The sequence below is a fragment of the Shewanella psychropiezotolerans genome (genome assembly GCF_007197555.1).
In the GTDB taxonomy this organism is placed as follows: Bacteria; Pseudomonadota; Gammaproteobacteria; order Enterobacterales; family Shewanellaceae; genus Shewanella; species Shewanella psychropiezotolerans.
In genome coordinates this window covers 5,471,832-5,587,174 of sequence record NZ_CP041614.1, presented here as the reverse complement: position 1 = coordinate 5,587,174, position 115,343 = coordinate 5,471,832, and the positions used below count along the sequence as shown (strand labels likewise).

General features: G+C 46.0%; 86 protein-coding genes, 2 tRNA genes, 7 rRNA genes and 7 pseudogenes (2 of these 102 cut by a window edge). 66 read left to right on the top strand and 36 right to left on the bottom strand.

Translation table 11 applies throughout. The features are described 5' to 3' along the window. Window positions 1–697 carry the 5' portion of a LysR family transcriptional regulator gene (locus FM037_RS24430; protein ID WP_144048143.1) on the bottom strand. The gene continues 221 nt to the left of window position 1, outside the view, so only the first 697 of its 918 coding nucleotides appear in the window; its start codon is at window positions 695–697; its stop codon lies off the left edge, out of view. Window positions 698–836: 139 nt separating this feature from the next. On the opposite strand from FM037_RS24430, the gene FM037_RS24425 reads away from it, so the two are divergent. Continuing rightward, a complete protein-coding gene (locus FM037_RS24425; protein ID WP_144048142.1) occupies window positions 837–1,937 on the top strand; it encodes an alkene reductase in 1,101 nt (366 codons plus the stop codon). A 56-nt stretch (window positions 1,938–1,993) separates the two neighbouring features. Here FM037_RS24425 and FM037_RS24420 read toward each other — a convergent pair whose 3' ends face one another. After that, a complete protein-coding gene (locus FM037_RS24420; protein ID WP_144048141.1) occupies window positions 1,994–2,590 on the bottom strand; it encodes a response regulator transcription factor in 597 nt (198 codons plus the stop codon). 197 nt (window positions 2,591–2,787) lie between these two features. Here FM037_RS24420 and FM037_RS24415 point away from each other — a divergent pair, with 197 nt between their 5' ends. The 5 genes from FM037_RS24415 (at window position 2,788) to nrfD (ending at window position 9,284) form a co-directional block, all read left to right on the top strand. Continuing rightward, on the top strand, window positions 2,788–4,605 hold the full coding sequence (locus tag FM037_RS24415; RefSeq protein WP_144048140.1) for a sensor histidine kinase: 1,818 nt from the start codon (window positions 2,788–2,790) through the stop codon (window positions 4,603–4,605). Between the two features lie 267 nt (window positions 4,606–4,872). Beyond that, window positions 4,873–5,160 carry a hypothetical protein gene (locus FM037_RS24405; RefSeq protein WP_144048138.1) on the top strand — a complete coding sequence of 96 codons (288 nt, stop codon included), beginning with the start codon at window positions 4,873–4,875 and terminating at the stop codon, window positions 5,158–5,160. A gap of 306 nt (window positions 5,161–5,466) precedes the next feature. Then, window positions 5,467–7,749, top strand: a complete 2,283-nt coding sequence (phsA, locus tag FM037_RS24400; protein ID WP_144048137.1) for a thiosulfate reductase PhsA — start codon at window positions 5,467–5,469, stop codon at window positions 7,747–7,749. A 13-nt stretch (window positions 7,750–7,762) separates the two neighbouring features. Further along, on the top strand, window positions 7,763–8,365 hold the full coding sequence (locus FM037_RS24395; protein ID WP_144048136.1) for a 4Fe-4S dicluster domain-containing protein: 603 nt from the start codon (window positions 7,763–7,765) through the stop codon (window positions 8,363–8,365). Then, complete coding sequence (gene nrfD, locus FM037_RS24390) at window positions 8,331–9,284, top strand: NrfD/PsrC family molybdoenzyme membrane anchor subunit (protein WP_144048135.1); 954 nt, start codon at window positions 8,331–8,333, stop codon at window positions 9,282–9,284. Before FM037_RS24395 ends, nrfD begins: the two co-directional genes overlap by 35 nt. A 505-nt stretch (window positions 9,285–9,789) precedes the next feature. On the opposite strand, the gene FM037_RS24385 is transcribed toward nrfD, so the two are convergent. Then, window positions 9,790–10,509 (bottom strand): endonuclease, encoded by a 720-nt coding sequence (locus tag FM037_RS24385; protein ID WP_144049119.1) that lies wholly within the window; start codon window positions 10,507–10,509, stop codon window positions 9,790–9,792. A gap of 787 nt (window positions 10,510–11,296) precedes the next feature. Here FM037_RS24385 and FM037_RS24380 point away from each other — a divergent pair. Together FM037_RS24380 and FM037_RS24375 are read left to right on the top strand one after the other, a co-directional pair. After that, window positions 11,297–11,725 carry a hypothetical protein gene (locus tag FM037_RS24380; RefSeq protein WP_144048134.1) on the top strand — a complete coding sequence of 143 codons (429 nt, stop codon included), beginning with the start codon at window positions 11,297–11,299 and terminating at the stop codon, window positions 11,723–11,725. A gap of 124 nt (window positions 11,726–11,849) precedes the next feature. Next, window positions 11,850–12,086 carry a hypothetical protein gene (locus FM037_RS24375; protein ID WP_227993311.1) on the top strand — a complete coding sequence of 79 codons (237 nt, stop codon included), beginning with the start codon at window positions 11,850–11,852 and terminating at the stop codon, window positions 12,084–12,086. 191 nt (window positions 12,087–12,277) lie between these two features. Here FM037_RS24375 and FM037_RS24370 read toward each other — a convergent pair whose 3' ends face one another. Further along, window positions 12,278–13,435 (bottom strand): putative sulfate/molybdate transporter, encoded by a 1,158-nt coding sequence (locus tag FM037_RS24370; RefSeq protein ID WP_144048133.1) that lies wholly within the window; start codon window positions 13,433–13,435, stop codon window positions 12,278–12,280. Between the two features lie 440 nt (window positions 13,436–13,875). Between FM037_RS24370 and norV the strand changes: the two genes are divergently transcribed. Genes norV through FM037_RS24360 form a run of 3 tightly spaced genes read left to right on the top strand, consistent with a single transcriptional unit; the run spans window position 13,876 to window position 16,516 of the window. Beyond that, window positions 13,876–15,375 (top strand): anaerobic nitric oxide reductase flavorubredoxin, encoded by a 1,500-nt coding sequence (gene norV, locus FM037_RS24365; RefSeq protein ID WP_144048132.1) that lies wholly within the window; start codon window positions 13,876–13,878, stop codon window positions 15,373–15,375. After that, entirely contained in the window at window positions 15,372–15,752 is a 381-nt protein-coding gene (locus tag FM037_RS30225; RefSeq protein ID WP_324617099.1) for an FAD-dependent oxidoreductase, read from the top strand. Before norV ends, FM037_RS30225 begins: the two co-directional genes overlap by 4 nt. Further along, window positions 15,731–16,516: an FAD-dependent oxidoreductase gene (locus FM037_RS24360; protein ID WP_324617098.1), complete on the top strand. Its 786-nt coding sequence runs from the start codon at window positions 15,731–15,733 to the stop codon at window positions 16,514–16,516. Before FM037_RS30225 ends, FM037_RS24360 begins: the two co-directional genes overlap by 22 nt. 86 nt (window positions 16,517–16,602) lie before the next feature. Here the strand turns inward: FM037_RS24360 and FM037_RS24355 are convergent. Next, window positions 16,603–17,321, bottom strand: a pseudogene (locus FM037_RS24355) (SDR family oxidoreductase). A gap of 198 nt (window positions 17,322–17,519) precedes the next feature. On the opposite strand from FM037_RS24355, the gene FM037_RS24350 reads away from it, so the two are divergent. From FM037_RS24350 to FM037_RS24265, 18 genes are all read left to right on the top strand, one after another. After that, window positions 17,520–18,428: a LysR family transcriptional regulator gene (locus tag FM037_RS24350; RefSeq protein ID WP_144048131.1), complete on the top strand. Its 909-nt coding sequence runs from the start codon at window positions 17,520–17,522 to the stop codon at window positions 18,426–18,428. Window positions 18,429–18,887: 459 nt separating this feature from the next. Then, window positions 18,888–19,541: a LysR family transcriptional regulator gene (locus tag FM037_RS24345; protein WP_144048130.1), complete on the top strand. Its 654-nt coding sequence runs from the start codon at window positions 18,888–18,890 to the stop codon at window positions 19,539–19,541. Then, window positions 19,538–19,792, top strand: a complete 255-nt coding sequence (locus FM037_RS30020; RefSeq protein WP_185976899.1) for a LysR substrate-binding domain-containing protein — start codon at window positions 19,538–19,540, stop codon at window positions 19,790–19,792. Before FM037_RS24345 ends, FM037_RS30020 begins: the two co-directional genes overlap by 4 nt. A 179-nt stretch (window positions 19,793–19,971) precedes the next feature. Beyond that, window positions 19,972–20,184, top strand: a complete 213-nt coding sequence (locus FM037_RS24335) for a Flp family type IVb pilin (protein WP_144048128.1) — start codon at window positions 19,972–19,974, stop codon at window positions 20,182–20,184. Between the two features lie 27 nt (window positions 20,185–20,211). Further along, on the top strand, window positions 20,212–20,676 hold the full coding sequence (locus FM037_RS24330; RefSeq protein ID WP_144049117.1) for an A24 family peptidase: 465 nt from the start codon (window positions 20,212–20,214) through the stop codon (window positions 20,674–20,676). Between the two features lie 48 nt (window positions 20,677–20,724). Next, window positions 20,725–21,546, top strand: coding sequence for an RcpC/CpaB family pilus assembly protein (locus FM037_RS24325; protein ID WP_144048127.1), 822 nt, complete (start codon window positions 20,725–20,727; stop codon window positions 21,544–21,546). Between the two features lie 2 nt (window positions 21,547–21,548). Next, complete coding sequence (locus FM037_RS24320; RefSeq protein WP_144048126.1) at window positions 21,549–22,892, top strand: type II and III secretion system protein family protein; 1,344 nt, start codon at window positions 21,549–21,551, stop codon at window positions 22,890–22,892. Then, window positions 22,889–23,380, top strand: coding sequence for a hypothetical protein (locus tag FM037_RS24315; protein ID WP_144048125.1), 492 nt, complete (start codon window positions 22,889–22,891; stop codon window positions 23,378–23,380). The genes FM037_RS24320 and FM037_RS24315 overlap by 4 nt, the downstream gene beginning before the upstream one ends. 1 nt (window position 23,381) lies before the next feature. Continuing rightward, window positions 23,382–24,617, top strand: a complete 1,236-nt coding sequence (locus tag FM037_RS24310; protein WP_144048124.1) for an AAA family ATPase — start codon at window positions 23,382–23,384, stop codon at window positions 24,615–24,617. Further along, entirely contained in the window at window positions 24,614–25,888 is a 1,275-nt protein-coding gene (locus FM037_RS24305) for a CpaF family protein (RefSeq protein WP_144048123.1), read from the top strand. The genes FM037_RS24310 and FM037_RS24305 overlap by 4 nt, the downstream gene beginning before the upstream one ends. Next, a complete protein-coding gene (locus tag FM037_RS24300; protein WP_144048122.1) occupies window positions 25,885–26,793 on the top strand; it encodes a type II secretion system F family protein in 909 nt (302 codons plus the stop codon). Before FM037_RS24305 ends, FM037_RS24300 begins: the two co-directional genes overlap by 4 nt. Window positions 26,794–26,881: 88 nt before the next feature. Continuing rightward, complete coding sequence (locus FM037_RS24295; RefSeq protein ID WP_144048121.1) at window positions 26,882–27,730, top strand: type II secretion system F family protein; 849 nt, start codon at window positions 26,882–26,884, stop codon at window positions 27,728–27,730. 3 nt (window positions 27,731–27,733) lie between these two features. Next, complete coding sequence (locus FM037_RS24290; RefSeq protein ID WP_144048120.1) at window positions 27,734–28,450, top strand: tetratricopeptide repeat protein; 717 nt, start codon at window positions 27,734–27,736, stop codon at window positions 28,448–28,450. Then, window positions 28,447–28,950, top strand: a complete 504-nt coding sequence (locus FM037_RS24285) for a TadE/TadG family type IV pilus assembly protein (protein ID WP_229381008.1) — start codon at window positions 28,447–28,449, stop codon at window positions 28,948–28,950. Before FM037_RS24290 ends, FM037_RS24285 begins: the two co-directional genes overlap by 4 nt. Next, window positions 28,940–29,473, top strand: coding sequence for a tight adherence pilus pseudopilin TadF (gene tadF / locus FM037_RS24280; protein WP_229381252.1), 534 nt, complete (start codon window positions 28,940–28,942; stop codon window positions 29,471–29,473). The genes FM037_RS24285 and tadF overlap by 11 nt, the downstream gene beginning before the upstream one ends. Next, the gene (locus tag FM037_RS24275) at window positions 29,466–30,980 is read left to right on the top strand and encodes a pilus assembly protein (protein WP_144048119.1); all 1,515 of its coding nucleotides are present in this window, start codon (window positions 29,466–29,468) and stop codon (window positions 30,978–30,980) included. Before tadF ends, FM037_RS24275 begins: the two co-directional genes overlap by 8 nt. Before the next feature lie 6 nt (window positions 30,981–30,986). Further along, a complete protein-coding gene (locus tag FM037_RS24270) occupies window positions 30,987–31,676 on the top strand; it encodes an OmpA family protein (protein ID WP_144048118.1) in 690 nt (229 codons plus the stop codon). Window positions 31,677–32,312: 636 nt separating this feature from the next. Next, window positions 32,313–33,509: a conjugal transfer protein TraF gene (locus FM037_RS24265; RefSeq protein WP_144048117.1), complete on the top strand. Its 1,197-nt coding sequence runs from the start codon at window positions 32,313–32,315 to the stop codon at window positions 33,507–33,509. A 191-nt stretch (window positions 33,510–33,700) separates the two neighbouring features. On the opposite strand, the gene FM037_RS24260 is transcribed toward FM037_RS24265, so the two are convergent. Next, entirely contained in the window at window positions 33,701–34,438 is a 738-nt protein-coding gene (locus FM037_RS24260; protein WP_144048116.1) for a sulfite exporter TauE/SafE family protein, read from the bottom strand. 44 nt (window positions 34,439–34,482) lie between these two features. Between FM037_RS24260 and FM037_RS28665 the strand changes: the two genes are divergently transcribed. Further along, window positions 34,483–34,635: a hypothetical protein gene (locus tag FM037_RS28665; protein ID WP_185976898.1), complete on the top strand. Its 153-nt coding sequence runs from the start codon at window positions 34,483–34,485 to the stop codon at window positions 34,633–34,635. 6 nt (window positions 34,636–34,641) lie between these two features. On the opposite strand, the gene metJ is transcribed toward FM037_RS28665, so the two are convergent. Then, window positions 34,642–34,956 (bottom strand): met regulon transcriptional regulator MetJ, encoded by a 315-nt coding sequence (gene metJ / locus FM037_RS24255; protein ID WP_005500679.1) that lies wholly within the window; start codon window positions 34,954–34,956, stop codon window positions 34,642–34,644. 234 nt (window positions 34,957–35,190) lie between these two features. Between metJ and metB the strand changes: the two genes are divergently transcribed. The 6 genes from metB (at window position 35,191) to FM037_RS24225 (ending at window position 42,566) form a co-directional block, all read left to right on the top strand. Next, window positions 35,191–36,351 (top strand): cystathionine gamma-synthase, encoded by a 1,161-nt coding sequence (gene metB, locus FM037_RS24250; RefSeq protein ID WP_144048115.1) that lies wholly within the window; start codon window positions 35,191–35,193, stop codon window positions 36,349–36,351. Between the two features lie 22 nt (window positions 36,352–36,373). After that, on the top strand, window positions 36,374–38,761 hold the full coding sequence (locus tag FM037_RS24245) for a bifunctional aspartate kinase/homoserine dehydrogenase II (RefSeq protein WP_144048114.1): 2,388 nt from the start codon (window positions 36,374–36,376) through the stop codon (window positions 38,759–38,761). A 411-nt stretch (window positions 38,762–39,172) separates the two neighbouring features. Then, window positions 39,173–40,063: a methylenetetrahydrofolate reductase gene (metF, locus tag FM037_RS24240; protein ID WP_144048113.1), complete on the top strand. Its 891-nt coding sequence runs from the start codon at window positions 39,173–39,175 to the stop codon at window positions 40,061–40,063. Between the two features lie 648 nt (window positions 40,064–40,711). Then, entirely contained in the window at window positions 40,712–41,137 is a 426-nt protein-coding gene (locus tag FM037_RS24235; RefSeq protein WP_144048112.1) for a GFA family protein, read from the top strand. Beyond that, window positions 41,130–41,357, top strand: a complete 228-nt coding sequence (locus FM037_RS24230; RefSeq protein ID WP_144048111.1) for a cysteine-rich CWC family protein — start codon at window positions 41,130–41,132, stop codon at window positions 41,355–41,357. The genes FM037_RS24235 and FM037_RS24230 overlap by 8 nt, the downstream gene beginning before the upstream one ends. A 498-nt stretch (window positions 41,358–41,855) precedes the next feature. After that, window positions 41,856–42,566: a PIG-L deacetylase family protein gene (locus FM037_RS24225; RefSeq protein ID WP_229381007.1), complete on the top strand. Its 711-nt coding sequence runs from the start codon at window positions 41,856–41,858 to the stop codon at window positions 42,564–42,566. A 167-nt stretch (window positions 42,567–42,733) separates the two neighbouring features. Here FM037_RS24225 and FM037_RS24220 read toward each other — a convergent pair whose 3' ends face one another. Both FM037_RS24220 and FM037_RS24215 read right to left on the bottom strand, forming a co-directional pair. Next, a complete protein-coding gene (locus FM037_RS24220; RefSeq protein ID WP_144048110.1) occupies window positions 42,734–43,009 on the bottom strand; it encodes a hypothetical protein in 276 nt (91 codons plus the stop codon). 170 nt (window positions 43,010–43,179) lie between these two features. Further along, window positions 43,180–43,551 (bottom strand): annotated as a pseudogene (locus FM037_RS24215) (linear amide C-N hydrolase); the annotation flags it as partial. Window positions 43,552–43,575: 24 nt separating this feature from the next. Here FM037_RS24215 and FM037_RS24210 point away from each other — a divergent pair. Then, the gene (locus FM037_RS24210) at window positions 43,576–44,400 is read left to right on the top strand and encodes a LysR family transcriptional regulator (RefSeq protein WP_144048108.1); all 825 of its coding nucleotides are present in this window, start codon (window positions 43,576–43,578) and stop codon (window positions 44,398–44,400) included. A 167-nt stretch (window positions 44,401–44,567) separates the two neighbouring features. After that, entirely contained in the window at window positions 44,568–44,717 is a 150-nt protein-coding gene (locus tag FM037_RS28660) for a hypothetical protein (RefSeq protein WP_185976897.1), read from the top strand. 62 nt (window positions 44,718–44,779) lie between these two features. On the opposite strand, the gene FM037_RS24205 is transcribed toward FM037_RS28660, so the two are convergent. Together FM037_RS24205 and FM037_RS24200 are read right to left on the bottom strand one after the other, a co-directional pair. Next, window positions 44,780–45,187 carry a hypothetical protein gene (locus FM037_RS24205; RefSeq protein WP_144048107.1) on the bottom strand — a complete coding sequence of 136 codons (408 nt, stop codon included), beginning with the start codon at window positions 45,185–45,187 and terminating at the stop codon, window positions 44,780–44,782. A 251-nt stretch (window positions 45,188–45,438) separates the two neighbouring features. After that, a complete protein-coding gene (locus FM037_RS24200; RefSeq protein WP_144048106.1) occupies window positions 45,439–45,819 on the bottom strand; it encodes a hypothetical protein in 381 nt (126 codons plus the stop codon). A 128-nt stretch (window positions 45,820–45,947) separates the two neighbouring features. Between FM037_RS24200 and FM037_RS24195 the strand changes: the two genes are divergently transcribed. Together FM037_RS24195 and FM037_RS24190 are read left to right on the top strand one after the other, a co-directional pair. Continuing rightward, on the top strand, window positions 45,948–47,075 hold the full coding sequence (locus FM037_RS24195; RefSeq protein WP_144048105.1) for an NAD(P)/FAD-dependent oxidoreductase: 1,128 nt from the start codon (window positions 45,948–45,950) through the stop codon (window positions 47,073–47,075). Window positions 47,076–47,232: 157 nt separating this feature from the next. After that, window positions 47,233–47,595, top strand: coding sequence for a hypothetical protein (locus FM037_RS24190; protein ID WP_229381006.1), 363 nt, complete (start codon window positions 47,233–47,235; stop codon window positions 47,593–47,595). A 191-nt stretch (window positions 47,596–47,786) separates the two neighbouring features. Here FM037_RS24190 and FM037_RS24185 read toward each other — a convergent pair whose 3' ends face one another. From FM037_RS24185 to uvrA, 3 genes and pseudogenes are all read right to left on the bottom strand, one after another. Then, window positions 47,787–49,637, bottom strand: a complete 1,851-nt coding sequence (locus FM037_RS24185) for a DEAD/DEAH box helicase (protein WP_144048104.1) — start codon at window positions 49,635–49,637, stop codon at window positions 47,787–47,789. A 248-nt stretch (window positions 49,638–49,885) separates the two neighbouring features. Then, window positions 49,886–50,968: a M28 family peptidase gene (locus FM037_RS24180; protein ID WP_229381005.1), complete on the bottom strand. Its 1,083-nt coding sequence runs from the start codon at window positions 50,966–50,968 to the stop codon at window positions 49,886–49,888. 185 nt (window positions 50,969–51,153) lie between these two features. Further along, window positions 51,154–53,987 (bottom strand): annotated as a pseudogene (uvrA, locus tag FM037_RS24175) (excinuclease ABC subunit UvrA). A gap of 266 nt (window positions 53,988–54,253) precedes the next feature. Between uvrA and FM037_RS24170 the strand changes: the two are divergent. From FM037_RS24170 to FM037_RS24150, 5 genes and pseudogenes are all read left to right on the top strand, one after another. Then, complete coding sequence (locus tag FM037_RS24170; RefSeq protein WP_144048103.1) at window positions 54,254–55,621, top strand: MFS transporter; 1,368 nt, start codon at window positions 54,254–54,256, stop codon at window positions 55,619–55,621. 77 nt (window positions 55,622–55,698) lie between these two features. After that, window positions 55,699–56,412, top strand: coding sequence for a single-stranded DNA-binding protein (locus tag FM037_RS24165; protein WP_144048102.1), 714 nt, complete (start codon window positions 55,699–55,701; stop codon window positions 56,410–56,412). A gap of 404 nt (window positions 56,413–56,816) precedes the next feature. Next, complete coding sequence (locus FM037_RS24160) at window positions 56,817–57,158, top strand: curli production assembly/transport protein CsgE (protein WP_227993329.1); 342 nt, start codon at window positions 56,817–56,819, stop codon at window positions 57,156–57,158. Window positions 57,159–57,193: 35 nt separating this feature from the next. Next, on the top strand, window positions 57,194–57,595 hold the full coding sequence (locus FM037_RS24155) for a curli assembly protein CsgF (RefSeq protein ID WP_407695616.1): 402 nt from the start codon (window positions 57,194–57,196) through the stop codon (window positions 57,593–57,595). A 2-nt stretch (window positions 57,596–57,597) separates the two neighbouring features. After that, window positions 57,598–58,376, top strand: a pseudogene (locus FM037_RS24150) (CsgG/HfaB family protein). 292 nt (window positions 58,377–58,668) lie between these two features. Here the strand turns inward: FM037_RS24150 and FM037_RS24145 are convergent. Then, window positions 58,669–60,177 (bottom strand): curlin, encoded by a 1,509-nt coding sequence (locus FM037_RS24145; RefSeq protein ID WP_144048100.1) that lies wholly within the window; start codon window positions 60,175–60,177, stop codon window positions 58,669–58,671. A 13-nt stretch (window positions 60,178–60,190) separates the two neighbouring features. Then, the gene (locus tag FM037_RS24140) at window positions 60,191–60,628 is read right to left on the bottom strand and encodes a curlin (protein WP_144048099.1); all 438 of its coding nucleotides are present in this window, start codon (window positions 60,626–60,628) and stop codon (window positions 60,191–60,193) included. Between the two features lie 480 nt (window positions 60,629–61,108). Here FM037_RS24140 and FM037_RS24135 point away from each other — a divergent pair, with 480 nt between their 5' ends. Then, window positions 61,109–63,619 (top strand): S8 family serine peptidase, encoded by a 2,511-nt coding sequence (locus FM037_RS24135; protein ID WP_144048098.1) that lies wholly within the window; start codon window positions 61,109–61,111, stop codon window positions 63,617–63,619. Window positions 63,620–63,728: 109 nt separating this feature from the next. Here FM037_RS24135 and FM037_RS24130 read toward each other — a convergent pair whose 3' ends face one another. Together FM037_RS24130 and FM037_RS24125 are read right to left on the bottom strand one after the other, a co-directional pair. Continuing rightward, window positions 63,729–64,268 carry a DUF2059 domain-containing protein gene (locus FM037_RS24130; protein WP_144048097.1) on the bottom strand — a complete coding sequence of 180 codons (540 nt, stop codon included), beginning with the start codon at window positions 64,266–64,268 and terminating at the stop codon, window positions 63,729–63,731. 69 nt (window positions 64,269–64,337) lie between these two features. Beyond that, the gene (locus FM037_RS24125) at window positions 64,338–67,400 is read right to left on the bottom strand and encodes a M9 family metallopeptidase (protein ID WP_144048096.1); all 3,063 of its coding nucleotides are present in this window, start codon (window positions 67,398–67,400) and stop codon (window positions 64,338–64,340) included. Between the two features lie 423 nt (window positions 67,401–67,823). On the opposite strand from FM037_RS24125, the gene FM037_RS24120 reads away from it, so the two are divergent. Beyond that, window positions 67,824–68,867, top strand: coding sequence for an NAD(P)H-quinone oxidoreductase (locus FM037_RS24120; protein WP_144048095.1), 1,044 nt, complete (start codon window positions 67,824–67,826; stop codon window positions 68,865–68,867). A 192-nt stretch (window positions 68,868–69,059) separates the two neighbouring features. Further along, window positions 69,060–69,497, top strand: coding sequence for a hypothetical protein (locus FM037_RS24115; RefSeq protein WP_144048094.1), 438 nt, complete (start codon window positions 69,060–69,062; stop codon window positions 69,495–69,497). Between the two features lie 73 nt (window positions 69,498–69,570). Here FM037_RS24115 and FM037_RS24110 read toward each other — a convergent pair whose 3' ends face one another. The 8 genes from FM037_RS24110 to cutA form a co-directional block, all read right to left on the bottom strand. Further along, window positions 69,571–70,605, bottom strand: coding sequence for an aldose epimerase family protein (locus FM037_RS24110; RefSeq protein WP_144048093.1), 1,035 nt, complete (start codon window positions 70,603–70,605; stop codon window positions 69,571–69,573). 82 nt (window positions 70,606–70,687) lie between these two features. Beyond that, window positions 70,688–71,854: a galactokinase gene (gene galK / locus FM037_RS24105; protein WP_144048092.1), complete on the bottom strand. Its 1,167-nt coding sequence runs from the start codon at window positions 71,852–71,854 to the stop codon at window positions 70,688–70,690. Between the two features lie 369 nt (window positions 71,855–72,223). Next, window positions 72,224–73,648: a solute:sodium symporter family transporter gene (locus FM037_RS24100; RefSeq protein ID WP_144048091.1), complete on the bottom strand. Its 1,425-nt coding sequence runs from the start codon at window positions 73,646–73,648 to the stop codon at window positions 72,224–72,226. Window positions 73,649–73,747: 99 nt separating this feature from the next. Further along, window positions 73,748–76,960, bottom strand: coding sequence for a glycoside hydrolase family 2 TIM barrel-domain containing protein (locus FM037_RS24095; protein WP_229381004.1), 3,213 nt, complete (start codon window positions 76,958–76,960; stop codon window positions 73,748–73,750). Window positions 76,961–77,030: 70 nt separating this feature from the next. Continuing rightward, window positions 77,031–78,098, bottom strand: a complete 1,068-nt coding sequence (locus tag FM037_RS24090) for a TolB family protein (RefSeq protein ID WP_144048090.1) — start codon at window positions 78,096–78,098, stop codon at window positions 77,031–77,033. 90 nt (window positions 78,099–78,188) lie between these two features. Next, entirely contained in the window at window positions 78,189–79,814 is a 1,626-nt protein-coding gene (locus FM037_RS24085) for a cation:proton antiporter family protein (protein ID WP_144048089.1), read from the bottom strand. Window positions 79,815–79,936: 122 nt separating this feature from the next. Beyond that, complete coding sequence (locus FM037_RS24080; protein WP_144048088.1) at window positions 79,937–81,778, bottom strand: protein-disulfide reductase DsbD; 1,842 nt, start codon at window positions 81,776–81,778, stop codon at window positions 79,937–79,939. A gap of 95 nt (window positions 81,779–81,873) precedes the next feature. Next, on the bottom strand, window positions 81,874–82,188 hold the full coding sequence (cutA, locus tag FM037_RS24075; RefSeq protein ID WP_144048087.1) for a divalent-cation tolerance protein CutA: 315 nt from the start codon (window positions 82,186–82,188) through the stop codon (window positions 81,874–81,876). 390 nt (window positions 82,189–82,578) lie between these two features. On the opposite strand from cutA, the gene FM037_RS24070 reads away from it, so the two are divergent. After that, window positions 82,579–83,160 (top strand): FxsA family protein, encoded by a 582-nt coding sequence (locus FM037_RS24070; RefSeq protein WP_144048086.1) that lies wholly within the window; start codon window positions 82,579–82,581, stop codon window positions 83,158–83,160. A 27-nt stretch (window positions 83,161–83,187) separates the two neighbouring features. Here the strand turns inward: FM037_RS24070 and FM037_RS24065 are convergent. Continuing rightward, window positions 83,188–85,019, bottom strand: a pseudogene (locus FM037_RS24065) (protein kinase domain-containing protein). Between the two features lie 320 nt (window positions 85,020–85,339). On the opposite strand from FM037_RS24065, the gene FM037_RS24060 reads away from it, so the two are divergent. After that, entirely contained in the window at window positions 85,340–85,693 is a 354-nt protein-coding gene (locus tag FM037_RS24060) for a hypothetical protein (RefSeq protein WP_144048085.1), read from the top strand. A 219-nt stretch (window positions 85,694–85,912) separates the two neighbouring features. Then, the gene (locus tag FM037_RS24055; RefSeq protein WP_144048084.1) at window positions 85,913–86,587 is read left to right on the top strand and encodes a thiopurine S-methyltransferase; all 675 of its coding nucleotides are present in this window, start codon (window positions 85,913–85,915) and stop codon (window positions 86,585–86,587) included. A gap of 227 nt (window positions 86,588–86,814) precedes the next feature. Here FM037_RS24055 and FM037_RS24050 read toward each other — a convergent pair whose 3' ends face one another. Both FM037_RS24050 and FM037_RS24045 read right to left on the bottom strand, forming a co-directional pair. Beyond that, window positions 86,815–87,840, bottom strand: a complete 1,026-nt coding sequence (locus FM037_RS24050) for a porin (protein ID WP_144048083.1) — start codon at window positions 87,838–87,840, stop codon at window positions 86,815–86,817. Window positions 87,841–88,351: 511 nt separating this feature from the next. After that, window positions 88,352–89,410 carry a porin gene (locus FM037_RS24045; RefSeq protein WP_144048082.1) on the bottom strand — a complete coding sequence of 353 codons (1,059 nt, stop codon included), beginning with the start codon at window positions 89,408–89,410 and terminating at the stop codon, window positions 88,352–88,354. 526 nt (window positions 89,411–89,936) lie between these two features. Here FM037_RS24045 and tcdA point away from each other — a divergent pair. Further along, window positions 89,937–90,776: a tRNA cyclic N6-threonylcarbamoyladenosine(37) synthase TcdA gene (gene tcdA / locus FM037_RS24040; RefSeq protein WP_144048081.1), complete on the top strand. Its 840-nt coding sequence runs from the start codon at window positions 89,937–89,939 to the stop codon at window positions 90,774–90,776. 42 nt (window positions 90,777–90,818) lie between these two features. Here tcdA and FM037_RS24035 read toward each other — a convergent pair whose 3' ends face one another. Beyond that, a complete protein-coding gene (locus FM037_RS24035) occupies window positions 90,819–92,432 on the bottom strand; it encodes a sensor histidine kinase (protein WP_144048080.1) in 1,614 nt (537 codons plus the stop codon). A gap of 236 nt (window positions 92,433–92,668) precedes the next feature. On the opposite strand from FM037_RS24035, the gene FM037_RS24030 reads away from it, so the two are divergent. After that, on the top strand, window positions 92,669–93,280 hold the full coding sequence (locus FM037_RS24030; RefSeq protein ID WP_144048079.1) for a superinfection exclusion B family protein: 612 nt from the start codon (window positions 92,669–92,671) through the stop codon (window positions 93,278–93,280). Window positions 93,281–93,404: 124 nt separating this feature from the next. Here the strand turns inward: FM037_RS24030 and FM037_RS24025 are convergent, their stop codons facing one another. After that, window positions 93,405–93,533, bottom strand: a complete 129-nt coding sequence (locus FM037_RS24025) for a DUF3149 domain-containing protein (RefSeq protein WP_144048078.1) — start codon at window positions 93,531–93,533, stop codon at window positions 93,405–93,407. 349 nt (window positions 93,534–93,882) lie between these two features. Here FM037_RS24025 and FM037_RS24020 point away from each other — a divergent pair. Further along, window positions 93,883–93,967: transfer RNA gene (locus FM037_RS24020), tRNA-Leu, on the top strand. 83 nt (window positions 93,968–94,050) lie between these two features. On the opposite strand, the gene FM037_RS24015 is transcribed toward FM037_RS24020, so the two are convergent. Continuing rightward, the gene (locus tag FM037_RS24015; protein ID WP_267874903.1) at window positions 94,051–95,184 is read right to left on the bottom strand and encodes a Fic family protein; all 1,134 of its coding nucleotides are present in this window, start codon (window positions 95,182–95,184) and stop codon (window positions 94,051–94,053) included. A gap of 46 nt (window positions 95,185–95,230) precedes the next feature. Here FM037_RS24015 and FM037_RS29815 point away from each other — a divergent pair. The 10 genes and pseudogenes from FM037_RS29815 to rrf (FM037_RS23960) form a co-directional block, all read left to right on the top strand. Further along, window positions 95,231–95,524: pseudogene (locus tag FM037_RS29815) on the top strand (transposase); the annotation flags it as partial. 888 nt (window positions 95,525–96,412) lie between these two features. After that, window positions 96,413–97,956: ribosomal RNA gene (locus tag FM037_RS24005) — 16S ribosomal RNA — on the top strand. Between the two features lie 317 nt (window positions 97,957–98,273). Beyond that, window positions 98,274–101,178: ribosomal RNA gene (locus tag FM037_RS24000) — 23S ribosomal RNA — on the top strand. Between the two features lie 174 nt (window positions 101,179–101,352). Then, window positions 101,353–101,468: ribosomal RNA gene (rrf, locus tag FM037_RS23995) — 5S ribosomal RNA — on the top strand. Window positions 101,469–101,553: 85 nt separating this feature from the next. Beyond that, a tRNA-Thr gene (locus FM037_RS23990) sits at window positions 101,554–101,629 on the top strand. A gap of 38 nt (window positions 101,630–101,667) precedes the next feature. Then, window positions 101,668–101,783 (top strand): 5S ribosomal RNA (gene rrf, locus FM037_RS23985). Between the two features lie 173 nt (window positions 101,784–101,956). Further along, window positions 101,957–102,818, top strand: a pseudogene (locus FM037_RS23975) (IS630 family transposase); the annotation flags it as partial. 601 nt (window positions 102,819–103,419) lie between these two features. Next, window positions 103,420–104,964: ribosomal RNA gene (locus FM037_RS23970) — 16S ribosomal RNA — on the top strand. A 317-nt stretch (window positions 104,965–105,281) separates the two neighbouring features. Continuing rightward, a 23S ribosomal RNA gene (locus tag FM037_RS23965) occupies window positions 105,282–108,186 on the top strand. Between the two features lie 201 nt (window positions 108,187–108,387). Beyond that, a 5S ribosomal RNA gene (gene rrf / locus FM037_RS23960) occupies window positions 108,388–108,503 on the top strand. Together the 16S, 23S and 5S rRNA genes with 1 tRNA gene alongside form the textbook arrangement of a ribosomal RNA operon. A gap of 365 nt (window positions 108,504–108,868) precedes the next feature. Here the strand turns inward: rrf (FM037_RS23960) and FM037_RS30015 are convergent. From FM037_RS30015 to FM037_RS23950, 3 genes are all read right to left on the bottom strand, one after another. Then, window positions 108,869–108,991, bottom strand: a complete 123-nt coding sequence (locus FM037_RS30015; RefSeq protein WP_265575331.1) for a hypothetical protein — start codon at window positions 108,989–108,991, stop codon at window positions 108,869–108,871. 429 nt (window positions 108,992–109,420) lie between these two features. Next, window positions 109,421–111,343 (bottom strand): methyl-accepting chemotaxis protein, encoded by a 1,923-nt coding sequence (locus FM037_RS23955; protein ID WP_144048074.1) that lies wholly within the window; start codon window positions 111,341–111,343, stop codon window positions 109,421–109,423. Window positions 111,344–111,475: 132 nt separating this feature from the next. Further along, window positions 111,476–111,787, bottom strand: a complete 312-nt coding sequence (locus FM037_RS23950) for a hypothetical protein (protein ID WP_144048073.1) — start codon at window positions 111,785–111,787, stop codon at window positions 111,476–111,478. Window positions 111,788–112,286: 499 nt separating this feature from the next. On the opposite strand from FM037_RS23950, the gene FM037_RS23945 reads away from it, so the two are divergent. Together FM037_RS23945 and dbpA are read left to right on the top strand one after the other, a co-directional pair. Next, on the top strand, window positions 112,287–112,970 hold the full coding sequence (locus tag FM037_RS23945; protein WP_144048072.1) for a DUF3313 domain-containing protein: 684 nt from the start codon (window positions 112,287–112,289) through the stop codon (window positions 112,968–112,970). Window positions 112,971–113,378: 408 nt separating this feature from the next. Beyond that, window positions 113,379–114,755 carry an ATP-dependent RNA helicase DbpA gene (gene dbpA / locus FM037_RS23940; RefSeq protein ID WP_144049110.1) on the top strand — a complete coding sequence of 459 codons (1,377 nt, stop codon included), beginning with the start codon at window positions 113,379–113,381 and terminating at the stop codon, window positions 114,753–114,755. Window positions 114,756–115,042: 287 nt separating this feature from the next. On the opposite strand, the gene FM037_RS23935 is transcribed toward dbpA, so the two are convergent. Then, a protein-coding gene (locus tag FM037_RS23935) for a hypothetical protein (protein ID WP_229381003.1) crosses the window boundary here: on the bottom strand, window positions 115,043–115,343 show its 3' portion. The gene runs 131 nt beyond the window's last position; 301 of the gene's 432 nt are visible here — the last part of the coding sequence; the start codon falls outside the window, past its right edge; the stop codon is at window positions 115,043–115,045.

Sequence of the window (115,343 nt, the reverse complement as noted above, 5' to 3'; positions counted from 1 at the left end):
CTAATGCCCAGTCACGAATGACGGCGCCATCATTACTGCTCTTATTGCCTCTGACATGAGCCTCATAGCTTTCTCCCTTATGGCTGAATCGCCACTTATTCCAAGGTTCACCACCTCGATTGAGGATCAATATTTTATGTTGATTGAGTTCATTCGGGTGTTTGGGTATTCCGCTCTTGGCGAGGTAATCCGGGGAGGCTATGGCGACCCTATGGGTCATGGCTAGCTGACGGCGTTTAAGGTTTGAGTCTTCAAGTTGTCCATATCTAAGCGCCAGATGCAGGTTCTGGTTGATGAGATCTGACATATGATCGCCAAAGAAGAGGGTGAGGGTCAGATCAGGAGCCTGATTGGCAAAATCATCCAGCCAGCCACGGATGAGATTCCGCCCTAGATCTGAGGGCAAGGCGATACGTATCTCTCCTTTTAGCTCCCCTCGGTTATCCGCCAAGGCCGCATTTGCACCTTCCAGTAACTCTAGGGCTTGACGGCCTGTCTCGATAAATACTTGTCCTTCCTGGGTTAGTTTCATCGAGCGGGTAGAGCGGGAGAATAGCTGACAATCGATCTGCTTCTCCAGTCGTTGCAGTGCTGCGCTGGCCGCTGCGGGCGTCATGCCTAGCTCGCGACCGGCTGCCGAGATGCTGTGAAGATCGGCAATTCTGATGGCTAGATGAAGATCTTTGAGGTGATACATATCAAATATTTTTTGAAAATGATTTTAATAATAGCCTAATTATCAAAAAATGATACGGGTTATATACTGGGCCTAAGTTTTTCAGGTTGAGAGTTTCTCCCTGAAATCTGCCCACTTTTACTCAGCATAAGGTTTTATCATGAAGCTATTTACTCCCTACTCAAATGGTCGGTTCGATTTGGGAAATCGTATGGTGATGGCACCTATGACGCGCTCGAGGACCACTCAGCCTGGCAATATACCCAATGAGATGATGGCTGAATATTATGCCCAGCGAGCTTCGGCTGGCTTAATCATCACAGAGGCAACTCAGATCTCTGATGATAGCCAGGGCTATTCATTCACGCCTGGAGTCTATACCCATGAGCAGATCCAAGGTTGGCGCAAGGTTACTTCTGCGGTGCATCAGGCGGGAGGTACCATTTTCAATCAACTATGGCATGTGGGTCGGGTGTCTCATCCTGTTTTTCAGCAGGGACTGGCACCGATAGCCCCATCGGCGATTAAGCCAACGGATACTCAGGTCTGGATTGTCGATGAAGCCCATCCTCAAGGACAGATGATCGATTGTCAGACCCCTAGAGAGATGACTCAATCAGATATAGATAGGGTTGTTAATGACTTTGCCGATAGCGCGGCTAAGGCCATAGATGCAGGCTTCGACGGGGTAGAGATTCACGCTGGAAATGGTTATCTCATCGATCAGTTTTTACGAACCAACTCTAACAAGAGAGCAGATGAATATGGTGGTTCGCCCTTAAAGCGTATTCAGTTTTTACTGGATATTGTTCGCGCCGTCAGTGCAAAGATCGGCTCTGACAAAGTGGGTGTTAGATTGGCCCCGTTTGTGACCTTTAAAGATATGGGTTGCCCGGAAATTGTAGAAACCATTTTATTGGCAGCAGAGTCCCTAGGTCAGCAGGGGATTGCTTATGTACATCTTTCTGAAGCGGACTGGGACGATGCACCACAGATCCCTGAGAGCTTTCGTATCAAGCTAAGACAAGTTTTCAATGGCACTATTATTGTGGCGGGCCGTTATGATGTTGAGCGTGCCAGCGCAGTAATTGAAAAAGGTTATGCCGACCTTATTGCATTTGGCCGTTCATTTATCGCCAATCCAGACTTGCCTTACCGTTTGTCTAACCAACTGCCGTTGGCTGATTTCGATAAGGGCCCTCTGTTTGGCGGCGGCGCAGAAGGTTATATCGATTATCCCGAATATCAAGTGAATGCTTAAAGTGGAGGAGCTTGCTGAGTTTGTACAAGCAGGCATCAGTGAATAGCGATATTAAGTCATTGCCGAGTCGCATTTACCAGCTCGGCAATGTTGTGCACCGCAAGCTTCTTCATCATCTTAGCGCGATGTACTTCTATGGTACGTAAGGATAAAAATAGCTTTTCTGAGATCTGCTTGTTGGTTTTTCCTTGAGTCAGTAAGTACAGCACTTGGTGCTCTCTTGGGGAGAGCGTCATCATTTTTTGCTTCAGAGCTTGTTCGTTGAAGGTACGCTGGCTGTAGGTAAATGCTTTATTGATGGCCTCGGCTAAGGCTGTACCTGGCACGGGTTTCTGAAAAAAATCACAAGCTCCCTTGCGAAATGCATCCACGGCCATGGGCATGTCACCATGCCCAGTGAGAAAAATGATTCCCAGTGGACTGTCTACTTCTAGTAATTTTCTTTGTACTTCCTGCCCGGTAATTTCAGGCATTCGGCTATCAAGAATAACGCAGCCTGCTTGTTCCAGCTCGACCTCTTTAAGAAATTGAGTGCCGCTGCTAAACCCCGTTACCTTGTAATTGAACTGGCAAAGCATAAAGCTCAGGGAATCTAAGATCGCAGTATCGTCATCTACTAGGTAAATTGGAAGAGAGAGATTATTTTGCGTCATCACTAGGAGCCTGATTCTCTATTGTGAGGATAGGCTTTAGGTTAGCCCTATGACGTGCTTGTCTCAATTGTTCCATGCCAGTTTAGGAGGGAGATCACTAAAACACGTTTTAAGCTGTGAATATTTGAGTCCGCATCTCATTAATCCTTATGGCTTTGGATTATCTTTGCTGGAGAATCACTGTTGGACTCTTATAAATGCTCCTGTCGATCCGTTTTGCTATTTTTTGTCTCTCCCTTGTTTGTTTTTCCATTGCTGCTCAAGAGGAAGTGCCGCCCACTCATGCAGGGGAGTATATAGAGGTTTTTAAGGTAGGTGTGCTCGCTAATCATGGCGTGCAGAAAGGGGTGGAGCGTTGGCAGGAGACCATGGATTATTTAAGTGAACAGGTTTCTGGCACTCGCTTCGAGGTCGTGCCCGTCGACTTTGATGAGATGAGTCGTCAGTTACTGAGTCATGAAATCCAATTTATCGTGACCAATCCAGGTCAATACCTGAACCTTAGTGGACACTTTCCGCTTTCATGGCTGGCGACGATGAAGAGTGTCAAGCATCAACAAACCACTTTTGCTATCGGCTCAACCATTATTGTGCGAGCCGATAGTCAGATATATACCCTCAAAGATCTGCAAGGCAAGCACATAGTTGCCAGCGATCCTCAAGCCTTGGGAGGATATCAGGCGGCTATTGGCCTATTTCATAAAATGGGCTACACCCCCGAAAGTTTTTTTGGCTCTATGCGTTTCTTAGGGTTTCCTTTAGAGCCCATCGTTTATCAGGTCAGGGACAGAACCGTTGATGCTGCAATCACACCATTTTGTACTCTCGAAGAGATGATTGATGAGGGCATGGTTAATAAGGCTGACTTCAGGGTGATCCACCCGACTAAACCTGAGGGCTGTGATTGTCTTGTGAGTACTCAGTTATATCCTAATTGGTCTTTTGCTTCTGCCGATACGGTTTCGCCGAAGATCACCCAAGAGATTGCTCAGGCGCTCTATGATCTTCCCGCAGACCATATCGCAGCCATTACGGCAAAAAACTCAGGTTGGACGGCGCCAATTAGCCAGTTCAAAGTGATACAGCTATTTAAAGAGTTGCAACTAAAGCTGCCACCTCCACCGTTACATGAAACAGTTTTGAAGTGGATGGAGCGTAACAAGGAGTGGGGGATTTCCCTATTACTGCTGTTTATCGTGTCTACCATCTATCACCTTTGGCTCGAGTATAAATTCAGAGAGAAGAGTGAATACCTGGTAGAGACCGAGCGACAGTTAAAAGATAAAGCCTTACAAGTGGAGCGCATGCAAAGTGCCGCTATTTTGGGTGAGATTGGCTCGGGTCTCGCCCATGAACTTAATCAGCCAATAGCGGCAATCACTCAGTATAGTGAAGGCGGAATGATGTGGCTGAACAGTAGAGGCGATGGGGACTCTGAGCTCTATGAATTACTGGCTAAGGTAAATGCTCAGTCTATTCGAGCTGGCGCCGTGGTGCACAGAATGAGAAGCCTGTTGAAGCGGCGTAAGACTCATGCCGAAGCCCTTAATTTAATTGACGTAGTTAATAACTCCTTGGTTCTTTTTCGGCGTGAATTTGATAGCCAGAGTATGACGCTAACTCAGGAAACATCTGGCTCAGTGTACCCGATTAAAGGTGATGAGGTGGGACTAAGCCAGGTTTTAGTCAATGTTATCAAGAACAGCCTAGATGCAATGAGTGATATAAACAGAGTGGATAAACAGATCTGTGTTCTACTCGACTTTGAGGAAACTAAAATTAGCCTGCGAGTGATAGATAATGGTCCGGGCTTACAAGGTGAAGCAAGTGAACTGATGGCATCATTCTGCTCCACTAAAGATGATGGACTAGGCCTAGGACTCGCCATCTGTAAAGATGTTATCAATCAACATAAAGGTGAGTTTACAATAGAAAATAATAGTCGGCATAAGGGGTCGCCATGGGAGCAAGGTTGCGTAGTGACCATCATGCTACCCAGAGAAATAAAGGAATAAATATGGGTTTGAAACGGAGCTTTTCTAAGGGGCGACTTTTAGTTGTACTGTTAATATTAGTGTTTTTAGCTGGCTACGGGTTAGCAAGTTTTCAAGGGAAAAGGCTGCAAATAACTAAGGAGTTAGATAGCTTTCACAGGGAGATATTAATCGCTTTTCGTTTGCTCGACCAGTACAGCGGCCAGTGTGATGTTCAGAAACATATCAATTTTTCAGATTATATTGCCCATGCAAATGACAAGTATGCTTTAGTGCTTAATAAGGCGAATGGCTTTCCTTATTACCTTGACTCATCAAGTTTTAGTTCAAGAGGTAGAAGCTAAGGCCCTGGCTCAAAGGGTTGCACAAACCATGCTAACTGACGGGTTTGTTGTTGCCGGTGAGGTGAGTGATTTTAATATTGATAATGGTACGACTTATATCGTGCTCGGTATGGATGAGGATGGTTGGGCTGGGGTGTCGGTCGCGATGGCTGAGATACGTCCCTTGGTGGTGTTGAATCTGCTACAGTATTCTGAAATAAACAAGGTTCATTTTGGCCGTAAGTCGGAATAACATGGCTAAATACAGATAGATAAAGGGGCCATGTGGTCCCTTCATAATATGCTAGTTCTCTATTTTCATACTCTAAAAGTTTCTGCTCGTGCTTCCCCACAAGAATCTGCCCGACGATAACTCACACTTTCTTACTTGCTTCGCCAAATACACCTGCGTCGGATCTCATTCATTCCGCCTATGTGGTTTACCACAATACCCTTACTTCTATTATGGATTAATAATGGTCCTAAGCCCCGGGTAAAGAGGGGATAAATACTGTGATTAGTGAGTGTTTCATCTGCAGAGCAGGTGAAGGAGAAAACCATGATTAAGCTTGATAGGCGTAATTTTATTAAGGGAGCTGGGGCGGGAGGTGCATCCTGTGCCTTGGCGACTATGCTGCCAGGAACTTTGGCTGCTCTGGAAAGTGCACCACTTAAAGGAGTTGGCAAAGAGGTCGCGAGTATCTGTGAGATGTGCTCGACTCGTTGTCCTATTTCGGCGCGAGTCGTTAACGGTAAGAATGTTTTTATTACAGGTAACAAGGCGGCTAAACCTTTCGGTGGAAAGGTGTGTGCCAGAGGCGGCGCAGGCCATAGCTTACTCTATGATCCTCAGCGTATCGTTAGCCCTCTCAAACGTGTTGGTGAGCGCGGCGAAGGAAAATGGGCCGAGATAAGCTGGGATGAAGCCTATCAGACCATAGCTAAAAAATTGAATGAAATTAAGCGTGATCATGGTGCGGAGTCCGTTGCTTTTTCATCAAAATCGGGCTCACTGTCGGGTCACCTGTTCCACTTAGGTAAAGCTTTCGGCTCGCCTAATCATTTTACTCACGCTTCCACCTGTCCCGGTGGCTATGTTGTCGCGGCTAAAGCCATGTTCGGCACTAAGGTTAAGCGAGACTTGGGTAACTCTAAATATATTATCAACTTCGGCCATAACCTCTATGAAGGGATCAATATGTCCGAAACTCGTGCCATGATGGATGCGCAGATGGAGAAGGGCACCAAATTAGTGGTTTTTGAGCCTCGTTTCTCAATCGTTGCCGATAAGGCCGATGAGTGGTTTGCGATTAAGCCCGGTACCGATGTCAGTGTAGCCTTAGCCCTGTGTCATGTATTGATTGAAGATGGCCTTTATGACAAGGAGTTTATCGAGCGTTATGTTGAAGGCTTCGATGAATTTGCTAAAGAGGTTAAGGCGTACACGCCCGAGTGGGCCGCAGCCATTAGTGATGTCCCCGCCGCCGACATTCGCCGTATCGCCCATGAATATGCCTCCCATGCGCCCCATGCTGTGGTCGATTTTGGTCACCGAGCCACCTTTACTACCGAAGAATTCGATATGCGCCGCGCCTTGTTTGCCGCTAATGTATTGATCGGCAACATCGAGCGAAAAGGCGGTTTATATCTGGGGAAAAAAGCTAAAACCTATAATAAGTTTGCCGGTGAAACGGTTGCTCCAATTTTGGGAAAACCTGGTGTAGAGGGCATGCCAAAGCCAACGGCTAAGCGTATCGATCAGGTTGATGAGCAATACGCCATGATGTGGTCATCGGGTGGAATATATCAGACGATTTTGGATGCCACATTAGAGGCTAAACCCTACCAGTTAAAAGCTTGGGTGATGAGCCGTACTAACCCGATGCAGACCATGACAGATAGAGCGCGTGTAGTTGAAACCCTAAAGAAACTCGACTTGGTGGTGTGCTGTGATGTCTATATCAGTGAGACTGCCGCATACGCCGACATTATCCTTCCCGAATCGACCTACCTTGAACGCGACGAGGAGATAGCCGATAAGTCTGGCAAGAACCCTGCTTACTATGTGCGTCAACGTGTGGTTGAGACCATAGGTCAGACTAAGCCGAGCTGGCAGATTTTCAAAGAGCTTGGTGAACAGATGGGGCTAGGTCAGTTCTTCCCCTGGCAGAGCATGGAAACCTTGCAAATGTTGCAGCTTAATCGTGACACCAGCGAGCTTAGGCGTATCAAAGAGCAAGGTTATGTGAGTTACGGTAAGCCATTAATGCTCAGAGAGCCTGAGATGGTCAGCGCCTTTGCCCAAACCTATAGCAATGCTAAGCCGGTGGATGAAGATGGCACCTATGGCAGTCAACTTAAGTTCAAGACTCCAAGCGGTAAGATTGAGCTGAGCTCGAAAAAAGTTGAGGGCATGGCACCTGGTCGTGGTGTGATCAAATACCGTGAGGTGGATCTTAAGCAAGACGACGAGCTCTACTTTATTCAAGGCAAGGTGGCCATTCATACCAATGGCGCAACCCACAATGTTCCTATGCTGGCGAACTTGATGTCCGATAACGCCATTTGGGTGCACCCGCTAACGGCAGGAAAGCTGGGGATCAGTGCTGGTGATGCGATACGTATCACCAGTAGCGTTGGTAGCGAAGAGGGGACGGCCTTAGTCACTCCCGGTATTCGTCAAGATACGGTATTTGCTTACATGGGCTTTGGTTCTAAAAATAAAGAGCTGGTACGCGCAACAGGTAAAGGGGTGCATTGCGGTAACTTGTTACCACATAAGACAGCCCCGGTTTGTGGCATGAATATTCACACCACTGGCGTCAAGCTTGCGAAGATTTAGTAGGAGTTAAAAAATGTCTAAGCGACTCATAATGATACATGACGAAAATAAGTGTATCGGCTGCCAGGCTTGTAACATAGCTTGTCGCAGTGAAAATGGCACCCCAGATGAGGTGACCCGACTTCAAGTCAGAGTAGAGGGGCCATTTGGTGATGCGCCCAATCTACACTTCAAGTACAACCGTGTCTCTTGTCAGCAGTGTGAAGATGCACCTTGCGTCAAGGTCTGCCCGACGGGTGCGGCCTATGTTGGCGAAGACGGCCTAGTCTCAATCAAGGCCGAAAAATGCGTTGGCTGTATGTACTGTGTTGCAGCTTGCCCTTACAAGGTTCGTTTTATGAACCCGGAGACTAAAGTCGCCGATAAGTGCAACTTCTGTAAGGAGACCCGCCTCGCTAAAGGTGAGCTACCTGCCTGTGTGACAGCTTGTCCAACCGATGCCTTGATCTTCGGCGATGCCAACGATCCTAGCAGCGAAGTTGTCAAAATACTTAACACTAAACCTAGCTACCAAGATAAGACACACCTTGGCACAAAACCGAGACTCTATCGTATTCCGACTAAGAGAGGGGGATCCAGTCATGAACAATATCTGGGGCGATATGGCGCAATATGATCCGGTTACCTGGAATTGGATCATCGCAATTTATCTATTTATGGCAGGCTTATCTGCCGGCAGTATCTTAATTGGTATTGGACTGCGCTGGTATCGCAGTGAAGACGATAGAAAAAGTACCAAAGAGAGCGCTATTTTAAAGGCGGCCGCAATCATCAGTCCGATTGCGATCAGTTTAGGTTTAGCCTGTCTGGTATTCGATTTGACCAAACCGTTTCATTTTTGGTTGATCTTGATTAACTACAACTTCGAGTCGGTGATGGCGTTGGGCGTGCTAGCCCTGTTAGCTTACTCACCCTTGGGTATTGCATATGCCTTAATTGTGCTGCGTGATGAGCTACCTAGGTGGAAATTGGGTTTCCTACTGCCAGTGGCTCAGGTGCTAATGCCATTTAGAAAGGCGATTGAGGTATTGTTGTTTATCTTAGCTATCGGAGTCGGCGCTTATACTGGTTTCCTTATCTCGGCAATGAACGCTTATCCCATGCTTAACACGGCCGTACTGCCTGCACTCTTCCTGGTTTCTGGTCTGTCAGCGGGGGCTGCAGCCAACTTAGTTGTGGCACTGCTGATGTTCAATGTCGATAGTCACGATAAAGAGCTCAGTAAGATGCATAGATTAGAGCTACCAGTGATGGCAATCGAGATGATGTTCCTGTTTATGCTGTTTTGCGCGCTCTACTTCAAAGGTGGCGCAGCAGCACTAGCGTTAGCATCGCTCACAACTGGTGTGTGGGCTAGTGTGTTTTGGATAGGCGTGGTAGGTATTGGCTTTGGTATTCCCCTGCTATCGATGCTGATGCCAGCATCTAGCCGCCACACCAAAACTGCAATGATTATGGTGGCCTGTAGTGGCTTGACTGGCGTGTTGGCACTAAGACATTTTATTATCTACGCAGGACAAAGTTACATCTATTAGGTGGGCGCTAATGTGCCGCTTATGGTGTTAGTTCATTGTTAGTTCATTGTTAGCTTATAGCTTGATGATGGACATCGAAGCCCAGATGTAATGTCTGGGCTTTTTTGTTCATTGGGCTATAGGCATTGGAGGGTGATGTTTGAAGTGAAAATTCATTGTTATCTAGACATAATGACTCCCACTAGGTGCTAGCCTCCAAGCTTTGGTCTCTTTTTATATTTTCTAGATCTACAATACTTCTATGTTGGTAAGCATATGTTTGTATGTCTTGATTGACATGCCTAAATGTACATATCTGATATTTTTATGAGTCATCGGAACTCGACGATAAGAAGCGTCAGAGCTGATAAAATTTGTCCGTTTCCCTTTATTTGAGAAAGCAAATAGCTGTCCCTTAATGTTTCTATCACCAGTGACAGGATTCGGCTCACCCACTTTGATTACATTGCCATGGGGGTACTCAAAGGCATAATAAACACTCATGTCTCTTCCTCCTCACTTTCTTTCATTTACTCCAAAGGCCTGCTGCTTCGCAGCGGCTTTGGGTAATTGGGTTTTGATTCTTCTGTAGGGTTTGAATACGCTTTACCCGCTCACATTCCCATCTACTGACGGGATAGGTTTTATCCCAGGAATTCATCAGTTGTCTTTGCTGTTTACTCATGGCGTATTTAGGATAAGTAGTATCCATATACATATAGGTTCTGGCAATGCGGCCTCTTGCACTCACCGGAGGCTCTGATTTTCTGTTGTCTATCTTCATCTGGCATGATCCAAATTCACTTACAACACTTGGCAGTAGGGTAAAGTTGTAATTTGAACGCATGGCATTCACTGCGCCTATGGCTGGGAACAGGTTGAACATGTCGGCTTGCATATATCTATATTGGCTATTCACTTTCTCCGCACATTTACGGCCTTTGAATGATTTCCCCTTACTATCGACACACAGGGTATTGCCATCGCGCCATTCACTGTAAGCACGACCAAAATTTTCAGCTGGCACTATGTGTTCCCACTCAACTCTTTTAGCTCGTTTGATATGCTTTGAGGTGGTGAAGCCTTGGGGCGGGGAGATTTTCTTCTTGGTATTGAAACTTGCACCACAATAGATGGTTTCTCTGTGGTCTTGATAAACCTGACGTTCAAGCATCTTCTTAGCTTTGCTGAAAGACTGGTTAGTGCCATTGCCATCATATGCTAAGGCTAAGTTGGTCACACTCATAAGCGCGACAACACACGCGACAGATTTGATATTCAATTAATTTCTCTTTGTAGTTATGTATGAAGAAGACGAGTCATTCATCATTTGGGCTGAGGCTCGATGAATTAAGTGAGGAAAGCTGAAAAGGAAACGCTCTAATCTATTAAGAGAAGAGCGGCTCAATGCAGGAAAATATACAATCTGGAGTAATCATGAGCCCCACTACAAACCTAAAGGTATTCTCCCTCAATCAAAGGAGGGTATTGTTTCTACAGGGTAATCTTGTTGACTGAAGTGGAGTGAACTGGTGGTTATCATTTTGCACTAGTTGTTTAGGTTTTGATTCACTCGAATCGGTGAAGACCAGATTTGAGATTTGGGCTTATTTTGTATATTAGATTACGGGTATTTCGCTTATTTTTAACGTTAATTGTCCAAGGCCTGCGGGCGAAGATGTATTGATATTCTACTTATACGGTGAGTGAAGTATCGCTTCTGCATACTAAAGATGCATGGATTATGAATTATCCCTTAGGCATGGAATATGTTTAAAGAGGAATGAAGGGCTGTAGTTAATGAGCTTGTTGCATCTTATATAGCCAAGTCGAAGTGATAATTTTTTTGAAATTTGGCTAAATGAAATCCACCTAAAAGATACTTCAAATTTATTATCTGACAAGTTCAAACCCTGAACTCTTAGGTATTTTTAATCTCTGGCTCAGATACGTTTATTACAATGGATTACTTTGTTGTTTCTTTCAAAAAAAGTCAGCTGTTAAAAGAGGGTTTTGTTATCAAGGATAAATCTATGTCTAAGCCTAAGCCTAAAGCTAAGTCTGAGTCGACTCGCCGTATGCCTTGGGTTTCTATCGGTGTCATCACATCCATAGTGATCATTATTTGGCTGTTGTTAATGGCGATGCCTAAAGGTTTTAAGGCGACACATGAGCAAATAGGCACAGGCAAGCCTGCTCTAGTGTTTGTCTATAATCCCAGTCTTACAGTGAGTGGCAGTCAGACAGAACAAATGAATGAAGCTCGCGACTATCTTAGTGATCATCTTGACGATCAAGTGTTCTTTCTCGTCGCTCAAGTGGGCAGCCCTGAGGGCGACCAACTGATCGCTAAACATCGCGCTAGACCAGCGGAGCTTTTACTCTTTGATCCATCTGGTAGCCTGATTAAAAGGCAGTATGCTTTAAAAAGTGCTAGCGAGCTCATCCAGTGGCTGCGCTAGGTAATGGCTAAATATGAAACAAAGGGTCACAGCTAGTCACCCTTTCGGTGGCAATCATGGTAAATATAGCCGCTAAATTATTTTGTGTTACAGTGCTTGGGTATTTCAAAAACAAGGATGAGTGATGAGTAGTCATCAAGAGATTATAGGGAAAGGGATGCTTAGGTTTATCGTACTTCGTGGTGTGCTGGGCTGGGGAGTGACAACTGCTTTTATTGTGCAGATTATCATGTCACTGACCAGTGATAAGAGCTTCTTTGATGGCTTTATTACGTCACTGATAGCCTTCCCACTAGGAGGTATTCTATACGGGTACGTCACCTGGATGATGATGCTGAACAAGTCTAGACAGTTAAAGTAAGACTAATTCGAAGATAGATTATCCAGATAAATATGGCTACGCCAAATTCACCGTGTCGCAGGCTATAGATAGCTACGAAAGTTCGACCTTCAACATTATCTCCCGATTACCAAAATCTAAATTAGCCATGAAGGTAAGACCTCCAAATCCCCATATGATGGCAATTTAAGGCCAAAGCAAAAAATAAAATTTTAATGTCTCAAATCTGAGACCAGCCTCCATTGTCGACGAGCCGTCTCCAAGATAAACCCAGCTGCTAATCCTGCTGCGGTATTCACCAGCAGGCAGATGGCGGCCGTCGAGAGGATAACGAAGATACAGAAGGGTCTGCCATCGATAAACCGCTTCGACCAGGCGAGTTGTAGGCCCGCTATGGCGAGTAGGCTGCCTAGTAAGGCTAGCGGGATCAGCGATAACATAGCGGCGATGCCTTCTCCCCAAGTGAGGGCGATAAGTAGGCAAGTACTGCCAAATATCGTGGGGGCTATCCAGGTTCTGGCACCGAAGTGGTGCTGAACTGCTAAGCCGCCGGCACCGTGACACATGGCGGTTGCACCGAAAGGGGCAAGGATGAGGTTCATTAAGCCTGAGCTGGTGGCTAAGCGTTTCGGGGTGAAGTTCTCATTGCCATTGACGGTATCCGATGGAAACTTATCTTTCGCCATGGCCGAGGTGGCGATCACCGCGTTAGTCAGGGTGAGTGCTAGCTGGGGCAGTACCAGCAGACCCGCGGCCGAGGTCCACTCGTGAATGTTAGGCCAGCTTAGCTGCCAACTAGTGTCGATACTTAAATTAAAGCTAGGTGCCAGACCACTCGTGTACTGCCATAACATGCCCGATGCTAACACCAGAGGCATTGCCAGATAACGCATCGGTAGGAATCGGCTGGCAAACAGGACGATGAAAGCGGTTATGCCAATAAACCAGGTTTCACCCATCATCTGTCCGCCCATCCAGATAAGTTGTAAACCAATGGCGAGCTGTATGCCGATACTGATAGCGGGAGAGAGCTGCTTCGCCATCCAGCTAATCGCCCCGCTAAAAGCGAGTAGCAGGAGTATGACGCCCATCATCATGCCGCTGGCTTGCAGCATTCCCGGCGTCAGGCCTTGGGCGATAACCAAGGCGGCGATCACTTTCATTGGCTGTACCGGGATAGGACGCCTGTAGTAAAAAGCGGTAAATAGCGCAAACACCCCGAAGCCCATAAAGATCCCCTGAGGAGAGAAATGGTTAAGGGCGATAAGGCCTAAAACGAGTGGTAGAAACGTCCCTAAGTCGGCGAAGGCTCCGCTGAGCTCACCTGAGTATCGATCACATCTGTTAAGAAATGTGCTTTTGCATGTCATATAGCTTGCCGTGAGAAGATAAAACCCTGATTTCTACTAGATATGAATACAATTATAGTGCCAATTCTCACACCTGAATTTTAGGCTCTCAGGGAGCAATTATGGCTATTTGTAACATTGGGGTGGGACAAGTTGACCATAAACTGAGGCGAACTGTATCTAAATGGGTATTTATCTCTATTGGCTAATCAAGACTTATGGCATGGAACAGCCAAGTAAATGATTTGGCTGTCTCTGTTGCTTTTGACATTGCTCGGCCAAATGGGATTGTCTATTTGACACTCGATTGTCGTTTTGACAGTTTTAACTTGTGTCATTGTGACACTTGTTGCGAGTGGTAAATCTATAAAATACTTTAAATATAGTTGGTTACGAAACTGGCTCGGCTTGTGCAATAGGCCATGTAAGTTTAATAATTTAAGTATATTTGAGGTTTCATCATGGCAATTAAGGTCAAGAACAATATTCAATGGGTTGGTCAACGCGATTGGGAAGTACGAGATTTTCATGGTACCGAGTACAAGACAGAAAAGGGCACCAGCTATAATAGTTATCTGATCCGAGAGGAGAAAACAGTATTGATCGATACCGTCGATCATAAATTCAGTCATGAGTTCGTGCAAAACTTAGAGCTGGAGATCGATCTGAAGCAGATCGATTACATTGTCATTAATCACGCCGAAGAAGATCACGCCGGTGCCTTGGCGGTATTGTTGGCTAAAATTCCCGGCACGCCTATTTACTGTACCGAAAATGCCATCGACTCTATCACTGGGCATCATCATCACCCCGAGTGGAATTTCCATACCATTAAAACTGGCGACAGTTTGGATCTGGGCAACGGCAAACAATTGATCTTCATCGAGACCCCTATGCTGCATTGGCCCGATAGCATGATGACTTATATGACGGGGGATGCCGTGCTGTTCAGTAACGATGCTTTCGGTCAGCATTATTGTGACGAGCGCCTGTTTAACGATGAGGTCGATCAGACTGAGCTGATGGATCAATGTCTGCGTTATTACGCCAACATCCTCACCCCATTCAGTCCCTTGGTGACCGCGAAGATCCATGAAGTACTTAGCTTCAACCTACCCGTCGATATGATTGCAACCGCCCACGGCGTGGTGTGGCGTGAGGATGCGACGCAGATTATTCATAAATATCTGGAGTGGGCTGATCAATACCAGGAAGACCGAATTACTATCTTCTATGATTCTATGTCTAACAATACTCGCATGATGGCAGATGCCATAGCTCAAGGGATCTATGAGGTCGATCCCCAGGTTGCGGTGAAAATTTTCAACGTCTCCCGCCACGATAAGAACGAGATTTTGACTAGCTTGTTTAGATCTAAGGGCGTGCTTGTCGGCTCATCGACTATGAACAATGTGATGATGCCCAAGGTGGCCGGTATGTTGGAAGAAATCACAGGTCTGCGCTTTAAGAACAAGAAGGCCGGCGCCTTCGGCAGCTTCGGTTGGAACGGTGGTGCGGTAGACCGTATCCATACCCGTCTGACCGATGCCGGCTTTGAAATCGTTCTGGGATTAAAGACTAAATGGAAACCCGATGGCAAGGCACTGCTGGCATGTCGTGAACATGGTAAAGAGGTGGCGCGTCAGTGGGCTTTACATCCCCTACAAGGGCGAGATACCAAGCGAGACACGCCGGCAGTAAATGATCCTGTGATGCCTGCCAAGCAGCCTGCAGAATCACCCAACCAAGCCGAAGTGGCCAACGTCAGTACTACAGATTTTGCGGGGCAGAGCCTGGTATGCACTGTGTGTCAGTGGGTCTACGATCCGGTATTGGGAGAACCCAACCAAGATGTCGCCCCAGGCACTGAGTGGCAAGATGTACCGGACTATTTTCTCTGTCCCGACTGTAGTTTAGGTAAGACTGTGTTTGAACCCCTCGCCAAAGAGGTGGCGGCATGAGCCTGCCCATAGTGATAATAGGCAGTGGTTTTGCTGCCTATCAGTTGGTGAAGACTCTACGCAGGCAAGATACAGAGCAGGCGATCACAGTGATCACCGCCAACGGTGGTGATGATTATGCCAAACCTGATCTAAGTCATGTGTTCACTAAGGCGCAGTCAGCTAAAGATCTGATTAAGATGAGCGCCGATGAGTTTGCCAATACCTATGGTATTACCCTGTTGAGTCATAGCAGGGTAGAGAGCATAGATGCGACGAAAAAAACGCTGCGCTGTAATGGAGAGTCGATTGCCTATCAGCAACTGATTTTGGCAACCGGAGCCAGAGCTTTTGTGCCCCCTTTCAGGGGGACGCGGTGGGTCGAATCATTACCCTAAATGGCTTGGAGGATTATGCGGCCTCTCAGTCCGAGCTCAAAGAGGCTAAATCTGTGCTGGTGATAGGCGCAGGCCTTATTGGTACCGAGATAGCAATGGATTTGGCCAGCACGGATAAACAGGTGATATTGACCGACAGGGCTGAGGCTTTATTGCCGAGTCTGTTGCCCGATTTTGTCTCCGCACAACTATATCAGTCCTTGGGCAATCAAGGGGTGACGATAGAACTGGGCACCCAAGTTAAAAGTCTGCGACAGGCAGAAGAATCTATCGCTATCAGCCTGGAAAACGGTCAAGACTATCGAGTGGATACCGTGGTGTGCGCTGTGGGCCTGAGGCCCAATATCCGCCTGGCGGCCGAGGCAGGCCTGCAAACTAATCGTGGCATAGTGGTGGATCGTCAATTGCGAACGTCGGATCCCCATATCTTCGCGCTGGGGGACTGCGCCGAAATTGACGGCAACGTGTTGGCTTTTCTGCAGCCGATACTGCTGAGTGCCAATGCGCTGGCAAAAACCTTACTCGGTCAGGCCAGCAATGTGGCGCTGCCGCCTATGATGGTCAAGGTTAAGACCCCGCGTCTCCCCATGCAGTTAAGTGGTAACACCGCCAACGCCGATGCTAACTGGCAGGTGAGCGCAAGCAAGGAGGGGATGACGGCCAGAGCCTTCGATGAAGAGCAGCAAATGATTGGTTTTGTCGTTACCGGCAGTCACATGAAGCAAGGATTCTCCCTGCTACGCGAGCTTCCACCAACATTTTAACTGTTTTAGTTCATACCCAAATAAGCTTAACGCGAACCGGTATCATGGATGATACCGGATTAGAGTTTGATGGGACTCTTCCCTTGTTATGGTTGTTGACGAGTCGCTGCTAATACGATTTCACGCACACAGACGCTTTGAGGTTGCTCGTAAGCAAACAGGGCTGCATCGGCGATAGTTTCAGGTGCGATCACCCCCCCATATCCTCTTTCCAATCTGCATAGCCGGCTTTTATTTCATCGCTGGTGGTATGTGACAGTAGCTCAGTTTCTACGGCCCCTGGCGCTATAGTGACAAGGCGCACATCATCCATGGCCACTTCTTCACGAATGTTTTCGGTCAGTGCGTGTACCGCAAATTTAGTGGCACAGTATGTAGCATGATTAGGGAAGGTTTTACGACCCGCGACCGAGCTGACGTTGATAATAGTCCCTGTTTTTCGTGCTTTCATATCGGCCAATACGGCATGGATACCGTTGAGTACGCCCATAACATTGATGTTGAGCATACGGCTCCACTCGGCTGGATCTTGAGTGTCGGCTTGACCCAGTAACATGACGCCGGCGTTATTAATCAAGCCGCCAACGGGGCCAAACTTTTCAACTGCAGTAGCAATCGCGGTCTTAATAGCTTCACCATCGGTTACATCTAGGCTGATACATAGACTGTTTTCTAACTCTAGGGCTTGCATAGGCTCGACGCGGCGAGCTAATAAAAGTAGTGGATGGCCCTTTGCACTGAATGCCTTTGCCATTGCTGCGCCGATACCTGAAGATGCACCTGTAATTACGATAAGTTCTTTCATCTGTTTATACCTTCTAATCTACTTAAATGAGGGATTGAATCGGCTGGTTATTTGGCTGTTCAATCATGTTGCAAGCATTATAGAGTTAGCGTTATTGTTGATATATACCTTAAAAAGAACATGATTGTTTCCTATAGACTACAAATGGCATAATCTTATCCGTATCTCAAATGTGAGAGCCAAATATGAGAATCGAGTATGAATAAGAGTGAGATAAACCTAGCCGATATCAAGGCGTTCACTGTGATTGCCGGGCAAGGAAGCTTTACTAAGGCGGCCGAGGTGTTGAATTGCTCACGCTCCCATCTCTCTAAGCAATTGACTCATTTAGAATCTTGCCTCGGGGTGACACTTATCACCAGAACGACAAGAGCCCAACGTTTAACCGAGCAGGGGGAGGCTTTCTTTAACCGGTGCCGATCTGCCTTAGAGAGTATTGATCAGGCGGTGGAGATTGCCGTGGACAATGCCCAAAATCTACAGGGAAGCATCAAGATCAACTGTGTGGGTGGCTTTCTCGGCGAGGAGATTGTGGCTAGCCTGGTCAATGACTTTATTGCTAAATACCCAGGGGTCTCAGTAGAGCTGGACTTTAGTAGTCAGCGGGTCGACTTGCTGGTGGATCAGTTTGATCTGGTTTTTCGTATGGGGCAGCTTGAGGATTCCGGGCTTGTAGCTCGTAAGCTAATGGATATTACCAATTTGACCTTAGCGTCCCCTAAATATCTTAGATCCCGTGGTTTTCCGATAGATCCTAAGTCACTAAAATCACACCAATGTATTACCGGTTCAGTCAGTAACTGGTCTTTTTATCATGTCGATAATTGCGAGCATAAACTTGATGTACATATCAATGGCGTGTTTCGCTGTAAGAATGGCAGGGCAATGAAACACAGTGCTTTAGCGGGCAATGGTGTCGTGAGGTTGCCCGAGCTGTATTGCTCTGAAGAACTTAGTCAAGGTGAATTAGTTTCGGTATTTGAAGATTGGCGAGTCGCCGACACTCCCTTTTATCTCCTCTACCATAAAGACAAATTTCAGCCTGCAAGAATAAAAAAGTTTATTTCATTCACTATTAATAATTTTATGAAATATACCAGAGAATAAAACCCCACACAAAATCGAAAAAGATACAAGTGAATCATAATTTGGTTGTTTTGGTTAGATATGGATCGTAGGTGATACTTTTATGAAACAATTGGTTTTTTGATGAGAAATCAAATGCGCTGTTTTAAATGAGTATTATTATTGTTTTGAAGTGGCTATGTTAATGTTTGTAACATTTGAGTTGTTTTTATATTGTTATTTTATTGGTTTTTATTTTAAATGTATCGCGTGGTGATACAATGTGATACAAATGTCTGGTTGTATAGTTAATATTCTCACGGTTATTATCTGCGCCAGTTTAATATATGATCTCATATTAAACTCAATTAGAGAGTGTTCGCTTGTATATGTATATTTAATCTTAATCATTTTTTTATACTGTATCTATACATTCTTACATAAATTACTGGCAGGGAAGTTGACAGTAAAATCAGGACTTCAAAAACAAAAAAGTCACTCATGAAAATTCAACTCGAGAGTCTTATCTCCTTTATCACAGCAGCCGATACAGGTTCATTTAGTGCAGCAGGTAGAAAATTAAAAAAATCCCAGGCTGGTATCAGCTTGTCGATTCAAAATCTGGAAATAGATCTGGGCTTTACCTTGTTTGACAGAAATGGAAAATACCCCTTGCTGACTCAGCAAGGGGAGTTGGTATTGAAAGATGCACGCTTGTTGATGTCTCAATACAGCACTTTTGTCGAGCGTTCTAAATTTATCTCCAGGGTAGAGCAGGTCAAGCTGAGTATAGGCATAGATCCTCTGGTTTGTTGCCAAGAGGTGAAAGACATAATTTTAAGATTTTCAGAGGTTTTTCCTGCAGTTGAGCTAACGATTGTGCAGAGATCTAGCGAGTCTTTAGCTCAAAAACTGGCAGATAAAACACTGGAATTTGCACTCGGGCTATTTGGTCGAGATGTTGAGAAAACCTTTGAAAATATGTCAGCATTCCAGCTGGATAGCTGCTGGGTCGTGTCACCAAGTTATTCACTTGCTCAAAATTTGCAGCATGATGATGTGGATCCCCGAGCTATCAAGATTGATAGAGCCACCTTTAATCAATCCCGTATATTACTGCCCTCAGAAACCCCTTGGCGGGGTTTTATGAGGTGAGTCTGACTAAGAAAATTTGGTATGTGGAAGATATACATACCTTGCTGTCATTTTGTCGCAATGGTTTAGGCATTGCGTTCCTGCCTAGTTTTGTTGTTGCGCACGATCTGGAAAATGGTAGTTTAAATAAGATTTTTCTTGAAAAAGATCAATCCAGAAGTAGAGATTGGAGAAGCTCATTAATTTTTACGGTTGGTCATCAAAAATCACCAGCAGTCGAATGGTTAACTCAACAGTTATTAAATATTTAATAGTTTAAGTTTTATCTAATTAATATTTCCCCTCCATAATAATTAATATTGTTTTGACCTATAACTAAAACTTATAGGACCTATTTTTGTTTTTGTTTTTGTTTTTAATATAATTCAGGCGTTGAACGATTCAACAGACTAATTATTAATTAGACTATATAAATATGATGGAGTTATTTATGAACAAGTTTTACTGCAATACTATGGCTTTTCTTGCGACTTACAAAAAAGATGAGCGCGGCGTAACGGCAATCGAATATGGATTGATCGCTGTAGCTATGGCTGTTGCATTGACTGCTGCTTTTGCTTCCGATGGCAACTTGATGACTGCGTTGAATGCTGCATTTGCATTGATCACAACTAACTTAACAAGCATGACCGCTGGTACTTAATAAGCGCGCCATAGGTTGTTTTGATTGATGCAATTAACCATATTGGCCATAGCTAGTCTGTTATTCGTTTTGACTACTTGTTGTGTCAGTGACATACGTCAACGACGGATCTCGAATTTAAGCTGTCTCGTCGTCTTGGTTATCAGCATCTGGCTAGCCCAGAGTCAGCAGCAATTGGTTGCTGGCCTGCTTCGCGGATGTTTAATATTTTTTTTCAGTTTACTGCTTTTCAAGCTCAGGTGGCTCGCCGCAGGAGACGGAAAGTTGGCCAGCGCCCTGGCGATCGCTTTACCTATAGCATCACTGTCTACGGCGTTAATATTGACTGCTACATTTGGTGGAGTACTGGCTGTTATCTATCTGATTAAATATCGAATTATCCAAAAAATCCCCCGAGGTGAAGATTCCGGTTTGCCCTATGGTATCGCTATTTCCTTAGGTTTTTATATTCCTATCTTGGCTAGTTATTTAGGCGCTACAACTCAATCTTGATACTTGACTGTAACCGTCGTTAACCAGCACTAACAGAACAGTAGAATAATGCTTAATTCTAAATTGATTTTCATTATCGCATTTATTGCGGTATTGACCGGCCTGTATGGCGTGGCAGATAAACTGCTCTCGAGTCCTGAGGCTGTTGTCATGCCTGTTAGTGATGATGAAGCGCCGATAACTTATACCCTGTGGCAAGTGAAAAAAAATATGGAGAAAGGCACATTTTTAACCTTAAGGGATCTTAAAAGAGTGCAGCTAGGGCAGAAGGAGGCGCAAGCATTGGGCTTTAATGCCGATGTCGACCTTAAACTAGATACACAGACATTAACCAATACCGCACTTAATACTGATCAATATCTGCTTCCCGAGCAGCTCAGTCATCCTGGAGATCTAGGCTACCTAAGCTTGATTGCCAGGGAGGGAATGACTCTATATCCATTGACCGTAGCAACAAAAAATCTGATCAACAATTATATTTTGCCCGGTGATGATATTGACATTTTAGTGGTCAGTTCACCTGAGCATAACTTAGCCACAGACACCCATAGAATTGAAGATTTTATAGGGTTGAAGGCATCGTTGTTGATGAGGAAGGTCAGAGTTATCTCAATTGGTGAAAGCGAATCAGGAGGGGCAGCTCCTAAGGTGAAGAGCTCAAATAAGGAGGAGACCCGCATGGTTATCGAAGTGGCTCCCGATGATCTGGCTCGTTTGACTCTGGCCCAGCGCACTATGCATATCGAAGTGCATCCTAGTCAACACTATGGTTCAAATCCTGAGGCCGATGTGAGTGATGTTATTACTAATTACACCGGGGTGGTTGAATTGCGTGGTGCATCTAAGAGTAATGTCGGCGGGATTTTTTAACCATGACTAATCTAGTTAATATGTGTGTGAAGGGCTTGTTATTGGGCCTGTTTTTTTGTAGTAATGCTATGGCGGGTGATAGATTTATTACCTTAAATGATGCCACTAGTGTAGAGATGGATCAGGATATAGGGACTGTTTTCATCAGCCAGCCTGAGATCGCAGATTATAAGATCACCGGCAGTAATAAACTGGTTATCTACGGCAATAAATTAGGCCAGGCAAGGCTATTTGTTTATAACAAAGCCAATGAGGTGATCTTATCTCAGTTATTGCATGTGGATATCAACCTGTCTCAAATCCGTCGTCAAATTGAACTGTTTTATCCCGACCTTGATATTAACCTCACTTCGGTGGGCGATAAGGTGGCCGTACGCGGCATAGTTGATAGTGAACAGCAACGTGATGATATCTATCGTCTGGTCGCTAAGTTATTAGGGCGGGATAAAGTCGATCGCTTCGATGACCAAGCTAAAGATGTGGAATTCGAAGACTCCTTTAGTGAATCTAACTGGCTGACTTATCAGCGAAACTTTACCTGGGAAGGCATTATTGAGGGGTTAAGTCTTTCCCAAACACAGCAGGTGAATGTAAAAATCTCGGTGGCGCAGGTCACCAAAGAGTTTAATGAGACATTAGGAGTTAGTTGGTCGACGGTGGGGAATGCTGCCGGTGAGTTTTCTTTCTTAGACTTTAAAGCCAGTGATTTATCGACAGTCATCACTGCACTGGATAACGACAAAATCGCTGAGGTATTGGCAGAACCTAATCTTTCCGTCATGTCCGGAGAGTCGGCAAGCTTCCTTGTCGGTGGTGAGATCCCAGTGATCTTTACTAATGATAATACTACCAATGTGACTTTTAAAGAGTTTGGTGTTCGGTTAGATATTTCGGCTAAGGTTTTGAATAATAACCGGATTAAACTTAAGTTGATGCCTGAGGTCAGCGCCGTTGAAGGTTTTATTGAGGCCGCTGGGATCAAGGTGCCACAGTTGAGCACACGCCGGGCTATGACCACCATAGAACTGGGGGATGGCCAAAGCTTTATGCTTGGTGGCCTGATGAGCAGTGATGAACTCGAGCAAGTCAGTAAGATCCCGCTATTAGGTGATATTCCAGGCATTGGTGCCCTATTCAGGCATGTAGGAACGACTCGCAAGAAAACTGAGTTAGTGATTGTAGCCACGGTTAACCTCGTCAAACCCATTGCGCCCACAGACATCCGCTTACCCAAAATCACGCCGACTAAGTCATTGGCGCGATTCTTTAATATCGAGCCTGAATCCGACGAAGATAATAATGTCAATGTCATACATATGCTCAACCAAGGGGGCTTTATTCAGTGAGAACCTTAATCATATTAGGCCTAATCATGCTGAATATCAGTGGCTGCGCCGATAGCGCCAAGGTCCAGCTAGGCAGTGAAGCGGTCGTGTATCAAGAGATACATGACTTTGTTATCGAACCTAAAAAAACGAGTGACCCAGTGGAGATCAATGGGCAATTAGATCGCATCATTAATAGTTTTGAACCTGGGATTGAACAAACTTTGTGGACCTTAAGTTACCGAACTCAGCTTGATAAGTCTTGGGTGAACGAAATTAAGCTGAAGCTACTCAATCTAGGGCTTGTGCCTTCGAGAATAAAGGTGACAAAGCTGGATTCAGGAAAGTCAGTGATAAAGATGAGCATAGGTAAGTACCGAGTAAAAACTCAGACTTGTAAACCCAGCATCTTGGGAAGAATGGACAGTGATACTGGCTGCTTCGTCGATTCTATGCGGCTCAGACATGTGCGTGACCCACAGACTCTTATCCTGCCAGAGGGGCAATAGTATGTTTGATTTGGCCAAGGTTGTCACTCAGGCAGCGGAGTTTAACCGTGAACCAGCGGGACCGACTAGCTGCTCTTTTTATTATCAAACGGCACACTGTCGGGAGCTGATAGAGCAGGTTTTCCGTTTCGAAGGTTGGAATTATCCAGATTGTATTAAGACCTCTAATCCAGGTGGTTTACAGCTGGATGCGTTAAAAGATATCGTAATTTTTGAGCTTAACCAGTCGACGAGTATTGTCGAAGATGCTCGAGATCTAGCCAGTAAGCTGCCAAATCAGAAAGGCGTCATCGTCATAGGCAAAGAGGACACCATCACCACATTGCGTGAGTTAAAGGTGATGGGATTTTATTATCTATTGTGGCCGCTGAACCAGGAGGAATTAAGTGAGTTTTTGCGTCATGTGCATATTAACCAGCAACGTCTTTCCGGGGTAACTAGAAATCGTAAGGCCAAGCGGGTGGCGGTGGTAGGCACTAAAGGTGGCATAGGCAATACCATGGTTGCATGTGAGTTATCGGCGACATTAGCTTTTCAAGGGATCGACACGATTCAAGTTGATCATCAGTACTTCAACAGCAACACAGATATCCTATTAGGCCTTAAGCAGTTCATACGTCAAAACTCGGATAACCTTGAGTTACAGCTTAGAGATATGGATGAAGCAAGCGCCAGTAACTACTTGAGCAAGGTAGATAAACACTTTCGTTTATTGGCATTGGGAGGTTCACAATCGGCCGAAAACCTTTATAGCAACAGCCAAAATATAGCCGAGCTACTCAGTCGAAAAGCCAACTTTATTATTGAAGACTTTTCCGGTGCTAATGATTTTATGATGGATCCGGCAGCGCTGTCGAAGCGGATAGATGTGTTTGTTATCGTGCTCGACCCCACAGTCTCTTCGGTACGTAATGCCAGCCAAATTATCGAAAAAATTGAGATGCATAATCTGTCGGGTACTGCGGATATACGTATCTTAACCTTTCTCAATATTCATCGTCCCGAAGGGGCGTTTCCTTTGAGAAAGGATGAGGTTGAGCGTTATCTGGAGCGGTCGGTAGATGTTCAGTTGGATTATACCGCGAAATTCTCGGCTCTTATGTTGTCAGGAAAGCGATTACATCGCTTTGAGAAGCGTAATGGCGCCTTCAATAAATTAGCCCAACTGATACAGGGGAAGCAGGCTGAAGTACAGGTATCACCTCTGGATAAACTCAAGGCGCTAATGCAAAGATGAACAATAATAAAGAGATTTACCTTAGTTTTCGGGGGCAGATTTTTGAGGCTTTGGATGCTCAGGCAATAGCCAAAATGCCACGGGAGGAGCTGTACCGGCAGATCCAGAGTGCGGTTGAGGTGCTCGCGAACAATTTCAGTCAGCCTGTTTCTACCTCTGTACGCAATATGACGGTTAAAAACCTGGTTGATGAACTGATTGGTCTGGGTCCACTGCAGCCGCTGCTGGAAGATGACACCATTAATGACATCATGGTCAATGGTTGCGATCAGATCTTCTATGAGCGTCACGGTAAAATTCACAGCTCGGAAGTGGTGTTTGTGAACGAGGCGCAACTGCTGGAGATTGCTCAGCGTATTGCAGCTAGGGTTGGGCGTCGGATCGATGAGTCTTCACCTATGGTGGATGCCCGTCTTAGCGATGGTAGTCGAGTCAATATTGTGATTAAGCCTGTTGCTATCGATGGCACAACCATTTCCATCCGTAAGTTTAGAGAGCAAAAGATTGGTTTAGAAGATCTGGTAGGTTTCGGCTCTTTATCGCCAGATATGGCGAGAGTCTTGATGATCGCGGCTCGTTGCCGCTTAAACATATTGATCTCGGGAGGCACAGGTTCAGGCAAGACAACCTTACTTAATGCACTTTCAAATTATATTGCAGATGATGAACGTATCATCACCATAGAAGATGCGGCCGAACTAAATCTGCAACAACCCCATGTAGTTAGGCTGGAAACACGTCCCGCCAGTACCGAAGGTACCGGTCAGGTAGATCAGAGGGACTTGATTATCAACTCCCTGCGTATGCGCCCGGATCGAATCATCTTAGGTGAGTGCCGTGGAGCCGAAGCGTTCGAGATGCTACAGGCGATGAACACTGGTCATGATGGCTCCATGTCTACCTTGCATGCCAACACTCCCAGAGATGCTATCTCCAGAGTCGAGTCTATGGTGATGATGGCCAGCTTGAATCAACCCTTAGCCGCCATACGTCGCACCATAGTCGGGGCAGTACAATTAGTGGTTCAGGTTAATCGTCAACGTGATGGGTCGCGAAAGATCACCAGTATTTCAGAGGTCGTTGGCCTCGAAGGCGAGAGTGTGGTGATGGAGGAGTTATTCAAGTTCCAGCCGGCCGAGGGCCAGAGTTTAGATAAGGTGATGGGTGAATATGTGACTCTTGGGATTATGCAGCGCTCCATCCTGATGCAGCGAGCGGCCTACTTTGGCCTGCAAGAGGAGTTAATGTTGGCTTTTAGGAGCCAGCAATGATCTTGTACTTCTCCTTATTCTTACTCGGTATCGCCGCATTGTTGTGGGGCATGAGAAGCCAAGATATCAAGAGTCAGTATCTGGTAAAAAAGATCGAAACGGCAGACATAGATGAAATCCAGTCGGCGGTTAAGCTTGAGACCTTGGAGCATAGGGTTTGGTTGACTAAAATTCAGCTACTACTTCGCCCAGCATTTAGCACCCTTGGTGAAAAAGCTTGGCTAAAATTATCTGTTTTCCTGCTGCTGCTTAGCGGAGCCGGGATCTATATCAATAACTTCCTGCAGCTGGATAGTCTGTGGTTGCCGCTGATCATGCCAGCTCTAGGTTTTTTATGGGGCTGGAACTGGTTGATGGGAAAGCGTAAACAGACCTTCGAACAGACCTTCCCCGATGCCCTCAATATTATGATGAGTGCCGTCGCTTCCGGTGAAAGTATTATGCAGGCCATCTGTTATGTCGGTCAGTCACTGGATAATCAAATCGGACACGAATTTAGAGATATGGGGGATCGCCTCAAGTTAGGTGAACCTCCTGAGCAGGTTTTTAAGCGTGCCAGTAAACGCTTCCCCTATCCGAGCTTTCTATTTTTTATCGTCACTATCCGCGCCAACATGTCCCGAGGCGGACAGCTTAAGCCGGTTATGGCCAGGTTGGTTCGCGTCTTAATGGATGCCAGAACCTTGGATAAGAAGAAAGCTGCGCTGACATCGGAAGCACGGCTATCGGCGAAAATAGTGGGTTGCTTGCCCTTCTTCTTCATGATTCTTCTTAGCTATCTCAGCCCACAGAATCTGGATTTTGTGCTGACGGATCCGTCCGGGCGCTACATCTTGTACTACGTGGTCGGAAGTGAGGCTCTGGGAATGTTTATTATCTGGCTACTTATCAAAGGAGTGCGCTAGTGGTTACCATTATTTTGCTCGTGATTGCGACAATTGGCTTGCTGATCTCTGGTATTAACCTGTATTTACTGATTAGAGGTATGAGCTTATGACGCTTATAATCTTGGTGATTGTCTTTGTAAGTGCTTTATTGGCATTAGGCCTGGCTTTGTGGCATCAGGAGAAACAGCGCCAATGGCATATCTTACGTTATCTTGAAACCTCACAAGAGACCAGTCTGGAAAAGCTAAGCAAACTCGTGGTGCGTATCGGTCAGGAGAAACGAGAAGAGTTGGAGCAGCAGTTTATTGATGCGGGTATCTATAACACTCGATTCGCCCGTTTCTATGTACCAGCTAAAATAGCCTTTGCTCTGCTGATTATTCTCCTTATTGTTATTTCGGATATGACACTGTCCAGCAAGGTTACTGTTGGGGCTATCAGCATGGTGGCAGCCTTGATATTACCCGATATTATCTTGTCTATGCGCAAGAAGATGCTGATTAAGAAGACTTCTCGTCAGTTACCTTACATGCTGGATATGATGTCTGTGTGTGTTTCAACCGGGATGACGGTTGAAACCGCACTGGCTTATCTCGCCGAAGAGTTAAAGGCTTTCGATAAAGATCTCTGTTTCCATATCAAAAAAACCGCCGATTCCTCACGTATCACTGGACTGGAAAAAGCGCTGTTAGAGCTGAGTGAGCGGATCCCCACTGCTGAAGTTCGCAGCTTCTCATTGACCCTGATCCAGAATATTCATTACGGTACTTCTATCGCTAATGTCTTGTCAGATTTGGCAGAAGATATGCGCAAAATGCAGGTGCTGAGTATGGAGGAAAGTATAGGTAAGCTTGCGGCAAAAATGAGTGTGCCTCTGATCATACTTATTATGTTTCCCATCGTTATCTTGATCTTGGCTCCGGGCTTTATGCAACTTTCTCTATCTATAGGTTAACTAATGAGAAAATATTACTTCATCCCAATACTGCTTCTTAGCTTATTAGTTGGATGTACCACGACACCAGAGCCCCACCAAGTGACAGTTAAAGAGCTAGTCGCGGTGGGCAATCATGAGGGCCTAATTCAGCATTACAAGGCAGAGCTGGTGAAAACGCCTGATTCATCGGCTGTGATGCTTAATTTGGCTCAGGCCTACTATGACAATCGAGATGTTGAATCAGCTCATTTCTATGTCGAACAGCTAAAGAGTCAGCAGGCTCATCAACCTAGTTTATATTTCCTTTCTGGGAGTATTGCGGCTGATTCGAGCCAGTTTGATATGGCTATTTCTGAGTTTAGAAAGGCCGAGTCTCTGGGTTACCCAGATTCCTCTTTATTCATTAAGCTAGGTATTGCGTTAACTAATAGTGGCCGATATAAGGAGGCAGAAGTCGAGTTCAATCAAGCTCGTTTAAAGGGTCATGACGATATAGCGGTTAAGAATAATTTAGCTGTGCTCTATCTGGCTCAGGGACAATATCTGCAGGCAGTAGAGCTTTTGACTCCCATATATCGACAGCATCCCGACGAGAAGAAGTTGGCATTTAATTTGGCTATTTCACTGTTTAAGGTGGGAAATTATCGTGAGGCACATCGTTTGTTGGCCGATGACTATTCAGCCGAGCAGGTGTCAGCGCTATTTTATAGTTTACGTCGAGGGGAGGACAACTTGTGAAGAGGCAAGGCTTGTTAGCCCAGTCCAAGCGTCGTCAATTGGGAGTCATCTCTATCGAGTTTGCCATAGGATCTATAGTGATGTTTCTGGTCACATTTGGCATTTTTGAAATCAGTCGATTGATTTACGTGATTAATTTGACCGAATCGGCTCTGCGTGAATCATCCAGGGATACTCGGGTCTGGGATGGTGAGCGGACTGGAGAGCTTTATGGGCAGAGGATGACTCAGATGTTTGAGAAGAAGGGGGAGATTTGGCACTTATTAGTCGATCCCAGCCGCTATCAGCTTTCTATCTCTTATTTTGAGAGCTTGCAAGATTTGATTGATAACAAGAGTAGTGGAACACAAGCGAAACAGCAGCGTAGCCCGCTGGCCTTGTATGAGATCTCCTATGACTATACGCCTATGTTTTTTCTGGCTGGTGTGATTGAGAAAAAAATCAGTCGTCGGATTTTAGTGACGATGGAGCATGAGGGGTGGCCAGTTGATGAAGAGTAAGCAGCAAGGCTCTTTTACCGTAGAGTTGGCCTTTGTGCTTTTTTTTACTTCAGCTCTGCTTGTTTTCACCGGGGATATCGCTTTGCAGCTACTCAATAGGGTGAATCTGGATCGAGTGAGTTACTCCCTGGTGAATATCCTCAAGGAGCGCACTCGATTTTATCAGGAAAACCCAATTGTGACAGCGAGTGAAGTGGACGAGATGGACATCTTGGCCGCTAGATTACTCGGCTATCCCAATACATCTGAGGCTGCTCCCTATGGGGTACGCGTAGACTGGTTGGTGGAGGGCGGCTATGGCGGTATCGATAAAGGCATTAGGGGAGGGACGCCATGTCGCCCCGATGATTCGCTTCAAGATAAAGCGAGTCTTGTTCCGATAAACTCAGCGCATAAGACGTTTCCGCTTTACCAAGTCACCCTGTGCCTGAAAACAGACTCCTGGTTCAACCAGTTTTGGGGGATAGTGAGCAGCACTATATTCACTCCAGTTCAGTCATGCCCGGAAGGTAGTTATGTATAGAAGAGCAAGATTCTCCTTAAAAAAGCAGCAAGGTGCGGCGGCCATTTATTTAGCTTTTTTACTTATTCCATTATTCGGCATGATCTTTTTAGCGCTTGAGGGCACACGCTATATTCAAAAGCAGAATCGTCTCGCCGATGCAACTGAGGCGGCGAGTCTTGCCGTGTCTATAGCCAATCGTGACGACAAGGCATATGAGTCGAAATTGGCGAGTGATTATATTTCAAGTTACATTAGAAATATCAATAATATTAGTCAGATAAAAGTAGAGCGTAATGAAGCTGTCGATCATTACCCCCTGCCTGATGGCAGTGTTGAAGACAGAGAATATACCCAGTACAGAGTGACGGCTAAAACAGACCATCACTCCTGGCTACATAGCGATGTTATTCCGAGTTTCAAAGAGACTGTAACCTTAGCCAATCTTGCCATTGCCCGTAATTATCCTGAGTATCTGGGCGACCGTGATGTGGATATCGTTTTTGTTTCCGATTTCTCTGGCTCCATGGATCAACATGGAAAAATTAATAGTCTTAAGGAGGCGATAACTCAGGTTGCGGATGAGATCTTAGTGCCCCGTGACGGAGAGACCGAAATTCGTAATAGGATTGCTTTAGTCCCCTATAACATGCGAGTCGTAGAGGGGGGAAGCAGTAGAAATGTTTGTATGTCTCAGCTTAAGTATCGAAATCCAAGTGGAAAAACAGGTAGTAATTACTCTGATTATGAATCGATAAATTGGAGAGACTGGGCCAATGAAAGCTATAGCCAGGTTGATCGTTGCGTTAATAACAGTCGTAAGTGTAACGGCTTACCCGGCTCCAGATCCGATGCTCGTACGGTGAGGGCTGTTGTGGATGACGCCCCTTCAGCTTATTGGAGTTCGAAGTGGCCAGATAGTGCTAACTGGATAGATTATAGCCGTACCGTTGCTGATATTTTTACCGAGAATTCTGCAGATATTCAACATAATCCTAGCTACCAAAGGCTTTATAGTAGCTCTATGTGTAACGGTAATTTTTGGTCGATTCCGCTGACAAACCAAGAGTCACAGATAGACACAGTGAGTCGGATGTCCCCTAATGGGGGGACCTCTGTTTATCAAGGCTTGCTGAGGGGGGCACAAATCTTAGATAAGGGCCGACCAGTGAACCCAAGTGAAGAGGAGAGTGAGGAGTATAACAAGCGCCTTAAAATGATCCTTATCCTTAGCGATGGTATGGAATCTCCCTATGAAAACACTTTCTCTAAGTTGGTGAATAATTATGGCATGTGCGACAAGATCAGGTCTCAATTTAATGATGGCGAACTTCCACTGCATATGGGGGTGATAGGGATTCAATTTAGTGCTTCGGGGCAAAATGCCTTTAAAAATTGCGTAGGCGCAGACAACATCATAGATGTGGATGACTTAGATGATTTGATCCAGGAAATTTTAGACTTAATTAAGAAAGGCGCCAAGAGTGATGGCATCAGTAAACTTTATTATCGACATACAGAGAGTTAAATTGCGATGACAAGAATATTTTCTACCTTATTAATCTGTTTCACTCTGGTCTCGGCCTTAAGCGGGTGTGCTCAAGATGTACAGCCTGGGGTTGAGATACAAGCTGTTGAAAAAGTCCAATATGACCTAGCTTCTTTTTGTTCTACTAAGAGTCACAGTATTAGTCAGGATGTGACAATTTCTGATGTTACCGCATTAGCGAATCATAGAGATGGAAGGTTAGTGATCATGCAAAAGGTTAGTGATTCAGAGGTCAATAATAGGCTACTTAAATTGGCAAAAAGCCAAGATGTTTATCCTGCTTGTATGGAATATTTGTCGGCTAGCGGTTTAATGAGAGTCACACCAGAAGGGCAATTGTTGGCTCGGGTTTACTTCGATTTTGACAGTGAAAAGTTAACCTCAGAATCCCGTGATATTTTAGCTAAAGTCGCCGAAAAGTTGGCGAGTCACCCGGATATTATTAGGCTTGAGGGAAATACCGATAGCAAGGGAAGTGTCAGATATAATGATGCTCTGGGATTGCGCAGAGCCGTAACTACGCAGGATTACCTCGGTAAGCAAGGGGTGAATGCGGTGCAACTTAAGAGCGAAAGCCTTGGCGAGGCTAAGCCTTTAGCCAGCAATGATACAGCCGAAGGCAGGAGGGTGAATCGACGGGTTGATCTCCTCGTGTCTCCCCAAGAGGAAAACTAAGTTTATGTGTTAATTTAGGTATAGGGCCTGAGGGCTGCTTCATCCTCAGGTTCTGGCGCTATTTCCCAGTGTACGCCTCCTAAATAACGTCTAAACAGCTAATGACCTAGTGTCATTAGCCTGCCTTTTAACTTCTTAACTTTGGTGTATTTGTTTCTGTGTTTGATGACTAGAGAGTGGTCGATACCTCCTTTTATCTCCTCTAGCATAAAGACAAATATCAGCCTGTGGTTTTAAGATAATTCCTAGGTCTTACTGCTGAACATTTTATGGATTATATGCTTTAGGTCTATATGGAAAATAGACAAATAACAGTGCTGAATTTAGCTGTTTCTAAACTAGATTCGTTGGCGATATAACATAATAAATATTCATATTTATTATGTGGTTAAGTTAGATAATTACTTGTGGTGGAAGCCTGTTGAAAAAAAGATCAAAATAAATCGATACAAGTGTTGGTTTTTTGAGCGTTTATCGTACACAATTCTGAATGTTGGACTATCTTTAAATTCGACTGTTTTTATGTCTCTCTACTTATTTTTGTGAGTATTATTCAGAGCGCTACGCTGAATAATACCAAGTAGGAAGCAAGGTAAATAACATAAGAAAATAAAAATAAAGATAAGGGCTGAAAGGATGAAAATGCTCAAACTTGCACTTAGCTGTGCACTGATACTCTCCCCGTCGATGGCTATCGCAGGGCAGCAATACTACGAGGCTCGCAGCGATGCCATGGGCGGCGCTGGCGTGGCATCATCAAACCGTGAGGGGGCAGCCTTCATCAATCCCGCTCTATTGGCCCTGCAAGCACCTAAATTCAATAATTTTGCTATGTTACTACCCGCAATCGGAGCCGATGGCGCCGATAAAGATCAGATGGTAGATAAGTTTGATTCACTGCAAGACTCCTATGATGCATTAGATGCCGCCATCTCTGCCGGCAATGCAACCGCAGTCGATCTCCATCGTGGTGAGCTGGTCAGCGATCTCGAGTCTTTAAAAGATAATAATGCCTATGTGAGTGCGGGCATTGGATTTTCTATCGTATTACCCACACATAAGATGCCTATGGCGGTATTTTATAAGAGCTATATCGATGCAATAGGAGTCGCTGCTATCGCCCAGTCAGATATAGATAGTCTCAATGCATTAGATCCAGATAATCCCCCAGCACTGACAGACTTAGATTCACAAGGTGCTGTAGTTGCTGGCGTGGTTTCTGATTTAGGCGTAGCCCTGAGTTTTCCACTTTCAATCGTCAATATGCCCATTGCGGTTGGGATATCGCCTAAGCTTCAGCTGATAGACACATATAACTACGTAGTAAGTGCCAATAACTTCGAAGCCAGTGATTTTGATGATGCCAAGTACAGAAACGACGAAACCACATTTAACCTAGATGTTGGTATCGCGATGGAGCCTATATCTGGATTAACGGTAGGCCTGTCAGGTCGTAATCTTATTAGCCAAGATGTCGAGACCGTAGAGACCCAAGGCCGTAAATTTACCTATCAGGTTGAGCCACAATTTACTGCAGGCATCGCCTATGATTGGGAGAGTATAACCGTAACATCTGATATCGATCTTAACGCTTATAAGCGCTTCGAAGAAATTGGTGCTACTCAGTATTGGCGCGTTGGCGGAGAGTTGCAGGCTACGGATTGGTTTGCACTGCGTTTAGGTTATCGTCATGACATGAAAGACAATACGGCAAATATCTATTCATTAGGGACAGGATTTGAATTTGGGCGAGTCTTCTTTCTGGACTTTACCGGCATGGTCGGCAGCGATGATGCCATCGGCGGTGTACTACAAACGTCATATCATTTTTAAATTTAAAGAAGGTTCGAGGACGCGACTACGTCGCTAGGAGTCCGTTCGTAAACTCACTTCGAGAAGTTCGCCAACAAGTAGGCTAGGGGTAAGAGCAACAGCCTTTGACCTGTCTTTTCCTCGCAGTCGCGCAGCGACGTCCTCGAAGGCGCTTCTCAGCCGCTCTCGTAGGGCAAAGCCCGTCCTAGTAGCTATCCCAATTCCATTAACGACTTTACTGCCAATAAGCTTGCACAGATTGAACATAAGATGAGTGTTGCCTTACGAGTCTTATCTTTATCAACATGTCCTATCAGTCTTCCCGCCACCACATAACCTAAGATCACCGAAGGTAGAAGCAGCAGCGACAGCCATAGATGCTTAATGCTGAGTAAGCCTGTGATTGCCAAAATAACCAAGGCGATCATTGAGCTGAAGATGAAGAAAGCCGATAGCGCAGCACGAAACTGACGGGCGTCTTTTCCTGCAAGCAGAATGGCCAGTGGGGGACCACCGATAGCGGCGATATTGCCAAATACGCCTGATATCACGCCGGCGCCAAACAGGCTCTTGCGGTTAACGGCTATGTTGAACTTAAGCAAACTTAATATGACCGCCGCGGCAACTATGCCCGATATGGCCAGCCCAAGAACTGGTTGTGGTGCATATATCAATAAGCCCGCACCGATAAACCCTCCTGGTATTCGCCCAAGCAACGCATATTGCAGCCCATTAAACTCAAGGGCACCTCGCTCTCTAAATAGGGTCAACAAAGAGATAGAGAAGCCCATGATGATAACCGGGGCTGGTACTAGCTCAGGATCGACGATATACAGCAGGGGAGAGGCGACAATGGCTAAACCGAAACCGATAAGGCTCTGGGTCAAGGCTCCACAGAAGATAATGAGTGAGGCTAGGGCGAGGGTCGTTGGGTCTATCATTGAAAGCACGGCATTTTCTCTCAATTATTAATGTATTGTGGGTGGAGAAGGAGTTGGCGTTATTAATTTTTAACAATAGACTCGAAATTAAGCTGTTAGTTGGTCTCGATTGTTTCTTCAGGGTTATCTTCGGGGTCAATAGTCGTGTAGAAGTAAACAGGGATCGCAATGCGATCCCTGAAACTGACTGGTCAAGCGTTAAGTGAGTCCGATTACTCCACATCTTCCCACTCAATACCCATCTGATCCATCAAGCGCTTCACTTCGGCTGGGATAGTATCAGGCTTATCTTTAGACAAGTCATCGTCGTTAGGTAGAGGCTGACCTGTGTATGCATGCAAGAATGCCTCACAAAGCAATTCACTGTTGGTGGCATGACGCAGGTTATTCACTTGGCGGCGCGTGCGCTCATCGGTAAGAACCTTAAGTACCTTCAAGGGAATAGAAACAGTAATTTTCTTTACTTGTTCATTCTTCTTGCCGTGTTCAGCATATGGGCTGATATAATCGCCATTCCACTCAGTCATTGACTCACCTGTATATTCAAATTTCGGGGCAGATTTTAACCCTTTAAATTGTACAGTCAAATTATTGCCTCTTATTTATGACAATTGCAAATAGATTTCCATATGTTTAGACGTCTAAACGTCTATATTTGGTTGACGCTAGGCTTCCCCTTAGGTACATTTAGACGTCCAGACATCTCTTGCCACATTTTTGTTGGTAAGAAAGGTGTTCAGTAAATAGTTTAGGAGTAGTAGATGACCGAACGTAAGTTAGCCACAATTGCAGTGCGTCAAGGGATTGAGTCCGATACCCAATATGGTGCTGTGGTGCCCCCCATCTATTTGTCGACTAACTACTCCTTCGATGGGCATAAGAATCCCAGAGACTATGACTATAGTCGTTCGGGTAATCCGACTCGCTCTATTCTAGGTGATGCTATCGCCGCTCTGGAAAAAGGTGCCACTGGCGTGGTGACTTGTACAGGTATGGCTGCGATTACATTGGTGACTAGCCTGCTTGGCCCTGATGACCTGCTTGTCGTCCCCCATGACTGTTATGGCGGAAGTTATCGTCTGTTTACTAACTTAGCCAAGAAGGGAGCCTTTAAACTTGCAGTGGTCGATCAGACCGACGGTGCAGCACTCGAAGCCGCCATTGCCCGTAAGCCTAAGATGGTTTGGCTGGAAACACCATCGAATCCTCTACTGCGTGTCGTCGATATAGAAGCAATTTCCAAGGCGAGTAAGTTGGTCGATGCCTTAGTGGTAGTCGATAATACGTTCTTATCGCCAATTTTGCAGCAACCACTGCTTCTCGGTGCCGATATCGTTATTCATTCGACCACTAAGTACATTAATGGTCATAGCGACGTAGTCGGTGGTGCCGTCGTCGCTAAAGATGCCGAGCTAGGTGAGTTATTACATTGGTGGTCTAATACCTTAGGTCTAACAGGATCAGCCTTCGATAGTTACCTGACCCTACGCGGCATTCGCACCTTAGCGGTACGCATTCGTGAACATCAGGCTAATGCTCAGCGGGTGTTAGCGGTATTAACTGCCAGCGAGGCGGTCGATAAGGTGTATTATCCGGGCCTGAGTGATCACCCTGGTCATAAGATCGCGGCGAAGCAACAGAAAGGCTTCGGTGCCATGCTCAGTTTCGAGCTGAAGGGTGGAGAAAAGGAGCTGGTTGCTTTTCTTGACAAACTTTCTGTGTTTTCTCTTGCAGAAAGTTTAGGTGGGGTAGAGAGTTTAGTCGCAGTTCCTGCGACAATGACCCACAGAGCTATGGAGCCAGAGGCTCGAGCAGAAGCTGGGGTAAAAGAGACCCTAATCCGTCTTTCAGTGGGTATCGAAGATGCCGATGATTTAGTTGCCGATATTGAAGCTGGACTCGCAGCAGCGGCGAGTTGTTAATCTCGGTAGATAGGAGTTAAAGATGGCGCGTTGTCATTTGCACAAATTTGGTGGTTCTAGCTTAGCGGATGCAGATTGCTACCGCCGTGTTGCTCATATCCTTCTCACTCACGGCAACAGCGACGATCTCGTCGTGGTATCGGCCGCAGGTAAGAGCACCAACTTTCTTTATAAACTGCTGGAACTCAAAGACACAGGTCAGCTATGGCAGGAAGAGCTGCAGGTGTTGATCAGCTTTCAACAGAATCTAATTGAGCAGCTACTTTCTAACGAGCAGGCCAGAAGCCTGAGAGAGCGCTTGTCTATCGACAAGTATCAGCTCATTAGCCTATTTTCTCTAGAGGCGTTAAACGAATATAAAAGAAGTGAAGTGGTGAGTTTCGGTGAGCGTTGGTCTGCTCGTCTTCTGGCTGCATTACTCAGAGAGTCGGGTGTTGCTGCATTGGATATCGATTCCAGAAGCTTGCTATTAGCCGATGAAGGAGGCGTGCCGCAGATCAGACTCGATGAGTCACGAGCACGTGTTCAGAAAGCTCTGGATGAGCATACCAGCGAAAGATTAATTATCACGGGTTTTATCTGTGCTAACAGCCGTGGAGAAACCTTGTTACTTGGCCGTAACGGCTCAGATTATAGTGCGACCTTGATTGCCAGCTTAGCCGATATTGAACGTGTCACCATCTGGACCGATGTGGAAGGTGTGTTCAACGCAGATCCAAATAAGATTAACGATGCCAAGTTACTTAAGAGCCTGTCGTTAGATGAGGCTAACCGTTTAGCGCATCTGGGTTCACCTGTGCTGCATAACCGTTCCCTACAGCCCTTATTCGATACTCAAGTGAGTCTGGCTGTTCGATCTAGTTATGCGTCTCATACCGATTTCACTCTGATCGCACCTAAGAGCTCTCAAGCCAGTGCGCCAGTGGTGACGAATCTGTCCAGTGTTTCCCTGTTTAGCTTCAGGATAAGTAGCGATATTGCTCATTTGGCTGAGTTATTGGAAAGTGCTGGTTTAATTCCGTTAGCCCATTGGAAGTTGGCTCATAATCGAGTCGAGCTCGCCTTTACTCACGAGAATCAGAAACAAGTTCAATCCATATTGGAGATAGATGGCTTGGCCATCTCTGAGATACATCTTCGAGAAGATCTAGGCTTAGTCGCCTTGGTCAGCGCCGATGCTGGGCTTTACCGCCGTGGCTTCGCTCGCCTGTTGAGCCGGGATGCAAGGCCGCTGTTTAAAGATGGCTTGAGTCTGGTGACCTTAGTGCCGACATCACAAGTTAACTTGCTGACTCAAAAAGTGCATCGTCGCTGTGCCGGCCCGCGTAAGCGCATCGGTGTGCTCCTGCTTGGAGTGGGAAATATTGGTGAGACTTGGGTGGATCTATTCAGTCGTGCTCGAGTCGCACTCAATAAAGAGTTAGAGGCTAGCGTGGAGCTGGTGGGATTACTCAGTTCTAAGAAAGCCTTGTTAAAAGAGGAAGGGATAGATCTCGATTTCTGGAAACAGGCTTTTGAGCAACAAGCCACCCCTTGGCTCTATGATCATATGTTTGAGCAGCTGCAAGCGCTCGAATGTGACGAACTCATCGCCTTAGATATCAGCGCTAGCGCCGACTTAACTTTGCAATATCCTGAGTTCTTCTCACGAGGTATTCATGTGGTTAGCGCTAACAAACTGGCGGGTTCAGGCCCCTTAGCTTTCTATCGAGAGCTAAAGCTACAGCTGGGGAATCGCAGACTGTTTTGGCGCTACAACGCCAGTTGTGGTGCGGGTTTACCCGTACAGCATGCATTGAACGATCTGCATAACAGCGGTGACAGTATCGAAGCCGTTGGTGGCATCTTTTCTGGCACCCTGTGCTGGTTATTCGAGAAGTATGACGCTAAGAAACCGTTCTCAGAACTGGTGTTGGAGGCCAGAGGATTAGGTATTACCGAGCCGGATCCCCGCGATGATCTGTCAGGTCGAGACATGCAGCGAAAATTGTTGATCTTGGCCCGTGAGATTGGTCATGAGATTGAACTTGAAGATATTGAGCTTCATTCATTGGTACCTGCTGATTTAGCCGATATTCCTTTGGAGCAGTTTTTAGCACGTATCGACGAGCTAGACCATGAGATGCTACAGCAGTTCCAGGCTGCGGCTGAGCAAAGTAAGGTCTTGAGATATGTTGCCGGACTCGATGTTGTCGATGGTCAGCTTAAGGCCGCAGTTGGCATGGAGTGGGTCGATACTCAACATGCCTATGCCAATCTAACTCCTGGCGATAATGTTTTTGTTATACGCAGTGCTTTCTATCAAGATAATCCTTTGATCATCAGAGGCCCTGGTGCCGGCCGCGAAGTAACGGCTGCAGCTGTGCAGTCTGATCTGGCGCAGATCTGTCGGGATTTAGTGCAAGAATAGGTATCGTAAAGAAGGGCGCTGCACTACGAGAGCGTTCGCAAGCTCACTTCGAGGCCGATGCGCTTCGAGTACGCCACCAAGTTGGCTGCTAGAGAAGATCAACAGCTTTTTCTCGCAGCGGCTTGCCGCGCTCTCAAAGGCCACAGGCCGTCCTAGCAGTGACGAAGTCACGTTCTCGTAGCAGCTTTGCTGCGTCCTAACAGGGGAAAACCCCTTCTCTGAGGCATTTCCCTGCCGCCCTCTAGTGACAAGGTCGCGCTCTCGTCTCTCATACCTGATCTTTAATTTGCATTTAGTACTCTATTTACTATTGACTTCAAACTCAGTTTCACTAATATGGATATCTAGACGTCCAAACGTCTAGATGGTTTTTTTATTTTATGGTTAAGTAAAGCAGTAGAGGGAATAGGAATGGGTTTTCATCACGCACAACATTCAACATCACTAAATCAGAGCTTGGCTGAGCTTAACGGTGATATTAACGTTTCTTTCGAATTTTTCCCTCCTGCATCACCAGAGATGGAAAAAATTCTCTGGAATTCTATTCGTCGTCTAGAGCCATTAAAACCTAAGTTTGTTTCTGTGACTTACGGTGCGAACTCAGGTGTTCGTGATCGCACACATGGGGTAATTGAGCGTATTCAGAGAGAGACGGATCTCGTTGCCGCGCCTCATTTGACCTTAGTCGATGCCAGCGATGAGGAGCTTATAGAGCTTGCTAAACATTATTGGAACTCAGGTATCAGAGACATAGTCGCGCTACGTGGGGATCTTCCCGATGGCAGCCCTAAGCCGACCCGTTTTGCTAATGACTTGGTGCGTCTATTGCGCTCTGTTGCCGATTTCGATATCTCGGTGGCGGCTTATCCTGAAGTTCACCCGGATGCAACTAATGCTCAGGCCGATTTAATCAATCTTAAGAAGAAGATAGATGCCGGGGCCAATCGCGCCATCACTCAGTTTTTCTTCGATGTCGAGTCCTACCTCAGATTCCGTGATCGTTGTGTCGCCGCCGGTATCGATGCTGAAATCATTCCTGGCATACTGCCTGTGACTAACTTTAAACAGCTTAAACGTTTCGCTGGTATGACTAACGTCTCTATTCCCGGTTGGTTACATAAGCAGTTTGAAGGCTTAGATGACGATCCCGCGACCCGTCAGATGGTAGGTGCTAACGTGGCCATCGACATGGTTAAGGTCTTGTCTCGTGAAGGTGTTAAAGACTTCCATTTTTATACCCTTAATCGTGCCGAACTGACATATGCAATCTGCCATACCTTAGGTGTGCGCCCTGGGAAATAGATTTTATCTTGTGCTGTGAGGCTGTGAGGCTGTGAGGCTGTGAGAGTTAGAATTTGGGTGCCCTGTCTTGTGATAGGGCATTTTTGTACTGGATTGATTCAGAGCAATTGCATGGATAGCTATTGAATGGGATTTGTATCAAGTTCAATCGTACCTCTACGATAAAAACAATTAATTTGGGGTTAACATGTGTACCTTAACCATCTCGTTATTGTTAAGTAGGCAAGTGATTGTTGGTGCCATGACGGAGGGAGAGGCAATGCCTGCATCGGCCCAGCGAACAGGTTCAGAAAGGGGATATCGATGGAGTTATGGGCCATATAGCGGGCAAGCTTACTGCAAGCGAAATCGATGCCCTATCGTAGTACTTTGCCACATTCAAATAGGGAGTTGTTCATGAATTTTTTTAAAAAAGCTTTAGTGGCCTCGGCCTGGCTAACAGTCATATTTGCTGTCCTATTCTCTTATGTCTCCATTGCTTAGGCAACGGAGTTGCAAGACAAGCAGGCTGAGCTTATCTCTGTGCCTAAGAGTATCTGAAACCAAGAAGTTTAGCCTCTACCCCGGAGGGGGTATTTGGCGATAAGGTTCGCTTGGGTTATAAAACCTTCGTTGATACACAAGGTTTGATGGGGAAGCAGGTGAGGAATGATGCAGGCTATAAATCAATTTAAGGCGAGCTGTCACTGCGGTGCTGTCGAGCTTAAGATAAATTTACCCGAAGGTTTAGTCGACCCTCGTAGATGTGATTGCTCCATGTGTAGACGGCGTGGGTCGATTGTTGCTTCTGTGCCTTTATCTGATCTTGAGGTCGTGAAGGGCCAAGAAGTATTGAGTCTTTATCAATTCAACACTCGTAGTGCGAAACACTTTTTCTGCTCCAAATGTGGGATCTACACCCATCACCAGAGACGTTCCAATCCTCACTTGTATGCCTTCAATGTGGCTTGCTTAGAGGGGGATAACCCTTTTCAACTTCAAAAGCTATTGCAGGAAGGTGTGACACTATATGATGGCATTAACCATCCTGCGGATAAGGCTTCTAATATAATGAAAGTACATTTAGATGAATAAGGCTGTCGTTGAACAGAGCCTTTGCCCTCTCTGTCAACGAAGCAACTCTTGTGCTGTAGAGTCAGGGGGAGCGATAGAAAATTGCTGGTGTAATCGAGCCTCTTTTCCGCCAAAAGATGTATTGCGAGGTGCAATGCCATCCTCTAACTCCTGCATCTGTGAAGCCTGTATAGAGAAATTAAATCAAGAAGTCACCTTAGGCATCAAACGCTTAGATTAGTGATTGTTCGTTATCAATATTCAGCTGCTGATATCAGATAGTGATTCTATATCGAGAACATGTAACGCAGCATAAAGGTTTTTTAAACCCGCACTACGTGAGCCTCTCAGGCGTTCCACTTCTTTGTTGCACTGACTTAAAAGGGAATAACCATTTCTACATCAATGCGCCTTGAATTGAAAAGCCTGAGTGGCTCTGAATCGAGCAGATATTTAATGAGGCTGGTATAAGTTATTAAAGTAGATCACTAGTGTCTCAAGATTGATTCGCTATACTTAGATGATACATAAAGGTACACACTTGTATAGTTTGTTTTTGCAAATATAATCATAGAAGTTTAAATAAACGTAAGCCGATCTTTACTCTGTTACGGCGGTTTGAGGTGACAAAATGAGACATATGCGTGTGTGTATCATCAAATTGATGAAGATGAGATGCGCAATTATGCTTTTCTTTGCGTTAGTTTGCTCCTGTCAGTCGACTCAGGAGATAAATGGCATGGATACACCATCAGTTATAGTATTACTCGCCCATCCCGATGATGAAACTTGGGTGTCCGGCACCTTGGCAAAATTAGCCGATTGCGGCGTAAGAGTGTTTCCTGTATACGCAACTTCTGGTGATGCTGGTAGCGACCATTCAGGCCAAGGGTTATCGGGTGCTGACCTTGCTAGGGTACGGGAACAAGAAGCGATAGCAGCTTCATCTATTTTAGGTCTGGAACCGCCCATATTTTTGCGTTTTCCTGACGGGAAACTCACGAATTTTCATCATCAGCTTATTGCAACATTTGAGTTTATTGTTACCCAAATAGATCCCATTGCGGTAATGTCATTTATTCGAGGAGGGATCACAGATAACCGAGATCATAAAACAGTGAATAGGCTGATTACAGGGGAGTTTAATGAGAACTCTATCTATTTTGCGCTGTCTGATACCCGAGCCGATATTCTGAGTCGTTCGGCTGAAAAGTTTGGCTTAGATTATCGCGTAACTGTTCCTGTCGATGACAGTGAAATCAGCATTCTAGTCGATGTATCACCTTATGCAAGACAGCGTATTAGTGCCATGTCGATTTACACTACTCAATTTCCACCTACCATGATAAGTGCATTTTCAGCTTTTGTAGAAAGGTCCACAGTAGAAGAGCTAGTGATTGTTGATGGGGTAGAGTTACCTCATCAATTGTTATATTTATTGAGATTTTAATCTGGGAGCAATACAAATACAGCCTAAAATCTTACCCAATATACAGCTTTTTATAGGACGCAGTGGTCACTACAAGGCTTGTAGTCACGCTCGTATAGGTATTAAGTCGTCAGGCTAACTTAAACTCATTATTAGTATATAAGCAGGCCTGACATGGTCATTACTGTTTATCTGTTACTTAAATCGATAATCTTCTGGGTGATATCGCCGGCTAGACTTGGATCATCTAGCTTGAGGCTAACAGGTTTGCCATTCTCTATAAGTGTGTAAAAATTAACGTTAAACTTGGTAAATACATTGCCCCATGTATATTCCAGAAAAGTGGTTCCTGTCTCCAGACTCTGACTTATTGTCCACTCGGTGGCGTACTCAGTCATCTTGCCATCGACAATTCTGTTTGGCGCGTCATGGGGCACCTTAACGATAGTGGCCTGTAACTTCATTAAGCCATTGATGGTGCTTTTAGGTTCGGTTAAATGTGATAAATAATAGCGGGCATGTAGGTATCTTTGCTCTGGGCTGACATGACCTTTCCCACCTAAGATGCTTTTGCCATCGGATCTCGCTAGCGCTTGTTTGGACCAGACCTTGTTCCAGTTATCAATGTGCGCTTTTACGCTAGGTTGGTCATGACCTGAGCTTCTTCACCCGTGTAGACCTTCACCCCTTCAGGATCTAATTCGATAATCGCGCGATCGCCAGATTTATCAGTCACAGTCCAGTGGAACTTAGGTGATATGGGAAGTCCTGGAAGCTCAACTAAGGTGGATTTTATCTGCTCAATGTTAGCCAGCACCTCTTTTACATTGGCAAAATTAGTTGCCAAGTACTCACCGTAAGTCAGTTGAGACACGCTGCCCTGAGCTCTTTCTCCCATGGTCATAGGACCGTAATATAGAACACTTGCTCGCATGCCTTCGCTATTAACGACGTCATGGACTAAGCCTCCATATGAGAATATTCCCGCAATTGTGTACTTGGTTTTATATTTTCCACCAGTTTTGTCACTGTGGCTGAAACAGGTTCCTTTAGCGCCGCGGCAAGAGCTTTAGGCCGAGATAGGTCGACGCTCAGCCAAGTGATCGCCAATTTAGAGATTGATTTGGGCTATGGACTTTTCGATCGTTCGGCTAAATTTCCTGTGTTGACCCGTGATGGTCGTGCTTTATTAGCGCACGCTAAAAACTTAGCTGAGTACACCTCCTCTTTTGAGTCATTGAGTGCCAGCATAGGTAAAGGTATTGAGAGTGAATTAACTATTGTGCATTGTGATTTAATTCCAAAGGAGTTGATAACTTTAAGTGTTCAAGCGATTCGTGCACAATTTCCCGATACCAACATTCATTGGCTACATCGAAGCAGGGAAGAGATCATTGCAGAGTTAGAAGCTGGTGAGGCTGACTTAGGTTTAGGTATGGCCTTTAAGGGGAAGGCCATAAGCCGGATGCAATATATTCATTTAGCGAACTTACACTTTATTCCTGTGGTAGGGGCTGGGCACCCGTTGGTGACAGCTTCTGAGGCTGAAAAAGTGGGTATTACACACTTGAGAGGAGTTAGGCTGCTAGTCCCCGAAGATTGTATCACCGTAGATATGCAAACCTCGGTGGTTCTATCGCCTCATTATCAAAGGATAGAAAATATGAGTGTACTAAAAGCCTTGCTTGAAATTCATGAAGGTTGGGCTTTATTACCCAAAGGTTTGGTTCATGACGAGCTCATTGCGGGTTCTTTGGTTCGATTGCATATTAAAGAGTTGAATCAACCTATTTGTTTCCCTTTAACTCTATGGTCATTTAAATCAAAAATCCCACTCCTGTCAGGCTGGCACTGATGGAGAGTGTTTGTCATGTCGCTAATCAGTTGGTGGAAAAATATCAACAGGTTTGAGTCTGTTTCTTGTGCTCAATTACCTATCTTTCGTCTATTCGATTAAGTATATGGCACTGGATTACAGCTTGGTTGTTTCGATGAGTAGATGCAAGGGCCCAAGAGAGTGCCATGTTAGCGCTAACGCCAACTTTCAACTTTAGCAGTACGACACTCATTGTCAGTTTAGGTCTGTGGCCTGACATGTTGAGCAGCGATAGTCTAGATATCTTGTCGCTGTCAGGTATTGGCGTGAACATTATTTTTGTGATGGTGTGCTGAAAATATTCCCTCGTCTTATCAAACTACTGTATCTCCCTAATCGTTCAAGATGACAAGCCAGGTTATGAAGACAACTCCAATTGTTTCTCTGTCGATAACTGTTCTTCTAACCAGTTGATGGCGGTTTTATTACCGTCGTTGATGCCTGAGAAGAGGCGTATATTCAACTCGTCGACCAGGCGTCTCTGGCTGAATTCTGGCGGGAGTGTCGCTTCATTTTCATCGTAGAAAACAACGGCCGTTGCCTTTAACTTTTCTTGTGATGCCATGCAAAGTTGAGCTTCGAATGAATAGCTGTATTTGTGTTGCTTATTGACCAGTAAGGCATAGTCATGATTAAAAATTTGACTCATGTATTCATCAAATTCCCCTAACATCTCTAGAGTGATCTCAACGCCAGGCTCAATGGTTACTTGAGCAATATTGTTAGTTAACAGTTCGACCGAACAACCAAAATTAAATTTATGCATGTTTTTCTTCCTTGTATTATTACTTTTATAGCGCCATAGAAGCTTAGTATAAAATAGTTTCGCCTGTAAAATATGAGCGGTTACATTTACATTAGGAAAACACCCTAGTCTTTGATTTATCGCTAAAGAAAATGTAGGCAACTTGAGTGTTTATCGATAATTCAGTGTATTAGAGCAGTCTGAGAGGGAAGAAGTTCGTAGGTGAATGAAAATTAATCTAATCTATCTATTCGAGCTCGATCAGAAAGAGCCTAGATTAAGCTTGATGCCAGCCAGTTTAATGCTTTCTTGGTGCCCAACTGTGTGGCTGGAAAGCTTTTTATCTTAATGTTATCCATCTTACGTCTCTTATCAAATTGAGGTGGGATCTGTTCCCGGTGTAAATCATGATATAAGACTGCGATGGCCTTCTGCTTCTCTAGCGACGCCAGGCATAATTGAGCCTCGTAGGTGTAGCTATATGGGTTTTTCTTGTTGACCAGGAGTGCAAAGGAGCCTGGATAGTATGTATCTAGATAAGTCTCTAGTTCTTCAACCATCTCTATGGTGAGCTCAATTCCAGAATCTACAATCACTTCGGCAATACTTTTTTGTAGATGGTTAATCGTGCAGCCAAAACTGAGTCTAGGCATCTACTTTTCCCTTAATTTTATTATGTTTGGTCATGTTCAATATAGTGTATTAAGGTAAATTGACGTAATCGGGAGTAATGCTTGATAGTATGAGGCTTGCATACTCGACAAAAACTTAGAGACTTGAAATGGAAAAAGTTGATGCTGTCGTCGTAGGCGCCGGAGTGGTAGGTCTGGCGATAGCGGCGAGGTTAAGCTGTAAGCTCTCCAATGTCCTGATCATAGATAAGCACCAGGGATTCGGTGAAGAGACCAGTAGCCGTAACAGTGAGGTGGTCCACGCTGGTATTTATTACCCGGAGCAGAGTTTAAAGGCTAATTTGTGTTTCGAGGGAAAGCTGGCACTTTATGAATTTTGCCAAAAAAGAACAATCCCATTTAAGCCCCTAGGTAAACTCATAGTGGCCCAGAATGCGGATCAGCAAGCATATTTAGCAGACTTGCAGCTTAGGGCTAGGAACAATGGTGTTGAAGATCTTATGTGGCAATCTCATCGAGACTTGCATCGATTTTCATCTGAGTTAAAGGCATCAGCCGGGCTCCTCTCTCCATCGACTGGTATCATAGATAGTCACAGTTACATGCAGAGTCTGTTGGCAGAGGCTGAGTCCAATGGAGCCTCGTTCGCGGCTAATACTCAGTTTAGATGGGCTGAGCCCACAGATAAGGGCTTTAATCTAAGCTTGGATATTGATGGTGACGTTATGTCACTGCAGAGTAGCTACCTTATCAATAGTGCTGGCTTGTACTCTACTGATGTCGCTCAAAACATAGATGGAGTAGGGAATGGCTGTATTCCAGAGCTCCATTGGTGTAAAGGCCATTATTTTTCTTATAGTGGCAAGAGTCCATTTTCAAGGCTTGTTTATCCAGTTCCTGAGACAAATATTACCGGGCTTGGGATCCACGCGACTGTAGATATGGGCGGGCAACTGAAGTTTGGTCCCGATACCCAGTACATCTCTCGCTCGACAATACCTGACTACAGCATAGACTCAAACTTGAAACCTAAGTTCCTAGAGGCGATAAGGCGTTATTTTCCTGGCATAGATGCGAATAAGCTTCAGCCTAGTTATTCGGGAATACGGCCTAAGCTTCAGGGGCCTAAAGATAGTTTTGAAGACTTCCGCATAGATGGTAGCAAAGTACACGGGATAGAGGGGCTAATTAACCTGTTTGGTATAGAGTCGCCAGGGCTCACCGCCAGTCTGGCGATCGCTAAGCATGTTGAAGCATTACTGGCAGAGGAAAAATAACATCTAGGTGGAACTCTAACTAAGTTCAAGTGAGTGCGCTTTTGAAAAAGTGTTTGCGGCAATGTTGGATTGGTGAAATTGTACTAAATTATAACTAGTGTAGTGCTGTGCAGGATCTCTCTTATGGACAAGGTTATTGCTAGCTTGAGGTGTTCATATGCGAAACGTCAGAATCGATTGGTATCGGTTACTTGGTTATAGCTTACTTTTTTTACTTTTTTCCCTGGTTGTGACCATAGGTTTTGTTTTTTCACTCACTGGCAATTTAGCGCACTTAACGCAAATTGAGATTCAAATATCTGGCATAGAACTAGCATTCTCTTTAGCTATGTTTGTTAGCATTCCCGTTTTAATGTGTCGTTTTGGCTTTTACTTCTACCGTATGGTAAAGGGGGGAGAAAGAGTGACATTGGGATCATCTGTTACCAGAACCTGTTTAACCCGTTTAATTTTCTACTCTTTCCAAGCTTACTTAACCGCAATGGACAGGAGTCCAGAAGACGTTGTCTGGTGTCATTAACATTATTACTCATACTCTACCTTGTCGTTTTTTTCGATACTCAGATCAAACCTATGCTTTTAAGTATGAGCACTTGGTAGCTTCATTTTGCTAGCCAAAAATAACAAAGTTAGCCATAAAAAAAGGAGCCAAAGGCTCCTTTTCATTGATATATTCACTTAGCCTGTATGAGCTAGTGAGATCATCTTAAATTAGCTCTCTTTAGGAGCGCTACCTTTACGATGTGGCTTTCTGTCACCGGTTGATGGGCGACGATCGCTAGAAGATCTACGTGGGCGACGTGGTGGACGGCTATCTCCTTCTGAAGGAAGCTCTGCACCTTCAGCTTCACGGATGTTTAGAGGTCTACCACAAACACGCACTTTCCTAAGGTGTTGTAGTACATCCGCTGGCATTCCGGCTGGAAGGTCGATGGCTGTTATTTGATCGAATAATTGAATTTGACCGATGTAACGGCTGTCGATGTTAGCTTCATTAGCTACTGCACCTACAATGTTACCGACACCAACGCCATTGTCACGGCCAACGTCTATGATGTAACGACACATCTTAACGTCTGGATTGTCTTTAAGTGAGTCAGCCGTACCTAAGTTGCTAGGAGTTGGGCGTGAATCACGACGTGGACGCTCACTGCGCTCACCACGATCGCGAGGATTACGGTCATTACGGTCATTGCGGTCACGTGAGTTACGATCATCACGGCTATCACGTTGACGTTCGTGAATCGATGGTAACTGTAGAGGACGGTCTTTCTGTACTTGCTGAAGCAGAGCGGCGGCAAGAATATCTGTATCGACTTCTAGCTCTTGACATAGCTTTGCTACTGCACCCTTCATGAAGTCTAAAGAGTCTTTAGCGATAACTTCGGCAACTTGCTCACCTAGACGAGATAGACGACGTTCAGTTACTGTCTCTGGGCTTGGGACATCCATCGGAGAGATGCGGCTCTTAGTTGCACGCTCGATAGTGCGTAGCATACGCATTTCTCTGTGTGTAACGAAAAGAATTGCCATACCTGTACGGCCTGCACGACCGGTACGACCAATACGGTGAACGTAAGCTTCAGTATCATATGGGATATCGTAGTTAACTACGTGTCCGATACGCTCAACATCCAGGCCACGAGCTGCGACGTCTGTTGCAATAATGATGTCTAACTTGCCGCGTTTAAGCTGATCAATTGCACGCTCACGTGCTTGTTGGTTCATATCACCATGTAGAGGTGATGATGCGTAACCGCGGGCTTCTAATTTTTCAGCCAGTTCAACACAACTGTTACGAGTACGAACGAAGATGATAATACCTTCGGTCTTCTCAACTTCTAAAACACGTACCAGTGCTTCAAGTTTGTTGTGTTGTGAAACTTGCACAAAACGCTGCTCAATAGTTTCGACTGTAGCTGTGGTAGCTGCAATCTTAACGTGAACGGGGTCGGTCAAATATTTATTAGCAACACGCTTAATTTGCTCTGGCATGGTCGCAGAGAAAAGAGCAAGCTGACGTTGCTTAGGTGTATGCTCAAGGATCCATTCGATATCGTCGATGAAGCCCATTTTTAGCATCTCATCGGCTTCGTCGAGCACCATAGCTTTTAGTGAATCTAGCTTAAGAGTACCACGACGCATGTGGTCCATTACACGACCAGGCGTACCAACGATGACCTGAGGGCCACGTCTTAGGGCATTCAGCTGCTGATGCATGCTCTGACCACCGTAAATAGGCAGTACATGTAAGCCTTTCACAAATTTAGCATAGCTAGCGAACGCTTCGGCAACTTGCACTGCAAGTTCACGAGTCGGTGCCAAGACTAAAATTTGCGGAGCATTAATAGAAGGGTCTATGTTGTTCAGTAGTGGTAGTGCGAAAGCACCTGTTTTACCTGTACCAGTCTGCGCCTGACCTAGTATGTCTTTACCGGCCATAAGAGGGTCGATACTTGCGGCTTGAATCGGGGTTGGCTTTTCATAGCCAAGGTCGTCAAGAGCACGCAAAAGAGGCTCGGAAAGACCGAGCTCGCGGAAAGTTTGTTCATTGGATGACATGGGTTGTAACCTTGTGGAATAGCAGAGTGCTCGTAAAGCACTTAGGTTTATAGACAGAAAATCAACCCCGTGTCGACTTCCCGCACCGAATAACGTATCAGTAAGCCGAACATTATAGCAGGGTGCAATTGGTATTACCAATTAAAGATGGTGTTTTAGCCCGTATAATCGATAGTTTCCTAGCAAATATTAAGCCAATTAATGAGTTAGCGAGTGGATAATTTAATTTCTATTAGTGATTTTCATGTTTATTCTAACGTTAAACTGTCGATAATCAGCAGTTGATAGGCCGATTCGCTTACAGCAGCCAGAAATTTAAGATCTATTTTTTCTATTGTATCACTACTGCCGTGATAATCATTGTGCGGCGGGACTCCAAAGTAGAGCCAGGGGATCCCGGCCTTATACAGAGGATAGTGATCAGAGGCCCTCAGCCAGTCTACTTTCTGGACACTCCTACCCAGGGGACGGGGGTGTTTGGCTTTGATACACAGGCCTGTGGTGTCGGTCAAAGTCTGCTTTATCTCATCAAAATGGGTAAAACCCCGCCGGCCTTCGAGATAGATAACAGAGGGGCGACCGGGACGGCCAACCATATCCATGTTGATGGCTAACTCTATCTGTTTTATTTGTGGGATGGCACTTAGCTGTTTGAGTTGTTCGACTAAGGCATAGCCACCAAAGAGGCCTGGTTCTTCAGCATCTGTTGCGACAAATAAGATGTTGACTGACGCTCGTGACGACTCTTGCGACAGCTCTTGGCGTGGGTCTGGAAGAGGGGCTGAATTTTTCCGATTATGTTTGGCGACTTGACTGGCTACTTGTAAAAGAGCGGCTATACCTGAGGCGTTATCGTCTGCTCCCGGGTAAATTTTATGTCCTTTTTTACCTAAGTGATCGTAATGAGCCAGAATGACCCGCCATTTGTCTGTGGGCTCGGCGGCATAGATGACGCCGACCATATTGACCCCCTGGCGCTCACCGAAGTTATATTGGTATGTAAATGGGACTGAATATTCATCTTTCCAAGGGGTCAGCCCTATTTCACTATATCGGTTGGCGATATAGTGTCTGGTTAACTCGGCCCCTAAGGTGCCGGTTTTTCTTCCCTCAAATTCCGGGGAGGTGAGCTTGGCGATATCGGCGTGAAGCTGGTCTGTGTTGGCCCATTCTACAGCAAGCTGAGTTTTGCATGAGGCATAGGAAAAGTGTGAGTGAGTACAGCCGGAGATGAGCTGGCTAGTTAACAGCAGAGTGACGAGCATAGCTAATTGCTGAAATTTCAGCTTGGCACTGGTTAGGCCATTAAGTCTATGAGGAGTTGGATCCATCCCGTTCCTTTTTATGCTGCAGTTGTTTGATCTAACTTAACCCTATTTAAGCAGAGATACACTAGGTTTATCTTTGCAATTGGATAATGCAGTGAACCTAGAATTGAGTTTAGTTAATTAGAGGCCCAAGCCATATCGACTCGGGCCGGCATTTATCTAAATACGGGTATTATTCACGTCTTGTATCATTGAATCAGAGGCTTAAGAAAACGTGCCGTATGGGACTCAGTATGTTGAGCGACCTCTTCTGGAGTACCTGCCACCAAAATAGTTCCACCTCCGGCGCCGCCTTCGGGTCCTAAGTCGATGATCCAGTCGGCAGTCTTGATGACGTCCAAGTTGTGCTCTATCACCACTATGGTATTGCCATGGGATTTTAGTCTATGCAAGACGTCCAGAAGTAACTGGATATCTGCGAAGTGCAGTCCGGTTGTCGGCTCATCGAGAATATACAGGGTCTTACCCGTGTCTCTTTTCGATAGCTCCTTGGCAAGCTTGACGCGCTGGGCTTCACCGCCTGATAACGTCGTCGCACTCTGACCTAAGCCAATGTAAGAGAGACCGACTTCCATCAACATCTGCAGTTTTCGAGAGATGGCTGGCACGGCATCGAAGAAACCTCGTGCCTCCTCGACAGTCATAGATAAGACTTCGTGAATGTTTTTACCCTTGTATTTTACCTCTAAGGTTTCACGGTTATATCGCTGGCTCTTACAGTTGTCACAAGGGACATAAACATCCGGTAGGAAATGCATCTCAACTTTAATCAGACCATCGCCCTGACAGGCTTCACAGCGGCCGCCTTTGACGTTGAAAGAGAAACGCCCCGGTTTATAGCCTCGTGTGCGAGATTCTTGGGTCGCGGAAAACAGCTCACGTATAGGGGTGAAAATACCAGTATAGGTGGCTGGATTAGATCTGGGTGTTCGGCCGATAGGGCTCTGATCGATATCGACCACCTTATCGCAGTGATCCATGCCCTCGATACTCTTATAAGGGGAGGGCTCATCAACAGTGGCACCATTGAGCTGTCTATGGGCTATCTTATAGAAAGTGTCGTTTATCAGTGTCGACTTACCAGAACCTGATACGCCGGTGACACAGGTGAACAGGCCTACGGGAATGGTTAAATCTACATCCTGAAGGTTGTTACCGCTGGCCCCGAATAGCTCAATCACTTTATTTGCGTCGTAAGCAACGCGTTCTTCAGTGATATGGATCTGTTTAGCGCCAGACAGATATTGGCCGGTGATCGAAGCCTCACAGTCGAGAATATCTTGCAGGGTGCCATCACAAATCACCTCGCCGCCATGAATCCCGGCTCCGGGGCCGATATCGATAACGTGATCGGCCATCTTGATCGCATCTTCGTCGTGTTCGACGACGATTACCGTGTTGCCTAAGTCTCTTAGGTGAACCAAGGTTTGCAGTAAGCGTTCATTATCTCTCTGATGTAGACCAATAGAGGGTTCGTCGAGTACATACATGACACCGACCAGACCAGCGCCAATCTGGCTGGCGAGCCTGATCCTTTGGGCCTCTCCGCCGGATAATGTCTCCGCCGAACGGGATAGACTCAGATAATTGAGTCCCACATTGACTAGGAAGCCGAGTCTGTCTCGCACTTCCTTGAGGATCTTCTCTGCTATCTGACCCTTTTGCCCCGGTAGCTCTAGACTGCTGAAGTAGTCCATCGCCTCCCCGATAGACCATTCGGTCAGTACTGGCAGGTTAAGATCTTTGATAAATACGTTTCTCGCCTCTTCCCGCAGACGAGATCCACCACAGCTTTGACAGGACTGAGTATTGATGAACTTAGCTAGCTCTTCACGGACGGCGTTTGACTCGGTTTCACGGTAACGACGATCCATGTTGTTGAGAATACCTTCGAAAGGGTGGTTACGTACCACTACATCCCTCGATCATTGATGTACTTGAAGGAAATGCTTTCTTTTCCAGAACCGTATAACACCAGCTTGCGTACGTCATCGGTCAGTTGCTGGTAGGGTTTCTCAATGTCAAATTTATAGTGTTCGGCTAATGAACTGAGCATCTGAAAATAATAGAAGTTGCGTCTATCCCAGCCACGAATCGCGCCGCCAGCGAGAGACAATTCGGAATTCAATATCACGCGGTCTGCATCGAAAAACTGCTGCACACCCAGACCATCACAGGTACCACAGGCGCCAGCCGGGTTATTGAAGGAGAATATTCTTGGCTCCAATTCGGCCATGGAATAACCACAGTGTGGGCAGGCAAAGTTGGCAGAAAACAAGAGATCTTCTGTTTGGTCTTGTTTGTCATTGTCCATAGAGGCGACAGTCGCAATACCACCGGATAGCTCGAGTGTGGTTTCGAATGACTCGGCCAGGCGCTGCTTAATATCGTCTCGTACCTTGAAGCGGTCGACCACGACTTCTATGGTGTGCTTCACATGTAACTCTAATTCTGGTGGATCGGTCAGATCGCAGACTTCCCCATCGATACGGGCACGAATAAAACCTTGAGCCGCCAGGCTCTCGAGGAGTTTGACATGCTCGCCCTTGCGATTGTTGACCACAGGTGCCAGTAGCATTTGGCGGCTGCCTTCGGGTAACTCTATGACTTTATCGACCATCTGACTGACCGTCTGTGCGGCGAGTGGTTGGCCATGAGTTGGACAACGGGGCTCACCTACACGGGCAAAAAGTAATCGCAGATAGTCGTAGATCTCCGTGATGGTACCTACGGTCGATCTGGGGTTGTGGGATGTGGATTTTTGCTCGATTGAGATAGCCGGGCTGAGACCTTCAATCAGATCGACATCAGGCTTTTCCATCAGGCTTAAAAATTGGCGCGCATAGGCGGAGAGAGATTCGACATAGCGTCTCTGGCCTTCGGCATACAAGGTGTCGAAGGCTAGGGATGATTTTCCTGAGCCTGAAAGGCCGGTGATCACAATCAACTTGTTTCTGGGAATCGTTAAGTCGATGTTTTTTAGATTGTGGGTGCGGGCGCCACGTACTTCAATCTTGTCCATCTGTCTCTCTATGCCGAATAAAAAAGAGATCGATTATCGCATAAAAAATGACAAAAGCGGAACTCTTAGGTTTGAGGACGGACAGGATCCTTCTAGTTCGTTCATTTGCACTCAGGAAGTGTACTTCGAGTACATTTATATTCTCTCTTAGGCAATTGCTCTGTCTAAACATTGTTTAATCACATCTTGGGAGATTCTTTTTGAGCTAATTAAGTGCTTCGTGATAACATGCGCGACTTATTTATGACTTCAGATCAGGGCGGAACATGGCCAATAACGGACTATCAAAGACTGAGACCAAAGTCGCGTTTTCATTAGCCGGTGTATTTGGTTTACGCATGATGGGCTTGTTTATGATCATGCCTGTCTTTGCGCTATACGGACAACATCTCGAGGGCTTTTCACCACTTTGGGTGGGGATAGCCATAGGTGCATATGGTCTGACTCAAGCCGCCCTGCAGATCCCCATGGGGATGCTATCGGATAAGTTTGGCCGTAAACCTATCATCCTCATCGGTCTGGTATTGTTTGCTATCGGTAGTTTGGTCGCCGCCAATGCCGATACGATTTATGGTGTCGTCGCTGGCCGGGCAATACAGGGAATGGGGGCGATCGCTGCCGCCGTATTAGCCTTGGCCGCCGATTTAACCCGGGATGAGCAGCGCACTAAGGTGATGGCAATAATCGGCATGTGCATAGGTTTTTCCTTTGCGCTGTCGTTATTGGTCGGGCCTATCGTTGCTCAGTATATTGGTTTATCGGGCCTGTTCGCCTTGACGGCGTGTCTGGCTGTACTAGGCATGTTGATCGTTCAGTTTCTGGTACCTACTCCCATCACACATGCACCGAAAGGTGACACAGTGGCTACGCCTACCAAGTTAAGAGCCATGATCACCGACCCACAACTATTCAGACTCGATGCCGGAATATTTATTCTGCATCTGGTATTGACGGCAGTATTTGTGGCCTTGCCACTGGATCTGGTGGATGCGGGCTTAGTGAAAGAAAAGCACTGGATGCTCTATTTCCCTGCATTTATTGGTGCCTTCTTCCTTATGGTGCCGTTGATCATCATAGGGGTAAAGAAGAAAAATACTAAAGCCACTTTTCAGGTGTCCCTGTTGGTCATGATGCTGGCCTTAGGTTTGATGGCGCTGTTTGCCCATAACCTGATGATTTTGAGTATTGCAGTAGTGCTATTTTTTACCGGTTTTAACTATCTGGAAGCCTCGCTGCCAAGTTTAATAGCCAAGTTTTGTCCGGTGGGAGACAAGGGCTCTGCCATGGGGGTTTACTCTACCAGTCAATTTCTCGGTGCCTTCTGCGGTGGCTTACTGGGTGGCGGTGCATATCAATTATTGGGTGCCGTCGGGGTATTCGCGGCCGCTTTGTGCTTGATGACTGTCTGGTTGTTATTGACCTTGGGCATGGAGAATCCTGTGCTGCTTAAGAGCTATACCCTTGAAGCTACAGTAGAAGGTAAAGAACAGGCCAAGGCGATGGCAAGTGAGTTGTCTCAATTAGCCGGAGTTGCTGAGGCGATAGTTGTCTTAGAGGAGAGAGTCGCATATTTGAAAGTTGATGAGCATTTCGATTTAAGAGAGGCGCGAGCTGTGTTAGGCTCTGTCAGCTAACTCGCCTGTTCGGATATTTTGTTTCGAAGCGGGCGAAAAATTTATAGTAATTAGTAAGAATATTTCAGGAGATTTCAATGGCCAGTCGTGGTGTCAATAAGGTAATTTTGGTCGGTAACTTAGGGAAAGACCCTGAAGTGCGTTACATGCCAAATGGCAATGCCGTAGCCAACTTTACAGTGGCGACGAGTGAGTCTTGGAAAGACCAACAGGGTCAACAACAAGAGCGCACCGAATGGCACAATATCGTCATGTACCGTCGCTTAGCTGAAGTTGCTGGCGAGTACCTGAAGAAAGGTTCAAAAGTTTATATCGAAGGTAAATTGCAGACCAGTAAGTGGCAAGATCAAGCGACCGGTCAAGACCGTTATAAGACTGAGATCAATGCTAACGAGATGCAGATGCTCGATAGCCGTGGTCAAGGTGGCGGACAGCAAGGTGGCTATGGTCAACAGCAGAGTCAGCAGCAACAGTCTGGTGGTTACCAGCAGGCGCCTCAACAGCGTCAACAGGCTCCACAGCAGCAAGCCAGCTATCAAGGTGGTCAGCAGCAGGCACCACAGCAACAAGCATCACAGCAGAGTGGTTATCAGCAGCAACAGGCTGCACCACAACAGCAGGCTCCAGCTTATGCGCCCAAGCCCCAGCAAGGAGCTCAACAAGCACCACAGCAGGCGGCTCCTAAAGCGGCTCCACAGCAACGTCCAGCGCCTCAGCCACAACAGGCTGCGCCGCAACAGAACTTTACACCTGATCTCGATGATGGTTGGGATGATGATATCCCGTTCTAGGGCTTGCTAAGTAGGATATTAAAATATACTCCTTATGTATGACTCAGAAACCTCGCTACGGCGGGGTTTTTTTATGACTTTTATTCGAGACATAGCGATCGGACTGTGAGAGTTAGCTACATCTTTGCGCTTACTTTCTAACAGCCTCTTACTACCCAAAAGTATTACTCCCTTCTTCTAGTTTTTATTTTGAGCCGCAATTTTAGCCATTTTACTGGTCGTAAGCTTGCGGTTTACTGTTACTGTGGACGAGTTCATATCTCTCACAATAACAATATAAGGAAATCACCCGTTGGCGCTGGATTAGGCATATGTAAAAGTCTATTAAGCCTAGGGGGATGGCTGAGTGTATGGTAAAAAAACTGATTTTAACTGCTCTATTACTGAGTCTTGTTTGGCCTGTGATGGCTAAAGAGGATGACATAGAGATTAGCGGTCTAGTGATCGATAGAACCTTGACGCGCTTTGGAAAAGATTTTGGTTTCTATTATTCAGGTTATTGGAGAGATCTCCCTTTTACCCAGGGATTTAATGTCACTCTATACGAAACGGTCTTTCCACAAGCCGGAACACGGCTCACCTTAGAGGTCAATGGAACGGCTATCTATAGGACCCATTTTGGACGCCGAGCTAACCCCATTAAGGAGAGAGCGGAGCAGGCCATTCTACTCACCATAGATTATATAGCTACAGTCAGAGCTAATGCGATAACAGGTGAGTTTGCCGATACCTCAGACGGTTACTAGCGAGCTAGTAATCAAGATGATTAGGAATAAGAATAATGAATTACAGGATGTTATTTATGGGGGCCGCGCTATCGGCTGTAAGTCTGGCGGGAAACCAGGCTCAAGCAACCGAATTGGTTTATACCCCAATCAATCCGAGTTTTGGGGGGTCGCCTCTCAATGGCTCATATCTGCTCAATAAAGCCAATATACAGAATGATCATACGGCAGAAAGCACAGAGAAAGATTTTGTGACTCGTTTTAAGGAGTCACTGGAACGCAATATTCTCAACACAGTGACCCGTGGTGTGGCAAATGGTGAGATCACCGAGGGTATCTATGATACCGGGGATTTTACCATTGTCATTTCTACCGTTGGAGAGAATGTAATCTTGACTCTGACTAACCTCTTGACCGGCGAAGTGACTGAAATTGTCATGTCGTTAAACGGGGGATAGTAATGAAAAAGTTAATTTCTTATTGTGGCCTGCTATTACTCTCAGCTTGTAGCTTAATTCCTAAGCCTGAGCTCAATGTCACCGAGGCCGAGATTAATCCTGTGAGTCAAACCATGCGCGCACTGCAGGAAAAACCAGGGCCTAAATACCCTATACCGGTCGCCGTCTATTCCTTCAGGGATCAGACTGGACAATATAAGCCGCAACAGAATGTGAGTTCGTTTTCGACGGCGGTGACGCAAGGGGCGACTTCTATGTTGATCCAGACTCTGCTCGAATCTAAGTGGTTCACGCCGGTGGAGCGTGAAGGGCTGCAAAACCTGCTTACTGAGCGGAAGATAAGCAAGAAACAACCCGTGAAGTCGAAAGACGCTAAAGTGCCGCTACTGACCAATGCGCGTTTGCTGCTTGAGGGGGGATCATCAGCTATGAGACCAACATCAGTACCGGTGGTGCAGGGGTTGAATATTATGGTATTGGCGCTTCTGAGATGTATCGGGAAGATCAGGTGACCATTTATCTCAGAGCCGTCGATGTACACACTGGTAAGGTGATGATGTCGGTATCGACCACTAAGCGAGTCTTCTCTCAGGAGATGCGTGCAGGTTTGATCCGTTTTACCAGCTTAAATCGTCTGGCAGAAGCCGAAATAGGTTTCACGACTAATGAGCCGGTGCAGTTCTGCGTGCTTCAGGCAATAGAGCTCGCGGTGGCTGAGATCATAGAGAAAGGGATCAAGCTGGGATATTGGAATCAACATGATTCATCAGTAAAGAGTTAGTTCATCAAAAGTTACACTGATTTTCATACCTAGGGGCGCCAATAGCGCCTCTTTTTATTGGCCGCTGCGCTATGAGAGCGTTCGCAAGTTCACTTCGAGGACGCCAACAAGTTGGCTGTGAGAGAAGATCAAAAGCTTTTTCTCGCAGCTGCTTTGCTGTATTTTCGAAGGCCGCAGGCCGTCCTCGCAGTGACGAAGTCACGTTCTAGCTGCGGCATTGCAGCGTGCCGTACTTGCTACAGAAAAAGGGAGCCTAGGCTCCCTTTCTAATCTAGTTAACGTTTAACTAGCCTTAGTTCTGAATGACAACTGCCGAGTTGAAGTCACCGGTCTGAGTCACAGAAATACTGTTACCCATGCCCGTTTGAGAACCTGTCACTAAGTTATCGTTGCCGTTTTGGGCGACCATCAGGCTGTTGCCCATACCTTCGACGACAAACGCAGACTCATCTTCACCACCAAACCAGTTACCGTCACCAGTTTGAGTGACCATGACGCTGTTTTCATCGCCCATGATGATCAGGTCAATAAGGTTAAGGTCGCCATTTTGAGTCGCTTCAACATCTGTGTTATCAAAACCAACTACTGTGACCAATGCTTCGTTTTCGTCACCATTTTGGTCAATATCGACCTCGTTATCACTACCGATAACATCGGCATAGCCGAAGTTTGTGCTGCCATCTTGATGGACTTCGATGTCATTATCTTCGCCATCGGCAAAAGCAGTAATTTCGTTGTTGTCACCGTCTGAGCTCATGTCGATATCGTTGTCATCGCCATATGCACCGAAGGTAGCAAAGTTAGTGTCGCCTTCTTGATCAAGGTCGATATCATTCTCATTGCCCCATACCTGGAATTCGGCGCCGTTGTTATTGCCTTCCTGCTCAAGGTCGATATTGTTATCATCGCCTTGGATGTCGGCAATTAGCGTGTCACCAATAGTGTTATTATCGCCACGTTGAGTGATCTCAACATCGTTATCATCACCTGTAGTAAGGGCAAGGTAAGCCGTGTTGCTGTCGCCTTCCTGGTTAACCTCGATCTCATTGTCTGAGCCTGTCAGAGAGTAGACAAAACCTGTGTTGTTATCGCCTTCCTGAGTCACTAAGAAGTTGTTGTTATCACCAGCAACACCTTTGATGGCACCTAAGTTACCGTTACCTTCCTGATAGACTTCGACGTCGTTGTTGTTACCTACGTTTGGCGTGATGTCCAGCGATACCATGCCACCTATGTTGTTATCACCGTATTGAGTGATATCACCATCGTTGTCGTTGCCTTCAACACGGAATACACTGAAGTTCCCGCTACCTTCCTGAACAACGATAGCTGAGTTAGTATCACCTAACAGTTCTACCACAGCCTCGTTCTGGCTGCCGTCTTGCGTGACATCGACAAAGTTATCATTACCTGAAACAACGACATTGGCTTGGTTCCAGAAATCAGCCTGCTCGACTAAGGCTTCGTTGTCATCGCCTTCAATATTTATATCTGCAACATGCCAATCGGCTGCTTGATCGACTTCAACATTGTTACCTAGTCCCTTTGAATCGATATAAGTTTCCGCCCAATATCCATCCTGAACGATTGTGGCTGTCTGCTCGTCGCCTTCTTGGTTTAGTACTGCGGTATGGCGGTCACCGGTTTGAGTGACATAGGCTTCTTGGCCAACCACATCGCCAGCAGTGACAATAGTCTGAGTTAGTGTGGCACTGTTATCCGAGTCCGCTAAAGCGGATGAGCTCATTCCGAGTCCTGCGGCGATTGCTAAAGCTATGATCGATTTTGTTTGCGTTCTCATTTGACGCTCCCTGTTAATATTGAGTTATTGTGATTGCTGCCCCGTCTGCAATCTGTTCAATTGAAAAATTAGCGCTTCCCAGTTGATCTAGTTGAACCAAGTTGTCATTACCTATCTGAGTAATATCAGCCTGATTACGCACACCAACCTGGAGTAGTTCGACTTCATTGTTATCACCGTATTGAGTGATATTGGCTTGGTTATCCAGACCGACTTGATCTAGCTCTATACTGTTGTCATGACCTGACTGCAGTAAATAAGCGTGATTAAGTACACCCGTTTGAACCAAGTTAATGAAATTACCTCGCCCGTTAGTTTCAAGTAGAGTTTGCAGAGTGATAGGTATTTCATAATCTTCACTATCTTGGCGCTCTTGAGGCTCTTGGCTATGAGCACAGAAGCTACTTGATAGTAGAATGATGATGGATAGAGCCTTAGTTAAAGCTTGCACTTAACACCCCTTTACGAGTTGCTTGTCATGACATTAAATGCGTAATGCTTGCAAAAATTGCCTGTGACTCGCGATGGATTTCTCTGATCTGGCTAAGTTTTTAGTTAAGCCAAATTTGATATCCAAGGTACGTATCGATGAAAAATGCCGCAATCGGAAGAAGGTCTATTTATTCGATTTAAATTTATAAACTAATAAATTGCTGTAATTAAGTGAAATATATCGAGATTATCCTAAAAGGTATTAAATATTCTTTAAATGTATAACCCCATACAACTAGTAGTAAAGTTGTAAAAAATGTTAACACCCTTTTAAATTTTGCTTTTGTGTGGCAAAAATTCACGGGTTAATAAGTGCCGGTTATCACGCTGTGACTTTCGAGGCTTACTTATACCTCTTGGTATTAGGTCAAGGAATGACGCGGTAAAGGGATGAAGTACCGGATTGGGGAATTTTAAAGGATTAATAGGAAATCAGTTTATGTTAAACAAACTGTCACCTCTGGCGATTGCCATTGCAGGGGTTATGGCTGTATCTGCGCCAGTACAAGCAAAATCAATTTCTAACCATGAATATGTGAAAGATTCGATTCTCGTTGTTTATAAAGATAACACGACTAAGAGCGAGCGACTTTCGGCTCAGCGACTAGTAAGGGGATCCATTCGTGATCTCAATGCCGACGGTATCGATGATAAATTCTCTCGCTTACTCGATGGACGTTTAGCTAAATTATCTCTACGTTCAGGTGCCAATATTGACGAGGCTATTAAGGTCATCAGTAAGCACCCAGCGGTTAAGTATGCTGAGCCAAACTATGTGATAAAGGCCATAGGAACACCGGACGACCCTGACTTTGTCTCTCTTTGGGGCATGCACAACACAGGTCAGGATGGTGGAACGGCCGATGCTGATATCGATGCGGTCGAAGCATGGGATATCACCACAGGTGATACCAGTGTCGTGGTAGGTGTTATCGATACGGGTGTCGATTATAACCATGAAGATCTACAGGGAAATATCTGGACTAACCCCAATGAGATCCCCGGTAATGGTATCGATGATGACGGTAACGGCGTGATCGATGATATTCACGGTTATAGTGCTATCAATGATAATGGCGACCCTATGGACGGTAACGGTCATGGTACTCATGTATCGGGCACTATCGGTGCAAAGGGTAATAATGGTATCGGTGTTGTGGGTGTTAACTGGGACGTGACTATCGTCGGCTGTCAATTCCTCGATGCGAGCGGATCGGGTTCTACCGAAGGTGCGATTGCCTGTATCGATTACTTGACTGATCTTAAGATTAATCATGGTGTAGACATCAAGGCGACCAACAACTCATGGGGCGGCGGCGGATTTAGCCAGGCGCTGAAAGACTCAATCGACTCTGCAGGCGATGCAGGCATCTTGTTCTTCGCTGCTGCGGGTAACAGTGCGTCAGATAATGATGCGACTGCCAGTTATCCGGCAAGTTATGATTCAGACGCGGTAATGGCGATTGCCAGTACCGATAGAAATGACAACATGTCAGGCTTCTCACAGTGGGGCTTAACCAGTGTCGATATGGGCGCACCTGGCTCATCAATTCTATCGACGACTCCGGGTAACGGTTACTCGAGCTATTCGGGTACATCCATGGCAACGCCTCATATGACGGGTGCTGCCGCTCTGGTTTGGTCAATCAATCCGGATCTGAGCGTTGCTGAAATGAAACAGCTGCTGATGGACTCAGGTGATGTGAATGCCGATCTAACAGGTAAGACAGTTGCTGGTACTCGACTCAACGTAGCGACAGCGTTGGATATGGCCGATCCTTCTCCAAGTTACCGTTTCACTGCAACGCCAGTATCTCAAACTGTTGAGGCCGGTTCTGGTACCAGTTACGACTTCAGTGTCGGTAGCGTAGCGGGTTGGGATGATACTGTTGCGCTGACGGTAGCCGTTTCACCAGCATTAGCTGGCGTTACTCTGTCTAACGATACTGTGATGGCGGGTGATATGTTTACCGTCGATGTGATGACTGCAGATAACGCAGCATGGGGCGATTATACTATTACCGTTTCCGGTGATGATGGCATGATCCAGAAGGACAAGTCAGTATCTCTGACTGTACTGCCACAGGGTCTTGAAGACTTCACTTATCGCAATGATTCATCTGTAGATATTCCTGATAACGATGCAACTGGTATTACTAGCACTATCGAGATCAGCGATGTGGTACAGATCTTCGGCGTCAATGCCGATGTGAATATTACTCATACCTGGAGTGGCGATCTACTGGTGACTCTGACTTCACCAGCAGGCACTGAAGTTGTCTTGTCGAATCGCGCCGGTGGAAGTGCGAATGATATCATCAAGAGTTGGGATCTGAGTGACTTCAACGGTGAGATGGTTGCCGGTACCTGGACACTATTCGTCAGTGATAATGTCGGTGCTGATACCGGTACATTAAATAGCTGGGGCATGGTGGTTTCTGGTGTGGGTGATGCGGCTCCTGCTGCACCTGTCGCTAGCTTCGATTACAGTGTCGATAGCCTGAATGTGGCATTTACTAACACGAGTACCGACGCTAATGACGATATCGTCAGCTATAGCTGGAGCTTTGGTGATGGCTCTATATCTGCCGATATGAGTCCTAACTATGTATATGCTGCTGCAGGCACTTACTCTGTGTCTATGACTGTGACCGATGCCGAAGGCAACGAAGACATGGCTATGATGGATGTAGAGGTATTTGAACACAGCATCACGGCTACTGTTGCTCGTGCTAGAGTTTCACGCCGCGGTAGCGCTCTGGTCGACCTGACTTGGGATGGTGCTTCTGGTGAGTCTGTGAGTATCTACCGTGATGGTGTGATGATCAAAACCACAGATAATGATGGTCGTTACCGTGATCGATTCACCAATGCACCAGCATCGGTTGAATATAAGATCTGTGAAACCTCTACTAGCCTATGTTCTGATCCAATTACGGCTCAGTTCTAAGCGAATAGATTCAAGGCACTCAGACGTGCCATAAGGAAACTCTTCCTTGTTAGATTGCGGCCTTAGGGCCGCTTTTTTTATGGTTTTTTTAGAGAAAAAATTAAACTGGTTAGTGTTGATGACCGCTAGTCGATTGGCTAGGAATATGGGATTTTTCAATGTCAGTAGCGAGCTCGAGTTGAGTGATGACCTGTTTGAACTCTCCCCTGATATCCCTCATCTGAGTTTGTACCAATTGGCTGGATTGTCTTAACGTCGCAGGCATGTTTTTTAGGTATTTCTTACCTGTCTCGGTGCGGTAGAAGGCGGCGATATCCTTTAGCTCCTGCTCCTGGTAAGTACTGGTATAGAGTGAAATAAACTCAGGCTGGATCCGTTCCCAGTTGAGTCGCTTGTTAGCCAGTTCGAATGCTTGCTCCCTGTATCTGGTCTCTATCTCTCTATGCTCCCTCTTTAAGGGCAGATCTTTCACCAGATGAGCGTAACTAGCTTTGAGTTGATACATGGCTTGGGGGATCACGTCTTGGGCTAAGGTGGCATCTAACACAGCCTGAGCAGCCGCTCGATGAGACTGACTGATCTCATTATTATCGGCAGCGAAAGCAGTATTAGAAAATAGGATGGTTAAGGTCAAAATATATTTTTTCATCACAACTCCTGATGATTAAGGAACCTAGCTCCTAGGATCTAGCGTCTGGGATCTAGGTTCCTGCATTAATTACTTCAGATCTGCCTGAATGGCCACACCCGAACTCGCTACATCACTCTGTAGAGTGATGTAGTACCAACCTTCAATCGGATTAGTCACAGTGAATGACTCATTGGTGCTGCCCGCGTTAGTCGATGATGCCGAGTTAGACTGAGCGCTAGGCCAGCTAGTGCCACCATATATACTGACATCACCTGTTCCATGACCTGTTCTTACTGTAAGTTCAATGCTACCTGCATCGATCCACATGCTGTAGTAGTTCACACCATCGGCGGTACAGAGCGCCTCTGCGGATGTGAGTCGTCCATCACTCACTGGGTTGAGTGTCTGACAGGCATCACTGATATTAGCGTTCGCTGGTGGTGTTACAGGCACAGTGGTGCCGTCACCTAAGCTAACCTTAATGGTCGTGCCGCTATACTCGGTATTGGTATCGACCTCTATGTAGCGCCAGCCTCTGTTCGCCGTTACTTGAATCGACTCCTCATTACCCGCAGTAGTCGAACGGACATGAGCATTGTTAGCATCGGCCCAGGTATCCGCGTTGTAATACAGGCTTGCATCGCCGGTTCCACCAGATGTAGTGATGGTCAGTTGAGTATTATCTTCCTCGACAAAAACATAGAAGCTGCTTCTACCGCCACTGATGCATTCATCTTTACCGAATGTCAGTTGGCCGTAACTCATGGTCGGGGCGCCACAGTCCAGAGTTGGGTCAGGGTTGGGATTGGTTCCACCACCTTGAGCCGGATCGGGATCGGCAAACACCTCAGAGGTGCTGACAAGAAGATTCGCTCCACCAAATTCTCCGGAGAGTGTCAGGTAGTGCCAATACTCGTTCGGATTCAGGGTGACCTGAATCACCTCATGGTTGCCGTTGCCTATGCCGAAACCATCATTGATTTCACCGCTCGCCCAACCTGTGGTGCTGTAATAGATATCGGCATCGCCCCAACCGCCGCCGGTTTTGATCCACAGGGTTTGATTGGTTCGGTCGACGTTGGCGAAGGCAAAGCTAGCTCTGCCATTCTGTGAGTCGATACACTCCATGGGCTGATCTATAACCAGAGATGCATCGGGCGTGTAGCGATAGGTTTCACTGGTTACGGTACATGGCGAATAGTCCTTACTTATGGTCGAAACCGGGCCCGCCCAGTTGCCATCAGTGCCACTCGCTAACGCAGCCGCATCGGATGGCCCGTGATCGACTATACCGTTATCGACGATACTTAAACCACTGGTTAGCCAACCTGCCCACTCGTTGTCATAGCGAGTGCCGATACCGTCTATAAAGGTTTGATATTCAGTGTATTGATCGTTTCTCAGGTAGGCTAAAATCTGATCCACATCGGCTTTATGATTCTCAAACATGAAGCGCACCGCTAGGTAGCCCCAGCGATAGATACGGTCCTGGCCGGAGTTGTAGTTATTCTTGAATATGGTTGAAAGTGGGAACTCCCCGGTTTCACCTAAGGTGATGGCCGTGGTGTTGGCATCACGGTAAGAGATGTATTCGGCTAAGCCTTCGATCCACCAGATGGTGTCGACTGAGATCCCACGGCCGAAATCACCCTGCAGATTATAGCGGCCATCTAAGTAATGTACGTATTCGTGTTGCAGGTTCCAGATATGGAAATCGGGTCTGCGCCACTCGGCCTCATAGGCGATAAAACGCGCCTGATTTTTAAGCCCCGCTGGTGAGCCTTCCAGGTACATGCCGCCATTGTTGGTGGCGATGCCGAAGAAGGTACCGGCATAGGACTGGTAGTCGCTCGAGCTGTCAAATACGACCAGCTCCAAGGCGCTGTTATTGTCATTTGCGACAGGAGTACGGTTAGTGGCCAACTTGGTATGGAAGTAACTCTCCTGATTACCTAGCACACCACATGCCCAATTTGCCTGATCTCGATACATACTCTGAGCACGCATCTTTAATGTTGAAGAGCACTCCCAGTTGAAGGTCAGTGTTTCGGCCTCCAGCTGCGCCTTGAAGCCACAGATATCGTAATAGTTACAGTTACTGCGATCATAATAATCGGCCATCTCGGCGGCGGCCATCCAGATCACTTTCGAGGTATCGTTCTTACTGCTGCTGTCGAGTACCGCCTTGACTAAAGTGGTGACTCGGCTTTTCATCTCTGGGATGTGATACAGACGAGACAGCTCACGTACGGCATTGGTCAGCACATATTCGGCATCGGTACCCACCAGATGCCGATTGGCTAATTGGAAGTTATTCAGAGCATCGAGAATGCTTTGGTCTGTGGCAAATAATGCCTTCATGGGGTCATCCCACTGGGCGCGGAACAAGGTTGTGAAAACCGAGTTAGCGGCGGCATTCATGCCGAAGTTAACTTCCCAGTTCGCATCAAAGCGGCTAAGTACTTCTTTAGTGATGTGATTGAAGTCGGCGCCGAGTCCAATAGAGTCGATAAGGATCAGAGTTTCCTTCAATACGCCTGAATTCTCCGTAGATACGGTCCAGATATTACCATTGTTAAACAGGGCTGTGATCTGAGTCTTGACGTCAGATTTGACTGCGCTCGAGTAGGCCGGTACATCGTTAGGGCTATAGAACTGCACGTAGAGTGCGGCGCGTTGGAAATAGATCAAAGACTCGATACCTGTGATATCAACTCCGGTATAGCCTGCTGCACGGTCACGCACGGCTGAGGCGATAGTGCGCATATTAGACTCACTGAATAGCACTGTGGCATCCGGGCCCTTCAGGTTGTAGAGCGGGCTGACACATTGAGGATCTGAGTTAGCAAGCTCAGTCACGAGTGCATTGCCGCTGAGTCCGATAAATGCGCTGCAACCCGTAGCAGCCATAGGGCCACTGAGTCCAATGGGACCCGGCGATGCGAGGGGCGAGACAGATTCTGTATTGGCCCAGGGAGAACGAGTTCGGGTTAGGGCTGAGACTTGACTAGATACTAAAGTGGATGAAGTTAAGGGGGCTGAGAGCAGGTTCGAGTCTAGATTAGTCTCGTCATGACTCACTTGTGTGTTACTCATGGCACTGAAGCTTGTTGCTAAACCAAGTGCGACGACCAGGGTGTTAAGTTTCATGGGGTCTCCATTATTGTTGATTGCTCCTGATACCTACTTGGCACAGGAGTTAACTGTCTGCTGAGCAGATCTTGTTAATGATCTAGATATAAAAGAAGCGACCGCATGCATAACATCTGAATATGCAACACTTTCCTTGGGTGGTGCGTAACAAAAAAGTAACAATATAACCAAGGAATATAATATACAATATAAATTTGATCGTTTTTTGTTCGAATTTAAATTAAACTTATAGAATATACATTTAACAAATTGATTTTTAATGTATTTTTAAGATTTGAGAAAATAGCATTTAACTTTTAAAAATTTACTGATGGTTGAGTGCTTGGGTCCAGAGATGGAGGTCACTCACTTCGAATCTATTGATTCGAGCCATTAAGGGGTGTATGTATAAGAGCTCGCAAATAGAAATCTAAACTGACTATGCCAAACATCTTACTACCCCAAGATTATCTTCATGTTGATTTCGATCATCCCGGCGACGCCGATGTGATGTTTTTTAAGCGCTCCTCCTTGCCTGAACTTGCCAAAGACCAAGTATTAATCAAGGTCGCCTATGCCGGTGTCAATGGCCCCGATGTTGCTCAAAGAAAGGGAGCCTATCCGCCGCCTAAGGATGCGAGTCCTATCTTGGGTCTGGAAGTGGCTGGAGAAGTCTGCGCTCTGGGAGCTGAGGTGAGCCAATGGCAACTAGGTGACAAGGTCACGGCCTTAGTGCCTGGTGGTGGCTATGGCGAGTATGTGGTCACCCATTACTCCCATTGCTTACCTATCCCTCAGGGCTGGACTCTGGAGCAAGCCGCCGCTATCCCGGAAACTTTCTTCACCGTGTGGGGTAATCTGTTTATGCGAGCGGGTTTGCAATCCGGGGAGACTGTGCTTATTCATGGTGGTTCAGGCGGGATTGGTAGCGCGGCGATAGCCTTAGCTAAAGCATTCGGAGCCAGAGTCATAGCCACATCGGGTAGCGATGAGAAATGTGATTATTGTCTGAGTCTAGGGGCCGATTTAGCCCTCAATTATCAGGATGATTTTGTTCAACCTGTGATGGATTACACCTCAAATTTGGGTGTAAATCTGGTGTTCGATATCGCCGGTGGCGATTTTATCAACCAAAATTTGAAGGCGTTAGCCGTCGATGGACGCATGGTGTCAGTTGCCATGCAAAGGGGGCCACAGGCGCAAGTGGACATATTTAGGATCATGGCTAAGCGCATCACCTGGACAGGTTCCACATTAAGGCCTCAGAGTGTAGAGGCTAAGGCCAATATAGCTTCTGAGTTACGGCAAAAGGTCTGGCCATTACTGGAGCTAACTCGAGATGGTGAATCCTGTAACAATAAGCTAGTGCCAAATATATCGGCGCGATTTTCTCTTGCTGACAGTGTCGGAGCGCATCGACTGATGGAATCGGGTCTGCACAGAGGAAAAATAGTGTTATCGGTTCATGGAGAAGAGTCTGATTGAAATGTTTTTTGTAATATAGCCGAAATATAACTGCCATCAGGCTAGTCCACTATAGCCTTATGGGTTTCCAGGGTTTATTTATTGTGGATTAAATTATTTTTACACAGAAAAACTTGAATAATTGAGTCTTTAAGCTAAATTCGATATTGACTGAGATTTTCAAAATGTGTTGATTTAAGGGTATTGGCATATATGTATAACACAACAAAAACACCAGTATGGTATGGCGAATTAAGAACGGCTCGAGGCAATGCTATTGTCATTCATGATAAGCAGTTTCCTGAAGCTAAAGCGGGTCGTATTTATCTTTATAATGCGGTGAGAGATACGATCATCGAGTATGCCGAAGAGATAGTCTCGGGTAATCTTCATGATCTCGATAAGGCAAGGATCAAGGCTGCCGAAGACGCCTATGGTGCAGCGTGGGACTCGGCTCGTTCAGAATTTATGGAGAAGCATCAGGGCTGGGTCGATGCGAATGCCACCAAGCATAAGCCTCTGATTACTAAAGGGAAGTCTAAATCAAAAAAGCGAGGTGAGGTCGATGGGGCCTCATCAGATAATGAGCCTGGCTCTGAGAGTCTGGACAGAGAGTTTGCTAATGGCTGGTCCGGCGGGCTCGAAGAATAAAGTGTTGAAGAGCTGTTTGTCGAAAGAGTCTATGCGCCTAGTTCTTAAAGCCTAGGCGCTTTTGTTCATTCTTTTAAAACGTCTTAAACTCATAACGGCTGATATGGTGGTAAATCTCTTTCGGTTTTATCCAGGGATCGGCTTCCAGAGTGGGCTGATTGGCACCGTCTGGAAGCTGCTGCGGCTCGATACAGATGGCGTGATGTGATTTTAATTCCTTGCCACCTTTACCCAAATTACCTCCAAGGTAATTTGCCCCGTAAATCTGCACACTGGGCTGATTAGTATATAGCGTCATACTTCTACCGGATTCAGATGCGCTGAGGCAGCCAAAGCGAGTCATTTCTGAGTCTGAAGCGTTTGTTAGGTAGCAATGATCTATTCCGGATGTGGAGACAAAACTTTCATCATTTTGGACGATAGATAAGGCTTTAGAACGGCGGAAATCCAGCAAAGAACCCGAAGCATCTTTCATTCCTGTGGGAATACCTGAGTCGTCCAGAGTGAGCATGCTGGTGGTATCTATCTGTAATTGATGCTCTGCGTTACTCGTTGAACCACTGCCTTCAAGATTGAAATAACTATGTTGAGTCAAGCTAATGGGACAAGGCTTATTGACTGCAGCAAAGATCTCCATATAGAGATTATTTCCCACCAATCGATAATCTAACTGCACGTTACAGATCCCCGGAAAGCCCATATCGCCATCGGGACTGACTAAGTTAAGGCGAACGCCATCGGGCAGTTGACCCATATGCCAGTGTTTGCGATTAAAGCCCTCGCTCCCCCCATGGAGGCAATGACTCGCCTGATTGATATCTAACCGATATTCATCTTCACCGAAACTCATCTTGCCATTGGCTATGCGATTGGCATATCTTCCGGCAATGGCACCTAAGTGAGCGCCTTGTTTGAGGTAATCTTCGATAGAGTCACAGCCAAGCACGATATTGCCTCGCTCGCCATGACGATCCGGAGTCCACAAGGAACGTATGATTCCGCCTAAGCTCAATACTTCCATGGCTATGATGCCATTATCTATCCTGACACGTTCGATTTGACCGCCACGAGGATCGGTCCAGAGGTCTAGCGGGCGAAAACGTACCATTGGGTATCCTTAAATTGAATTATGTGCAGTCAAGACTTTGGCTCCTAGGCCTTAGGCCCTGGATTCTAGTAACTTTAGTCTCTTAATAAACTTCTTCATCTACTCGGGTCGCTCCAGCACTGGCCGAACAGAGGTAAACAGTGGCTTCTAATCCTGTCTTTTCTGCATATTGACTCTCAATCGCTTCGACCACTGCATCGGTCAAGGCATGATCCACTAAAGCAACGATACAACCACCAAAGCCCCCACCTGTCATTCTCACGCCGCCACGGTCGCCTATGACTTGTGCGATGATGTCGACTAAGGTATCTATTTCTGTCACTGTTATCTCGAAATCATCACGCATAGAGGCGTGGGATTGAGCCATCAGCTCACTTAATTTAGGTATATTGCCCGCTTCTAATGCATGGCTGGCGTGTTGCGTCCTGCGGTTTTCTGTCAGCACATGTCGTGCTCGTCTATAACTGACATCGGATAGCTCAGATCTAGCGGCTTCAAGTTGGCAGAGATCGACATGCCTCAGGCTTTCAACTCCGAAGTGATCGGCGACTTCTTCGCATTGCTCGCGTCTTAGGTTGTACTCAGAGTCGACGAGTCCTCGCTGAACATTTGAGTTGACTATGATAAGACTTAGGCTGTCGGGAATATGAACTGGCTCACTGTCTAAGTCTTCACAATCTATCAGCAGGGCATGATCTTGCTCGCCTAGGGCGCTGATCATTTGATCCATGATACCGCAGGCGCAGCCTACGTATTGATTTTCACCGCGCTGAGCCATCTGAGCTACGGCAAGGGGTGAGAGCCTAAGCTGACTGCAATCATTGACTGCGGTGCCGAAGGCTACCTCTAAGGCTGCCGATGATGAGAGGCCTGCACCTAAAGGCACATTGCCAACCACAGAGATATCGAGTCCTTTAGCCGAGAGTCCAGCTGCAGCCATGGCTGCAGTAAAACCCTTTAGGTAATTAACCCAGCCATCATCAGGATTCATGGTGCCTTCCTGACCGAAGTTCCATTCTTTTATTTCACCTGGGAAGGCATCGGATACGGCGCGATAGAGATCATCATCCCGTCGCTTGACTGCGATAATCGTATGGAAATTGATGGCGGCGGGTAAGACAAAACCATCATTATAATCTGTATGTTCTCCGATCAAGTTTACCCGGCCAGGAGCCAAGTAAAGATCGTCTGCTGTTGTGCCAAAGGTTTGCACAAATAATTTGTTCGCGCGCTGTGCGGGATTCAACATGCTTTAAAGCTTCCCTTATAAAATTGTTTGCTCAATAACTGCCATTAGGCAGGCGTTTAAATACGGTACTTGTTGACCGCTTCATTTTACTTGCTTGATAGCTAGCTTATGTATCGCCAGCTAAATATGTAAATAAATATTACATAGGTTTTTATAGCATGAGTAAGCCGAGGCTGTAACTGAGTTTTTTCGACATTCTGATGCAAAACAGACTAATTGATCCGTTTATAGTCGTTTTTGCCCTTTTTTATAGGTTAACCCTTAGGTTTGAAGTGACATTTCAGCATAGAAAAAAGAGCGATGGCCCAGTAGTAAAACTCGCTAAGCTCGCTCTATTTCATCAAGATATTGTGGATTAGTCTTATCGACCTAGCTCTCCGTCGCTGCTACGGGGGTGACGATCTGGCCACCAAAGACAAACTTACTCAGTAACAGGGTGACCAAGATGGTCGCAAATAGGGTGATCGCCATCATATGTATGAAGTGGAAAGGGCTCCAAACGAAGGTGAATACGGCGTATATGAGTACACCGAAGACCAGGCCAATCTTGATCGCCTTAGCGTGAACATTCTTAAACACCAAGGCGCAGATAAAGGCGGCTAACACTGGCATAGAGTAGAGGCCATTGAGTTGTTGCAGCAAGGAGATGATGCTCTCCGATTGTGCAAAAACAGGTACCAGAGCGACCGAGATTAAGGTGAAGACTAAGGCTACACGGGTGCCTATCTTACGCACGTCGGCATTGGGGTTGATATAGTTCTGGTGAATATCACAGGTATAGAGCGCCGCCGCCGAGTTAAGGCAAGAGTTAAATGAGCTCAGCACAGCGCCGGCAATCACGGCTGCGAAAGCGCCGGATAACCAAGATGGCAATAAGTCTCCCACTAACCTCCCATAGGCGACATCGCCTACGTCACCATATAACTTGAAGGCGACAATTCCGGGCAGCACAACAATGAAAGGCACGATTAACTTCATCACCACTGCGGCATAAAGTCCTTTTTTCGCTTCTTCCACAGATTTGGCAGCCAGGGCTCTCTGGGTGATCACCATATTGGTTCCCCAGTAGAAAATCTGAATGAAGATCATACCTGTCAACAAAGTATGCCAGGGGATATCTGATTTATCATCGCCAATAAGCGTGATGCGCTCAATCGGGATGCCCGAGAGATCCCAGTTAATTGCGTTCATGGCCAGATATGAGACAACAATCCCCATGGCTATCAGACCTATGCCGTTTAAAGTGTCTGATATGGCAATGGCTCTGAGGCCACCGAAGATGGCATAGACGGCGCCGACAACGGCGAAGATAATGGCCAGCATGGTGACGGATATCTGCAGGCCAAACATAGATTTCATAAACAATGAGCCGGTGTAGAGCACTACAGGTAGCAAGATAAAGGCATAGCCCAGCATGAAGAGTACCGAGACCATGGCGCGAATGCCCTTATCATTGTACTTGCGCTCCAGCAGTTCTGTGGTGGTGGTACAATTGTATTTGTAATAGATAGGGATGAGCCACTTAGCCAAGATTATCAGGCCAATGGCGGCACTAATTTCCCACCAGGCAACCAGTAATGCCTGAGCGCCGTTCATGCCGACGATCTGCTCGGCACTGATGTTGGTCATCATCAAGGAGCCCGCTACAACCACCCAACTCAGGCCGCCGCCAGCTAAAAAGTAATCCTTGCTGTCGCTGGTGTCTCGTTTGATGTTACGGCACTTAAGGTAGGTAATCAGTCCCACCGTCGCCGTCAGGCCAAAAAATATGACCAGTTGAATGATCTGTTCCATCTTGATTTCCTTTTCTTATTTTATTTTATGTTCGCACTAAATTCTACTGAGGAAAGTTATCCTACGACCGTTAAAATCAGCGGGTAACTCAGATTTCAACTAGTCTCTGGCTAGTTGCTGCAGCTGGCTACTCGAGTCGATGGGAACAAGCCTGAACTCGAAATTTATGGGCTGTGCCTGGATACGATAAGCTTGATGGACTTGTCTGCCCCATGAGGTATCTCCGCCTACACCCATCTGTTTATAATCGATATTCCAGGTCACATAGTCTCTAATCGGGATCTCGGCGCCATGGTTCTGAGTGACAGGGACTAAGCCCGAAGCCGAGCTTTGAGCATCACCGGATCTAAAGTCGATATCGGTCTGAGAGAAGGGCCATAGGCTGGTTTGTAACTCTTTGGCCGCGACGGCCATTAAGCCTGTGCCTTCACTATTGGTTACAGCAGCATATCGCACCTGAGTTCGCTGGCCTGTCTCTTGGGGGCGAGAGTAGCGGTGATATAGCTTCTCGATAGGCAATTGGTACCAACCCAATGGATTCCCAGTGGATCTGTCTGCATAGGTTTCTTCTGGGCCGCGACCGAAGTAACTCATAAATCGTCGATCGAAAGGCAGTCGAGTGCTAAAGCCAAACCTGGGAAGATCTGGTAGTGCCTTGTCACCGGGTTTAAATTGACTCTTTATCACTAGCTCACCCTTGTTATTGAGCCGGTAGAGGCTGACTAAACTAAAGCCGAGTGTTGGATGGACTTGGGTGACCCTAAGACGCTTATTGTTAACTTTTTCGATAGATTCAAGTTCAAGCTCAGTGGCCGCGTCCTGCCAAACACCACCCCACTTCGGCAGACCATTACCCAGATCATTATCTGTCGGTGCACGCCAGAAGTTTGCCATTAAAGGAGCGGTTATCTGAGATTCTCCGCCTGTGTTAACTTGGGTTAGCCAACCAGTATCTTTCGAGATGGCGTAGCTGTTTTTATTCATACTTAGTAGCCATAAATCATCTGTTTCGCTAATACGACTGCTTTGGCTGAACTTGGTTATCGCAGGAGAGGCTAGCTGGATCTCAAATTGTTCGAAGGCCAAGCTGTGACCCGAGGGCAACATGGGTTGTGGGCTATCGACCAGTGCGGTGACCAGCAGATGATAGTCGTAGTGTTTATTAAGCTTCTGTGCCTGCTGAGATTCGAGTTTGAATTTGATCGTTTTACTCTCTCCGGCTGGAATTAGCGGCATCTTAATTTGGCGAGTGAAGATCGATACACCATCTTGTTGCAGTGACCAACTTAGCGCCAGACCCGATGTGTCTTTGAAGTCGTATTTATTACTCAGGGTCAAGCTTATTTCGGCACCATCTATCTGGAAACTGCTGAATCCAATAGGCTGATACACCTTCTTTACTTGGCTCAGGTGTGGATGAGGGTTACGGTCGGGATCCACTAGGCCATTATTGAGGAAGTTGCCATCGGTAGGCATATCTGGTTCATAGTCCTTGCCGTAGGCCCAATATCTTTGGCCTTTATCATTGGTGAAGGCCAGAGATTGATCGACCCAATCCCAGATAAATCCACCTTGCAGGTTAGGGTAGCGCTCGATGACGTCCCAGTAATCTTGTAAATTACCCACCGAATTACCCATGGCATGGGCATATTCGATCATGATCAGTGGTCTGTCGCTATTATTCTTAGCATATTTTTCTATGCGTTCGATGGACGGATACATGGGGGCCACTATGTCGGTATAGGCCTCAGTACCTGCCGGTTCATACTGGACCGGGCGGCTGGGATCTCGTTGTTTTACCCAGTGGTAAAGAGACTCGAATAACTTGCCTTCACCCGCCTCGTTGCCCAATGACCAGATGATGATAGAGGCATGATTCTTGTCGCGCTCCAGCATACGTTCGACCCTAGCTTGGTGGGCCGGCAGCCAGCTCATCTCATTGCCGAGTTGAGTCTTTTCATCGATTGCCAATGGATGGGATTCGATATTGGCTTCATCGATAATATACATGCCATATTTGTCGGCGAGTTGTAGCCAATAGGGATCGTTAGGGTAGTGACTCGAGCGCACGGCGTTGATGTTACTTTGCTTCATCAAGCGTATATCTTTTTCCATGCTCTCACGGCTAACCACATGACCAGTCATTGGATCGGTTTCGTGGCGGTCGACACCGCGTATTGTGATGGCCTTGTTGTTGACGAGTAGCTGACCGCCTCTTATCTCGATACGGCGAAAGCCTATTTTCTGACTACTGGATTGGAGTAATGCGCCATCCTGGTCTCTTAGGTTGACGATAAGCTGATACAGTTCTGGTGTCTCGGCGCTCCACAGTTGAGGATGCTTGAGTGTAAACTTGAACTGCTCATCTCTCTCTCCGTTTAAGCTGAGTGATTTCGCCCCTTTAGCGATGTCACTGCCAGCGGGAGAGACGATTCGGTAATCCAAAGAGACCTTCTGCTCTTTATTGTGATTCTTTAGCTTGAGTGTCAGCGTCATATCGGCGCGGTTAAGATCGTTGTTGAGTTTATAGCTTGCATCGATATCGACAATTCGCTGCGGCTCGGTGGCGTAGAGATAAACATCTCTCTCTATGCCACTCATACGCAGCATATCTTGGCTTTCAAGATAACTGGCATCACTCCAGCGGATGATCTTCATGGCGATCAGGTTGTTACCCGCTTTCAAATAATCAGAGATATCAAACTCGGCTGGGGTCTTGGCGCCTTGACTGTAGCCCACCTCCTTGCCGTTGACGAACAAGGTGAAGGAAGATCGCGCCGCGCCAACATGGAAGAAGACCTGCTTGGCGTTCCAGTTTTCCGGCAAGGTGATTTCCCGTCGATAGCTGCCTGTGGGGTTGTGATCTGTTGGCGCATTTGGCCAGGTCGTAGTGAAGGGGTAGCGTTCATCTAAGTAGATGGCATGGCCATAGCCCTGAGTTTCCCAGTTGCCGGGAACTGCAATTGTGCTCCAGCCTGACTCATCGAAGGAGGCGCTGGCAAAGTCGGACGGCGCAGACTTAGGGTTTTTGGCGTAATGAAAGTGCCAGATCCCGTTAAGATCCAAAAAGTTGCTACTGTTACGATACTCATCTTTAGTGGCCTTGCTGACCGAGCTGTATGGAAAAAAGCTGGCGTGGGGGGCTTCTTTATTCACTTCAAAGATGGTGTGGTCTTGCCAACGATCGGCAGCCAAGGCGAGCTGGGCGGGAAGACTCAAACAGATAAGGCAGGCGGTTATCAGCTGAGTTAACTTGTTTTTCTTAGCTCGGTAAGACGTTAACTCTTCCGGCATTAATGCGTTAGGTATCAAGGCTAATCTTCCTTTGTTATTGTTATCTTCATAATATTGATTTTGTTGATTAATTTTTATTTCTGGGCATTCATTTCCTGCTCCATACGATAGCAATATGTTGTAGATCCGGGCTGATAGCTATTCTTGAGGCGTGAACGTGTTGCTCTGATGGCTGCGGTAAAGTAGCGACGGCTTGCCAAGGGTTATCAGCTTTACTCTTTGCTGATGCTGATGCTGATGCTGATGGCCAGGCCCTGAGGTGGTTCTTATCTATGTTGAAGATCCAGCCGTTATTGCTCCAGGCGTAATCTTCGCTGCCATTATCGACGGAGATCAGAGGTGTGTGACTGCCGGAAAGGGGGTCGAAACGCTTGATGACACGGTCGCCATCTTGTTGCTTATGCAGGTAGCTGAAAGCTTTATCGTTGGGAATTACATGTATGCTGCGTCCGGCGTTTGCCACCACAAAATGGCGTTCATCGGCGCCGGATATCGACTCATCAGACAAGGAACTGGCTTCGAAATAGAGGCTATATGCATAACGTGCCCAGAGTAAGGTGCCGAACTCGGGATGCTGAGCATAGTAGCCCGTTGGGATCATGCTATTGATGGCGCGAGCTCTGGGTTTGTTGGCCTCTTGCTGCCAAACACTCTGGTGGGGCACGCCTTGTTCGACGATATAACGAATTCCATCTGCGGTTGCTGATGATTCTTTACCTGACAGCTTATACGTGAGTGGCTGGGGTGAGTATTCGCTCTCATCTGGTGTAAACGTCAGTTGCTTTATCTGAGTTGCAGCGTTTTTATCTAAGTAGTATCGAAAGATGTCGTTGTGCTCAGCGCCCCGATCCGATGCAAACACCAGACTCTGGCTATCGGCGCTAAATGCGGGCTGATTGTCATAGCCGTCTCGATTCGATACCTGCTTGGGGGCGCCGAGCAGCCAGCTGGCAGTTTGCTTATTCAGCTGGAGAGGATAGATCCAAATATCATAGCCTGCGGCGATTGAAGGAGAGGTGACTAAGGTGAATAGTGTAATTAAGACACAGAGCCGAGTTTGAAACAGCAGACTAGACCGCTTCCTCAGGCTAGAGGAATTAGCGCGCCGTGGAGCGGTTATATTACTTTGGGTTAAGTCTGTATTGGCTTGGTTCACAGCAAGGTATTTCCCATCTTATGCAGATAGGAAATACCATACTAGATTGTTAGGATAATGTATACAATATCGGTTTTTCTTGAGTGTACATTAAGCCTTATTCTTTATCTCTTCGGCGTTAGACCGAGCGACATGGGACTCTGGAAGCAGGTCGTTGACCACGTGATCGACAAAACCGGCACCGGCGGCTTCATAGAGGTTATAGATACTGTGGACACCAGATTCCTTTAAAGACTCCCCATCTTCAGTATATTGAACGATGGCACTTAGCTTGCCCTTGTAATCTAGCCTGCGTAGCTGTTCGGCAGCAAACAAGTTACCTATATGGTGAGGCATGGCTAGCAGTACCAGGTCGAGATTGGGAGCATGTTCGAGTTTCTCCCAAAAATCGGTATCTGAGGCATCTCCCTGAACCACGTGACGTCCTTTGCCTTTATGATAATCGACCAGATCCTGTTTATGTTCTATGCCTAAGATCTCGCCGTCGAACTTGGCTGCTAATTCATCATAGGCACCACTGCCTATTCGTCCCATCCCTAAGATTAAAAAGCGGGGGTTGCCTACTGGGATCTGACGATCTTCAGGGTGAAGAGGATGCTTTTCAAGCTGCTGTAATCGGCTTTGGTATTTCTGATATAGACGACTGGAAATTGCATTCAAAGGTGCCGCCAACAGGAAGCTGATGCTCAAGGCGACAGCCAAGATCACCATCCATTGTGGGGGCAGCCAGCCCTTGCTGGTGGCTACCGCCGCGACGATCAAGCCAAACTCACTATAGTTACCTAAGTTAAATGAGGTCATGAGTGAGGTACGGGATCTGAGTTTGAAACGGGTCAGAAGATAGAGAAACAGGCCTATCTTCAATGGGATCACTAACACTAAGATGGTCGCCAGACCTATGTCTGAGACGCTAGGCAGGCCGTTGAGACCGACAGTCAGGAAGAAGGCAACCAGGAAGAGTTCCTTGAAATAGAACAGGGACTTTGCCAGCTCAGAAGACTTGGGGTGACCGGCGAGTAAGATGCCAATGATCAGGGCGCCTAGGTCGGGTTTAAGGCCGACAGCTTCAAATAACCAACCACCGAGAACCAGAGCCATGACCAGGCCAAACAGTACTAAGAGTTCACCGTGGCCGACACGGTCGAAAGCCTTGTAGATTAGCGGCTTAGCAAAGGGAAGTAGGAGTAAACCAAAGGCCCACACCGAGGGGATATCCCCCTTTGATATCGTCAGGAAGGCGACTGCGAAGATATCCTGCATGATGAGAATACCTATGGCGACTCGTCCATAGAGAGACTGCATGTCACCCTTATCTTCCAGCACTTTTACCGCAAAGATGGTACTGGAGAAGCTCAAGGCGAAGGCTAGCAGGGCTAGCTGATTGAAATCCAGGCCGGTGAGTTGATCTAGCCCTATCATGCCTAAGAGCTTAAGCAGCGGGATAAAAAATAGCATGGATCCCATCATGTGTAGGCTGGAACCTGCCCAAACCTCGGCTTTAAACAGGCTCCTGATGTCTAACTTCAGGCCGATGGCGAAAAGCAGCAGGGTGACACCTAATTCGGCAAGTTGCTCTAATAGGGGCAGGCTGGATTCATCTATGCCAAACAGAAATAGTACAAAACCCGCAACGAGATAGCCTATTAAAGGCGGCAGTCCGACTCGGCTGACAAGCATGCCACAGGCCAGAGTGATGATTAAGATGGCGGGTTCCATGTTTCTCCTGAACGAGTTTGAGTTAACTACCTCTTATTGTATAAGAATTTGATGAAGTTTAAATGAATATTATGCCAAAGAAGAACAACCTAGATCCTAAGATCTAGGTTGTAGGACCCGTATCACTGGTTCAAGAGTAGATCTAAGTGCTTAGAAAACGCTGCAGGCTTCATAAAACCTGTGACTCTTAAGTCGTCCCGGCTTTGGCCCGATGCGTCAAACATCAGTAGCGTAGGTAGGCCGAGCACATCATAGTGTTCCAGCAGTTCAATATCGATATCATCATTCTTAGTGACGTCAGCCTGAAGGAATACCAAGTTAGCCAGACGGGCCTGAACTTGAGGATCTTTGAAGGTGATGGCTTCAAATTCCTTGCAGGCTACACACCAATCGGCATAGAGGTCTAACATCACAGGCTTGCCCTGAGCCGCGGCTTTTGCTACTTCGGCGTTTAAGTCATCCAGCGACTTGATGCGCTTGTGAGATATATGTTGCTCTGAGATAGCTGATGCGCCTGGGGCTTGATGACCCAAGTGAGTCATCACAGCCTGAAAGCCGTAAGAGAAGCTGGCAAGTAGTATCAAGGTCAGCAGAACTGAACGGGTCGTTTGCTTCCAGTTAAACTCGGTGAGCTTGTTTTGGTGCATCAGGTAGCCGACTAAGGTGACTCCCCAGATAGACCAGAAGATATCTGAAACCAGTCCCGGCCAGATTCGACCTATCATGACGATAGAAACGGCGATGAGCAGGAAGCCAAAGACGGTCTTGATGACATCCATCCAGTGACCGGCTCTTGGCAGTAACTTACCGCCTGATGTACCTATGATCAGCAGAGGTAAGCCCATGCCCATGCTTAACACATAGAGGGCCAGGAAGCCTTGCAGCAGATCTCCGGTCTGTGCCACATACACAAGTGCGCCGGATAGGGGGGCGGTAGTACAAGGCGAGGCAACCAGGCCTGAGATAACTCCCATCATGAAGACGCCAATCACATTGCCGCCTTTCTGGTTATTGGAGAACTTGTTCATCTTCTCCTGCCATTTGGACGGCAGTTTTAGCTCATAGAGGCCAAACATCGATAGGCTAAGGACGAAGAACAAGATGGCCAACACTATCAGTACCACTGGGTGTTGCAGCGCGGCCTGATACTTCATTCCCGCCGAGGCGACGACGAGTCCGAGCAATGAGTAAGTGATCGCCATGCCCTGGACGTAGACCATTGACAGGCTGAAGGCCTTGGCCGTAGACAGTTTCTTGCCTTGACCGACTATGATCCCGGATAGGATAGGGTACATGGGGAACACGCAAGGGGTCAGTGCCAAGCCGATACCGAGCCCGAAGAAGATGACGAGAGTCCACAACAGACTGTCACCGGACAACATCTGGCTTAGGCTATCTTGCTGGGTGATCGGAGCCTGGGCGATTGTCGAGTCGGCAATGACTTGCGTATCAACAAGTTTCTCACCTGTGGGAAGCTCGCCGGTGAGTAAACCGTCATTGGCTACGACCTTACTGAGTAAGGCGGTTTTCTTGGTCGGAGGGAAACATAGCTTGCCTTCGGCACAACCCATAAATGTGACGTTAACTGTGCCGCCTTCATTAGCCTCTCGGATGGCAATGGGGATCTCAACATAAGAGTAATAGACCTCTTGCTTGCCAAAATAGTCATCTGTGTGATCTTTTCCCTGTGGAATCGATATCTCACCCAATGTTGCACCATCGGCTTCAAATTTGAGCTTGTCGCGGTACATGTAATAACCATCGGCAATGACCCAACTGACGGTGAGCCGCTCATCTTCTTGTTTGAAATCGAAGACGAAGGCTTCATTCACAGGCATCAACTTAGGTTCACCTTTGAGGAAGTCGAACTTATTGTTGCTGAAGATCCCCTCGCTGTAAGCTAACGGCGTTAACAGCAGGGAAGTAAAGATTAATGAAATAGCTAAGGTGACTAATTTTTTCATGGTTGCGTGGTTTCTTTTTTTCATTTAAAACAGACGGTTAATTTTGGCTGAACATTCCGAGCCTCAATAAAGGGCCCCTGAGCTTGCACATAGTATCAAGTTTCACGGATCCAATCTAAGTAGGCTGGTAAGCCCCCAGTGATCGCAAGTGTGATTAGCTCGGGTACTTGGTAGGGATGAAGTGCTTGAATCTTTGCTTCCAGAGTCGAATAGTTTTTGGATAAACATTTGATCTGCAGTGAAAACTCTTGTTCCTGACAGACGCTCCCTTCCCACCGATAGATAGATGTCACCGGAGATGATATCTGTATACAGGCGGCAATATTGTCCTCTACTAAAACCTTAGCCAGTTGAGTGGCCGATTCTTGAGTGGGGCATGTGGTCATGACTAACAGCAATTCATCTTGCATCTTTCAGTGGATCTCCCATCGAAAATCAGAACTGGTTTAAGGAACATTGGTGAGCTGAGTGTGTTCAAATCCAATAAAACCTAACTAGAACTCAGTAAAACGTCGTACTCTAACGTGTTTCAGTCGCTTATACGTCATACTTTACGTTTATTAAAGCCTGCTTGCATTATGGCATTGCTAAAATAGTGAGCTTTACCTAGGTTAAGTCTTCAACTCGATTGCAAATTGACTCATACTCGTATTCAATGCCCATTTTATGAGTAGACTATTTGCCATGGTTATCCCCATGTCTTATTTCAGTCTTACTTGAAAATAGACCTGCAAACCCCCATTTAGGTTTCATATTGGGTAAAATAATGTTTATTCATCGTCAGGATTTGTGAGGTCAGTGTGTTTTTTCTTTTATTAGTTATTTTCGTTCTGGTGCCAGTCATTGAACTGAATGTACTGATCAGTGTGGGCGAATCTTTAGGTAGCTGGACTACCGTAGGTTTGGTCTTCTTTACTGCTATCGTCGGTGTCTCTTTGGTCCGCAGTCAAGGCATAAGTACCTTAATGCAGGTACAGCAGAAGCTGTCACGAGGCGAGGCTCCAGGGCAAGAGATCGTCGAAGGTATGATGTTGGCGGTCGCCGGTTTACTCCTATTGATCCCTGGGTTCGTTACCGATTTTATCGGTTTGGTGCTCTTAACGCCCTTCACTCGTATTCCTGTCGCCGGTTTTCTCTATAAACGTATGCAGGTGAAAGTTGCCGCCAATGGTGGGTTTCAAGCAGGCTTTGGTTCGGGTGGTCCAAATCAAGGCGGCAATCCATTCGGTAATCAAGGCCAAGGTCCTAGTCAGGGCAGAAACCCCGAAGGTGGCGATACCTTCGATGGGGATTTCGAAAATAAACCCGATCCTAGTGACAAGCGTCCCGAGATTCATCATATCCAGGATGGCAAAGATGAAAATAAGGAAGATAAGAAGTAGCAATTAAGTTGCGTCGTCTTAGCTTTTTCAACTTATCTCTTTCGGATTCTTCGGATAAAAATACTCTTCCCTGCTATTTATGTGGCTAAATTTTCGCGTATTCTTGTAGGGGAGTTTCATAAACCCAGATACGCCTTTCCCCTGGATCTTACCCACATGACTCAATATTCTGTTTAAGCTGGCGCGAAATGCCGCCTGTTTTCTGGGATTGAGCAATCTTAAATAGCTGTGGATCTTCATATGATTAGGTAGCACCTCGAAGATGATGCAACCTGTGTGGTGGATCTTATTTATCCAGGCCAGTTCGGTCATTATCTCGGGGGGAGTTCAAGGTTTTCGTCCGGATCCCGGCCATCTTCGAAATAGGAGTGCAGGCGAGACTTATCTTCCTGTGAGGGGGCGCTACCGACCTCGAATGGTAGTTGTTGCTCAGGGTCGATATCAAACGGTGTACTGGTGTCGTCACGTTCCAGGTGGAGTGTGTCTCGGGCATTGAAGAAACAAGCCTTGAAGACACCAATGCGGCGAATGCCTCTGGCCAGAGTCACCATGTTATTAACGGCTAATATTAGTGCTTGTTTCTCATCGGCGTTGTAGAGAGCCAGATTTGAGTCAACAAAAATGCCGGTTTCTCGCCAATGGATAGCTAAGCCTCCAACAATTGAGTATTGACTTAAGCGGCCAACGGCAGCGATAAAGCCTTTCTCTGTGTCTCCCATGCCCGCCATGAAATTACGGTAATATTTTTCCAGTTGCAGGTCGTCTATCTTCTCGATGGGATCTTCCGTGTTGTGCTCCTTAAGGAATGACTTCCTGGAGCTATAGATCACCGTTTCTACATCTCGGCCTTTAGAGAGCTCCCAGATAGGTATCTCTTCAATTAGTGCAGGATTTTGGATATCTGGCAGATGCAGTCTATGACTATGAAGCATACTCTTGAGGAAGTAATTACCAGCACGCTTACGCTGCTCGGGATCATCACTGAGCATGCCGTCTAAGGTTCTGGCCAGCTCTACCGGGAGGCCGATTGAGGTGGCTTTTATGACCTTGCTGCCAAAACGGCTGGATTGTCCGGATGCGATGGCATAAAGGGTCGCCGCAACACCTTGCTCATCGAAGCGAGTACTGGACAGTGCACCACTCAGCTGCTCTTCGCCGATAAAATAGACATCGCCCATTCTGGCGTTGGTATGCTGATGATCACTGGAGAGCAGGTCCATGACGTTACCATTGACCGGATTCCCTTGAGCGTCTCGTTGGGCGAACACGGCCGAGCCCCAATCTATGAGGGATAGGTGATTATTTTTGACATCATAGACTAAATTCGAAGGCTTGATATCACCGTGAACTAAGGGTCGGCCATGATGAAGATACTGAAGTACATGAGCAAGCTGCCTAGCGATACTCATCACCATATGAGCGGGTAATGCACCTCGTTTGAGACAGAGTTGTTCCAGATCTTCTCCCGGAGCTCTGGCCATGACTAATATTCCTTGCTGACCGGCATGGGCAAACTTGATGGCGGGTGGGACATTAGGATGCTTGACCTGAGCCAGCATGAAGGCTTCCTCTTCCAGCCTGTCTTGCACATTCTGTGGCAAGGTGACCCGAGAGAATTTAAACACATGGGACTCACCCTGAGGGTTTATCCCTGCAAACACGAAACCGTAGGCACCTTTACCCACTAGCTCCAGGTCGACATACCCCAATTTTCCCAACTGTTGCTTACATAACCTTATCCAAGCTCTGTGCTTTCGCGCATCGTTTGCCTTGAGTAGATAGATGGATTGCTCTTCAGATATATAGAAGTGCTGCAGTTGAGGAGTGGGTTCAGGAGTCGTCTGTTTTGATGTGGCCATTGAGGAAGATAATGCTCATTCGCTGAAGTAAGATCGAGAGTCAGTATAGATCTAATGTTACATAAAATGCGAGGCTCATAGCTATCAGTCAGGTAATCCATGAAAGCCGATTTTTAACATACGGTGTAACCCGATATCTTGAAATTGTTTCTCTAGGTAGATTTTTGTCTCCTATGGCATTTTTTCGAGGCCGTTATTGACCTAAATCAATTCAGCTTTAAACCTTGGGATGTAATCTTTTAATTAACAGGCAAGGAGTCGCTTGCACTAAGAAATTAGCCTCAAGCCTTGTTGCGAGGCATCATTGAAGAGGAGGGCATATGCCGGAGATGGATAAGGCCCAATTAATTGAATTACTGGAATTTCCCAGAAAACGCATCTTACAATCTATGGAGCTGAACGCTTGCCCCCATGCTGGATTTTTCAATACCAGCGATGAGCAATGTCTCAATTGCCATCAAGGCATGGAATGCACATGGATGAATCATAATGATGAATTGGTCGCGGTTGAGCAGAAGTCGGCGAAAGAGATTAAGCAGCAGTTGCTTATCGCCGTCGATTTTATCGACTCTAATCTCACGCCGCATCATCTGTCGAGACGAAACTGCGAATGTGATAATTGTTCTTGGCTGAGGAAGACGCAACAACTGTTGGCGATAGATTATACTGACTAATCTATCGGGGTGATCTGGCCTATTGCTTGAGTCTTACTTCCCTTGTTACTCAAGCTATACTCGTAAGCCCTGAAGTTAGACATTTAAGCTAGGCTTTACACACGAGCTGAATTCCTATTAGAGTATCGACCAATGATAGCTCCTGCTCTTCAACCCTTGAGTACTTATTCGTACCAGGCTGAAGGTAGATTAATACAATTGGTATAATAGGACAGGTATATGGAACCCGGTTTTTGGCATGACAAGTGGGATGCAAAGCATCTAGGTTTTCACTTGGGTGAGGTCAATGTATTATTGATAAAATACTGGCCAGAATTAGCTTTAGACAATGATAGCTCTGGCTGTGACATCAATGTGTTTGTTCCCCTGTGTGGTAAGTCCCTCGATATGTGTTACTTAGCCGATCGGGGCCACAATGTACTTGGTTGTGAGTTGAGTCAAAAGGCGGTCGAGCAGTTTTTCTCTGAAAATAACTTGCCTCACCAAATTGAGCCGTTAGAGCCCATTAATAAGTTTACCACCGAGCAGGTGACCATTTTGCAAGGTGATCTATTCAGCTTAGCTCCCGAGCAGTTTTCCGAAATAAATGCATTCTATGATCGCGCCGCATTAATCGCTTGGCCCGAGTCTATGCGCCTTGCCTATGTCGAGCAGATCTCCGCACTCATACCGCCCAAGAGTATCGGCTTGTTGATCACCTTAGATTATCCCCAAGAGGCGCTTAAAGGCCCACCATTTGCTGTATCTGAAGATTGGGTGATGACGAATATGTCAGATGCATTCGAGATCGAGTTGCTCAGCTGTGGTGATGCACTGATGGATAATCAAAGATTCGTGAACAAGGGCGTACCTTGGCTGAGTGAATCGGTTTATAAGCTTAAAAGAAGGTCATAGAACCTAGGGACTAGGTAGAGCAAAGACGACGGCTGTGCCTATTCGACGGCATTGCCTGATTATCTAGATGACAATTCTTTCTAACAACCCAAAGGGCATCGTCTTGGCTTTCCCAGCGAAGCGTCGATTAGCCATGGAATAGCGTCGTTTTGGCTTTTATCCCCTTATTTTAAGCATTAAAAAGCGACCATCAGGTCGCTTTTTCTTGCTAAATTCGCGAAGCGAAATTAGAAGTTGTAACGTACACCGACTGTGAATATGTTGTCGTCTTCTAGATCGATTTTCATACCACCAACTTTATGGTCACCTTCGTACATAGCGTAGTGGCCATATAACAGAGTCGACTTAGCAACCTTGTAGTCGGCACCGATAGTGATCACCTGAACATTGGCGTCAGAACCTTGGATATCAGTGATGTTATTGTAATACTTACCGAAACCAGCTTCATCTTTACCGTATTCAGCTTTTAGGTTAACGCCGTTTAGGTTGTAAGATACGTTGACGAAGTAAGAGTTACCTTCTTGATCTGGATTTGTCTGGCTTTCTGTATTTTGGAACAGACCGCCTAATTTGAAGTCACCTAGCTTAACTTGACCAACGGCGCGGTAAGCATCTATGCCACCGATAGTATTATAAGCTATAGCAGCATAATAGCTTTGTGCTTTTAGCTTCTTATCACCGATAGTCGCACTGAGTGCGTACTGGTCTTCGTAAGAATCTTTACCGTCAGCATCTGTATAGTTGTCTTCCATTAGGTAAGTGGCGTTCAACGTGACCAGACCGGCGATTTTTGGAGAGTAGTACCAGATACCATCGGCAGCACGAGTCTGACCACCAACTAGACGGTCGATATCTGCGTTGCTGTTACCGAATAGATCGACTCCGCCTTCGGCTTGTTTGAATACTGTATCGTTACGACCGACAAGTACTGTACCGCCTTCGGTTCTAAGGCCTAGGAAAGTATTACGGGCCTTAAATACATCTTTATTTGTAGAAGTGTTCTCAACCTGGAATTCCATTTGATAAATGACGTCGAAACCTTTAGCGATAGTCTCGCTACCTTTGACACCCACGTGTGAGAAGTTAGTTTCCAGTACTGTACCGTCTTTACCTTCTTGAGTGGTAGCGCCTGTATCTGAGTTAGTGACAGATAGATCTAGACGACCATAGAAGTTAGGTCCCTCGGCTAGTGCGCCGAATGATGCCAGAGTTAAAATCGATGCAACAGATGCAGATATTAGAGTTTTTTTCATGTTTAAGTGCTCCCAAGAACCTAGGTTCTTTTCCATTTTATAATGGTTATTTATGGTTTATTGCTCTTGCTGCAAGGGTCCATCCTTGCAGCAAACATGGGGCCGAATTTTACAGTTTTATGTCAATAAAATTGTGGACTAGATCAAAGTTTTACAGTCAAAGGATTGGTTCAATAAGAATTAGTGTCAAATTTGACCTTTTAGCTTGTATTTCGTCCAGATGCTGGAAATATAGCAATATTATCACCGCTTAATGTGTGCTATATGTTTCAAGTTTAATTTAGCCTAAACTTCATAAGCTAATGCTAAAACAGTAACCTAATTGAAAAAACTTGTCATTAAAGTGTTGGGAAAGTAAGCGGTTACTGCTATGGAAGGTATCTAGAGGCTACTGGAACGTGAGCCAGATTGTGTTTTTTTGTGGGCGGAATGTCGGCTTGTATTACTAATTTAAGTATAAAAAAGACGACTCAAAAGTCGCCTCTCTTGGAGGTAAAGCTCCTGACTGGGATTAGAAGTCGAAGCGCATACCTATAGTGAATAGTTCATCGCTTAGATCGTGTGTTGCAGTGCTGTTTAGCTTTAAATCGCCATCATATTTAGTGTAATGACCATAGATCAGTGTGCTCTTACTTAAGCGATAATCGGCACCGACACTGAATTGTTGTAGATCGACATCAGAAACTTGTTCTAAGCTTCCATCACTATTACCTATAGAGCGGCTAACGAACTTACCTAGACCTGAATTATCATTACCATACATGGCTTTTAGCTTAAGATTACCTATTACGTAAGCGGCATTCACAAAGTAAGTGTCACCTTCAAGCTGCGCTAGTTTGTCATCCAGGCTTTCGGTGTTTTGGTAGAAACCACCCAAGATCAGATTGCCAAATCTGACTTGCGCGACACCTCGGTAAGCTTTAACGTCATCTATACCGTCATTATATGCCGCAGCAAGATAGTAGTTTTGCGCTTTTAGTGCCTTGTCACCTAAGGTTGCACTTAATGCATACATGTTGTCAGGTGCGATACGTTCTTCATCGTCGTAAGTAACATAGTTATCTTCAACAAGGTAAGTTACGTTTAGTGTCACCAGATCGGCAATTTTAGGTGAATAGTAAGTGATACCATCGGCTGTACGAGATTGACCCGCAGCCAGGAGATCGATATCTGAGTTGGTGTTACCGAAGAGGTCGAAGCCACCTTCAGATGCTTTAAATACCGTATCGTTACGGCCTATTAATGCTGTACCAGCGACAGTTCTTAAGCCTAGATATGTATTACGTGCTGCGAACGTATCACCTGAGTTATCGAAGTTACTCACACCAAATTCCATCTGGTAGATAACTTCCAGATCATCATTGATTCTTTCTGTGCCCTTAACCCCTAACCAAGAGAAGTTATTTTCAATAATGGTGCCATCTTTCTGATTTTGGGTCGCAATACCTGTGTCAGAGTGAGTAAAAGCAAGATCGGCACGGCCATAAAAATTTGGGCCGTCTGCAAGTGCAGAAAAAGAAGTGATCGCTAGAGTCGATAAAATTGTGGCGGACAGAACAGTTTTCTTCATTTGGGTCTTCCTGTTGCTAGTTTTTATCATCAACCGAGGAGTTGATGAACATTTCATTAGGTTCTAGATTCAAAACTTATAGGGGTGACAATACGGTTAAATATGACGCTGACATTCTGTATGTTTCGAACTGATTCTGTCATAAATAAGGAACTAACCTATGAGATGCTGGTCACACTTGGTGGATCTTCCGCTCTCTGCATCACGTTATTTCACAAGGATTTATTCTCATACATTTAACTTGGTAACAATGAAAGGATAGCTTTTTCTGAACTGTAATAATTGATGAATCCTATTAACTGGCGTGTCTATTTTTCACACCTGTGGTTCAAGCCTTCACTTGAATAAGACAGGAATTTTTAGTCTTTATTTATCAAATGAGATAATATCTGCCGACTCATACCTTTATGGCGTGAATACTCTATTTTCAGCACTATACTATCTGAGTGGAAAGGTGTGAGTGAGATAGGGGGAGTTACGCAGTCTAATTCTGCAAGTTATCATTTATTTTTGTTTGGAGATTTCGTTGGATAATCAAGTGCTTTCAGAAGCGTATCTTAATCGATTTGCCGGTATTGCTCGTCTATACGGTCAGAAGGCATTAACGCTATTTTCTCAATCTCATGTTGCTGTTGTAGGCATCGGTGGTGTTGGCACTTGGGTTGCGGAGTCTTTGGCCAGGAGTGGTATAGGTGAAATTACTCTTATAGATCTTGATGATATTTGTGTCACTAATACCAATCGTCAAATCCATGCCTTGAAGCAGACCATAGGCGAGTCTAAAGTTGAAGTCATGGCTCAACGTATTCTGCAGATTAACCCTGAGTGCAAGGTGAATCAGGTAGAGGATTTCATCACTACAGACAATCTAGATGAATATTTTATTGGTAAGAAGTACGCCAAAGAAGATCAAACTGATGTTTTAGATTATGTTGTCGATTGTATAGATGCAGTGAAACCTAAAGCGGCGATGATAGCTTGGTGCAAGAGACAGAAGTTGCCTTTAGTTACTGTGGGCGGTGCGGGCGGGCAAATTGACCCGACGCAGGTTCAGATATCAGATCTCGCTAAGACATATCAAGACCCGCTGTTAGCTAAAGTACGTAATTTATTGAGACGTGAGTATAATTTTTCTAAAAATTTACAGCGTCGATTCAGTATCGAAGCCGTGTTTTCTACCGAGCAATTGGTGTATCCTCAGGCTGATGGTAGCGTTTGTAACAGCAAGGCAAATGTCGACGGCAGCATGCGCATGGACTGTGCCTCAGGCTTCGGCGCCGTGACTGTTGTTACCGGGACATTTGGTTTTGTCGCCGCGAGTAGAGTGTTGATAAAGCTTGCCAACAAGGCTAATAATCCTTCCTAGAACTTAGAACTGATTCAGCTGGCCGATTTGGAGGTATGTCCGCTAAGACTCATCGTCTGTTGAATCTTGTGTTATCGGGAAAGAGAGCAGGAAACAAGCGCCGCCGAGTTCACATTCGGGCTCAAACCTGATATTTCCTTTTAGTAATATAGCGGCATTATAAGCGGCTGAGAGTCCAAGTCCTGTTCCGCCTTCGTTACGTGAAGTCGTATAGAAGGGCTCAAAAATATGAGTTGCCGCATCTATAGAAATCCCTGAACCATTGTCTTGTATCGAGATATTGACATTATTCTCGACTAATTTCGCCCGGATAATAATGATGCTCTTATCCACCTTCTTAAATGCATGAGAATATGCGTTGGAGAGAATATTGGTGGTGATCTGCTTGAGTAGACTCAGGTTGGTTTTTATCTCTAATTCAGGGGAGAGATCAAACTGTACTTCAACCTGTTGTTTATCGAAGAGGATCTTCATGGATTCATGACTATCTATGAGAGCCTGCTTTAGATTGAACGTCTTCAATTCTTCCTGACTCTGCTGAGCAGCTACTGTCTTAAACTTCTGTATCAGGGTGCTAGCCTTAGTGATATTACTGACAATTAACTCACAGCTCTCCTGATACTCTTCTAATATGGTGTTAATCTCCTCTAAGGTGGTGTTCTCACCATGTATGAGTAAGAGTAACTCTTCGATATGCACAAGCTGAGAGGTTGCAGCTGTTAAACAGATCCCTATTGGGGTATTAATTTCGTGTGCTACTCCTGAGACTAAGCCTCCTAATGCTGCCATCTTTTCCTGTTCGACTAGTACCTCTTGAGCCCGTTTCAACACCAAGAGTGATTGTTCTAGTTCTTGAGTTCTCTCCTTTACTTGACTTGCCAATTCATCTTTATAGCTGGTTTCTAGGGCTAATAATCTTTCTCTATCGGTCAATGCATCTTGAAGATCCTGTTTCGATTTTTTGATGTCGGAAAATGAGGTTCTCAGTTGTTGTTGCATGGTATTAATCGCCGATGAGACTTGATGGAATTCGTCTCCCTTCTTATTGTTCTGATCGAATTTTAGCGGTTCAAAAGGACTATCTAGATCTAATCGCTGACAATAGAGGCTGAGCGTGTGTAGGTGCCTTGCGACCATGTGCCAGACTAAAAAGAGGATAAAACCTGCGACGATAAATGTTTTTATGGCATTAGAAAGTAAGATGATGATGGCTCTATCTAGCAGTTTTTCGTAAACGGCTTTAAGATCCGCTTGAACTAGTAAGGTACCAACGGCAATGCTGTCACTTCCCGAGCTATAGAAGAGTTCGAACGTTTTTTCTATGGTATTTTCAGGCGTTGGGGTACCCGAGGTCCAGACTTGGCCGCTATCATCGTTGATCGAAATATAGGTGATGTCGGGGAGCTGAATCAAGCCATTAAGTTGAGTGTTTATCAATCTTTCATCTATCACCCAAATACTAGCCGCTAACACATCCAAGTTAACTTTTTCGATACTGGTAAATTGGCGAGTGATACGATTGACATCGCCTTTATAGTCATTTACCAGTTGAAAACCTGTGGTGATCAAGGTGATTAATGAACTAAATAATATGATCGATATTGTTAGTTTTCGGCCTATCTGGCTTTTGATTAATCTGCTAGTAAAAGTATGCATGGATCCTTTTCTTGAGCATTGAAAGCTAAATCAGACTAGCTCACTTTCGCCTTCGAGTTATGTCAAAGTAAGCATCCCTCCATAAGCATAGTCTGCCAATCATCTATTGAGTGACTTAGTTGCTTAAAAATTAACAAAAAATCCCAAATGTTGGCAATCAATATTTCTAGTCAACTTGTGGCATTAATTTTGCTTTTAATTTGCTTAAGTACAGGTTTTTGACACTAGGTATCCTTATGCAGAAAATAAAGACACAGATATTTAAACCATCGGTCCCTAAACAGCTGATTTTCAGCTCTATGCTTTGGTTAGCTATTGTGAGTGGGGCCTTGTTATTCGCACCTGTTGGTATTTTGACGGCAGTGAACTTAGAAGCTGTGGTCAGTGCTAACTCTTCTTTCATAGGATTAGGTTTTATCATAGGTATCGCTTACTTGATTACTCAAGTGGTGAATTATTTCTTAGATGAGGCAATCGGTGCGTTAAAAGCAAAGCGGACTATTGAAGTCATCGAGGAGAAGGTGCGGCTCTTGGATCCGACTGAGCGCGCTCTTTTACGTGAGTTTTTCCTTCAGGGCGAGACTGTATTGACTCTACCTCAAAATGAACCAGCGGTTAAAAGTCTACTAACGACGAACATCATCGAGATGTTAGGTAATCAAAAGCATTATGCAATACAGGGATCTACTGCTGATTATAAGATTTCGATGCGTGCGAGAATTTATCTGAATCGACAAGTACTAAGATTGCCGGTTGGAGAGCCAAGTCAGGAAGAGATGGAAAACCTGATAAAAGCTAGACCAACTTTTGCTAATAATGTGACGGGACCAAGAAAGCACGCCGCCTAAATACCTAGTCAGGTTTAGATTTCTAAATATTATGCATCAGGTGTAAAAAAGTGGGAGCAATATGCCCCCACTGCATTAGGAAAACACCTGTTTAAGGTGCAAATCCATCTAAATCGTTTTTTGCTTATTCCGGCTTAGACTTTTGAATAAACATCCACATCAAGTAGCCCATGATGCCTATGGTGCAGAAAATAACGGTCATTGACATCAGTCCGATAGCGTTGCCAAACATCAAATCTAACCAGAAAGCCATAGTGAAATCCTCTTTCAAAAAATTATTTGTATTGCATATCCCTAAGCTAATCTTGTTTTGATGTGAGCTTGATGATCTTGATCAATAATCGCTCCGAATCATTATTAAATTACATTGTTTTTGTTAAAATTATGAGTTACATCTGCTTTTGCTTATTTAGTTTTCTCAGGGGAATCTAATAGAATTGGATAGATAAGCGGCTAGCATTAGTTGGAAATACTAAGATAAGAGTGAAAATTGTTCGGTCAGTTTTTTTCTGCTGTTAAAGACTTGCCATTAGTCGTCTCAAAGGTATAATGCCCGTCACTTACTGAGGTATTAGCTATCTTGGTTAGTCTATTTGATATAAGCCGGTGTGGTGGAATTGGTAGACACGACGGATTCAAAATCCGTTGCTTTCGAGCGTGACGGTTCAAGTCCGTCCTCCGGTACCAATCAAATAAATGAGCCTGCTTTCGAGCAGGTTTTTTTATGTCTGTAATTTAGTCTGAACTAGGGCTGCACTGCTTTTAGGAGATCAGTTCTTTTGAATTAAGTAGCGTCGACTACGTCTTTCTCCAATCGGAACTAATACCCCTTTTACAACTAGGTCTCCTATATCTCTTGCGGCTGTTGCATCGGTTGTTTTGGTTAAAGCTTTATATTTTTTCCGTGAAATACCATCGCTAGAATCTGTTGTCTCTAATAGCTGAGTAACGACTTTTTGTTGCCTAGCATTAAATACAGTAAATTGGTTTTTTTGCCAAAATCGAGTTGTTTGCATGACTCGTTCAAATTCTTTCTTAGCATCAATTGCTGCAATTTCTACCATCGATAAAAACCATATTATCCATTTGGTTAAATAAAGGGGATTGTTTTCATCTACAATACTCTGATGATTTATTAACTCACAACGCTGATGATTCTCCAATTGTTGATAGTATTCATTGCGGTGATTTTTAAAAGCTGACGATAAAGAAAATAAACGTAGGTTAGTATACTCTGCCTCGGCTAAACAGCGTTCCGCAATGATCCGAGATAAACGACCATTACCGTCATCAAACGGGTGAATAGTGACAAACCAGAATTTAGCGATTGCAGCTCTGATAAAAGTTGATTCGTTTGATGAGGTATTGAGCCAGTTAAAAAATAGACCCATCTCTTGCTCTACTTCGCTATTTACCGCACCTGGCGCTTCAAAGTGGACTTGTTGCTTACCGTATCGCCCCGCAACTATCTGTATCGTGTCATCACGATAATCACCGATAGTCATAGGTGTGATTATCGGTGCAACAGTGAAAAGCATTTGATGCCAATGTTTTATGACATCATGATTTACTTGTTGCTCTGTCGTACGGATTGCAGATAATAAAAGCGCAACCATTGCATCACTTTGTTGGTTAAACCTATTCCCTTTACCAATGCCTAATTTATTGACGATGCTAGAACGAACAGAGTCTCGATCATATAACTCTCCTTCAATTTTGGCGGAGGCTAGTGTTTCATCAAGTAATATTGCAGCCTCCCAATCTAAACGTTGCTCAAAAGAGAGGAACTCACTCAATTGCTTTAATGGCGACACAGCTCGTATGCATGATTCTAGTGCGGGGATAACGATAGCTTTTTCATAAATAAAGTTAGGCCAGTCTTTTGTAAGTGCCTGAACAGTTATCTTTGCATTAGTGCTTACAAACTTAGGAGACTCGGCTTATATTTAAGCTAGGATAGGCCAACAAGATACAGCGACACGTTTATGGGCTCAAAAAGGAAGTCGTCCAAGGGGAGGGAGGCTGCAACAGTTTGAATATGCCTATGCTTTAGGCACCGTATGTCCAGCTAATGGTAATATGGAGGCACTAATCACTCCGTGGGTGAACAAAGGGGTAATGTACCAACACCTAAAACTTATCTCTCAAGCGACCTTTCCAGATCGTCACGCTGTCCTGATCATGGATGGTGCAGGCTGGCATAGTAAGGAGCTAGATGATGAGTTTGATAATCTGACCAGATTATTATACCAATTGGTATGAGAGGCTACTGAAATAATCCTGCAGTAAGTAGCACTTCCCACATATATAGACCAACCTATATTAGTAAGTGCTCAGATTTAACCTGCTTCTGCTCATCATTGTCTTCACTGTTTGCAGTTCCTCTTTAAACACTTCAAACCTACGTTAGCTGTTCAAGGGTATTTTGATATTCATCGACACAGGCGAGTATAGAACTCTCTTAGTTTTATACCTTAAGCTGGTTCATTTTGTGGATAAGTCTGGGGGTAATTAGTGGGTACGTTGTGCTTAAATATCAGTTGGGAGAATATGTCTGTTTTTATCGAAAAATCCCTTGTGCTCTGGGCTGATATCCCTATAATGCGCATCCACTGACACGGCACAGCAGGCCAACTAGACTAATTCTTAAAGCTTATAAACAGTTGAAAGGTTAGATAGTACGGGACTTGCAGTAGCGTCAGAGAGTTTATTTCTTCGGAATTTAACTCAGGTTGAAAGCACTTTAAGAGCTTCGGGTTTTGTTTGGTTCTCACAATAGTGATTAACAAATCATCGCTTGAAAATCTTCTTAAAATAAGCCCTTGACGCCAATCACGGAGAGTGTAGAATACGCCTCCTCAAGCCAACGACCTAGCGTCTAAGGCTGCTACCTGAAAGATTCGCTCTTCATGTTAGCAATGCTCTTTAACAATTCAAAACAAGAAATCTGTGTGGACACTCACAGGTATTGAGTTATTCGAAATTGCCTTCTGTTCTTCGGAATGTCGGCAATCAAAATATTACTCAATGAATGAGTGTTCATAGATTCGAACCTAGTTCGGATCACTTATATAAACAGTATAATTCATTGAGCCGATGTCATCTTCGAAAGAGGATGCATCAAAAGAACTTTAATTGAAGAGTTTGATCATGGCTCAGATTGAACGCTGGCGGCAGGCCTAACACATGCAAGTCGAGCGGAAACAGGAAGGTGCTTGCACCTTTGCTGTCGAGCGGCGGACGGGTGAGTAATGCCTAGGGAACTGCCCAGTCGAGGGGGATAACAGTTGGAAACGACTGCTAATACCGCATACGCCCTACGGGGGAAAGGAGGGGACCTTCGGGCCTTTCGCGATTGGATGTACCTAGGTGGGATTAGCTAGTTGGTAAGGTAATGGCTTACCAAGGCGACGATCCCTAGCTGGTCTGAGAGGATGATCAGCCACACTGGAACTGAGACACGGTCCAGACTCCTACGGGAGGCAGCAGTGGGGAATATTGCACAATGGGCGAAAGCCTGATGCAGCCATGCCGCGTGTGTGAAGAAGGCCTTCGGGTTGTAAAGCACTTTCAGCGAGGAGGAAAGGTTGTAGTTTAATAAACTACAGCTGTGACGTTACTCGCAGAAGAAGCACCGGCTAACTTCGTGCCAGCAGCCGCGGTAATACGAGGGGTGCAAGCGTTAATCGGAATTACTGGGCGTAAAGCGTACGCAGGCGGTTTGTTAAGCAAGATGTGAAAGCCCCGGGCTCAACCTGGGAATTGCATTTTGAACTGGCAAACTAGAGTCTTGTAGAGGGGGTAGAATTTCAGGTGTAGCGGTGAAATGCGTAGAGATCTGAAGGAATACCGGTGGCGAAGGCGGCCCCCTGGACAAAGACTGACGCTCAGGTACGAAAGCGTGGGGAGCAAACAGGATTAGATACCCTGGTAGTCCACGCCGTAAACGATGTCTACTCGGAATTTGGTGTCTTGAACACTGGGTTCCCAAGCTAACGCATTAAGTAGACCGCCTGGGGAGTACGGCCGCAAGGTTAAAACTCAAATGAATTGACGGGGGCCCGCACAAGCGGTGGAGCATGTGGTTTAATTCGATGCAACGCGAAGAACCTTACCTACTCTTGACATCCACGGAATTTTTCAGAGATGAATTAGTGCCTTCGGGAACCGTGAGACAGGTGCTGCATGGCTGTCGTCAGCTCGTGTTGTGAAATGTTGGGTTAAGTCCCGCAACGAGCGCAACCCTTATCCTTATTTGCCAGCACGTAATGGTGGGAACTTTAGGGAGACTGCCGGTGATAAACCGGAGGAAGGTGGGGACGACGTCAAGTCATCATGGCCCTTACGAGTAGGGCTACACACGTGCTACAATGGTCGGTACAGAGGGTCGCAAAGCCGCGAGGTCAAGCTAATCCCACAAAGCCGGTCGTAGTCCGGATCGGAGTCTGCAACTCGACTCCGTGAAGTCGGAATCGCTAGTAATCGTGAATCAGAATGTCACGGTGAATACGTTCCCGGGCCTTGTACACACCGCCCGTCACACCATGGGAGTGGGCTGCACCAGAAGTAGATAGCTTAACCTTTCGGGGAGGGCGTTTACCACGGTGTGGTTCATGACTGGGGTGAAGTCGTAACAAGGTAGCCCTAGGGGAACCTGGGGCTGGATCACCTCCTTACCTATACGACTAACTCAATATTTGCTGAGTGTTCACACAGATAACTTGTTCTTGTTAGAGCAAACTAATTCTCCAAGCGAGAGTTAGCGTTCTTTAAAAATTTGGAAAGCTGATAGTGTTAATGTGAAAGGGACTATTGTGAAAGCTACTTCGTAAGAGGTAGGGATTGCAGTGGTTAATAGCATTAGCGCGAAAAATAAATAATTGAGTTCTCAAACACTTAAATCAAGTGCTGAATTGCAGTGATGCAATTCAAGAGTATTCTTTTGGCGAAAGTAAACACCATTAGTTGCGATACAGTCCCATGTGGGTTGTATGGTTAAGTGACTAAGCGTATACGGTGGATGCCTTGGCAGTCAGAGGCGATGAAGGACGTAGTAACTTGCGAAAAGCGTTGGCGAGCTAGTAACAAGCATTTGAGCTAACGATGTCCGAATGGGGAAACCCACTCACATAAGTGAGTATCACTACATGAATACATAGTGTAGTGAGGCAAACCCGGGGAACTGAAACATCTAAGTACCCGGAGGAACAGAAATCAACCGAGATTCCCCTAGTAGCGGCGAGCGAACGGGGATTAGCCCTTAAGTCTATAGGGTGTTAGTGGAATGAGTTGGAAAGCTCAGCGGCACAGGGTGATAGCCCCGTACATGAAAACTAACTATAGATGAAAACGAGTAGGACGGGACACGTGACATCTTGTCTGAACATGGGGGGACCATCCTCCAAGGCTAAATACTCCTGACTGACCGATAGTGAACCAGTACCGTGAGGGAAAGGCGAAAAGAACCCCTGTGAGGGGAGTGAAATAGAACCTGAAACCGTATACGTACAAGCAGTGGGAGCGGTTCTTGAGACCGTGACTGCGTACCTTTTGTATAATGGGTCAGCGACTTACATTTTGTAGCGAGGTTAAGCGAATAGCGGAGCCGTAGGGAAACCGAGTGTTAACTGCGCGTTTAGTTGCAAGGTGTAGACCCGAAACCCGGTGATCTATCCATGGGCAGGTTGAAGGTTGAGTAACATCAACTGGAGGACCGAACCGACTTATGTTGAAAAATGAGCGGATGACTTGTGGATGGGGGTGAAAGGCCAATCAAACCGGGAGATATCTGGTTCTCCTCGAAAGCTATTTAGGTAGCGCCTCGAGCGAATACCATTGGGGGTAGAGCACTGTTAAGGCTAGGGGGTCATCCCGACTTACCAACCCTTTGCAAACTCCGAATACCAATGAGTACTACTCGGGAGACACACGGCGGGTGCTAACGTCCGTCGTGGAAAGGGAAACAACCCAGACCATCAGCTAAGGTCCCAAAGTTATTGCTAAGTGGGAAACGATGTGGGAAGGCTTAGACAGCTAGGAAGTTGGCTTAGAAGCAGCCATCTTTTAAAGAAAGCGTAATAGCTCACTAGTCGAGTCGGCCTGCGCGGAAGATTTAACGGGGCTAAGCAATACACCGAAGCTATGGGTTTGCTAGTTTACTAGCAAGCGGTAGAGGAGCGTTCTGTAAGCCGTTGAAGGGAAAGGGGTAACCCATCCTGGAGGTATCAGAAGTGCGAATGCTGACATGAGTAACGATAAAGGGAGTGAAAAACTCCCTCGCCGAAAGACCAAGGTTTCCTGTCCAATGTTAATCAGGGCAGGGTAAGTCGACCCCTAAGGTGAGGCCGAAAGGCGTAATCGATGGGAAACAGGTTAATATTCCTGTACTTCTGCTAACTGCGATGGAGAGACGGAGAAGGCTAGACTAGCGCGGCGTTGGTTGTCCGCGTTTAAGGTTGTAGGTTGTATTCTTAGGCAAATCCGGGAATACGCATTAAATTGCAAGACTGAGGACTGATGACGAGACCCTAAGGGGTTGAAGTAGTTGATGCCATGCTTCCAGGAAAATCTTCTAAGCTTCAGGTTAGTAGGAATCGTACCCCAAACCGACACAGGTGGTTGGGTAGAGAATACCAAGGCGCTTGAGAGAACTCGGCTGAAGGAACTAGGCAAAATGGTACCGTAACTTCGGGAGAAGGTACGCTCCCGACGGTGATGAGACTTGCTCTCTAAGCTGTTGGGAGTCGCAGATACCAGGTGGCTGCAACTGTTTATCAAAAACACAGTACTGTGCAAACTCGCAAGAGGAAGTATACGGTATGACGCCTGCCCGGTGCCGGAAGGTTAATTGATTGGGTTATCTTCGGAGAAGCTCATGATCGAAGCCCCGGTAAACGGCGGCCGTAACTATAACGGTCCTAAGGTAGCGAAATTCCTTGTCGGGTAAGTTCCGACCTGCACGAATGGCGTAATGATGGCCACGCTGTCTCCAGCCGAGACTCAGTGAAGTTGAAATTGCGGTGAAGATGCCGTATACCCGCGGCTAGACGGAAAGACCCCGTGCACCTTTACTATAGCTTGGCACTGAACATTGAACCTACATGTGTAGGATAGGTGGGAGACTTTGAAGTTGGGACGCTAGTTCTGATGGAGTCAACCTTGAAATACCACCCTTGTAGTTTTGATGTTCTAACTCAGGCCCCTGAATCGGGGTTGAGGACAGTGCCTGGTGGGTAGTTTGACTGGGGCGGTCTCCTCCCAAAGAGTAACGGAGGAGCACGAAGGTTGGCTAAGTACGGTCGGACATCGTACGGTTAGTGCAATGGCATAAGCCAGCTTAACTGCGAGACATACACGTCGAGCAGGTACGAAAGTAGGTCATAGTGATCCGGTGGTTCTGTATGGAAGGGCCATCGCTCAACGGATAAAAGGTACGCCGGGGATAACAGGCTGATACCGCCCAAGAGTTCATATCGACGGCGGTGTTTGGCACCTCGATGTCGGCTCATCACATCCTGGGGCTGAAGTCGGTCCCAAGGGTATGGCTGTTCGCCATTTAAAGTGGTACGCGAGCTGGGTTCAGAACGTCGTGAGACAGTTCGGTCCCTATCTGCCGTGGGCGTTGGATGATTGAAGGAAGCTGCTCCTAGTACGAGAGGACCGGAGTGGACGAACCGCTGGTGTTCGGGTTGTTATGCCAATAGCATTGCCCGGTAGCTACGTTCGGAATCGATAACCGCTGAAAGCATCTAAGCGGGAAGCGAGTCCTAAGATGAGTCATCCCTAGGAATTTAATTCCTCTAAAGAGCCGTTCGAGACTAGGACGTTGATAGGCAGGGTGTGTAAGCGTTGTGAGGCGTTGAGCTAACCTGTACTAATGACTCGTGAGGCTTAACCATACAACCCAGATGGGTTTGTGTAGTTAGTGTGTGTATTACTTCATAAGCACAAAAGAATACGAACTTGATTTAAGTCGAACCTAATTATTTATTATTTAGAGAAATCTAGATACAGCTTTCTAAATTCTTTTACCTTTAGCTTTTTTAAAAAGCTGAAAGTAATCGTCAAATTAGTCTGGAAACCATAGCATTGTGGCCCCACCTGAATCCATCTCGAACTCAGAAGTGAAACGCAATCGCGCCGATGGTAGTGTGGGGTCTCCCCATGTGAGAGTAGGTCATTTCCAGGCGCCTAATATACTGTATAGTTTAGCGGTTAAGTTTACATTTTATGTAGCACATAAGACTAAATTATCGATAGAAGAATAAAATATTGCTGATATGGCTCAGTCGGTAGAGCGCATCCTTGGTAAGGATGAGGTCCCCAGTTCGATTCTGGGTATCAGCACCATTTTTACAGCACATTTACCGATAGTGCTAAAGAATTAGTCTGGAAACCATAGCATTGTGGCCCCACCTGATCCCATCTCGAACTCAGAAGTGAAACGCAATCGCGCCGATGGTAGTGTGGGGTCTCCCCATGTGAGAGTAGGTCATTTCCAGGCGCCTATTTAGTATTTAAGCCCGCTACGATGTAGCGGGCTTTTTTACGTCTGCAATTTGTCATTTCCAGGCGCACTCCTGACTTAACAGTGACTTATCCACTTATCCACTTATCCACTTAAGCGCGTACGTGCAATGCCTACTTCACATGCACCCAAAGCTGCTAATACCAATTTTGGAACGAGGCTTGGTTGGGCTTGACCACAAAACATCGCCTGGTCGACCTCCCGCCTTGAGTGCTGCTCAATCTAGGCAACTTTCGGCATTCATTGAAGCTCGTAGTCTCTCAGAAACAGGCGGGAGGTTATCTGCTCATGACATTAATGAATATCTTTTTAAGCATTTTGGCATTCATTATGAGCTATCAAGTATCTATAGAGCATTAAAAAGGCTTGGCTTTTCATGGATAACTAGTCGCTCAAAGCACCTAAAACAATCGTTAGCAGCACAAGAAGCTTTTAAAAAACTTCCGCCTGGAAACGATCCTTAACATCCCTGGCCATATCGCTTTATCTCAAGTAGATGTCTGGTTTCAGGATGAAGCTAGGATAGGTCAACAAAATACAACGACACGCTTGTGGGCTAAAAAAGGAAGTCGTCCAAGAGTTGTTCGGCAGCAACAGTTTGAATACGCCTATGTTTTCGGTGCTGTATGTCCGGCTAATGGTAATACGGAGGCACTTATCACTCCGTGGGTGGATAAAGGGACAATGCACCAACACCTAAAACTTATCTCTCAAGCGACCCCTCCAGATCGTCATGCCGTCGTGATCATGGACGGTGCAGGCTGGCATAGTAAGGATCTAGATGATGAGTTTGATAATCTGACGATGATCAAACTCCCTCCCTACTCACCAGAACTCAACCCGGTTGAACAAGTTTGGGGCTGGATGAGGCAACGTCACTTAGCGAATCGGTGTTTTGCTAATTATGAGGATATTGTCGAGCAATGCTCACAAGCATGGAATAGCTTTATTAGTGACACGGATACGGTAAAAAATCTGTGCAATCGTTCATGGATAAATCTGACCAGATAATTATACCGATTGGTATTAGTCAGAAACCACCTGTTTTGTGGGTAAGTCTGGGGGTAATGAGTGTGTAGAATGTGTTTAAGTTAGGGGGTGTAAAAAAGACCACTTTTCTTAGAAAAAAACCTTGTACTCTGAGCTGACATCCCTATAATGCGGATCCACTGACACGGCAAACAGCGTCACTAAGGCAGTAGCCATAGCGATAATGAGACGAGTCAGGGAGTTAAGTGAATTTGGTTATGAATGTTTTGTTGGTGGTTATTTAACCGCTTAAAAATCTTCTTAAAAAAGCCCTTGACGCCAACCACGGAGAGTGTAGAATACGCCTCCTCAAGCCAACGACCTAGCGTCTAAGGCTGCTACCTGAAAGATTCGCTCTTCATGTTAGCAATGCTCTTTAACAATTCAAAACAAGAAATCTGTGTGGACACTCACAGGTATTGAGTTATTCGAAATTGCCTTCTGTTCTTCGGAATGTCGGCAATCAAAATATTACTCAATGAATGAGTGTTCATAGATTCGAACCTAGTTCGGATCACTTATATAAACAGTATAATTCATTGAGCCGATGTCATCTTCGAAAGAGGATGCATCAAAAGAACTTTAATTGAAGAGTTTGATCATGGCTCAGATTGAACGCTGGCGGCAGGCCTAACACATGCAAGTCGAGCGGAAACAGGAAGGTGCTTGCACCTTTGCTGTCGAGCGGCGGACGGGTGAGTAATGCCTAGGGAACTGCCCAGTCGAGGGGGATAACAGTTGGAAACGACTGCTAATACCGCATACGCCCTACGGGGGAAAGGAGGGGACCTTCGGGCCTTTCGCGATTGGATGTACCTAGGTGGGATTAGCTAGTTGGTAAGGTAATGGCTTACCAAGGCGACGATCCCTAGCTGGTCTGAGAGGATGATCAGCCACACTGGAACTGAGACACGGTCCAGACTCCTACGGGAGGCAGCAGTGGGGAATATTGCACAATGGGCGAAAGCCTGATGCAGCCATGCCGCGTGTGTGAAGAAGGCCTTCGGGTTGTAAAGCACTTTCAGCGAGGAGGAAAGGTTGTAGTTTAATAAACTATAGCTGTGACGTTACTCGCAGAAGAAGCACCGGCTAACTTCGTGCCAGCAGCCGCGGTAATACGAGGGGTGCAAGCGTTAATCGGAATTACTGGGCGTAAAGCGTACGCAGGCGGTTTGTTAAGCAAGATGTGAAAGCCCCGGGCTCAACCTGGGAATTGCATTTTGAACTGGCAAACTAGAGTCTTGTAGAGGGGGGTAGAATTTCAGGTGTAGCGGTGAAATGCGTAGAGATCTGAAGGAATACCGGTGGCGAAGGCGGCCCCCTGGACAAAGACTGACGCTCAGGTACGAAAGCGTGGGGAGCAAACAGGATTAGATACCCTGGTAGTCCACGCCGTAAACGATGTCTACTCGGAATTTGGTGTCTTGAACACTGGGTTCCCAAGCTAACGCATTAAGTAGACCGCCTGGGGAGTACGGCCGCAAGGTTAAAACTCAAATGAATTGACGGGGGCCCGCACAAGCGGTGGAGCATGTGGTTTAATTCGATGCAACGCGAAGAACCTTACCTACTCTTGACATCCACGGAATTTTTCAGAGATGAATTAGTGCCTTCGGGAACCGTGAGACAGGTGCTGCATGGCTGTCGTCAGCTCGTGTTGTGAAATGTTGGGTTAAGTCCCGCAACGAGCGCAACCCTTATCCTTATTTGCCAGCACGTAATGGTGGGAACTTTAGGGAGACTGCCGGTGATAAACCGGAGGAAGGTGGGGACGACGTCAAGTCATCATGGCCCTTACGAGTAGGGCTACACACGTGCTACAATGGTCGGTACAGAGGGTCGCAAAGCCGCGAGGTCAAGCTAATCCCACAAAGCCGGTCGTAGTCCGGATCGGAGTCTGCAACTCGACTCCGTGAAGTCGGAATCGCTAGTAATCGTGAATCAGAATGTCACGGTGAATACGTTCCCGGGCCTTGTACACACCGCCCGTCACACCATGGGAGTGGGCTGCACCAGAAGTAGATAGCTTAACCTTTCGGGGAGGGCGTTTACCACGGTGTGGTTCATGACTGGGGTGAAGTCGTAACAAGGTAGCCCTAGGGGAACCTGGGGCTGGATCACCTCCTTACCTATACGACTAACTCAATATTTGCTGAGTGTTCACACAGATAACTTGTTCTTGTTAGAGCAAACTAATTCTCCAAGCGAGAGTTAGCGTTCTTTAAAAATTTGGAAAGCTGATAGTGTTAATGTGAAAGGGACTATTGTGAAAGCTACTTCGTAAGAGGTAGGGATTGCAGTGGTTAATAGCATTAGCGCGAAAAATAAATAATTGAGTTCTCAAACACTTAAATCAAGTGCTGAATTGCAGTGATGCAATTCAAGAGTATTCTTTTGGCGAAAGTAAACACCATTAGTTGCGATACAGTCCCATGTGGGTTGTATGGTTAAGTGACTAAGCGTATACGGTGGATGCCTTGGCAGTCAGAGGCGATGAAGGACGTAGTAACTTGCGAAAAGCGTTGGCGAGCTAGTAACAAGCATTTGAGCTAACGATGTCCGAATGGGGAAACCCACTCACATAAGTGAGTATCACTACATGAATACATAGTGTAGTGAGGCAAACCCGGGGAACTGAAACATCTAAGTACCCGGAGGAACAGAAATCAACCGAGATTCCCCTAGTAGCGGCGAGCGAACGGGGATTAGCCCTTAAGTCTATGGGGTGTTAGTGGAATGAGTTGGAAAGCTCAGCGGCACAGGGTGATAGCCCCGTACATGAAAACTAACCATAGATGAAAACGAGTAGGACGGGACACGTGACATCTTGTCTGAACATGGGGGGACCATCCTCCAAGGCTAAATACTCCTGACTGACCGATAGTGAACCAGTACCGTGAGGGAAAGGCGAAAAGAACCCCTGTGAGGGGAGTGAAATAGAACCTGAAACCGTATACGTACAAGCAGTGGGAGCGGTTCTTGAGACCGTGACTGCGTACCTTTTGTATAATGGGTCAGCGACTTACATTTTGTAGCGAGGTTAAGCGAATAGCGGAGCCGTAGGGAAACCGAGTGTTAACTGCGCGTTTAGTTGCAAGGTGTAGACCCGAAACCCGGTGATCTATCCATGGGCAGGTTGAAGGTTGAGTAACATCAACTGGAGGACCGAACCGACTTATGTTGAAAAATGAGCGGATGACTTGTGGATGGGGGTGAAAGGCCAATCAAACCGGGAGATATCTGGTTCTCCTCGAAAGCTATTTAGGTAGCGCCTCGAGCGAATACCATTGGGGGTAGAGCACTGTTAAGGCTAGGGGGTCATCCCGACTTACCAACCCTTTGCAAACTCCGAATACCAATGAGTACTACTCGGGAGACACACGGCGGGTGCTAACGTCCGTCGTGGAAAGGGAAACAACCCAGACCATCAGCTAAGGTCCCAAAGTTATTGCTAAGTGGGAAACGATGTGGGAAGGCTTAGACAGCTAGGAAGTTGGCTTAGAAGCAGCCATCTTTTAAAGAAAGCGTAATAGCTCACTAGTCGAGTCGGCCTGCGCGGAAGATTTAACGGGGCTAAGCAATACACCGAAGCTATGGGTACTAGTGCTTGCACTGGTGCGGTAGAGGAGCGTTCTGTAAGCCGTTGAAGGGAAAGGGGTAACCCATCCTGGAGGTATCAGAAGTGCGAATGCTGACATGAGTAACGATAAAGGGAGTGAAAAACTCCCTCGCCGAAAGACCAAGGTTTCCTGTCCAATGTTAATCAGGGCAGGGTAAGTCGACCCCTAAGGTGAGGCCGAAAGGCGTAATCGATGGGAAACAGGTTAATATTCCTGTACTTCTGCTAACTGCGATGGAGAGACGGAGAAGGCTAGACTAGCGCGGCGTTGGTTGTCCGCGTTTAAGGTTGTAGGTTGTATTCTTAGGCAAATCCGGGAATACGCATTAAATTGCAAGACTGAGGACTGATGACGAGACCCTAAGGGGTTGAAGTAGTTGATGCCATGCTTCCAGGAAAATCTTCTAAGCTTCAGGTTAGTAGGAATCGTACCCCAAACCGACACAGGTGGTTGGGTAGAGAATACCAAGGCGCTTGAGAGAACTCGGCTGAAGGAACTAGGCAAAATGGTACCGTAACTTCGGGAGAAGGTACGCTCCCGACGGTGATGAGACTTGCTCTCTAAGCTGTTGGGAGTCGCAGATACCAGGTGGCTGCAACTGTTTATCAAAAACACAGTACTGTGCAAACTCGCAAGAGGAAGTATACGGTATGACGCCTGCCCGGTGCCGGAAGGTTAATTGATTGGGTTATCTTCGGAGAAGCTCATGATCGAAGCCCCGGTAAACGGCGGCCGTAACTATAACGGTCCTAAGGTAGCGAAATTCCTTGTCGGGTAAGTTCCGACCTGCACGAATGGCGTAATGATGGCCACGCTGTCTCCAGCCGAGACTCAGTGAAGTTGAAATTGCGGTGAAGATGCCGTATACCCGCGGCTAGACGGAAAGACCCCGTGCACCTTTACTATAGCTTGGCACTGAACATTGAACCTACATGTGTAGGATAGGTGGGAGACTTTGAAGTTGGGACGCTAGTTCTGATGGAGTCAACCTTGAAATACCACCCTTGTAGTTTTGATGTTCTAACTCAGGCCCCTGAATCGGGGTTGAGGACAGTGCCTGGTGGGTAGTTTGACTGGGGCGGTCTCCTCCCAAAGAGTAACGGAGGAGCACGAAGGTTGGCTAAGTACGGTCGGACATCGTACGGTTAGTGCAATGGCATAAGCCAGCTTAACTGCGAGACATACACGTCGAGCAGGTACGAAAGTAGGTCATAGTGATCCGGTGGTTCTGTATGGAAGGGCCATCGCTCAACGGATAAAAGGTACGCCGGGGATAACAGGCTGATACCGCCCAAGAGTTCATATCGACGGCGGTGTTTGGCACCTCGATGTCGGCTCATCACATCCTGGGGCTGAAGTCGGTCCCAAGGGTATGGCTGTTCGCCATTTAAAGTGGTACGCGAGCTGGGTTCAGAACGTCGTGAGACAGTTCGGTCCCTATCTGCCGTGGGCGTTGGATGATTGAAGGAAGCTGCTCCTAGTACGAGAGGACCGGAGTGGACGAACCGCTGGTGTTCGGGTTGTTATGCCAATAGCATTGCCCGGTAGCTACGTTCGGAATCGATAACCGCTGAAAGCATCTAAGCGGGAAGCGAGTCCTAAGATGAGTCATCCCTAGGAATTTAATTCCTCTAAAGAGCCGTTCGAGACTAGGACGTTGATAGGCAGGGTGTGTAAGCGTTGTGAGGCGTTGAGCTAACCTGTACTAATGACTCGTGAGGCTTAACCATACAACCCAGATGGGTTTGTGTAGTTAATGTGTGTGTTACTTCATAAGCACAAAAGAATACGAACTTGATTTAAGTTGGTCATAAAATGCTCCTGCATTTATGACATACAGTACATCCGTGTACTAAACCCAATTATTTATAGCTTTCTAAATTCTTTTACCTTTAGCTTTTTTAAAAAGCTGAAAGTAATCGTCAAATTAGTCTGGAAACCATAGCATTGTGGCCCCACCTGAATCCATCTCGAACTCAGAAGTGAAACGCAATCGCGCCGATGGTAGTGTGGGGTCTCCCCATGTGAGAGTAGGTCATTTCCAGGCGCTCATTAAGTGAAAAAGCCACCTGAATAAGGTGGCTTTTTTGCGTCTGGGATTTAATAAAGTTTGGCTGAATAGCTCGAACTTACCGGTACAGATATCAGGTGACTTATCCACTTAGGAAGGCATGAATGCCTACCCCCGATGTCGCCCCGCCGCTGAGCGGGCTCTCCCGCTACGAAACGAAGTTGCTGAATACTACGTATTCAAATCGCCGTAATTTCACCCCCATGTGTCCACTTCGTGGACTACGAGAGTAGGTCATTTCCAGGCGCCTAATACACGAAAAAAGCCCTAGCAGAAAATGCTAGGGCTTTTTTCGTATATACGCTCCGCGAAGTAGCTACTTCACATGCAGCCCAAAGCTGCTAACGCAGTGTGGCCGTTAATTGCATCCATGCATTAACGGCATTTTCGCCATCCCTGGCGGTCAGGCTCTCCAGTTCGACGACTACGTCGTCTCTCGCACAAAGTAGCTGAATGCTGCGCATCCAAAGCGCTACTTTCGGCCTTCGGCAAGTATCATGTTGGGTCATTGGCCATTGGAAGGGGCCACCGCTTTTTGTTCCAAACTATTCATGCTGCGTATCCAACGCGCTATTTCTCCGCCTCATGTGCCTACTTCGTGGGGGCTGCAATCGCTTTGTACAGAAGAGCTACGCTCGATGTGGCCACGCCGCTGAGCTTGGTCAGAAATGTCATCCATGCATTTTTGACATTCACCACATACATGTGGCTTGTACCCGTGTTCGACGACTACGTCATCTCTCGCTACAAAGCAGCTGAATACAGCGCATGCAAAGGATTCCTTGGGCCTAGGACAAGCATCATGTGTATTCGAATATGGAGGGAAGTCTTTATTTGAAAGGAAGAAGCCACCAATTGAATTGATGGCTTCAATTCTTGCAGACTCTAGAAGCTTATATCTTGAATCTGCCTACCAGTTCGTTGAGTTGAACTGCCATTTCTCTCAGGTCGCTACAGTCTAATGATGTTTGTTGGACGACTTGGCTGCTTGTGCTGGAGATATCTGCGATTGCGGTGACATGCGGGCTAATCTCACCAACTACGTTTGATTGCTCACCCGTAGCCGTGGCGATCTGGATACTCATCTCGTTCATCACCTTGATGTTTTTTGAGATACTTTGTAGGTGTTCGCCGGAAATAGTCGCTTCTGCCTGGCTATTATTACTTAGCTCAGTGCTTCTTTCGATAGCCCCAACCGCTTCATGGGTCTTGGATTGTAGCTTCTCGATAATGCCTTTTATCTCTTCTGTAGATGCGTGGCTTCGTGAGGCCAAAGTCCTGACTTCATCAGCTACTACGGCAAAGCCTCTACCTTGCTCACCAGCTCTAGCGGCTTCGATGGCGGCATTGAGGGCGAGTAGGTTTGTTTGCTCTGATACGGCACGGATAACTTCCAGTACCGTATCGATTGAGTTAGCATCTTCGGCAAGCTGGCCGATGGTTTGGCTGGTGTTGAGTAATTGCTCACTCATGGTAGAGACGCTTGAAATTGTTTTCTGTACCGACAAGTTACCTTGTACTACAGCCTCTTCGGCTATTTGAGCATTCTCTGCCGCATTATTTGCGCTGCCAGCTATTTCCTCTGCTGTCATCCCCATTTCGTGAATGGCAGTGGCAATCTGTTCTATTTTACTAACTTGGTCTGTGATGTCTCCCTCCATGTGTTTTGCCTGGTTATCTATTCTCTCAACGGCCTCATACAAGTCATTTCCCGTAGCTGATACACTTCTTAGGGTGCTACTCAGATAGCTGACAAACTTGTTGTAACTTCTGGCCATGTTACCCACTTCATCACGTCTAGAGTCATCCAGGCGTATCGTGAGGTCTCCATCACCGTCCCCTATCGCTTCGAGCATGTTAGCTAGTTCGCCGAAGGGGGATATTAGTCGATTGATTAACCAGGCGCTGATGACCATGAATAGGATAGCGATAATTAGCCCCATTACAGCCACAGACCATGTGGCTCGATTTAGGGCGCCAAAAATCTCATCACTGGGCACTTGTGCAACAAGATACCAGCCAATTTCTGGAAGGTAACGACTGGCAACTAACATATCAGTGCCAGCATCTTGATATTCTGTGGTTGAAAACTTTTGCTTTTGTAGGATTGAACCAGTGTCAATATCTCCCAGACTCTTGATATTTTTTCCAATGTTACCTGTTTCCGGATGCAGCTTTATTACTCCTTGATCATCGGTGAGGAAGACGATGCCATTAGTCCCTATCTGGTACTGTTTAATGCTGGTTGCTAAGCTCGACAAAGATAAGCCTACTCCTGCTACTGCGCTGGGTCTACCGTCGACTTTCATTAGGTAATTAATGAAGAGGGTTGGTGTTTGATTGCTTTCATCGATATCTAAACTTAGTTCGTAATCTTTGCCACTGGCGATAAAATTATAAAACCACTGATCCTTAGGATCTGATTGAGAGATGGTCTTAAATAATCCACTTTGGGTGAAGTAACGTCCACTCTCAGATGAAACCAGAAAGGCTGCGATGGTGTCGAATTCTTGCTGGATATTGTTAAGATAACTTATGATTTTTTGATGGCTATCAGCCCTGTCTCCTGAGCGAATAACCTGTTGATAATCGACGTTGTTGGCCATGACTTTTGCAATCGTAATAGGCATAAGCAACTGAGCATCTATGTCGTTAGCGACCTCTCCAAGCACTGCAGGAAGTTCTCTGTCTAAGGTACTCTCTAAGATTATCGATCGACTAGTACTGAGTGAATAGACACTAATGATCAATATAGACAAAACGACTGAGGCCAAGGTAGTGAGTACTACCTTGCGCTGGATATTCAGTTTCAACATTCTAAGCTCTCCTATGTAGCCATAAGTATAGGAGGTTGATGTTATTTTGTGTTGAAAATGTATATCGCATTGTGAAAAACTTCTGAGTTATGATACAAGGATCACAAATATGTAGTGTCGTTTTGCCGTGGATTAATCGCAGAAGCCTTCATGTAGAAATAGATGCCTGGTTTGGTTAAATTTAGATTCATCTGCGCTAATAAAGTTAATAGCTAGCTGATACTTGGCTAGGAGAAATTTTTCTTGTTTAGCGATTTCGTATTCATTCATTACTATGTTCATTGCTTCTTGAGTCCACTCCGGCTCACCAAGACCTATATCATTGTCATCAGGGTCGTAGTTCGTTACCATCCAACCCTGAAGCTGATCAGAGCTTATCTTTTGTTCCCCCCAAGACTTAAGTATATCGAGAAGCTGCTGTTTAGTTATATTAGGTTTTGTCATAGGTATGCCATTAAAAGGAAGCTAATTGGAGGAATGGCAGAGAGTACCTGTAATTGCTTGTAGAATCGAGTGTTGCCGGAGTCGATTATAAAGCTAACCACCACGTCTAATCCTCACCTTTAGCTTAACTGTATCTTAATTGCGTGCGTTTCACTTGCCTATGCCTATTGGTATCAGCTGCTAACTTCACCAGGCTAGCAATAGCTAGTTTGCGGTTTAAGTTATTGATCAAGGGTGCTTAAGTAAAATAGATAAATAATCGATATAGAAAAGATGTTGTCGCAATTGCACTTGGTATATCTAGCCATTAACTTATAACACTTACTCAAGCTCTGGATAACAATAATATGAATGATAGAGTCTCATCGAAACCTCAATTTCATTAAATATCTCTAAGTAGATCCATATCCCCCTCTATACCTAAGCCTTCTCATGAAGTACCCTACGCTACAGTGTGACTACTCATATGTGTAGTCCTCTTGTTTTTATTTGGATGGATATGAAACATTATCGAGTTGTAGTGGCTGTGCTTGTATTGCTATTAAGTGGATGCGGCGTCATTCAAGATTATCGTCAATCACAAATGTTTAGCAGCTTTGATGATTTTAGAGCTGGGCCTGAAGGTGGCAGCGATCTTATTTGGTCCAAGCCGGGTATCAAGAGCATCAAAGATCTTAATGAAATACTTCAGCAGTACGATAGCGTGATTCTTGACCGGGTCTGGTTAGTCTTGAGTGATAAGACTCGTTACGATAATTTATCTGAAAAGGAGATTATCGAAGTATCTGATTATCTACTCGAAAGAATAAAACAAAAAGCATCGGCCCGTTTTGAGATTGTGGAAATACCGAGGGAGAAGACATTAAGGATCAGTGTCGCGTTGACGAATATAGAGACACCCAACCCTATTCTGGCGGTTACGAGCAGCATATTGCCAATTGGACTCGGGATCTCGAGCATAGCTAAAGTGGTGACAGGGGAGCACACCAATGTTGGCAGTGCCACCATAGAAATGATGTTTAGTGACGCCAATAGCGGCGATCCTATTGTTGCGGTTATCGACAGAAAAGCTGGATCTAAGGATTTTAGTACCATGATTGATTCCACTGATGATGCCAGAGACGCGATCGATTGGTGGGTTGAGAGAATAGCCTTGACGCTCAGAGGTGAGCGGATTGAATAAACTTGCTTGATAATCCTGTTTAATATAGATAGAGCGCTATAGGTAGTTATAGATGATGCCAGGGATGTAACCAATGGTGGGTTGAGAGAATGGCCTTGACGCTCAGAGGAGAGAGGATTGAATAAATCTGCTTGGATAACTCAGTACCTTGATCGATACAGATAGATTGAGTCTAGGTATGGTGCCAGTGATACGAGCAAGTCATTTCAATACTTGCTATACTCCGCCCATTATTATTAAGCCAGATTTTCATCGATTTCACGGGGTGATATTTAGCTTAATAAACTCGATTTATCTCAGCGGCATATCAGTGGTTTATTATTGGTAGTCGCTTTCATGACGAGCTTGTCGTTGTGATAAAAATAGGAATAGACCTTGAGCCAAGTTACCCCCAAAGCAGACACAAATATGTCATTTTCGACATTGACCTTGAAACCTGAGTTAATTGATAACCTTAAGACCATGGGTTATGACTCGATGACAGCCATTCAGGCGCAAAGTTTACCGGCTATATTGAACGGTGAAGATGTGATTGGCCAAGGAAAAACTGGCTCGGGTAAAACCGCAGCATTCGGCTTAGGTTTATTGAATAAGTTAGATGTGAAGCGTTTTCGCATTCAGTCACTGGTCTTGTGTCCGACCCGAGAACTAGCCGATCAGGTAGCGAAAGAGATCCGTACTCTGGCTCGCGGTATTCATAACATCAAGGTATTGACCTTATGTGGTGGCGTTCCTATGGGGCCGCAGATTGGCTCGCTCGAGCATGGTGCCCATATCATAGTGGGCACGCCGGGTCGTATTATCGATCATCTGTCACGCGAGCTGTTAAACCTGGAAAACGTCAATACCTTAGTGCTCGATGAAGCCGATCGTATGTTGGAGATGGGCTTCTTGCCTGATCTGGACTACATCATGGCCGAGATGCCACGTGAACGTCAGACCTTGTTGTTTAGCGCCACATTCCCTAAGCAGATCCAAAAGGTCGCAGAACAGATCATGTTCGAGCCTGTGATGGTCAAGGTAGCATCAACCCACGACAGCAGCAGTATCGTTCAGCACTTCTATCAGATCGACAGCAATAAGGATCGCCAAAAAGCGCTGCGCTTACTATTGTTGCAGCACCGGCCAGACAGCGCCGTGGTTTTCTGTAATACCAAGCGTGAGACTAAAGATGTGGCCGCCACGTTAGCCAATGATGGCTTCAGCGTAGTGGCACTTCATGGTGATCTGGAGCAGAGAGACAGAGACCTCACCCTGATGCAGTTCGCCAACAAGAGTGCTTCCATCATGGTGGCAACCGATGTCGCCGCTCGCGGCCTGGATATCGAAGCATTGGATATGGTGATCAACTACGAATTTGCCTTCGATACCGAAGTGCATATTCACCGCATAGGTCGTACCGGCCGCGCAGGCAGCAAGGGTACCGCCTTTACCTTCTATACCTGTGACGATGACTACAAGATCAAGTTGTTAGAAGAGTATCTGGACCGTGATATTGTCAGCGAAGGTTTGCCACCTGAGAACCTATTAGATACCTTCCCGACTCAGCCTAGGATGGTTACTCTGCAGATCGAAGGTGGCAAGAAGAACAAGGTTCGCCCTGGCGATATTCTCGGAGCACTAACGGGTGAAGATGGGATTCAGGGTTCAGAAGTCGGCAAGATAAAGATCACCGAATTTCGTTCATATGTAGCCGTTGACCGCAAAGTCGCTAAGCGTGCGCTACATAAGATAGTTAACGGCAAGCTCAAAGGACGCGCGTATCGTGCCTGGGAAATGAGATAGCTTTCTGTTCAAAGCCTTCTTTTTAAATAAAGAGTTAACTTATTTCTAGCGGGGGAGGTTATTTATCCCTCAATAGTAAAAGGGAGTGAACTTAAATTCATTCCCTTTTTGTTGTTTGTAGCTTTGGTCGGAAGGGCTTTCCACACGAAGTTTGGAAACCGTTCAATCAATAAGCCTAATGAAATTTTAAGCTTGCCTCGGAACCTTAGCCGTAAGTTTTGGGGGGACCAATATCAAATTAATAAAGTGTAATAACCCCATTCAAACGGGCTTACCGATTAACTCATTTAGTCGAATACCTTATTGCATGCAGAATATGTATTGAAGGCATCGTCCCAGCGGCGAACATCGTTGGCGCGTCTCCATCGTGAGTGCCAGAACTCCATCATGCAAGTGCCATTGTCGAGTTCTATCAATAGCGTATCTTGCTCTTTGACTTGTTCATAAGCTGGGTATTCTTTACCGCGCCCCCAAGTAATACCACCGCGACTGTCTGCCCAGTTTTGCCAGAAGCTATCCAGACTAATCCATTGCTGACTTGACGCTTCCCATGCCTTAGATTGACCATTAGTTACTAAGACCTGGCCG

Bases quoted from the DNA above. Each gene is read 5' to 3' on its own strand.
- cutA (WP_144048087.1), bottom strand. From the start codon at position 82,188: ATGCAAGATGAATTGCTGTTAGTCATGACCACATGCCCCACTCAAGAA.
- FM037_RS30015 (WP_265575331.1), bottom strand. From the start codon at position 108,991: ATGCGCAGCATTCAGCTACTTTGTGCGAGAGACGACGTAGTCGTCGAA.
- FM037_RS24115 (WP_144048094.1), top strand. From the start codon at position 69,060: ATGTATAACACAACAAAAACACCAGTATGGTATGGCGAATTAAGAACG.
- FM037_RS24345 (WP_144048130.1), top strand. From the start codon at position 18,888: ATGAAAATTCAACTCGAGAGTCTTATCTCCTTTATCACAGCAGCCGAT.
- FM037_RS24425 (WP_144048142.1), top strand. From the start codon at position 837: ATGAAGCTATTTACTCCCTACTCAAATGGTCGGTTCGATTTGGGAAAT.
- FM037_RS24055 (WP_144048084.1), top strand. From the start codon at position 85,913: ATGGAACCCGGTTTTTGGCATGACAAGTGGGATGCAAAGCATCTAGGT.
- galK (WP_144048092.1), bottom strand. From the start codon at position 71,854: ATGTTGAATCCCGCACAGCGCGCGAACAAATTATTTGTGCAAACCTTT.
- FM037_RS24320 (WP_144048126.1), top strand. From the start codon at position 21,549: ATGACTAATCTAGTTAATATGTGTGTGAAGGGCTTGTTATTGGGCCTG.
- FM037_RS24155 (WP_407695616.1), top strand. From the start codon at position 57,194: ATGAATTACAGGATGTTATTTATGGGGGCCGCGCTATCGGCTGTAAGT.
- FM037_RS24335 (WP_144048128.1), top strand. From the start codon at position 19,972: ATGAACAAGTTTTACTGCAATACTATGGCTTTTCTTGCGACTTACAAA.
- nrfD (WP_144048135.1), top strand. From the start codon at position 8,331: ATGAACAATATCTGGGGCGATATGGCGCAATATGATCCGGTTACCTGG.
- FM037_RS24035 (WP_144048080.1), bottom strand. From the start codon at position 92,432: ATGCATACTTTTACTAGCAGATTAATCAAAAGCCAGATAGGCCGAAAA.
- FM037_RS24185 (WP_144048104.1), bottom strand. From the start codon at position 49,637: ATGTCATCCAATGAACAAACTTTCCGCGAGCTCGGTCTTTCCGAGCCT.
- FM037_RS24350 (WP_144048131.1), top strand. From the start codon at position 17,520: ATGAATAAGAGTGAGATAAACCTAGCCGATATCAAGGCGTTCACTGTG.
- FM037_RS24290 (WP_144048120.1), top strand. From the start codon at position 27,734: ATGAGAAAATATTACTTCATCCCAATACTGCTTCTTAGCTTATTAGTT.
- FM037_RS24220 (WP_144048110.1), bottom strand. From the start codon at position 43,009: ATGAAGTTACAGGCCACTATCGTTAAGGTGCCCCATGACGCGCCAAAC.
- tadF (WP_229381252.1), top strand. From the start codon at position 28,940: ATGAAGAGTAAGCAGCAAGGCTCTTTTACCGTAGAGTTGGCCTTTGTG.
- FM037_RS24190 (WP_229381006.1), top strand. From the start codon at position 47,233: ATGCGAAACGTCAGAATCGATTGGTATCGGTTACTTGGTTATAGCTTA.
- FM037_RS24300 (WP_144048122.1), top strand. From the start codon at position 25,885: ATGATCTTGTACTTCTCCTTATTCTTACTCGGTATCGCCGCATTGTTG.
- FM037_RS24025 (WP_144048078.1), bottom strand. From the start codon at position 93,533: ATGGCTTTCTGGTTAGATTTGATGTTTGGCAACGCTATCGGACTGATG.
- FM037_RS23955 (WP_144048074.1), bottom strand. From the start codon at position 111,343: ATGTTGAAACTGAATATCCAGCGCAAGGTAGTACTCACTACCTTGGCC.
- FM037_RS24050 (WP_144048083.1), bottom strand. From the start codon at position 87,840: ATGAAAAAAACTCTAATATCTGCATCTGTTGCATCGATTTTAACTCTG.
- metJ (WP_005500679.1), bottom strand. From the start codon at position 34,956: ATGACTGAGTGGAATGGCGATTATATCAGCCCATATGCTGAACACGGC.
- FM037_RS24265 (WP_144048117.1), top strand. From the start codon at position 32,313: ATGAAAATGCTCAAACTTGCACTTAGCTGTGCACTGATACTCTCCCCG.
- FM037_RS24165 (WP_144048102.1), top strand. From the start codon at position 55,699: ATGGCCAGTCGTGGTGTCAATAAGGTAATTTTGGTCGGTAACTTAGGG.
- FM037_RS24305 (WP_144048123.1), top strand. From the start codon at position 24,614: ATGAACAATAATAAAGAGATTTACCTTAGTTTTCGGGGGCAGATTTTT.
- FM037_RS24275 (WP_144048119.1), top strand. From the start codon at position 29,466: ATGTATAGAAGAGCAAGATTCTCCTTAAAAAAGCAGCAAGGTGCGGCG.
- FM037_RS24225 (WP_229381007.1), top strand. From the start codon at position 41,856: ATGGATACACCATCAGTTATAGTATTACTCGCCCATCCCGATGATGAA.
- FM037_RS24125 (WP_144048096.1), bottom strand. From the start codon at position 67,400: ATGAAACTTAACACCCTGGTCGTCGCACTTGGTTTAGCAACAAGCTTC.
- FM037_RS24385 (WP_144049119.1), bottom strand. From the start codon at position 10,509: ATGAGTGTGACCAACTTAGCCTTAGCATATGATGGCAATGGCACTAAC.
- FM037_RS30225 (WP_324617099.1), top strand. From the start codon at position 15,372: ATGAGCCTGCCCATAGTGATAATAGGCAGTGGTTTTGCTGCCTATCAG.
- FM037_RS24045 (WP_144048082.1), bottom strand. From the start codon at position 89,410: ATGAAGAAAACTGTTCTGTCCGCCACAATTTTATCGACTCTAGCGATC.
- FM037_RS24145 (WP_144048100.1), bottom strand. From the start codon at position 60,177: ATGAGAACGCAAACAAAATCGATCATAGCTTTAGCAATCGCCGCAGGA.
- FM037_RS24170 (WP_144048103.1), top strand. From the start codon at position 54,254: ATGGCCAATAACGGACTATCAAAGACTGAGACCAAAGTCGCGTTTTCA.
- FM037_RS24325 (WP_144048127.1), top strand. From the start codon at position 20,725: ATGCTTAATTCTAAATTGATTTTCATTATCGCATTTATTGCGGTATTG.
- FM037_RS24085 (WP_144048089.1), bottom strand. From the start codon at position 79,814: ATGGAACCCGCCATCTTAATCATCACTCTGGCCTGTGGCATGCTTGTC.
- FM037_RS24415 (WP_144048140.1), top strand. From the start codon at position 2,788: ATGCTCCTGTCGATCCGTTTTGCTATTTTTTGTCTCTCCCTTGTTTGT.
- FM037_RS24180 (WP_229381005.1), bottom strand. From the start codon at position 50,968: ATGGATCCAACTCCTCATAGACTTAATGGCCTAACCAGTGCCAAGCTG.
- FM037_RS24120 (WP_144048095.1), top strand. From the start codon at position 67,824: ATGCCAAACATCTTACTACCCCAAGATTATCTTCATGTTGATTTCGAT.
- FM037_RS24405 (WP_144048138.1), top strand. From the start codon at position 4,873: ATGGCTTTCCTTATTACCTTGACTCATCAAGTTTTAGTTCAAGAGGTA.
- FM037_RS24195 (WP_144048105.1), top strand. From the start codon at position 45,948: ATGGAAAAAGTTGATGCTGTCGTCGTAGGCGCCGGAGTGGTAGGTCTG.
- FM037_RS24100 (WP_144048091.1), bottom strand. From the start codon at position 73,648: ATGGAACAGATCATTCAACTGGTCATATTTTTTGGCCTGACGGCGACG.
- norV (WP_144048132.1), top strand. From the start codon at position 13,876: ATGGCAATTAAGGTCAAGAACAATATTCAATGGGTTGGTCAACGCGAT.
- FM037_RS24160 (WP_227993329.1), top strand. From the start codon at position 56,817: ATGGCTAAAGAGGATGACATAGAGATTAGCGGTCTAGTGATCGATAGA.
- FM037_RS24060 (WP_144048085.1), top strand. From the start codon at position 85,340: ATGCCGGAGATGGATAAGGCCCAATTAATTGAATTACTGGAATTTCCC.
- dbpA (WP_144049110.1), top strand. From the start codon at position 113,379: ATGTCATTTTCGACATTGACCTTGAAACCTGAGTTAATTGATAACCTT.
- FM037_RS24135 (WP_144048098.1), top strand. From the start codon at position 61,109: ATGTTAAACAAACTGTCACCTCTGGCGATTGCCATTGCAGGGGTTATG.
- FM037_RS24130 (WP_144048097.1), bottom strand. From the start codon at position 64,268: ATGAAAAAATATATTTTGACCTTAACCATCCTATTTTCTAATACTGCT.
- FM037_RS24380 (WP_144048134.1), top strand. From the start codon at position 11,297: ATGTCTAAGCCTAAGCCTAAAGCTAAGTCTGAGTCGACTCGCCGTATG.
- FM037_RS24330 (WP_144049117.1), top strand. From the start codon at position 20,212: ATGCAATTAACCATATTGGCCATAGCTAGTCTGTTATTCGTTTTGACT.
- FM037_RS24310 (WP_144048124.1), top strand. From the start codon at position 23,382: ATGTTTGATTTGGCCAAGGTTGTCACTCAGGCAGCGGAGTTTAACCGT.
- FM037_RS24375 (WP_227993311.1), top strand. From the start codon at position 11,850: ATGAGTAGTCATCAAGAGATTATAGGGAAAGGGATGCTTAGGTTTATC.
- FM037_RS24395 (WP_144048136.1), top strand. From the start codon at position 7,763: ATGTCTAAGCGACTCATAATGATACATGACGAAAATAAGTGTATCGGC.
- phsA (WP_144048137.1), top strand. From the start codon at position 5,467: ATGATTAAGCTTGATAGGCGTAATTTTATTAAGGGAGCTGGGGCGGGA.
- FM037_RS28660 (WP_185976897.1), top strand. From the start codon at position 44,568: ATGTTAGCGCTAACGCCAACTTTCAACTTTAGCAGTACGACACTCATT.
- FM037_RS24200 (WP_144048106.1), bottom strand. From the start codon at position 45,819: ATGCCTAGACTCAGTTTTGGCTGCACGATTAACCATCTACAAAAAAGT.
- metF (WP_144048113.1), top strand. From the start codon at position 39,173: ATGGGTTTTCATCACGCACAACATTCAACATCACTAAATCAGAGCTTG.
- FM037_RS24205 (WP_144048107.1), bottom strand. From the start codon at position 45,187: ATGCATAAATTTAATTTTGGTTGTTCGGTCGAACTGTTAACTAACAAT.
- FM037_RS24235 (WP_144048112.1), top strand. From the start codon at position 40,712: ATGATGCAGGCTATAAATCAATTTAAGGCGAGCTGTCACTGCGGTGCT.
- FM037_RS24370 (WP_144048133.1), bottom strand. From the start codon at position 13,435: ATGACATGCAAAAGCACATTTCTTAACAGATGTGATCGATACTCAGGT.
- FM037_RS23950 (WP_144048073.1), bottom strand. From the start codon at position 111,787: ATGACAAAACCTAATATAACTAAACAGCAGCTTCTCGATATACTTAAG.
- metB (WP_144048115.1), top strand. From the start codon at position 35,191: ATGACCGAACGTAAGTTAGCCACAATTGCAGTGCGTCAAGGGATTGAG.
- FM037_RS24295 (WP_144048121.1), top strand. From the start codon at position 26,882: ATGACGCTTATAATCTTGGTGATTGTCTTTGTAAGTGCTTTATTGGCA.
- FM037_RS23945 (WP_144048072.1), top strand. From the start codon at position 112,287: ATGAAACATTATCGAGTTGTAGTGGCTGTGCTTGTATTGCTATTAAGT.
- FM037_RS24080 (WP_144048088.1), bottom strand. From the start codon at position 81,778: ATGAAAAAATTAGTCACCTTAGCTATTTCATTAATCTTTACTTCCCTG.
- FM037_RS24230 (WP_144048111.1), top strand. From the start codon at position 41,130: ATGAATAAGGCTGTCGTTGAACAGAGCCTTTGCCCTCTCTGTCAACGA.
- FM037_RS24245 (WP_144048114.1), top strand. From the start codon at position 36,374: ATGGCGCGTTGTCATTTGCACAAATTTGGTGGTTCTAGCTTAGCGGAT.
- FM037_RS24270 (WP_144048118.1), top strand. From the start codon at position 30,987: ATGACAAGAATATTTTCTACCTTATTAATCTGTTTCACTCTGGTCTCG.
- FM037_RS24030 (WP_144048079.1), top strand. From the start codon at position 92,669: ATGCAGAAAATAAAGACACAGATATTTAAACCATCGGTCCCTAAACAG.
- FM037_RS24420 (WP_144048141.1), bottom strand. From the start codon at position 2,590: ATGACGCAAAATAATCTCTCTCTTCCAATTTACCTAGTAGATGACGAT.
- FM037_RS24110 (WP_144048093.1), bottom strand. From the start codon at position 70,605: ATGGTACGTTTTCGCCCGCTAGACCTCTGGACCGATCCTCGTGGCGGT.